This is a genomic window from Ruegeria sp. CH8 (assembly GCF_056536985.1).
In genome coordinates, this window is record NZ_JBQFQR010000001.1 from 282583 (window position 1) to 396952 (window position 114370).

105 protein-coding genes and 1 pseudogene (2 of these 106 running past the window's edge) are annotated in these 114370 nt (G+C 58.3%); 64 read left to right on the top strand and 42 right to left on the bottom strand.

Annotated features, from left to right (window positions below):
- The 4 genes from ACR0ER_RS01435 to ACR0ER_RS01450 form a co-directional block, all read left to right on the top strand.
- Positions 1 to 728 carry the final stretch of an ABC transporter substrate-binding protein gene (locus ACR0ER_RS01435; protein ID WP_170331330.1) on the top strand. 943 nt of this gene lie to the left of the window's left edge, so 728 of the gene's 1671 nt are visible here — the last part of the coding sequence; the start codon falls outside the window, past its left edge; it ends in the stop codon at positions 726 to 728.
- A 119-nt stretch (positions 729 to 847) separates the two neighbouring features.
- Positions 848 to 1894 (top strand): ABC transporter permease, encoded by a 1047-nt coding sequence (locus ACR0ER_RS01440; RefSeq protein ID WP_480767405.1) that lies wholly within the window; start codon positions 848 to 850, stop codon positions 1892 to 1894.
- Between the two features lie 13 nt (positions 1895 to 1907).
- Positions 1908 to 3371 (top strand): ABC transporter permease, encoded by a 1464-nt coding sequence (locus tag ACR0ER_RS01445; RefSeq protein WP_480767406.1) that lies wholly within the window; start codon positions 1908 to 1910, stop codon positions 3369 to 3371.
- A gap of 92 nt (positions 3372 to 3463) precedes the next feature.
- The gene (locus tag ACR0ER_RS01450) at positions 3464 to 5551 is read left to right on the top strand and encodes a dipeptide ABC transporter ATP-binding protein (protein WP_480767407.1); all 2088 of its coding nucleotides are present in this window, start codon (positions 3464 to 3466) and stop codon (positions 5549 to 5551) included.
- Positions 5552 to 5979: 428 nt separating this feature from the next.
- Here ACR0ER_RS01450 and ACR0ER_RS01455 read toward each other — a convergent pair whose 3' ends face one another.
- Positions 5980 to 6558 carry a lytic transglycosylase domain-containing protein gene (locus tag ACR0ER_RS01455; protein WP_480767408.1) on the bottom strand — a complete coding sequence of 193 codons (579 nt, stop codon included), beginning with the start codon at positions 6556 to 6558 and terminating at the stop codon, positions 5980 to 5982.
- Positions 6559 to 6765: 207 nt separating this feature from the next.
- On the opposite strand from ACR0ER_RS01455, the gene ssb reads away from it, so the two are divergent.
- Both ssb and ACR0ER_RS01465 read left to right on the top strand, forming a co-directional pair.
- A complete protein-coding gene (gene ssb / locus ACR0ER_RS01460) occupies positions 6766 to 7272 on the top strand; it encodes a single-stranded DNA-binding protein (protein ID WP_170398182.1) in 507 nt (168 codons plus the stop codon).
- 18 nt (positions 7273 to 7290) lie between these two features.
- A complete protein-coding gene (locus tag ACR0ER_RS01465) occupies positions 7291 to 8361 on the top strand; it encodes a site-2 protease family protein (RefSeq protein WP_480767409.1) in 1071 nt (356 codons plus the stop codon).
- Here ACR0ER_RS01465 and aroB read toward each other — a convergent pair whose 3' ends face one another.
- The gene (gene aroB / locus ACR0ER_RS01470; RefSeq protein WP_480767410.1) at positions 8362 to 9474 is read right to left on the bottom strand and encodes a 3-dehydroquinate synthase; all 1113 of its coding nucleotides are present in this window, start codon (positions 9472 to 9474) and stop codon (positions 8362 to 8364) included.
- On the bottom strand, positions 9474 to 10061 hold the full coding sequence (locus tag ACR0ER_RS01475) for a shikimate kinase (RefSeq protein ID WP_480767411.1): 588 nt from the start codon (positions 10059 to 10061) through the stop codon (positions 9474 to 9476). The genes aroB and ACR0ER_RS01475 overlap by 1 nt, the downstream gene beginning before the upstream one ends.
- Positions 10062 to 10140: 79 nt before the next feature.
- On the opposite strand from ACR0ER_RS01475, the gene ACR0ER_RS01480 reads away from it, so the two are divergent.
- From ACR0ER_RS01480 to ACR0ER_RS01520, 9 genes are all read left to right on the top strand, one after another.
- Positions 10141 to 10290, top strand: coding sequence for a hypothetical protein (locus ACR0ER_RS01480; protein WP_170331309.1), 150 nt, complete (start codon positions 10141 to 10143; stop codon positions 10288 to 10290).
- Entirely contained in the window at positions 10280 to 11803 is a 1524-nt protein-coding gene (locus tag ACR0ER_RS01485) for a hypothetical protein (RefSeq protein ID WP_480767412.1), read from the top strand. The genes ACR0ER_RS01480 and ACR0ER_RS01485 overlap by 11 nt, the downstream gene beginning before the upstream one ends.
- A gap of 2 nt (positions 11804 to 11805) precedes the next feature.
- Complete coding sequence (locus tag ACR0ER_RS01490) at positions 11806 to 12759, top strand: site-specific tyrosine recombinase XerD (RefSeq protein WP_480767413.1); 954 nt, start codon at positions 11806 to 11808, stop codon at positions 12757 to 12759.
- 63 nt (positions 12760 to 12822) lie between these two features.
- Positions 12823 to 14130 (top strand): HlyC/CorC family transporter, encoded by a 1308-nt coding sequence (locus tag ACR0ER_RS01495; protein ID WP_480767414.1) that lies wholly within the window; start codon positions 12823 to 12825, stop codon positions 14128 to 14130.
- 85 nt (positions 14131 to 14215) lie between these two features.
- Complete coding sequence (locus ACR0ER_RS01500; RefSeq protein ID WP_480767415.1) at positions 14216 to 16633, top strand: GcvT family protein; 2418 nt, start codon at positions 14216 to 14218, stop codon at positions 16631 to 16633.
- Between the two features lie 31 nt (positions 16634 to 16664).
- Positions 16665 to 17264: a nucleotidyltransferase family protein gene (locus ACR0ER_RS01505; protein ID WP_480767416.1), complete on the top strand. Its 600-nt coding sequence runs from the start codon at positions 16665 to 16667 to the stop codon at positions 17262 to 17264.
- Positions 17265 to 18017: 753 nt separating this feature from the next.
- Complete coding sequence (locus tag ACR0ER_RS01510; RefSeq protein ID WP_480767417.1) at positions 18018 to 19454, top strand: Do family serine endopeptidase; 1437 nt, start codon at positions 18018 to 18020, stop codon at positions 19452 to 19454.
- Between the two features lie 182 nt (positions 19455 to 19636).
- Complete coding sequence (locus ACR0ER_RS01515) at positions 19637 to 20317, top strand: response regulator transcription factor (RefSeq protein WP_170331294.1); 681 nt, start codon at positions 19637 to 19639, stop codon at positions 20315 to 20317.
- Positions 20310 to 21680, top strand: a complete 1371-nt coding sequence (locus ACR0ER_RS01520; RefSeq protein WP_480767418.1) for a sensor histidine kinase — start codon at positions 20310 to 20312, stop codon at positions 21678 to 21680. Before ACR0ER_RS01515 ends, ACR0ER_RS01520 begins: the two co-directional genes overlap by 8 nt.
- Here ACR0ER_RS01520 and ACR0ER_RS01525 read toward each other — a convergent pair.
- The 4 genes from ACR0ER_RS01525 to ACR0ER_RS01540 are packed head-to-tail and all read right to left on the bottom strand — an operon-like array spanning position 21677 to position 24596.
- Positions 21677 to 22144, bottom strand: a complete 468-nt coding sequence (locus tag ACR0ER_RS01525) for a CYTH domain-containing protein (protein WP_480767419.1) — start codon at positions 22142 to 22144, stop codon at positions 21677 to 21679. The two genes, ACR0ER_RS01520 and ACR0ER_RS01525, sit on opposite strands and share 4 nt — an antisense overlap.
- Positions 22141 to 22896 carry a ParA family protein gene (locus tag ACR0ER_RS01530; protein WP_480767420.1) on the bottom strand — a complete coding sequence of 252 codons (756 nt, stop codon included), beginning with the start codon at positions 22894 to 22896 and terminating at the stop codon, positions 22141 to 22143. The genes ACR0ER_RS01525 and ACR0ER_RS01530 overlap by 4 nt, the downstream gene beginning before the upstream one ends.
- A gap of 3 nt (positions 22897 to 22899) precedes the next feature.
- Positions 22900 to 24414, bottom strand: a complete 1515-nt coding sequence (locus ACR0ER_RS01535) for a CHAD domain-containing protein (protein WP_480767421.1) — start codon at positions 24412 to 24414, stop codon at positions 22900 to 22902.
- Positions 24411 to 24596, bottom strand: a complete 186-nt coding sequence (locus ACR0ER_RS01540; protein ID WP_170331284.1) for a hypothetical protein — start codon at positions 24594 to 24596, stop codon at positions 24411 to 24413. The genes ACR0ER_RS01535 and ACR0ER_RS01540 overlap by 4 nt, the downstream gene beginning before the upstream one ends.
- A 119-nt stretch (positions 24597 to 24715) precedes the next feature.
- Between ACR0ER_RS01540 and ACR0ER_RS01545 the strand changes: the two genes are divergently transcribed.
- A complete protein-coding gene (locus tag ACR0ER_RS01545; protein ID WP_480767422.1) occupies positions 24716 to 25063 on the top strand; it encodes a TfoX/Sxy family protein in 348 nt (115 codons plus the stop codon).
- A gap of 53 nt (positions 25064 to 25116) precedes the next feature.
- Here the strand turns inward: ACR0ER_RS01545 and ndk are convergent, their stop codons facing one another.
- Positions 25117 to 25539 carry a nucleoside-diphosphate kinase gene (gene ndk / locus ACR0ER_RS01550; protein ID WP_170383958.1) on the bottom strand — a complete coding sequence of 141 codons (423 nt, stop codon included), beginning with the start codon at positions 25537 to 25539 and terminating at the stop codon, positions 25117 to 25119.
- Positions 25540 to 25641: 102 nt separating this feature from the next.
- Positions 25642 to 26844 (bottom strand): multidrug effflux MFS transporter, encoded by a 1203-nt coding sequence (locus tag ACR0ER_RS01555; RefSeq protein ID WP_480767423.1) that lies wholly within the window; start codon positions 26842 to 26844, stop codon positions 25642 to 25644.
- A gap of 105 nt (positions 26845 to 26949) precedes the next feature.
- Between ACR0ER_RS01555 and ACR0ER_RS01560 the strand changes: the two genes are divergently transcribed.
- The 7 genes from ACR0ER_RS01560 to ACR0ER_RS01590 all read left to right on the top strand — a co-directional run bounded on the left by ACR0ER_RS01560 (position 26950) and on the right by ACR0ER_RS01590 (position 33886).
- On the top strand, positions 26950 to 28803 hold the full coding sequence (locus ACR0ER_RS01560; protein WP_480767424.1) for an ABC-F family ATP-binding cassette domain-containing protein: 1854 nt from the start codon (positions 26950 to 26952) through the stop codon (positions 28801 to 28803).
- Positions 28800 to 29420 carry a MarC family protein gene (locus ACR0ER_RS01565; RefSeq protein ID WP_170331276.1) on the top strand — a complete coding sequence of 207 codons (621 nt, stop codon included), beginning with the start codon at positions 28800 to 28802 and terminating at the stop codon, positions 29418 to 29420. The genes ACR0ER_RS01560 and ACR0ER_RS01565 overlap by 4 nt, the downstream gene beginning before the upstream one ends.
- A gap of 41 nt (positions 29421 to 29461) precedes the next feature.
- Positions 29462 to 30043 (top strand): retropepsin-like aspartic protease family protein, encoded by a 582-nt coding sequence (locus ACR0ER_RS01570; protein ID WP_480767425.1) that lies wholly within the window; start codon positions 29462 to 29464, stop codon positions 30041 to 30043.
- 59 nt (positions 30044 to 30102) lie between these two features.
- The gene (locus tag ACR0ER_RS01575; protein WP_480767426.1) at positions 30103 to 30723 is read left to right on the top strand and encodes an ImuA family protein; all 621 of its coding nucleotides are present in this window, start codon (positions 30103 to 30105) and stop codon (positions 30721 to 30723) included.
- A 64-nt stretch (positions 30724 to 30787) separates the two neighbouring features.
- A complete protein-coding gene (locus tag ACR0ER_RS01580) occupies positions 30788 to 32002 on the top strand; it encodes an MFS transporter (protein ID WP_480767427.1) in 1215 nt (404 codons plus the stop codon).
- On the top strand, positions 31999 to 32595 hold the full coding sequence (locus ACR0ER_RS01585; RefSeq protein ID WP_480767428.1) for a YceI family protein: 597 nt from the start codon (positions 31999 to 32001) through the stop codon (positions 32593 to 32595). Before ACR0ER_RS01580 ends, ACR0ER_RS01585 begins: the two co-directional genes overlap by 4 nt.
- A 70-nt stretch (positions 32596 to 32665) precedes the next feature.
- Positions 32666 to 33886, top strand: a complete 1221-nt coding sequence (locus tag ACR0ER_RS01590) for an MFS transporter (RefSeq protein WP_480767429.1) — start codon at positions 32666 to 32668, stop codon at positions 33884 to 33886.
- Between the two features lie 11 nt (positions 33887 to 33897).
- Here the strand turns inward: ACR0ER_RS01590 and ACR0ER_RS01595 are convergent, their stop codons facing one another.
- Positions 33898 to 34833, bottom strand: coding sequence for a hypothetical protein (locus tag ACR0ER_RS01595; RefSeq protein WP_480767430.1), 936 nt, complete (start codon positions 34831 to 34833; stop codon positions 33898 to 33900).
- Positions 34834 to 35008: 175 nt separating this feature from the next.
- On the opposite strand from ACR0ER_RS01595, the gene metG reads away from it, so the two are divergent.
- The 3 genes from metG (at position 35009) to ACR0ER_RS01610 (ending at position 41298) form a co-directional block, all read left to right on the top strand.
- On the top strand, positions 35009 to 36727 hold the full coding sequence (metG, locus tag ACR0ER_RS01600; RefSeq protein WP_480767431.1) for a methionine--tRNA ligase: 1719 nt from the start codon (positions 35009 to 35011) through the stop codon (positions 36725 to 36727).
- Positions 36728 to 36996: 269 nt separating this feature from the next.
- The gene (locus tag ACR0ER_RS01605; RefSeq protein WP_480767432.1) at positions 36997 to 38157 is read left to right on the top strand and encodes an efflux RND transporter periplasmic adaptor subunit; all 1161 of its coding nucleotides are present in this window, start codon (positions 36997 to 36999) and stop codon (positions 38155 to 38157) included.
- Positions 38158 to 38160: 3 nt separating this feature from the next.
- On the top strand, positions 38161 to 41298 hold the full coding sequence (locus ACR0ER_RS01610) for an efflux RND transporter permease subunit (RefSeq protein WP_480767433.1): 3138 nt from the start codon (positions 38161 to 38163) through the stop codon (positions 41296 to 41298).
- 138 nt (positions 41299 to 41436) lie between these two features.
- Here ACR0ER_RS01610 and ACR0ER_RS01615 read toward each other — a convergent pair.
- Positions 41437 to 41761: pseudogene (locus tag ACR0ER_RS01615) on the bottom strand (hypothetical protein); the annotation flags it as partial.
- A gap of 1284 nt (positions 41762 to 43045) precedes the next feature.
- Positions 43046 to 44635: a glycerol-3-phosphate dehydrogenase gene (gene glpD, locus ACR0ER_RS01620; protein ID WP_480767434.1), complete on the bottom strand. Its 1590-nt coding sequence runs from the start codon at positions 44633 to 44635 to the stop codon at positions 43046 to 43048.
- Between the two features lie 188 nt (positions 44636 to 44823).
- Here glpD and ACR0ER_RS01625 point away from each other — a divergent pair, with 188 nt between their 5' ends.
- The 6 genes from ACR0ER_RS01625 (at position 44824) to ACR0ER_RS01650 (ending at position 49568) form a co-directional block, all read left to right on the top strand.
- Positions 44824 to 45585 (top strand): DeoR/GlpR family DNA-binding transcription regulator, encoded by a 762-nt coding sequence (locus tag ACR0ER_RS01625; protein WP_480767435.1) that lies wholly within the window; start codon positions 44824 to 44826, stop codon positions 45583 to 45585.
- A 114-nt stretch (positions 45586 to 45699) separates the two neighbouring features.
- On the top strand, positions 45700 to 45855 hold the full coding sequence (locus tag ACR0ER_RS01630; protein WP_170331252.1) for a DUF5993 family protein: 156 nt from the start codon (positions 45700 to 45702) through the stop codon (positions 45853 to 45855).
- 10 nt (positions 45856 to 45865) lie between these two features.
- On the top strand, positions 45866 to 46429 hold the full coding sequence (locus tag ACR0ER_RS01635; RefSeq protein ID WP_480767436.1) for a disulfide bond formation protein B: 564 nt from the start codon (positions 45866 to 45868) through the stop codon (positions 46427 to 46429).
- Positions 46430 to 46464: 35 nt separating this feature from the next.
- A complete protein-coding gene (locus ACR0ER_RS01640) occupies positions 46465 to 46827 on the top strand; it encodes a DUF3302 domain-containing protein (RefSeq protein ID WP_480767437.1) in 363 nt (120 codons plus the stop codon).
- A 21-nt stretch (positions 46828 to 46848) separates the two neighbouring features.
- Positions 46849 to 47994 (top strand): HlyD family secretion protein, encoded by a 1146-nt coding sequence (locus ACR0ER_RS01645; protein ID WP_170331245.1) that lies wholly within the window; start codon positions 46849 to 46851, stop codon positions 47992 to 47994.
- An 11-nt stretch (positions 47995 to 48005) separates the two neighbouring features.
- Positions 48006 to 49568, top strand: coding sequence for an efflux transporter outer membrane subunit (locus ACR0ER_RS01650; protein WP_480767438.1), 1563 nt, complete (start codon positions 48006 to 48008; stop codon positions 49566 to 49568).
- Positions 49569 to 49571: 3 nt separating this feature from the next.
- Here ACR0ER_RS01650 and mprF read toward each other — a convergent pair whose 3' ends face one another.
- Both mprF and ACR0ER_RS01660 read right to left on the bottom strand, forming a co-directional pair.
- Positions 49572 to 52181, bottom strand: coding sequence for a bifunctional lysylphosphatidylglycerol flippase/synthetase MprF (mprF, locus tag ACR0ER_RS01655; protein ID WP_480767439.1), 2610 nt, complete (start codon positions 52179 to 52181; stop codon positions 49572 to 49574).
- Between the two features lie 103 nt (positions 52182 to 52284).
- Positions 52285 to 52713: an Lrp/AsnC family transcriptional regulator gene (locus tag ACR0ER_RS01660; RefSeq protein ID WP_170324645.1), complete on the bottom strand. Its 429-nt coding sequence runs from the start codon at positions 52711 to 52713 to the stop codon at positions 52285 to 52287.
- A gap of 86 nt (positions 52714 to 52799) precedes the next feature.
- Here ACR0ER_RS01660 and rocF point away from each other — a divergent pair, with 86 nt between their 5' ends.
- Genes rocF through ACR0ER_RS01675 form a run of 3 tightly spaced genes read left to right on the top strand, consistent with a single transcriptional unit; the run spans position 52800 to position 55684 of the window.
- Complete coding sequence (rocF, locus tag ACR0ER_RS01665; RefSeq protein WP_480767440.1) at positions 52800 to 53720, top strand: arginase; 921 nt, start codon at positions 52800 to 52802, stop codon at positions 53718 to 53720.
- Positions 53720 to 54634: a citrulline utilization hydrolase CtlX gene (gene ctlX, locus ACR0ER_RS01670; RefSeq protein WP_480767441.1), complete on the top strand. Its 915-nt coding sequence runs from the start codon at positions 53720 to 53722 to the stop codon at positions 54632 to 54634. Before rocF ends, ctlX begins: the two co-directional genes overlap by 1 nt.
- Positions 54635 to 54643: 9 nt before the next feature.
- Entirely contained in the window at positions 54644 to 55684 is a 1041-nt protein-coding gene (locus ACR0ER_RS01675; RefSeq protein WP_480767442.1) for an ornithine cyclodeaminase, read from the top strand.
- A 52-nt stretch (positions 55685 to 55736) separates the two neighbouring features.
- Here the strand turns inward: ACR0ER_RS01675 and ACR0ER_RS01680 are convergent, their stop codons facing one another.
- The 3 genes from ACR0ER_RS01680 to dctP form a co-directional block, all read right to left on the bottom strand.
- On the bottom strand, positions 55737 to 57140 hold the full coding sequence (locus ACR0ER_RS01680; protein ID WP_480767443.1) for a TRAP transporter large permease: 1404 nt from the start codon (positions 57138 to 57140) through the stop codon (positions 55737 to 55739).
- A gap of 3 nt (positions 57141 to 57143) precedes the next feature.
- Positions 57144 to 57773 (bottom strand): TRAP transporter small permease subunit, encoded by a 630-nt coding sequence (locus tag ACR0ER_RS01685; protein WP_480767444.1) that lies wholly within the window; start codon positions 57771 to 57773, stop codon positions 57144 to 57146.
- Positions 57774 to 57836: 63 nt separating this feature from the next.
- Positions 57837 to 58853, bottom strand: coding sequence for a TRAP transporter substrate-binding protein DctP (dctP, locus tag ACR0ER_RS01690; protein WP_480767445.1), 1017 nt, complete (start codon positions 58851 to 58853; stop codon positions 57837 to 57839).
- 415 nt (positions 58854 to 59268) lie between these two features.
- Between dctP and acs the strand changes: the two genes are divergently transcribed.
- From acs to ACR0ER_RS01730, 8 genes are all read left to right on the top strand, one after another.
- Positions 59269 to 61233 carry an acetate--CoA ligase gene (gene acs, locus ACR0ER_RS01695; RefSeq protein ID WP_480767446.1) on the top strand — a complete coding sequence of 655 codons (1965 nt, stop codon included), beginning with the start codon at positions 59269 to 59271 and terminating at the stop codon, positions 61231 to 61233.
- Between the two features lie 11 nt (positions 61234 to 61244).
- A complete protein-coding gene (locus ACR0ER_RS01700) occupies positions 61245 to 61928 on the top strand; it encodes an adenylate kinase (RefSeq protein WP_480767447.1) in 684 nt (227 codons plus the stop codon).
- Between the two features lie 183 nt (positions 61929 to 62111).
- Positions 62112 to 62396, top strand: coding sequence for a DUF4212 domain-containing protein (locus ACR0ER_RS01705; protein ID WP_170331222.1), 285 nt, complete (start codon positions 62112 to 62114; stop codon positions 62394 to 62396).
- A gap of 15 nt (positions 62397 to 62411) precedes the next feature.
- Positions 62412 to 64196 (top strand): sodium:solute symporter family protein, encoded by a 1785-nt coding sequence (locus tag ACR0ER_RS01710; protein WP_480767448.1) that lies wholly within the window; start codon positions 62412 to 62414, stop codon positions 64194 to 64196.
- Between the two features lie 109 nt (positions 64197 to 64305).
- On the top strand, positions 64306 to 66129 hold the full coding sequence (locus ACR0ER_RS01715; protein ID WP_480767449.1) for a DUF294 nucleotidyltransferase-like domain-containing protein: 1824 nt from the start codon (positions 64306 to 64308) through the stop codon (positions 66127 to 66129).
- Positions 66130 to 66176: 47 nt separating this feature from the next.
- A complete protein-coding gene (locus tag ACR0ER_RS01720) occupies positions 66177 to 66695 on the top strand; it encodes a hypothetical protein (RefSeq protein WP_480767450.1) in 519 nt (172 codons plus the stop codon).
- 1 nt (position 66696) lies between these two features.
- Complete coding sequence (locus tag ACR0ER_RS01725; protein ID WP_480767451.1) at positions 66697 to 68109, top strand: 3'-5' exonuclease; 1413 nt, start codon at positions 66697 to 66699, stop codon at positions 68107 to 68109.
- 88 nt (positions 68110 to 68197) lie between these two features.
- Positions 68198 to 68698, top strand: a complete 501-nt coding sequence (locus ACR0ER_RS01730) for a flavin reductase family protein (protein ID WP_480767452.1) — start codon at positions 68198 to 68200, stop codon at positions 68696 to 68698.
- On the opposite strand, the gene ACR0ER_RS01735 is transcribed toward ACR0ER_RS01730, so the two are convergent.
- The 3 genes from ACR0ER_RS01735 to ACR0ER_RS01745 are packed head-to-tail and all read right to left on the bottom strand — an operon-like array spanning position 68695 to position 70924.
- Positions 68695 to 69174, bottom strand: coding sequence for a DUF6505 family protein (locus ACR0ER_RS01735; protein ID WP_480767453.1), 480 nt, complete (start codon positions 69172 to 69174; stop codon positions 68695 to 68697). The two genes, ACR0ER_RS01730 and ACR0ER_RS01735, sit on opposite strands and share 4 nt — an antisense overlap.
- Positions 69174 to 69866, bottom strand: a complete 693-nt coding sequence (locus tag ACR0ER_RS01740; protein WP_480767454.1) for a biotin/lipoate--protein ligase family protein — start codon at positions 69864 to 69866, stop codon at positions 69174 to 69176. Before ACR0ER_RS01740 ends, ACR0ER_RS01735 begins: the two co-directional genes overlap by 1 nt.
- A complete protein-coding gene (locus ACR0ER_RS01745) occupies positions 69863 to 70924 on the bottom strand; it encodes an Mrp/NBP35 family ATP-binding protein (RefSeq protein WP_480767455.1) in 1062 nt (353 codons plus the stop codon). Before ACR0ER_RS01745 ends, ACR0ER_RS01740 begins: the two co-directional genes overlap by 4 nt.
- Positions 70925 to 71032: 108 nt before the next feature.
- Between ACR0ER_RS01745 and ACR0ER_RS01750 the strand changes: the two genes are divergently transcribed.
- Complete coding sequence (locus tag ACR0ER_RS01750) at positions 71033 to 71761, top strand: c-type cytochrome (RefSeq protein WP_480767456.1); 729 nt, start codon at positions 71033 to 71035, stop codon at positions 71759 to 71761.
- Here ACR0ER_RS01750 and ACR0ER_RS01755 read toward each other — a convergent pair.
- The gene (locus tag ACR0ER_RS01755; RefSeq protein ID WP_480767457.1) at positions 71755 to 73707 is read right to left on the bottom strand and encodes a 4Fe-4S binding protein; all 1953 of its coding nucleotides are present in this window, start codon (positions 73705 to 73707) and stop codon (positions 71755 to 71757) included. The genes ACR0ER_RS01750 and ACR0ER_RS01755 overlap by 7 nt on opposite strands.
- Before the next feature lie 232 nt (positions 73708 to 73939).
- On the opposite strand from ACR0ER_RS01755, the gene ACR0ER_RS01760 reads away from it, so the two are divergent.
- The 10 genes from ACR0ER_RS01760 (at position 73940) to ACR0ER_RS01805 (ending at position 83068) form a co-directional block, all read left to right on the top strand.
- Positions 73940 to 74494 carry a DUF3305 domain-containing protein gene (locus ACR0ER_RS01760; protein ID WP_480767458.1) on the top strand — a complete coding sequence of 185 codons (555 nt, stop codon included), beginning with the start codon at positions 73940 to 73942 and terminating at the stop codon, positions 74492 to 74494.
- Positions 74491 to 75051 (top strand): DUF3306 domain-containing protein, encoded by a 561-nt coding sequence (locus tag ACR0ER_RS01765; protein WP_480767459.1) that lies wholly within the window; start codon positions 74491 to 74493, stop codon positions 75049 to 75051. Before ACR0ER_RS01760 ends, ACR0ER_RS01765 begins: the two co-directional genes overlap by 4 nt.
- Positions 75052 to 75055: 4 nt before the next feature.
- The gene (locus tag ACR0ER_RS01770) at positions 75056 to 75667 is read left to right on the top strand and encodes a TorD/DmsD family molecular chaperone (protein WP_480767460.1); all 612 of its coding nucleotides are present in this window, start codon (positions 75056 to 75058) and stop codon (positions 75665 to 75667) included.
- Positions 75668 to 75728: 61 nt separating this feature from the next.
- A complete protein-coding gene (locus ACR0ER_RS01775) occupies positions 75729 to 75917 on the top strand; it encodes a ubiquinol-cytochrome c reductase iron-sulfur subunit N-terminal domain-containing protein (protein ID WP_480767461.1) in 189 nt (62 codons plus the stop codon).
- Between the two features lie 105 nt (positions 75918 to 76022).
- The gene (locus ACR0ER_RS01780; protein ID WP_480767462.1) at positions 76023 to 78917 is read left to right on the top strand and encodes a formate dehydrogenase subunit alpha; all 2895 of its coding nucleotides are present in this window, start codon (positions 76023 to 76025) and stop codon (positions 78915 to 78917) included.
- 11 nt (positions 78918 to 78928) lie between these two features.
- On the top strand, positions 78929 to 79522 hold the full coding sequence (gene fdh3B, locus ACR0ER_RS01785; protein ID WP_170324620.1) for a formate dehydrogenase FDH3 subunit beta: 594 nt from the start codon (positions 78929 to 78931) through the stop codon (positions 79520 to 79522).
- 70 nt (positions 79523 to 79592) lie between these two features.
- The gene (locus tag ACR0ER_RS01790) at positions 79593 to 80795 is read left to right on the top strand and encodes a formate dehydrogenase subunit gamma (RefSeq protein ID WP_480767463.1); all 1203 of its coding nucleotides are present in this window, start codon (positions 79593 to 79595) and stop codon (positions 80793 to 80795) included.
- Positions 80796 to 82073 (top strand): c-type cytochrome, encoded by a 1278-nt coding sequence (locus ACR0ER_RS01795; protein WP_480767464.1) that lies wholly within the window; start codon positions 80796 to 80798, stop codon positions 82071 to 82073. It begins immediately after the preceding gene.
- Positions 82070 to 82195 (top strand): hypothetical protein, encoded by a 126-nt coding sequence (locus ACR0ER_RS01800; protein ID WP_302479258.1) that lies wholly within the window; start codon positions 82070 to 82072, stop codon positions 82193 to 82195. The genes ACR0ER_RS01795 and ACR0ER_RS01800 overlap by 4 nt, the downstream gene beginning before the upstream one ends.
- The gene (locus tag ACR0ER_RS01805) at positions 82196 to 83068 is read left to right on the top strand and encodes a substrate-binding domain-containing protein (protein ID WP_480767465.1); all 873 of its coding nucleotides are present in this window, start codon (positions 82196 to 82198) and stop codon (positions 83066 to 83068) included.
- Positions 83069 to 83074: 6 nt separating this feature from the next.
- Here the strand turns inward: ACR0ER_RS01805 and ACR0ER_RS01810 are convergent, their stop codons facing one another.
- From ACR0ER_RS01810 to ACR0ER_RS01850, 9 genes are all read right to left on the bottom strand, one after another.
- Positions 83075 to 83890 (bottom strand): ABC transporter substrate-binding protein, encoded by an 816-nt coding sequence (locus ACR0ER_RS01810; RefSeq protein WP_480767466.1) that lies wholly within the window; start codon positions 83888 to 83890, stop codon positions 83075 to 83077.
- An 18-nt stretch (positions 83891 to 83908) separates the two neighbouring features.
- Entirely contained in the window at positions 83909 to 84643 is a 735-nt protein-coding gene (locus ACR0ER_RS01815) for an ATP-binding cassette domain-containing protein (RefSeq protein WP_480767467.1), read from the bottom strand.
- Positions 84636 to 85349: an ABC transporter permease gene (locus ACR0ER_RS01820; RefSeq protein ID WP_480767468.1), complete on the bottom strand. Its 714-nt coding sequence runs from the start codon at positions 85347 to 85349 to the stop codon at positions 84636 to 84638. The genes ACR0ER_RS01815 and ACR0ER_RS01820 overlap by 8 nt, the downstream gene beginning before the upstream one ends.
- Before the next feature lie 154 nt (positions 85350 to 85503).
- A complete protein-coding gene (locus ACR0ER_RS01825) occupies positions 85504 to 86493 on the bottom strand; it encodes an ABC transporter substrate-binding protein (protein ID WP_480767469.1) in 990 nt (329 codons plus the stop codon).
- Positions 86494 to 86546: 53 nt separating this feature from the next.
- Complete coding sequence (locus ACR0ER_RS01830) at positions 86547 to 87392, bottom strand: ABC transporter permease (protein ID WP_480767470.1); 846 nt, start codon at positions 87390 to 87392, stop codon at positions 86547 to 86549.
- Positions 87389 to 88321, bottom strand: coding sequence for an ABC transporter permease (locus ACR0ER_RS01835; RefSeq protein ID WP_480767471.1), 933 nt, complete (start codon positions 88319 to 88321; stop codon positions 87389 to 87391). Before ACR0ER_RS01835 ends, ACR0ER_RS01830 begins: the two co-directional genes overlap by 4 nt.
- Positions 88314 to 89108 carry an ABC transporter ATP-binding protein gene (locus ACR0ER_RS01840; protein ID WP_480767472.1) on the bottom strand — a complete coding sequence of 265 codons (795 nt, stop codon included), beginning with the start codon at positions 89106 to 89108 and terminating at the stop codon, positions 88314 to 88316. The genes ACR0ER_RS01835 and ACR0ER_RS01840 overlap by 8 nt, the downstream gene beginning before the upstream one ends.
- A gap of 55 nt (positions 89109 to 89163) precedes the next feature.
- The gene (gene hydA, locus ACR0ER_RS01845; RefSeq protein ID WP_480767473.1) at positions 89164 to 90618 is read right to left on the bottom strand and encodes a dihydropyrimidinase; all 1455 of its coding nucleotides are present in this window, start codon (positions 90616 to 90618) and stop codon (positions 89164 to 89166) included.
- Between the two features lie 89 nt (positions 90619 to 90707).
- Positions 90708 to 91958 carry a Zn-dependent hydrolase gene (locus ACR0ER_RS01850; protein WP_480767474.1) on the bottom strand — a complete coding sequence of 417 codons (1251 nt, stop codon included), beginning with the start codon at positions 91956 to 91958 and terminating at the stop codon, positions 90708 to 90710.
- 171 nt (positions 91959 to 92129) lie between these two features.
- On the opposite strand from ACR0ER_RS01850, the gene ACR0ER_RS01855 reads away from it, so the two are divergent.
- A complete protein-coding gene (locus ACR0ER_RS01855; protein ID WP_480767475.1) occupies positions 92130 to 92738 on the top strand; it encodes a TetR family transcriptional regulator C-terminal domain-containing protein in 609 nt (202 codons plus the stop codon).
- Positions 92739 to 92783: 45 nt separating this feature from the next.
- Here the strand turns inward: ACR0ER_RS01855 and preA are convergent, their stop codons facing one another.
- Genes preA through ACR0ER_RS01870 form a run of 3 tightly spaced genes read right to left on the bottom strand, consistent with a single transcriptional unit; the run spans position 92784 to position 96324 of the window.
- Positions 92784 to 94088 carry an NAD-dependent dihydropyrimidine dehydrogenase subunit PreA gene (gene preA, locus ACR0ER_RS01860; RefSeq protein WP_480767476.1) on the bottom strand — a complete coding sequence of 435 codons (1305 nt, stop codon included), beginning with the start codon at positions 94086 to 94088 and terminating at the stop codon, positions 92784 to 92786.
- 18 nt (positions 94089 to 94106) lie between these two features.
- Positions 94107 to 94943, bottom strand: a complete 837-nt coding sequence (locus ACR0ER_RS01865) for a methyltransferase domain-containing protein (protein ID WP_480767477.1) — start codon at positions 94941 to 94943, stop codon at positions 94107 to 94109.
- A 46-nt stretch (positions 94944 to 94989) separates the two neighbouring features.
- Positions 94990 to 96324 carry an NAD(P)-dependent oxidoreductase gene (locus tag ACR0ER_RS01870; RefSeq protein ID WP_480767478.1) on the bottom strand — a complete coding sequence of 445 codons (1335 nt, stop codon included), beginning with the start codon at positions 96322 to 96324 and terminating at the stop codon, positions 94990 to 94992.
- A gap of 300 nt (positions 96325 to 96624) precedes the next feature.
- Here ACR0ER_RS01870 and ACR0ER_RS01875 point away from each other — a divergent pair, with 300 nt between their 5' ends.
- From ACR0ER_RS01875 to ACR0ER_RS01885, 3 genes are all read left to right on the top strand, one after another.
- A complete protein-coding gene (locus ACR0ER_RS01875; RefSeq protein ID WP_480767479.1) occupies positions 96625 to 97620 on the top strand; it encodes a hypothetical protein in 996 nt (331 codons plus the stop codon).
- Between the two features lie 71 nt (positions 97621 to 97691).
- The gene (locus tag ACR0ER_RS01880) at positions 97692 to 98984 is read left to right on the top strand and encodes an O-acetylhomoserine aminocarboxypropyltransferase/cysteine synthase family protein (protein ID WP_480767480.1); all 1293 of its coding nucleotides are present in this window, start codon (positions 97692 to 97694) and stop codon (positions 98982 to 98984) included.
- 2 nt (positions 98985 to 98986) lie between these two features.
- Positions 98987 to 99745 carry a GNAT family N-acetyltransferase gene (locus tag ACR0ER_RS01885; RefSeq protein ID WP_480767481.1) on the top strand — a complete coding sequence of 253 codons (759 nt, stop codon included), beginning with the start codon at positions 98987 to 98989 and terminating at the stop codon, positions 99743 to 99745.
- On the opposite strand, the gene ACR0ER_RS01890 is transcribed toward ACR0ER_RS01885, so the two are convergent.
- Positions 99701 to 100396 carry an SIMPL domain-containing protein gene (locus ACR0ER_RS01890; RefSeq protein WP_480767482.1) on the bottom strand — a complete coding sequence of 232 codons (696 nt, stop codon included), beginning with the start codon at positions 100394 to 100396 and terminating at the stop codon, positions 99701 to 99703. The genes ACR0ER_RS01885 and ACR0ER_RS01890 overlap by 45 nt on opposite strands.
- A 164-nt stretch (positions 100397 to 100560) precedes the next feature.
- On the opposite strand from ACR0ER_RS01890, the gene ACR0ER_RS01895 reads away from it, so the two are divergent.
- Entirely contained in the window at positions 100561 to 102423 is a 1863-nt protein-coding gene (locus ACR0ER_RS01895; protein ID WP_480767483.1) for a hypothetical protein, read from the top strand.
- A gap of 35 nt (positions 102424 to 102458) precedes the next feature.
- On the opposite strand, the gene hppD is transcribed toward ACR0ER_RS01895, so the two are convergent.
- On the bottom strand, positions 102459 to 103556 hold the full coding sequence (gene hppD, locus ACR0ER_RS01900; protein ID WP_480767484.1) for a 4-hydroxyphenylpyruvate dioxygenase: 1098 nt from the start codon (positions 103554 to 103556) through the stop codon (positions 102459 to 102461).
- A gap of 146 nt (positions 103557 to 103702) precedes the next feature.
- Here hppD and ACR0ER_RS01905 point away from each other — a divergent pair, with 146 nt between their 5' ends.
- Together ACR0ER_RS01905 and ACR0ER_RS01910 are read left to right on the top strand one after the other, a co-directional pair.
- Positions 103703 to 104158: an Lrp/AsnC family transcriptional regulator gene (locus tag ACR0ER_RS01905; RefSeq protein ID WP_170331146.1), complete on the top strand. Its 456-nt coding sequence runs from the start codon at positions 103703 to 103705 to the stop codon at positions 104156 to 104158.
- Between the two features lie 19 nt (positions 104159 to 104177).
- A complete protein-coding gene (locus ACR0ER_RS01910) occupies positions 104178 to 106058 on the top strand; it encodes a monovalent cation:proton antiporter-2 (CPA2) family protein (RefSeq protein WP_480767485.1) in 1881 nt (626 codons plus the stop codon).
- A 27-nt stretch (positions 106059 to 106085) separates the two neighbouring features.
- On the opposite strand, the gene cobT is transcribed toward ACR0ER_RS01910, so the two are convergent.
- Positions 106086 to 107099: a nicotinate-nucleotide--dimethylbenzimidazole phosphoribosyltransferase gene (gene cobT, locus ACR0ER_RS01915; RefSeq protein WP_480767486.1), complete on the bottom strand. Its 1014-nt coding sequence runs from the start codon at positions 107097 to 107099 to the stop codon at positions 106086 to 106088.
- A 79-nt stretch (positions 107100 to 107178) separates the two neighbouring features.
- Between cobT and cobS the strand changes: the two genes are divergently transcribed.
- The gene (gene cobS / locus ACR0ER_RS01920) at positions 107179 to 107943 is read left to right on the top strand and encodes an adenosylcobinamide-GDP ribazoletransferase (protein WP_480767487.1); all 765 of its coding nucleotides are present in this window, start codon (positions 107179 to 107181) and stop codon (positions 107941 to 107943) included.
- Here the strand turns inward: cobS and ACR0ER_RS01925 are convergent.
- The 6 genes from ACR0ER_RS01925 to ACR0ER_RS01950 form a co-directional block, all read right to left on the bottom strand.
- On the bottom strand, positions 107940 to 108710 hold the full coding sequence (locus ACR0ER_RS01925) for an ion channel (protein ID WP_170331136.1): 771 nt from the start codon (positions 108708 to 108710) through the stop codon (positions 107940 to 107942). The genes cobS and ACR0ER_RS01925 overlap by 4 nt on opposite strands.
- Before the next feature lie 113 nt (positions 108711 to 108823).
- On the bottom strand, positions 108824 to 109333 hold the full coding sequence (locus ACR0ER_RS01930) for a CarD family transcriptional regulator (protein WP_170331134.1): 510 nt from the start codon (positions 109331 to 109333) through the stop codon (positions 108824 to 108826).
- Between the two features lie 284 nt (positions 109334 to 109617).
- Positions 109618 to 109956: a ferredoxin FdxA gene (gene fdxA / locus ACR0ER_RS01935; RefSeq protein WP_170324594.1), complete on the bottom strand. Its 339-nt coding sequence runs from the start codon at positions 109954 to 109956 to the stop codon at positions 109618 to 109620.
- 66 nt (positions 109957 to 110022) lie between these two features.
- Positions 110023 to 110388 carry an RNA-binding S4 domain-containing protein gene (locus ACR0ER_RS01940; RefSeq protein ID WP_480767488.1) on the bottom strand — a complete coding sequence of 122 codons (366 nt, stop codon included), beginning with the start codon at positions 110386 to 110388 and terminating at the stop codon, positions 110023 to 110025.
- Between the two features lie 6 nt (positions 110389 to 110394).
- Positions 110395 to 113223 (bottom strand): helicase-related protein, encoded by a 2829-nt coding sequence (locus ACR0ER_RS01945; protein WP_480767489.1) that lies wholly within the window; start codon positions 113221 to 113223, stop codon positions 110395 to 110397.
- A gap of 22 nt (positions 113224 to 113245) precedes the next feature.
- The gene (locus tag ACR0ER_RS01950) at positions 113246 to 113815 is read right to left on the bottom strand and encodes a tetratricopeptide repeat protein (protein ID WP_480767490.1); all 570 of its coding nucleotides are present in this window, start codon (positions 113813 to 113815) and stop codon (positions 113246 to 113248) included.
- Positions 113816 to 113884: 69 nt separating this feature from the next.
- Between ACR0ER_RS01950 and ACR0ER_RS01955 the strand changes: the two genes are divergently transcribed.
- Complete coding sequence (locus tag ACR0ER_RS01955) at positions 113885 to 114175, top strand: SCP2 sterol-binding domain-containing protein (RefSeq protein ID WP_170331126.1); 291 nt, start codon at positions 113885 to 113887, stop codon at positions 114173 to 114175.
- A protein-coding gene (locus ACR0ER_RS01960) for an alpha/beta fold hydrolase (RefSeq protein ID WP_480767491.1) crosses the window boundary here: on the top strand, positions 114175 to 114370 show its start. 782 nt of this gene lie beyond the right edge of the window; the window shows 196 of its 978 coding nt (coding positions 1-196); it begins with the start codon at positions 114175 to 114177; its stop codon lies off the right edge, out of view. Before ACR0ER_RS01955 ends, ACR0ER_RS01960 begins: the two co-directional genes overlap by 1 nt.

A 114370-nucleotide genomic window follows, 5' to 3' on the forward strand; every position in this document is an offset into this window, starting at 1 on the left:
GTTTCACCATTGTAATCCGTCCCAACCAGTTGGCCGAAGATGCGGACGGTAACAAAATCTACGGCGACAAACGCGTGCGTCAGGCGCTTGCGATGGCTGTCGACAACGCGGTCTGTCTGGAACTTGGCATGTCCGGCTACGGCATTGTCGCCGAAAACAGCCATGTCGGCCCTATGCATCCGGAATACGACTCGGAAGTGACCCGCATTCCGTATGACCCGGCCGCAGCCAAAGCGTTGATGGACGAAGCCGGCATGGGCGATTTCGAGCACGAAGTTCAGTCCATTGATGACGATTGGCGTCGGAACACGACTGCGGCCGTCGTTGCGCAGCTTAACGACGCGGGCATCAAGGCCAAACACACGGTTCTGCCAGGGTCGACCTTCTGGAATGACTGGACCAAATACCCGTACTCTTCGACAAACTGGAACCACCGCCCGCTCGGTACGCAAATCCTTGCACTGGCCTACAAGTCAGGCGTTGCATGGAACGAATCCGGTTTCTCCAACGAAGAGTTCGACACCCTGCTGGCCGAAGCAAATTCCATTACCGATGTGGACCAACGTCGCGAAGTGATGGGCAAGCTGCAGGCGATCATGATCGACGAAGGCGTTGTTATCCAGCCCTATTGGCGGACCGCGATGCGCCACCACCGCGACAACATGGTCGGTGTTGAAAAGCACATCGCCGACCTGCCCCAGCTTTATAAATTCGGCATCGTTGGCTAAGCCGAAAACAAACAGGCCGCGCCAAATAGGTGCGGCCTTTTCGTCTTAATCAGGCGACCCAAAAACAGCGACGCGTCGAACCGAATAATCTTCGCGCTAGCCTACCAACAGGGGCCACTATGGGACTTTTCATTCTAAAGCGTGTTGGCATCATGCTCCTGACGGCATTATGTCTGACATTCTTAGTCTTTTTCCTCACTAACCTGTATCCGAACCTCGAAAAGCTTGCGAAAACGCAGGGCAACTTCAGGATGTCGGATGAGCAGGTTGAAAGTTATCTGGAAAAGAACGGGTATCTTCAGCCGATGCCGGTCAAATACGGCGAGTGGTTGGGAGTATTGCCGTCCTATCGGCATACGAATGAAGACGGCACGGTTCAAGGCAGATGTATTCTGCCAGGTGAATCTGCGGAAGATTCCCCCAAGTTCTGCGGCATCCTGCAGGGATACTGGGGTTATTCGACCGTCTTCAAAGAAGAAGTTTCAACGGTCGTGGGAACCCGTCTGGGCCTGACCGGCAGGCTGATGTTCTGGGTGATGTTGCTGATGGTTCCGTCGGCACTGATCCTCGGTATTATGGCTGGAATGAAAGAAGGATCGGCCACGGACCGGACCCTCTCGACCTTTGCGATCACCACTACTGCGACACCAGAATACGTCTCGGGCGTTATTTTCATCGCCATCTTCACCTCGTCCGCTGTGGGCTTGAAATGGTTCAAAGGCACAGCGACACAGGCGATGGAGAACCCGACGTTCGAGAACTTCTTCCTGCCAGTGTTGACCATTGCGCTTTATGGGATGGGCTACATCGCCCGAATGACCCGCGCCTCCATGACAGAGGTGATGACGGCGCAATATATCCGAACCGCGCGCCTGAAAGGCGTGTCGTTTTCCAACATTGTCATGAAACACGCACTGCGCAATGCCCTGATCGCGCCATTTACCGTTATCATGCTGCAGTTCCCCTGGCTGCTGAACGGCGTCGTGATCGTTGAGACCCTGTTCAACTACAAGGGCTTTGGCTGGGCGCTGGTTCAGGCGGCAGGCAACAACGACATTCAGCTTTTGCTGGCGATCTCGGTCGTGTCGGTCTTTGTGGTGCTGGTGACGCAGCTGATCTCGGATATCGGTTATGTCTACCTCAACCCCCGCATCCGTATTTCGTAAGGAGGGATAGATCATGGAACCACTTACCTGGACCGGCTCTATCGCCATCCTGAACCCTTTGCTGATGATCGCAATCGCAGCCCTGCTGATTTCGATCGTCGTTTGGATACTTGGCAGTATCGTATTGCCGGAAGCGCCAGTGAGCGTGAATATTGATGGTACGATAAGCACCGGATCGGGCCTGCGCGGACTGACGCAGAAGGCGCTGCGATACAGCTTTGCGGCCTGTGTTGCGCTCGCGTTGGCCTACATCTTGCTGGGCATTCTCATGGGTACCAGCGCAGGCATCATCGGCGCGATTTCACAGCAGTTTCTGCCCGTCTGGCTGTCGCTGGTCATTCTTTTCGCCATGTCGATTGCCTTTAAACGCAAACTGGGACTTTACGGCAAACTGTTTGACAGCCCCATCGGCATGATCGGCTTTGGCCTTGTGATGTTCTGGGTTTTCACCGGCGTCTTTGGCGCCATGGACCTGATCATCACCCACGATCCGCTGGATCAGGTGTCGGGTATGAAGAACAAGGTGCCCGGAACACCCCTCCCTTCTGCGGAGGACGGCGAATACGCCTGGTACCTGTTGGGCGGCGACAATCTGGCCCGAGATGTCTTTAGCCGTATGGTCAAAGGCGCGTGGATCGTGGTGCAGATCGCCCCGCTGGCGACCATGTTTGCCTTCATGGTCGGTATTACTCTGGGCCTGCCTGCCGGGTTCTATGGCGGTCGTCTAGACACGTTCCTGTCCTTCCTCGCCAACCTGATCCTAGCCTTCCCCGTGATCCTGCTTTTCTATCTTCTGGTCACGCCGGAAATCGTGGCGACCGGGGTACCGAACTATATGGCAGCGGTCCTGTTCGTGTTCCCGATCCTGTTCCTCGGCGTACTGTTGAACTCGCGTTATTACACCCGACCGAATTTCCGCACACCGCTATTGATCGGAGTATTGGGCATTGCGCTGTGGCTGTATCTGTCACTGATTTCAACCGGCGGCTACATCATCAACACTGACAGTTACCGCATCTGGGGTCTGCCGACTTATCTGGACCTCTTTGATATCCCCGGCGGTATTCTGGTAGTGTTTGTTTCGGTGGTTTTTGTGAATTCGCCCACTGTGTTCCGCATTGTGCGGGGACTGGCGATGGATATCAAAACGCGTGACTACGTGGCAGCTGCACAGACCCGTGGCGAAGGCCCCTGGTACATCATGCTGTGGGAGATTCTGCCCAACGCACGCGGTCCGCTGATCGTCGATTTCTGTCTGCGGATTGGCTATACCACCATCCTGCTGGGAACGTTGGGCTTCTTTGGCCTTGGGTTGCCGCCGGAAAGCCCGGACTGGGGGTCAACGATCAACGAGGGGCGCAAGCTGCTGTCGATCTATCTGCACCCGGCCCTACCGCCTGCGTTGGCGCTGTTGTCATTGGTTCTTGGTCTGAACCTGCTGGCCGACGGCCTGCGCGAGGAAAGTCTGAAAGACTGATGTGATCGAGGCCGGGGGGCCAGCCCCCCCGGTTCCCCGAGATTTTAGCCAGATGATGGGGATAGCCCTGACTCTCGCGAGGAGAAACACAGATGAACAAACTGGCGGATTATGACGGGCCAATTCTGGAGATCGACAAACTGTCGATTTCATTCTTTACCCGGCTGCGGGAAATCCCCGCCGTGATGGACTTCTCAGTCAGTGTACAACCGGGCGAAGCCGTAGGATTGGTTGGTGAATCCGGCTGCGGCAAGTCCACCGTGGCACTGGGGGTCATGCAGGACCTTGGCAAGAACGGGCGCATCGTGGGTGGCTCGATCAAGTTCAAGGGCCGCGACCTTTCGGAAATGTCAGCCGAAGAACTGCGCGATATTCGCGGCAACGAGATCGCGATGATCTATCAAGAGCCGATGGCCTCGCTGAACCCGGCGATGAAAATCGGCAAGCAGTTGATGGAAGTTCCGATGATCCACGAGGGCGTCAGTTCCGACGAGGCGTATGCCCGCGCTTTGGAAGTGGTTACGGACGTTCGCCTGCCTGACCCCGAGCGGATGTTGAACTCTTTCCCCCACCAGTTGTCAGGTGGACAGCAGCAGCGGATCGTCATCGCTATGGCGCTGATGTCCAAGCCGGCGCTCTTGATCTTGGATGAACCGACCACCGCTTTGGACGTGACGGTTGAGGCCGCCGTTGTCGAACTTGTAAAGGATCTGGGCAAGAAGTACGGCACTTCGATGCTGTTCATCTCGCACAACCTCGGCCTGGTTCTAGAGACCTGCGACCGACTATGCGTGATGTACTCCGGTGAAGCGGTTGAACGCGGCTCAATCCACGATGTCTTCGACGAAATGCAGCACCCCTATACGCAGGCGCTGTTCCGTTCGATCCCGTTGCCGGGGGCCGACAAGAACGCGCGACCGCTGGTGGCGATTCCGGGTAACTTTCCCCTGCCCCACGAACGCCCTCCGGGTTGCAACTTTGGCCCGCGCTGCGACTATTTCGAAGAAGGTCTCTGTGATGCGCAGAACATCCTAATGGAGCCGGTGCCGGGCAATGATCGCCACCACACGCGCTGCCTGAAGTTCAAGGAAATTGATTGGAACGCGCCGATCACCGTGGGAGAGCAAAAGGAAAAAGCCGAGATCGGTCGCACCGTTTTGAAGATGGACAACCTCAAGAAATATTATGAGGTGGCTGCGAATGCCCTGTTCGGCGGCGGTGAAACCAAGGTGGTGAAGGCCAACGAAACGCTCAGCTTCGAAGCACATGAGTCTGAGACGCTGGCCATCGTCGGTGAATCCGGCTGCGGCAAGTCCACGTTCGCCAAGGTGCTGATGGGGCTGGAAACGGCAACCGACGGCCAGATCCTGTTGGACAATCGCAATATCGAAGCCGTCCCGATCGAACAGCGTGACGCCAAGACCGTTGGCGAAGTGCAGATGGTGTTCCAGAACCCCTTTGACACGCTGAACCCCTCGATGACCGTGGGCCGTCAGATCATCCGCGCACTGGAAATTTTTGGCGTCGGCAACTCCGAGGCGGAGCGCAAAAAGCGGATGTTGGAACTTTTGGATCTGGTGAAACTGCCCCGCGCCTTTGCGGATCGGATGCCCCGGCAGTTGTCCGGTGGTCAGAAACAACGCGTCGGTATCGCCCGTGCCTTTGCCGGAGATGCAAGGATCGTGGTCGCGGATGAACCCGTTTCGGCGCTGGACGTGTCCGTGCAGGCAGCGGTAACCGATCTGTTGATGGAGATTCAGCGAGAACACAAAACCACTCTTTTGTTCATCAGCCACGACCTGTCCATCGTACGTTACCTTAGCGATCGCGTAATGGTGATGTACCTGGGCCATGTGGTGGAACTGGGCACGACGGATCAGGTCTTTGCCCCGCCCTATCACCCCTATACCGAAGCGTTGCTGAGCGCTGTTCCGATCGCCGATACGTCGATAGAAAAGCAGCATATCGTGCTGGAGGGGGATATCCCCTCGGCAATGAATCCGCCTCCTGGGTGTCCGTTCCAGACCCGGTGCCGGTGGAAGTCAGAAGTTCCAGGCGGGATGTGCGAACGCGACGTGCCACCGGTGAAAACTCTGGCCGACGGCCATCAGGTAAAGTGCCACCTGTCCGAAGACATTCTGGCCCGAATGGAGCCGGTCATCAAAATCGCGGCAGAGTAATCCCTTGGAAAAAGGTGCCGGGTTTAACCCGGCACCCGTTTTCATATTTCTGAACCATTGTACCGCTAGCTCTCGGCATCTAGCTGGATTGAATTTGGCAATCGCGATTGCAATCATCCTGACGACATCGGTTTGCCACGCCGCGCTGAACTCCTATTTGAACTGGTCTTATCCGTAATTGCGCTTCTGGCTATGCCCCGGTCTTGGTGCTTGCTGCGATGAGCGTCTCGACGCACTAGGAAGTGCCTGCTACGGGGTTTCTGCCGGTGCCAGCCAGACAATACTAGGGAGCTTCGTCAACGAGCGGGAGGCACGCGCAAATTCACTTTATGATTACAGCCTGTCTACCGGAGCTTTGATCAAAGTTCTTACTGCTATTACGTTCTAAAGCACGTCGAAGCTGGTGACCCAATATTCAAAGAAGTGACTTAACCGCCCCAGATTACTTTCACGTAATTCTGGGTTTCTTTGTACGGCGGTATGCCGCCGTGCTTTTCGACGGCCTGCGGCCCCGCGTTGTAGGCCGCTAAGGCTAAACGCCAGGATTTGAACTTGCGGTACTGCCAGGACAAGTACCGAGCACCACCTTCCAAGTTCTGCTTCGGATCATGTGGGTTCACACCCAATAGCTGGGCCGTTCCCGGCATCAGCTGAGCCAGCCCCAAGGCCCCCTTGTGTGACTTTGCATTTGGATTCCATCCGCTTTCCTGCTGCACCAGACGCAGGAATAGATCTTCCGGGACATTGTGCTTGCGCGCGGCCTGCCGGGCCAGGGTCATGTACTGACCGCGATACTTACCGGTATAGCGCTTGTTGAACTTGGGCTGTGCAGTCTTTGGCTTCAACCGTTCGGAATCACGATACTGGGTCGCAGCACGAGAATCCAAAACCTTGGATTGTTTGAGAAAGATGTCTTTCCGGTTTTTGGTAGACAAGGTCTGCGCAGTCGCCGAAACCGAGATCAAGGCAAAGCAAGAAACCAAAAAACAACTAACCAGAAATCGCATTTAAGCCAATCTCGCTCGTTCAGAAACTCTGTGAACTATAGATATTTCAGCCAACAATGAAAGCATGGTAAACAGGACATAAGTATTTTCTTGCCGGGTGTTGCCGACATCAACTGTGTTTCAACCGCGACGCAGGCCGTATAGGGTCGCGTTGAAACACTGCGCCAGATTCGGGCGCGCATACGTCAATACAGAACGGGGAAATACATGGCGGGTTCAGTCAACAAGGTCATTCTGGTCGGAAATCTTGGCCGCGATCCCGAGGTCCGGACATTCCAGAACGGTGGCAAGGTGTGCAACCTGCGCATCGCCACATCCGAGACCTGGAAAGACCGCAACACCGGTGAACGCCGCGAGCGCACCGAGTGGCACTCGGTCGCGATTTTCAACGAAGGGCTTGTCCGCGTGGCCGAGCAATACCTGCGCAAAGGCTCCAAAGTTTACCTTGAAGGTCAGTTGCAGACCCGCAAGTGGCAGGATCAATCCGGTCAGGATCGGTATTCAACCGAAGTGGTTCTGCAAGGGTTCGGTTCGACACTGGTGATGCTGGACGCCCGCGGTGAAGGCGGCGGCGGCGGCGGTGGTTATGGTGGCCAGTCGGGCGGCTATGGCGGCGGCCAGGCCGGTGGCGGCTACGGTGACCCCTATGGCGGTCCGTCCAGTGCCCCTGCCCCAGCATCTGGCGGTATCGACGACGACGAGATCCCGTTCTAACCAAAACGGAGACACAACATGACATGGTCCTTCTCACTCGGCCGAATACTTGGGTCGGAATTGAGGGTCCATGTCACCTTTTTCCTTTTGTTGGCCTGGGTCGGTTTTGCCGCCTATTCCAACGGAGGACTACCGGCCGCCATTGAGAACCTGATCTTCGTACTGGCCCTGTTTGCCTGCGTCGTTGCACATGAGTTCGGCCACGCACTGATGGCTCGTCGGTACGGGATCAAGACACCCGACATCACTCTGCTGCCAATCGGCGGGTTGGCACGGCTGGAACGGATGCCGGAAAAGCCGATGCAAGAGGTCTGGGTCGCCCTTGCCGGGCCTGCCGTGAACATTGTGATTTGGGTCGTATTGGTCGTTCTTGGGGCCGGAATGCCGCTTGAAACGATGGCGCAGATCGACTCGACCGGCCCCGGTCTGTTGAACCGGCTGGCCTATGTGAACCTGCTGCTGGCGGCATTTAACATGATCCCTGCTTTTCCGATGGATGGCGGGCGCGTGTTCCGCGCCCTGCTGTGCCTCAAGATGGATCGGGTCAAGGCAACAAGGGTCGCCGCCCTTGCCGGACAGGTCGTCGCCGTTGCTTTCGGATTCTGGGGATTGAGCACGGGCAACCCAATTCTGGTTCTGATCGCTGTCTTTGTCTTCATCGCAGCCAATTCCGAAAGTCAGGACGTGGCAATGCGTTCGGTCGCACGGCGTGTTCTAGCGCGGGATGCGATGATCACCGAGTTCCACGCCCTGTCCCCGACCGACACGTTGGCCACGGCGGCGCAGGCGGTCATTCACACCACGCAACATGAATTCCCGGTACTGGATTCAGCAGGCGCTTTACTGGGGTTTGTTACTCGCAACGGTCTGTTCTCGGCATTGGCCGGAGACACCCCGCGCTCGGAACCGGCCACGTCGATCATGGAAACGGATATCCCACAGGTGCAATTGACCAGCGGGCTCGAGACGGTTCTGGCAGGTTTGCACAAAGGTGCCCCGGCCATCGCGGTTTGCACGCAAGCCGGAAACATGGTCGGCTACATCACTCGTGAAAACATCGGTGAGTTGATGGTGATCCGCGGTCGCTGATCAGACCGTCTCCAAGGCGTCTTCCAGCACTGAAATCACTGCCTCACGCGGAACGTCCGAGGTGACAAAGGCCTCACCGATCCCGCGCGCCAGAATGAACCGCAATTGGCCGTCGATAACCTTCTTGTCCTGTGCCATCAGATCAACCAGCGCTTCGGCATCCGGCAAATCGCCGGGAATGTCGGCCAGATCGGTTTTCATCCCCATCGCCCGAAGATGAGCGCGGACGCGGCTTGGATCTTCTTGAGAGCATAGGCCCAGACGAGACGACAACTCGAACGCCAGCGCGCAGCCGATGGCCACGCCTTCACCGTGCAGCAGACGGTCGGAATAGCCAGTCGCAGCCTCAAGCGCGTGGCAGAAGGTGTGGCCAAGGTTGAGCAGCGCGCGGTCGCCCTGCTCAGTCTCATCACGCGCCACGATATCGGCTTTCATCTGAACCGAGCGTGTCACCGCCCGCACCCGCGCGGCCATGTCTCCGCCCGAAACATCTGTGCCGTTTTCCTCAAGCCATTCGAAGAAAGCGGCATCGCCAAGCAGACCGTATTTTACAACTTCGCCATAGCCCGACAGAAAATCACGCTGAGTCATCGTGCCCAGAACCGAGGTATCGGCCAGCACCAGCGAAGGCTGATGGAAGGCCCCGATCAGGTTTTTGCCATGCGGCGCGTTGATCCCGGTCTTGCCCCCGACCGAACTGTCCACCTGCGCCAGCAGCGAGGTCGGGATTTGCACAAACCGCACTCCGCGCCGCAGAACCGCGGCGGCAAACCCAACCAGATCGCCAATGACACCGCCACCCAAGGCGACGACCACATCCCGACGCTCGACCTTTTCCGCCAGCAGCCACTCAACCGTGCGTTCGAAATGCGGCCAGCTTTTAGTGGCCTCACCCGCAGGCAAGGTCAGAGAAGTCATCTCGATCCCGGCAGCAGCCAACCCGTCGCGCAGAGCGTCCAGATGCAGCGCGCCCACGTTGTCATCCGTGACAACGGCCACCTTGGGTCGGGGCAGCAAGGGCGCAATCCGCGCGCCAGCCTGCTCCAGCAAGTTTGGGCCGATTTCCACATCATACGAGCGTTCGCCCAGCTCTACATGTACGGTTTGGTGCATTATTTCCGTTCCAAAACATCGGGGCGTGTTGCCAACGCATCCAGCACCCGGTTCACCATATTCTCGATCGAAGTTTCGCCGTCCGAATCTGCGATCAGATCGGCCTGCGCATAGACCGGCACGCGCTGTTCATAAATGCCACGCAAAGTCGCATACGGGTCAGCCGTGCGCAGCAAAGGACGTGTATCCTTGTGCTTGACGCGATTCCACAAAACATCCAGATCGGCTCGCAACCAGACGGACACACCGCGCTCGGTGATCATTGTACGGTTCTGTTCGGCCAGAAAGGCGCCGCCACCGGTCGAAAGAATGCCTTTTTCCTCATCCAGCAGACGCCCGATGACCTGGCTTTCCTTGGCGCGGAAAAACGGCTCTCCGTCGCGAGCGAAAATCTCGGGGATGGTCATGTTGGCTGCCGATTCGATCTCTGCGTCGCTGTCGAGGAAAGGAACACCCAGTCGCGCGGCCAATGCACGGCCCACCGCCGTCTTTCCTGCCCCCATCATGCCCACAAGAACCACTGTTTTGAGCAGATCAAAGCCCGTGTCTGTGTCCGTGGTAGAAGTGTTATGCTTAATTTCGCTCATTTCACCGTGAATGACGTGATCTTAGGAAAAATGCTAGCTATAACTATGACAAAAGAGAAAATTGGGGCAGCGTTGAGCAATGGGCCGTCTGATCAAGTTCTTGTTATATCTGATTTGCCTGGGTTTTGTCGGGCTGGTGGCATATGCCTATCTGGGTCCGTTCTTCGGCGCCGACTTTTCGGCGCCGCAAGATGAGATACGAGAGCCGGTAATCCTGAATGTCGAATAAGGCCGCACTGTTTGCGCTGTTTTTGGCCGGCTCGGCCGAGGCGCAGCAGGAACCTCTTTCCGTTATCGAATGGCTAAGTGACCCGCCGGAAAACCTGCCGGGGACCGTGTTGCTGGAACCACCGGTGACAGAGACCGGTGTTCAACCGGATGTCGAGGTCACGCCGCTTGAGGCATTGTCACCGCCATTTGGGCTGGTGTCGTCCTCGGTGACCGGTCTTCCGGTTGACCTTTGGCAGAACAGCGACCCTGCCCGTCTGGCGCAATTGATCGCCCGCGTGCCCGTCAAGTACAACCCGGCGATGCAGCGCCTGCTGTTCACCCTGCTGCTGACCGAGGCCCGCGCGCCTGCCGGTCCGAATGCGCAGGAACCTCTGCTGTTGGCGCGGCTTGACCGGCTGCTGCAACTGGGCGCAGCCGATCCGGTACAATCGTTGGTGCAACTCGCCGGGCCCACCGATAACCGCGAACGGTTTCAGCGCTGGTTCGACGCGACACTGCTGACCGGGGATGAGGATCGCAGCTGCACAGCTTTGATCGCGCAGCCGCATCTATCCCGGGACTACGCCGCGCAAATTTTCTGCAAGGCCCGTCGGGGCGATTGGAGCTCGGCCGCGCTGACGCTTGAGGCCGCCCATGCTCTTCAGGTCCTGCCGCCCGAGGATTTGGACGTGCTGGACCGGTTCCTTAGCCCCGAGCTCTACGAAGATGCCGAATATCTGCCACAGCCCGAAAATCCCGATCCGCTGAGTTTTCGGCTGTTCGAAGCCATTGGCGAGCGTTTGCCTTCTGCGCCCCTGCCGCGCGCTTTTGCAAATGCCGACCTGCGCGATGTCGCCGGATGGAAAGCACAGATCGAGGCCGCCGAGCGCCTGACGCGGATCGGTGCGCTGACCCCGAACCAATTGCTGGGCCTGTATACCGAGCGCTCGCCCGCCGCTTCTGGCGCGGTCTGGGACCGGGTCGCGGCGGTGCAGAAATTTGAAAACGCTTTGGAGACCGGCAAACCGAGCGCTATCGCCACTGCGCTGCCCAAAGTCTGGGAACAAATGCGTAGTGTCGGGTTAGAAGTTCCCTTTGCAGAACTTTTCGCTGACCAACTATCGCAAACGACCCTGCCCGATCCGGCTGCCGAAAACCTGCGGTGGCGGATTCTGCTGTTGTCCGAACTTTATGAAACCGCCGCCCTGTCGCCACCGGACGAGTCGGTAGAAACGCAGTTTCTGGCCGCACTGGCACGGGGCGATCCGGGACGGGCGCGCAGCCCGTCGCCTTGGGCCGATGCGGTGGCCGAAGGATTTGCCTGGGCTGCGCCCGTCCCTTCGGATATCGATGCGATGCTGGCGAACGGGCAATTGGGCGAGGCCATTCTGGAAACGATGGAGCTGTTCGCACATGGCGCGCGCGGCAATCTTGTCGATCTGACCGCAGCCGTTGCAACCCTGCGCCGCGTGGGGCTGGAGGACACCGCCCGCCGCGCCGCGTTGAACCTTTTGATCCTGCAGGACACCTGAGTATGGCGGCCCCGGCAACCTCGGACCTGTGGATCTCCACCTTCCTGCAGGCTCAAGCTGCTGAACTTGGCGCCGCTAACAACACTTTGTTAGCCTATGGCCGTGACCTGAAGGATTTTGCTGCTTGGCTGGAACGCCGCAAAACGGGATTTACAGAGGCTGATCGGGATCAGATCGAAGCTTATATGATCGACTGTGACGCGCAGGGGCTGGCGCAATCCACCCGCGCGCGGCGATTGTCGGCGATCAAGCAAATTTATCGTTTCGCGTTCGAGGAAGGCTGGCGCGACACCAACCCCGCCATTCAGATCAAAGGCCCCGGACGGCAAAAACGCCTGCCCAAAACGCTGGGCGTGCCCGAAGTCGACCGTTTGCTGCAAGCCGCCCGCCAGACAGGGCGCACTAAAGCCGACCGGGTACGCAACACCTGCCTGATGGAGGTGCTCTATGCCACCGGTATGCGCGTGACTGAACTGGTGTCACTGCCTGTTTCCTCCGCGCGGGGTGATCCGCGGATGCTGCTGGTTTTGGGCAAAGGCGGCAAAGAACGGATGGTGCCGCTATCACCCCCTGCCCGTGAAGCGCTGGCAGCGTGGCTGATCCTGCGGGATGAGGCCGAGGATCACGCGGTTACCGACGGCGTGCAGCGATCCAAGTTCCTGTTTCCCTCGCGCGGGAAATCCGGGCACCTGACGCGCCACATGTTCTTTCTGCTGGTCAAGGAACTGGCCGTTCAGGGTGGCGTTTCGCCTGAAAAGGTCACGCCGCACACCCTGCGCCATGCCTTTGCCACGCATCTTCTGGCCAACGGGGCTGACCTGCGGTCGATCCAAACTCTGTTGGGCCATGCAGATGTAGCGACCACCGAAATCTATACCCATGTTCTGGACGAACGTCTGGCGGAATTGGTGTTCGAGCATCACCCGCTGGCCAAAGACACTGAAGACAAGGGCTAACCCCTTGATCCGCAGGGGTCGCACCCCCATAACGGATGCAGCAACACCAATAACCAAGGACCGATGGAACCCTCTTCTTCTCTGATCGACGGCGCATTCTGGTTTACCACAGGCGCCATTCTGCTTTTGCTTGTCCTGTCAGGCTTTTTCTCGGGTTCTGAAACGGCATTGACCGCCTCGTCGCGCGGCAAGTTGCGGGCGCAGGCCGACAAGGGCTCGCGCGGGGCACAAAAGGCGCTGGATATCACCGATGACAATGAACGGCTGATCGGCTCGGTCCTGCTGGGCAACAACCTCGTGAACATCCTCGCGGCCTCGCTGGCGACGGCATTGTTCACACGTCTCTTCGGTGAAAGCGGCGTGGCGCTGGCGACGCTGGTGATGACCCTGTTGGTTCTGATCTTTGCCGAGGTTCTGCCGAAAACCTATGCCATCACCAACGCGGAAAAGGCAGCCGCTGCCGTCGCGCCGATCATCAGTGTTGTGGTGACTGTTTTCTCGCCCATGGTTGCGGCGGTTCGTTTGCTGGTGCGCGGCGTTCTGCGCTTGTTTGGCGTGCAGATCGACCCTGACAGCAACATTCTCGCTGTGCGTGAGGAAATCGCCGGTGCGCTACATCTGGGCCACTCGGAGGGCGTGGTCGAAAAGGAAGACCGCGATCGTATTTTGGGCGCGCTTGATTTGGGCGACCGCACAGTGGAAGAGATCATGTTGCACCGCTCGAACATCGAGATGATCGATGCCGACGACGCGCCCGAGGCCATCCTGCAGCAATGTCTGAAAAGCCCGCACACCCGCCTGCCCGTGTTCCGGGATGAACAGGAAAACATCGTAGGCGTAGTGCACGCCAAGGACCTGTTTCGCGCCATGTACGCACACGCGGGCGCCAGCGAGGAAGACAGCGACCGGCTGAAATCCTTCGATATCTCGAAAGTGGCCAACGACCCCTACTTTGTGCCCGAAACGACCACGCTGGATGACCAGATGCGCGAGTTTCTTCGGATGCACAGCCACTTTGCTCTGGTCGTGGATGAATACGGCTCGTTGCGCGGCCTGATAACGCTGGAGGACATCCTCGAAGAGATCGTGGGCGAGATTGCCGACGAGTTCGATATCGAAGAAGACGTTCCTGTGACCCGAACCGAGGACGGGCAGTTTCTGGTCGAGGGCGCGATGACGATCCGCGATGCCAACAGGGCGATGGACTGGTCGCTGCCGGATGAAGAGGCCAACACAATCGCAGGTCTCGTCATTCACGAGGCGCAAATGATCCCGGTGACCGGACAGGTGTTCTCGTTCCACGGGTTCCGTTTCGAAGTCACTGCACGCGAAGGCAACCGGATTACCGAGCTGAAAATCCGCCCGCTCTGATCCGCGACAAGCGATGTCGTGAATGGAACAGCCCGCCCTGCCGCGCACCTGCAGTCTTTGACCCAAACGCATAGGAGGCAGCGACATGAAGACCACAACTCAGGTAGCGGTCATCGGGGGCGGTGTTGTCGGGTGTTCGGTGCTCTACCACCTGACAAAGCTGGGTTGGTCCGACGTCACGCTGCTGGAACGATCGGAACTGACCAGCGGGTCAACCTGGCACGCAGCCGGAGGGTTCCACACCCTCAATGGTGACACCAACATGGCCGCGCTGCAGGGCTATACCATCCGCCTGTATAAAGAACTGGAAGAGATCACCGGCATGTCCTGCGGCTTGCATCACGTGGGCGGAGTGACTCTTGCCGACAATCAGGACCGGTTCGACATGCTGCTGGCCGAACGCGCCAAGCATCGGTTTATGGGATTGGAGACCGAGATCGTCGGGCCGGAGGAGATCAAGAAGATCGCCCCGATCACCAATACCGACGGTATCATCGGCGCGCTTTACGATCCGTTGGACGGGCATCTTGATCCTTCGGGCACCACCCACGCTTATGCCAAGGCGGCCCGTATGGGCGGTGCGACGATCGAAACCCATTGCATGGTGCGCGAAACCAATCAGCGCCCTGATGGCACATGGGACGTGGTCACCGACAAGGGCACCATTCACGCCGAACATGTGGTCAACGCAGGCGGTCTTTGGGCGCGTGAGGTCGGCGCGATGGCCGGCATATACTTCCCGCTGCACCCGATGGAACATCAGTATCTGGTCACGGACTCGATCCCCCAGATCGAAGCGATCATCGACGCTGGTGGCGAGCACCCGCATGTGATGGACCCTGCCGGGGAAAGCTATCTGCGACAGGAGGGACGTGGCCTGTGCATCGGGTTTTACGAACAGCCATGCAAACCGTGGGCTGTCGACGGAACACCCTGGGATTTCGGACACGAGCTGCTGCCCGACGATTATGACAAGATCACTGACAGTATCGAGTTCGCCTATAGACGCTTTCCCGTTCTGGCCGAGGCTGGCGTTAAATCGGTAATCCACGGGCCGTTTACTTTTGCACCAGACGGCAACCCTCTGGTCGGGCCGGTGCCGGGGATGCGCAACTATTGGTCGGCCTGCGGTGTGATGGCCGGGTTCAGTCAGGGCGGCGGTGTTGGCCTGACACTGGCTCAATGGATGATCGAAGGAGAACCCGAACGCGATGTCTTCGCAATGGACGTAGCCCGGTTCGGCGACTGGATCAGCCCCGGCTACACCCGGCCGAAAGTAATCGAGAACTATCAGAAACGGTTCAGCGTCGCCTATCCGAACGAGGAACTGCCCGCTGCCCGCCCGAACCACACGACATCGATGTACGACATCTTCAGCGATCTGGGCGCGGTCTGGGGCCAGCAATACGGGCTGGAAGTGCCGAACTATTTCGCCCAAGACGGCGAACCCGAATACGAGACACCGTCGTTCCGCCGCTCGGACGCGTTCGACGCCACGGGCCGCGAAGTACTTGCGGTACGTAGCGACGTTGGTATCAACGAGGTCCATAACTTCGGTAAATACCGCATCACCGGCCCCGCAGCTCGTGTCTGGCTTGACCGGATCATGGCCGGGCGCATCCCTCAACCGGGGCGCCTTTCGCTGACCCCAATGCTGTCCCACAAAGGCAAGCTGATCGGAGACTTCGCCGTTTCATGCCTGAGTGAGACCGAATTCCAGCTGACCGCTTCCTACGGCGCTCAGGCCTTTCACATGCGCTGGTTCCTGCAAAATCAGCAAGACGGCGTGACCATTGAAAACGTCAGCGATCGTCTGAACGGGTTTCAGATCGCTGGCCCGAAAGCGGCGGACGTACTAGCCGCTTGCACCCGCGATGATATCTCGAACCTGAGGTTCCTCGACGTACGGCAGATGACGGTTGGCATGACCGACTGTGTCGTGCAACGCGTCAGCTATACCGGCGATCTGGGATATGAGATCTATTGCGATCCGATGGCGCAGAGACAGTTGTGGTGGACATTGTGGCAGGCCGGTCAGCCGCATGACATTGTGCCCTTCGGAATGCGCGCGATGATGAGCTTGCGACTGGACAAATTCTTTGGCTCATGGATGCGGGAATTCTCGCCCGATTATACCGCTGCCGAAACAGGGCTGGACCGTTTCATTGCTTTCTCGAAACCTGCTGATTTCATCGGTCGGTCCGCTGCCGAAAAGGAGCGCGTCCAAGGGCCAGCACGCAAACTTGTAGCTTTCGCGGTCGAAGCGGACGACGCCGATGTGAACGCATATGAACCGATCTGGATGGACGGTGAAGTTGTGGGTTTCTGCACTTCTGGCGGGTACTCACACTATGCGCAAAAGTCAGTTGCAATTGGGTTCTTGCCCTCAGATCGGGCCTCGGACGGTCTGGAAGTCGAAATTGAAATCCTTGGCCACTTACGCAAAGCGCGCGTGATCACAAAACCACTCTTTGATGCAGATGGAGCACGTATGCGGGGATGACAAGGCTGCTAAACGGCGGCATGGTTCCGGCATGACGGACATACCAATTCTTCTTCTGGCCGCCGGCCTATCCAGCCGCATGGGCCAGCAAGACAAGCTTATGCAGATTATCGATGGCGAACCATTGTTGCGCCGCGCTGCACGGACCGCCCAACGCGCGGCACCTGTGATCGTTGCGTTACCTTCTGCGCCGCATCCAAGGCATGACGCTTTGGAAGGTCTGGGCGTGCTCAAGGTTGAAATCCCGGATGCTGATGAGGGTATGAATGCCAGCCTGCGCGGTGCGCTCTCGCAGGTGTCAACAGATGCGCCAGCGGCAATGGTCCTACTGGCGGACTTGCCAGACATTTCTTCCGAGGATTTGATTGCCGTTCTTGATTCCGTAAAAGCTTATCCGGACAATCTGATCTGGCGCGGATCAACTGCCGACGGCAAACCCGGTCACCCGGTCGTGTTTGACCGAAGCCTGTTTCAACACCTCAGAAAATTAACAGGCGATGCGGGGGCACAGTCCGTAGTACGCGCCCACGTTGGCAACGTGCATCTGCATGCCCTTCCTGGACAAAACGCCCTATTTGATTTGGATACACCAGAGGATTGGGCAATGTGGCGCGCAAAACGCGGTACCTAAAAGTAACGCGGCCCGGTCGAAATCGACCGGGCCGGTACCCAAAACAGGACTACCACTTTTCATCAATCCCGGAAACACGGCCAATGATGCCTTAAGACATCCTGGCGATTCCGCCGCAGAACCTAAACAAGACCCCCTCGTTAACATGCCGCTCAGCGCTTCCAGTGACTGTGACAAGCCTTAAGCACCCCCTAGTGCCTTCGGCTCCCCCTCGCTTGGGCACCTTCATCGTCACCGATCCGAGGCGTTCAAACAATGTAAAATTGGAAAGAACGGTTAATTTTGCGCGTTTTAGAATGGTTTTTGCGCAACAATCCCAAAGCGACGATCAACCCAAGGGAGAACTATACTTTTGATTGACGCAGGGTCACTCATCATTAAGCGCAAACTTAATAAGCCATCAGGCCATATTGCTAACATTTGTTCCTGAAAATTTCACGAGTGTCGTGACACCATCACAACCCAAACGGGATCGCAAAAATACTAGAAAAAAGGGCCAATACTTTGTTAACAAATTTGATTCAATTCAACCCTTTTCGCGCTTTGACACCCGGACCGGCAACAATCCACCGATTCGCAGCCATTGATTCGCGTAATTTCTCCGATCTCCACGGTCTGTTTGGCGGAATAGAACAGTCTGTTTGTGGCGAAATTAAGATTTCTTAACGTTTCGGTCAGGAAACACACAGACTGAGCGCGCATTTCCTGTTCCAACGCGCGGCCGCAACCGCGTGATATAAACAGGAGACACAAATGAGCATCCGCAAAACCTCTCTTCTTTTGCCTGGGACAGCCAGTTGGGTTGGCGCTGGCGCGTTAAGTGCCGCAATGCTGGCAACCACCGCCCTGCCCTCAATGGCCGACGAAGCGTTAGCTGATCTTGTCGAGAGCGTATCGCCTTCGGTCGTCACGATCATCGCAGAGCAAGGCACGGCACCAATCCCGGCGCAGGGACAGGACTTTGATTTTGATCAGCACCCATTTGGAGAGTTCTTCAAACGCTTTGGTGCACCCGAAGGCTTCGATGCTCCTCAGCGTGGTCCGGCACAGGGTCTAGGGTCGGGATTCGTACTGGATGAAGCCGGATATATCGTCACCAACCATCATGTCGTCGATAGTGCCGAGTCCGTAACAGTGCGCATGTCAGACGATCGCACATTCGAGGCCGAAGTCATCGGCACCGACCCGCTGACCGATATCGCTGTTCTCAAGATCGACGCAGGTGAGTCCTTGCAGGCCGTCGAGTTGGGTGACAGCGATGTGATCCGCGTGGGTGAAGACGTTGTGGCCATTGGCAATCCGTTTGGGCTGCATTCAACCGTGACCACCGGGATCGTGTCGGCCAAGGGCCGCAACATCTCGGCCGGGCCCTACGCTGAATTCATTCAAACCGATGCGGCGATCAACAAGGGTAACTCCGGTGGCCCTCTGTTCAACATGGAAGGCGAAGTGGTTGGCGTGAATTCGGCCATTTATTCGCCGACCGGCGGGTCCGTGGGGCTGGGTTTCGCGGTCACGTCGAACATTGTGGAACACATCGCTGCCGATCTGCGCGATGACGGTCAGGTCAGTCGCGGCTGGCTGGGTGTGTCGATACAGAATGTCAGCCCCGAGATCGCCGCAGCCATGGGTATCGATGCCTCGAACGGCGCGCTTGTCGCAGATGTCGTCGATGGCAGCCCGGCAGACGGCGTGCTGAAACAGGGTGATGTCATCCTGACTTTCAACGACGAGGCCGTTGATTCCAGCAGCGATCTGCCGATCCTTGTTGGCACGACCAAGGTCGGCAGCAACAGCGTTCTGACAGTTCTGCGCGATGGCACAGAACAGCAGATTGAACTGACCATTGGCCAGCATCAAAGCGCTTCAGCTGAGATCGACAAATCTCTGGACGAAACTGTCTCGGGTACCGCATTGGGCGTGACCGTGGCCCCGCTGAACGACACCAACCGCGCCGAGATGGGCGTGGGTGAAAATGTCGACGGCGTGATCGTTACCGAACTGAAGCCCGATAGCCCGGCAGCCAAGGCCGGCCTGCAGCGTGGTGATGTGATCGTGAAGCTGGGTGGTCAAGAAACCGCGACTCCGGACGCGTTGAAAGCCGCGCTGGATAGCGAAAAGACTGACCCCGCGCTTGTGCTGATCAATCGCGGCGGAAACCAGATCTTCGTGGCGGTGGAAATCGCCTGATAGGTCACCTGCGCGCGCCACGTGATGGGGAAATCTGGCGGGCGCCTCCTCGGTGGGTTTGAATTGTCCGCAAACCGCCGGGACTGCCGGGTGCGCAGCAACGCACCCGGCAGATTATTTAGCAAAACCATGTGCTTTGCCCGAAAACTGTGCTTTACTTCCAGTAGAAAGGAATTCGGATCATGAGCCGTCGCCTGTTGGTCGTCGAAGATGACGAAGACACCCGGGATTTCATCGCCAAGGGATTTGGTGAAGAAGGATATGTTGTCGAGGCAGCCGAAGATGGCCGTGAAGGTCTTTATCATGCCACCGACGGTGGGTTCGATGCCGTCGTTCTTGACCGAATGTTGCCCGGATTGGACGGCCTGTCTTTAATCAAGTCAATGCGCGCGGCGGGCGTGAAAACACCGGTTCTAATGCTGACTGCTATGAGCGCTGTGGACGAGCGCGTCAAAGGGCTGCGCGCCGGTGCCGATGACTATCTGGTCAAACCGTTTTCGTTCCAGGAGTTGCATGCCCGGATTGAGGCCCTGCTGCGCCGTCCACAAGAGGCCGAGGAAAGCCCCACTCTGACCTGCCGCGACCTTGAGATGGACCTGCTGACACGCAAGGTCTCGCGCAATGGGCGTGAGATCACTCTGACCCCGCGCGAGTTCCAGATTCTCGAATTCTTCCTGCGTCGGAAGAACCGCGTGGTGTCGCGCACCATGTTGCTGGAAGGCGTTTGGGACTATCATTTCGACCCGAATACCAATGTGGTCGACGTCCATATCTCCAAGCTGCGGCGTCAGTTGGACGAAGGTGGCGAGCCACCATTGATCGAAACCGTCCGGGGTGCCGGGTACATGATATCTGATGGATAACCTACGGCTTTCCTTCAATAATTCACGCACACGTCTTGTATTAGCCAGCATGGTTCTCAGCACTTTGCTGACAGCCACAGTATTGGCGCTTGTTTATGTTACTGCGAACCGAAGCATTGAAGGCGAAACCCGTTCGGTCGTGTCGGCAGAACTGACCGGGCTGGCAGATGAATACGAACGCCGCGGCCTGATCGGGCTGATGACCGCGATTGAACGGCGCATCCCTACCGCGTCTGAGCGGGACGCATTGTATCTGTTGACGGATCGCTTCGGTGCCAAACTGGCGGGGAACCTTAAGCAATGGCCCGAGGGGATCACGGCGGGTAGCGGCTGGGTCGATCTTGAACTGCGGCGCGCCGACAATGACCAACTGGTGCCCATCTCGGCGGCCTCGATCCGCCTGCCGGGCGGTGAGCGCCTGCTGGTCGGGCGCGATGCTTTGGCCCGGCAACAGTTTGATCGGGTGCTGCTGCGATCAGTCGGCATCGCGCTGGCGATTGCACTGGCGCTGAGTGTACTGACCGGCTGGCTGTTCACCCGCCTGGTCTTTTCCCGTCTGTCTGATATTGCCAGCACCGCCGAAAACATTGTCTCGGGTGATCTGTCCCGCCGAATGCCCTTGCGCGGCACCGGTGATGAGTTCGATCAAGTGGCCGGTACGCTTAACACCATGCTGGACAAGATCGAAGAACTGGTCAGCAATCTGCGCACCACTTCGAATTCCATCGCGCATGACCTGCGTTCCCCCCTGTCGCGGTTGAAACAGCGGGTCGAGGCGCTGTCTGACCCGGGTAAGACGGATCAAGAGCGCGAAATCGACGTTGCACGGGCGAGTTCTGAGATCGACCACGTGTTGCGCGTGTTGGGGCAGCTGACCGAAATCTCACGCGCCGAGGCCGGTGTTGGCCGCGAACAGTTCGAACCCGTAGACCTGCAACAACTGGTGGCGGATGTGGCCGAGTTGTACGACCCTGTCGCCGACGATCAGGGCATCCGGCTTGAAGTCACTGGCAGCGCTGGCTCTATCCCCGGGCACCGGCCGCTATTGTCTCAGGCACTGTCGAACCTGCTGGAAAACGCAATGCGTTATGCCCCGCCAGACACAGCAGTCACGATCAACCTCTCTGAAGACGGCCCCTATACCAGCCTCAGCGTCCGTGACCGGGGACCGGGCGTACCGCAAAAGAACCTGCCGCGCCTGCAGATGCCGTTTGTGACCCTCGACCCGGCCCGGACCGAGCGCAATGCCGGCCTGGGACTGGCCCTCGTTGCCGCAATATCCCGAATGCACGGCGGCACGTTTGAGGCGCACAACTGCGATCCGGGGCTTGAGGTGGTGATCAAACTGGCGCGCAAACCTTAGGCAGGAATACCTTTGGTCGCCATCGTCTTGTTTTTATAGCGTTTGTCCGCCGTCACGTCGGCACCGAACCACTCGGGCGGAATATAGGCTTCGGCTTCGGCCTCGGTTTGAAACTCGACCTCGACCAGACGCAGCGGCGCCAGATCGCCTTGAAACACGTCCAGTTCAAACACCCTCCCGTCCGGCAACTGTCCGGTGAAGCGCTCTTTTTCGACCCGGCGACCGTCCGTCTCGGGCCAAAAAGTGTCGAATTGTTCGGCCGAGATTTCGGTCTCACGCTCGACCCGCACCAATGCGCCGCCGCCCTTCAGGGTCAGGAAATACTTATCGTTTTTCTGACGCAGACGCAGTTCGGTGGAGTCGTCGGGCGCGGTCAGATACCCCTGACGCACAAGGGCTTTTTCCGTGCCGCTCAGGTCCGGCAAGTCCGCGACCAGAAACTTGCGTTCAATTTCGGTGCTCATTTGGGTGAAATCACTCCGTTTTCCAATTCATCGAACAGCGCCTGATAGGCAGAGCTTGCGGCACTGCGCTTGGCATAGATGCTAACAGGGGCGCGGTTTTGTCCCATGCGTTCGATATCCGCAGCAAAGGGAATCTCGGATTGCAGGAAGCGCTTTTTGTACGCCTTGCGCATCTTCTCCATCGATTCCAGATGCAGGGTTTTACGCCGCTGCACCATCGAAAAGAACGCCTTGAGCTTTTTCTTGGGCAGCCTGTGGTCGTCAAAGAAGCTTACCAATTGCTCAAGCGTCCGTTCCGATAAGGTCGTCGGGATAACGGGCACCAAAATCTGGTCAGCAGCTTTGAAGATATTCTCGGACAGGGTCGAAAAGTTCGGCGGGCAATCCAGAATGATCACGTCATAATCGCTGCCTGCAGTGGCCAAAGCCTTTTTCAACCGCGACCGCTTGTTCCGCATCCGCGAGAGGAACACGTCAAAATCCCGAAAGGTCAGGTTTGCAGGCAGCACGTCCAGCCCATCAAAATCACTAGCACGGATGGATTTTGTAAACCGTTCAACGTCTTCGAAGAAACGCGCATCGGTCAGCTTTTTCGACGGTTTCACCCGGAAATAAAACCCCGATGCCCCCTGCGGATCGAGATCGCACAGCAGCACAGTGTACCCCGCTTGCGCATAGGCATATGCCAGGTTCACCGAGGTCGCGGTTTTCCCCACTCCGCCCTTGTTGCTGTAGCAGGCAATGATCTTCACTCCTCAATCCTCCTTGTGGTGAAACAGGGTTCGGAACAGGTTCTGGATGTCCGGGCTGTCGAAATGTTGGAAATTAGCGATAACGCGATCACGTTCGGCCTTTTGGCGCTGGTCGAGCACGGCGATCAACCCTCCGACGGACATGGCGAGCTGCGCGTTTGCCCGACCTTGCGCGTTGCTTAGGGTTGCCACGAAATCCAAAAGCGCCTCTTGCTGGACCGAGTAGTCGTTGAACAACCCAAGGTTATCCTGAAGCTTTTTCAATGGCTTGATGAGTGTTTTGAAATCACCTTTGTCGAACAAGGGGCCGAAGAACTCCATCAGATAGCGCAGCTTCTTGCAGTCGATCCGCAGATCATGCACGATCTCATCCGGCGTTTCCGGGGTGATGCCGCGGGCCAGTTTGCACACCTTGCGATATCGTTTCCAGATCAGCGCACAGGCATAGCTATAAGCCCCACGATCCGCATTTGGACCGTGTTTCAACCTTTTCGCATCGGCAAACAACGCCGCCAATTCGTCCATCTTCTTACAGTAAACCACGCTGCGAAAACGTCGGGTCAACGCGGCCAGCGCGCGGGTGCGTTCCTTGGCGAATTGGGCGAACATTGCCTCGGCACCTTGATGAAGGTTCGGCGGTATAAGATTGAAGTAAATGTCTTTTTCCAGAAGGTAGACATCCAGATCCCGCACCCGTCCGGTGGGGGCCATCAGATCAGAGAATTCGCGTTTCAGAACTTCGGTCTGTTCCGGAGAAAACACGCCCTTAAACAGGCTCAGCACCGACCGGACCCTGCGCAGCGAGACGCGGTAGTCATGCAGGAACTCTGTGTCGATATCGGCGATCACGCCAGCCTCGTTCTGGCGCGCGACGGCCAGATAGGTGCGAATGATATCCGCCGCCACTTCGATGGAAGGCTCTTGCGTGCCCAGAGCGACATCGGGCTTTGCGTTATAGGGGGTGGCACCGGGGAACAAACTATCAAACACTGTCTCAAGTCCAGATGCCGCCATATTGCCAAGCGCAGCGCAGACCGCGTGGTAAGCGCGGTCATAGCCGCGCATCGGCTTCACAGTCAGAAGGGTCGCCTGCCCCTCATCCGTGGACAACGTTACGACGCTGCCTCGAACCTGTGTCTTTTGCAAATCATCCAACACCGCAAATGTGCCGGTTTCGATCAGACCCGAGCCTATGCTCATCAACGCGCGCAGTTTGGGGAATCCCTTCACCGCCGTTATTACAGGGCCGTCCGGCAGGTCCTGAACGAATTTACCCTTGCCGGTGCAGGCCTGAACCAGAACTTCACCGTCGGCCTGCAACAACCGCATTGCGCCGTCAACCTCGACCAGCAGCCGCCCTTCTGAACGCAGCGACTGATCGTGACAGTCCAAAAGGTCGAACGGTCGCGCGGTTGCTGATGTTTCGAATGCGGGCGTCAGTCCTTTGAGAGAGTCTGTAAACCCCGTCAGATCGAACGTGCCGGGGATAATGAAGAAACTGCTTTTCTGCGCCATCATGAACGACCCTTTTTCGGCGTATCCAGATAGTCATTCACCAGCGTCTCGATGATCTTCTGGACGCTGGTCCCCTCTTCGATTGCCCGGATCTTGAGGGCCTTCAACGTCTTGCCATCCAACCTCAGAGACGTATTCTTTTTGTTCTTGCCGGGCTTTTCGCCGGTGTCCTTGTTCTTTGACATAGGCAACCTCATGACAGCATGACGTCATGAAAACGCACAACAGCTCTGCTGGCAAGTCTGATGTTGAACTAACCCTTCGTCAGGTCGACATCACTGTGCCGCAGGGCTAAGAGTTAGGCATGTCCGATCCCGTTTCTTCGATCCGCAACCTTGGCCCCGCTTTCGAAAAAGCTTGCGCCCGCGCTGGCATTCACTCGGCGCAGCAATTGCGTGATTTGGGCCCAGATGAGGCCTATGCCCGCGTGATACGTGCCGGAACACGGCCGCATTTCATTGGCTACTATGTGATGGTGATGGGGTTGCAGGGACGTCCGTGGAACGATTGCAAGGGCGAGGAGAAAAAGGCCCTGCGCCAGCGGTTTGACGCGATCAAGGCTAGTGTCAGCACCGCGCCCGAGACAAAGATGATCTCGGATCTGGACGCGGTCGGCGTGCGGGTATCTGCGGACGACCTTAAACCGGTATGAAAAAGGCCGCACCCGTTGCCGGGAGCGGCCCTAAAATCCGATCTGATGGCGGATTAGCCGACCAGTTCGATGCCCGAGAAGAAGTAGGCGATCTCAACAGCTGCGGTTTCCGGAGCATCCGAACCGTGGACCGAGTTTTCACCAACCGATTCAGCGAACTCGGCACGGATGGTGCCGGCTGCTGCGTCTGCGGGGTTGGTTGCGCCCATGACTTCGCGGTTCTTTGCAATGGCGCCTTCGCCTTCCAGAACCTGAACAACAACCGGAGCCGACGACATGAATTCGCACAGCTCGTCATAGAACGGACGCTCGGCGTGCACTTCGTAGAACTTGCCGGCTTGGTCCTTGGTCATGTGGATGCGCTTTTGCGCAACGATGCGCAGGCCGGCTTCTTCGAACTTGGCGTTGATTTTGCCCGTCAGGTTGCGGCGGGTTGCATCGGGTTTGATGATCGAGAATGTGCGTTCCAGTGCCATGTCGGCCTCTCCTTAACATAAGGCGCGGGGTCGCGCCGAAATCCATCGCGCGCCGCGTAGCATGGTCTGTGCCGTATGAAAAGCACTATGATGCGCGGCGGCTCAGATCGTTTCCAGCAGTGGGTCTTGTTGGTCGACCCAACGAACATACAGTACCGCCAGCAGCCCGGCGAAACTGCACGCCCACATCATGCCCAGAACAAGGTACGGACCGTTTTCAGGGCTGACCCAAAGCCCGGTGAGCGAGGTCAGAACAGCCCCCAGCGCCACGATCATCGCGCCGGACAGGCCAGCTGCACTGCCCGCCAGTTTGGGACGGACGGACATCAGCCCTGCGGATGCGTTGGCATTGGTCAGGCCGTTGCCGAAACCGACAAAGATGGCTGACCCGAAGAACACCCAGACCGAGCCCAGATCAGCAAGAAACAAAAGCAAGCCACCCAACGGCCCCGTTGAGGCAATAATGCGTCCGATCAGAATCATGGTGGTCAGCTTTGTGCGCGCTGCGATCCGCCCCGTGATGAAATTGCCAACCATGAAACCGCCTGTGATTATGCCGATCCCCAGGCCCAGCATAGCGGGGCTCAGGTCGAACCACGCTGCCGCCACCAATGGGGCGCCGGTGATAAAGCTGAAAAACCCTCCGATCGAAAAGGCGGCACACAGGGCGTAACCCCAGAACCGGCGCGCGCGGAACAGGTGCGGGTATTCCCTCAGTTGTGCAGCGAAGGTCGAAGAGCGGTTGGTGTTGGTCTCACCCATATCGGCCCAAAGCAACAGCAGCAGCCCTGCCCCAAGAACCGAATACAAAACAAACCCGGCGCGCCAGCCGAACAGGCTGTCAAGCGCACCGCCCAGCATCGGCCCCAACATCGGGGCCAGCGCCATCGCCATCGTCACGTAACCCAATTTGCTGGCGGCCTCGTTTGCAGGGTACATGTCACGGATGGCGGCGCTGGACAAAACCGGCCCGGCCACCACGGCGGCCTGCAGAAGGCGAAATCCCAGAAAGATCCAGATCGACTCGGCCCGAACGCAACCAACCGATGCCACGACGAAGACGGCCATACAGATCAGCAGGATGGGTCTGCGTCCGAACCGATCAGACAGAGGCCCCATGATCAGTTGCAGCACGGCAGACACCGCCAGGTACCCGGCCACCGACAGGTTCACCAACGCGTAATCGACCTGAAAACCCTCCGACATCCGGGCCAGCGACGGCAGGAACATGTTCAGCGTCAGCACCGACAAAGCCGTCGCAAACACCAAAGTGATCAAGGATGGAGGCGAAGAAGCCGCGCGCATGAAGAAAACCGTCGAAAACCAATCGAACTAGCGCTAGCACACTGGCCGCATATTGAACATGCCAAGCCGCTGGCGGCGTCTGGGATGCTCTGTTATGAGCGGCTCATGCTACGGATCGAAGACATCACCTATGCGGTCGAAGGCCGCCCCCTGTTTGACGGCGCCAGCGCCACCATTCCTGACGGCCATAAGGTTGGTCTTGTGGGTCGGAATGGCACCGGTAAGACTACTCTGTTCCGTTTGATCCGGGGCGAATTGGCGTTGGAATCAGGCAATATCGTCCTGCCGAAACGGGCGCGGATTGGCGGGGTGGCGCAAGAGGTGCCCTCGTCCGACGTTTCTCTAATCAACACGGTTCTGGCTGCCGATACCGAGCGCAGCGCTCTGATGGCCGAAGCCGACAGCGCCGAAGACCCGGCGCGCATCGCAGATATCCAGACCCGTCTGGCCGATATCGACGCCTGGTCGGCCGAGGCGCGGGCGGCCTCGATCCTCAAAGGTTTGGGTTTCGACGACGAAGATCAACTGCGCCCCTGTTCGGATTTCTCGGGCGGCTGGCGGATGCGCGTCGCACTGGCGGCGGTGCTGTTTTCGCAGCCTGACCTGCTGCTGCTGGACGAACCGACCAACTATCTGGACCTTGAAGGCGCACTTTGGCTGGAAAGCTATCTGGCCAAATACCCGCATACAGTCATCATCATCAGCCACGACCGCGGGCTGCTAAACCGCGCGGTGAGCTCGATCCTGCATCTGGAAGACCGCAAGCTCACATACTACGCTGTTCCTTATGACAAATTCGCTGAACGCCGCGCCGAACGTCTGGCGCAGGCAGAATCGGAGAACGCCAAGGCCAAGGCCCGCATCGCACATCTGCAGAGTTTTGTAGACCGCTTCCGCTACAAGGCCTCAAAGGCCGTGCAAGCCCAGTCGCGCCTGAAGATGATCGAACGCATCCAGCTGGTCTCAACTCCGCAAGAGGCCGCCTTGCGCGCGTTCTCTTTCCCTGAACCGGAGGAACTGTCGCCACCGATCATCCAGATCGAAGGCGGCGTAACCGGTTATGGTGAGATCGAGGTTCTACGCCGTCTGAACCTGCGCATTGATCAGGACGATCGGATCGCTCTGCTGGGCAAGAACGGTCAGGGTAAATCAACCCTTTCCAAACTTCTGTCCGACCGCCTACCTCTAATGGCGGGCAAGATGACCCGCAGCAACAAGCTGCGCATCGGATACTTTGCACAACATCAGGTCGATGAGCTGCATGTGGACGAGACACCCTTGGACCACCTGCGTCGCTTGCGCCCGGATGAAGCGCCGGGCAAGTGGCGTTCCCGTCTGGCCGGATTTGGGTTGAATGCGGATCAGGCGGAAACGCTGGTCGGGCGGCTGTCTGGTGGCCAGAAGGCGCGTTTGTCGCTGCTGATCGCCACCATCGACGCACCGCATATGCTGATCCTTGATGAGCCGACCAACCACCTGGACATCGAAAGCCGCGAAGCGCTGGTCGAGGCGTTGACCGCCTATTCCGGTGCCGTTGTTCTGGTCAGCCACGATATGCATTTGTTGTCGCTGGTCGCGGACCGGTTGTGGCTGGTGTCGGATGGCACGGTCAAACCCTTCGACGGCGACCTTGAGGCCTATCGCGCCATGCTTTTGGCCCGCGAAAAACCCATCAAAGAGAAACCGCAAATCGCCAAACCCAAGCGCCCCTCGCGTGAGGCGATGCTGGCCCTGCGTGCCGATTTGCGCAAATGCGAGGACCGGATCGAAAAACTGACGGATATGCACGACAAACTCTCGGCCAAGCTGGCTGACCCGGCGCTGTACGAGGACGACAAGATCAACGATCTGGAATCCTGGAACCGCAAATTCGCCGAGGTCGTCGAAGCCATGCAAAAAGCCGAGGCCCTGTGGGTCGCCGCCGCCGAACGTCTTGAAAACGCCGAGAACGTCGCATGATGGATCTGGCCTTTTTCATCACCGCCTTCACCACCCTGTTCGTAGTGATCGACCCCTTCGGCACCACGCCGATTTTCGTGGCCCTGACGCAGGACATGGATGCCAAAACCCGCCGCAAAACGGCAATCCGAAGTTGCTTGACGGCCGTTTTCATTCTTATCGCTTTCGCCGCCTTCGGCGAGGCCGTTCTGGGCTTTGTCGGCATCTCGATGCCCGCCTTCCGCGTCGCCGGTGGTGCGTTGTTGTTCCTTACCGCTCTGGACATGCTGTTCGAACGCCGCACCAAACGGCGCGAGGACAGGGCCGAGGAAGAAGAACATCCCGACCCTTCGGTGTTCCCCTTGGCTATCCCGCTGATCGCCGGGCCGGGTTCGATTGCAACGATCATCCTGCTGGCTGGTCAGCACCCCGGTGTGCTGGGAATTGTCGAAGCCTGCATCGTCATGTTGGCGGTCATGGCAGTCGTTTTGACCTTCTTCCTGTCCGGTGGCTTGATTGCACGCATTCTGGGCAAGACCGGCCTGAACGTGCTGACCCGCCTGCTGGGTATGTTACTGGCGGCACTGTCGGTTCAGTTTATATTGGACGGCCTCAAGGCCTTTGGTTTTGCCTCATAAATCCCCATATACTTAAGAGTAAATTCGGTAAGGGTAATGGTATGGACGGCGACAGCATTGGACGTTTGGTTTATCTGGTCGTGCTTGGCTCGGCTATTGTTGCGTGGTTTATCTCGCAAAACCGCCAGTCGCTGAACAAAACCATGCAGCAGGCCATGGCCTGGGTGTTCATCTTCGTCGGCGCCATCGCCGTTGTTGGCCTATGGGAGGACATCCGCACCACCGTGGGTCCTGCCCCGCAGATGACCGTCACCGGCGAGACGATTGCAGTGCCTCGCGCCTATGACGGCCACTATTACCTACCCGTCTTGGTGAACGGAGAGCCGATCACCTTCCTCGTCGATACCGGTGCCAGCCAGATTGTGTTCAGCGAGCAGGACGCCAGACGTATCGGCGTTGACCCCGACCAACTAAATTACCTTGGCCGCGCTTCGACCGCGAACGGAGAGGTGCGCACCGCACCCATCCGGTTGGACAGTCTTGAGTTGGGTCCGATCACTGACCACGGCGTCGCGGCTTGGGTCAACGAAGGCGATTTACGTCAGTCGCTGCTTGGCATGGACTACCTGCATCGTTTCTCGAATATCCAGTTCACGGATGGCCGTATGATCCTGTCCCGGTAAAGGGTTCACGATTGCAATCCCCTATTGAGAACAAAAGTGGAACACACTAGACTGCAGGCATGTCTACAAACCTTCTTGGCCGCAAACCCGCGCGTGAGGCGCCGGGACTGGTCCTGCATCCGCAGATCACCCTGCAACTGGGCCGCGTGCACGAGGCCTGCGGCCCCGCCCGGCGCAGCTTTGCCACGTGGCTGGCGGGTCAGGCGCAGGGACCGGTACTGTGGATTTCCCCTGCGTGGGAACACGGCCAACTGAACCCCGACGGGATGATGCCTTTTGCCGATCCCGCCCGGTTCATCTTTGTCCACCCCACCCGCGCCGAAGATCTGCTGTGGTGCATGGAAGAAGCGCTGCGCAGCGGGGCAATCCCGCTAATCATCGGCGACCTGCCCGGTGCGCCGGGTCTGACGCCAGTGCGGCGCATGCATCTGGCCGCCGAACAGGGTGGCGCGATGGGGCGGGCTCCGCTGGGTCTGTTGCTGACCCCCGGTGACGGCGGCGCGCAAGGGGTTGAGACCCGCTGGCATATGGCCGCGAACCATCAGGGAGAGGCCCGCCGCTGGACCCTGACCCGCCGCCGCGCCCGCGCCCTGCCCCCGGTCAGTTGGCAAGCCACCCAGACCAAACCGCGCGCTGGGCTGAACCTGACCCGGATCGGAGCGCAAGATGTTTTGGTGTGACACCTCACGAGGATCACAAAACTTGTGACTGGCCAAAAACAGACCCCGGCCCTAGCGTTCAGACATGAGCCATCCGATCCATGACAGCCGGTACTCCTGGCTTCGCCTTCTGATCACGCTCGCCATTGCCACAGTGGCGAATGTTGGAATCTGGGCCGTCATTCTGATCATGCCGGATGTCGAGACGGAGTTCGGGGCCGGACGGGCCAGTGCCTCGCTGCCTTTCACACTGACCATGATCGGGTATGCCGTCGGCAACATGTGGCTAGGGCAACTGGTGGATAAACTGGGTGTCACCAAGGCCCTGACCGGTGCGGCGATGCTGAGTGCTCTCAGCTACCTATTGGCCTCAATGGCACCGTCAATCGCCCTGCTGTCCGCAGCGCATTTTTTGTTAGGTGTGGGCACATCGATCGGATTTGGTCCTCTGATCGCCGATATCTCGCATTGGTTCGTGCGCAGGCGCGGGATTGCCGTCGCGTTGGTGGCCAGTGGCAACTACCTGTCCGGAGCAATCTGGCCCATCCTGCTGTCTGGCATTCTGGCCCGTGAAGGCTGGCAACAGGTCTATCTGACGCTGGCGGTCATAACCTTGGCGGTCGTCATACCCCTGTCCCTTCTGCTGCGCCGTCAGGTCCCGGTCGAAGCGCACAGCACCGCCGCTGCCACGGCCCGGATCAACGCCCGCAGCGTCGGGATATCGCCGCGTGCGCTGCAGTACATTCTGGGACTGGCCGGGATCGGCTGCTGCGTGGCAATGTCGATGCCGCAGGTTCATATCGTGTCTTATTGCGTCGGTCTGGGCTACGGCCCGGCGGTTGGGGCCGAGATGTTGTCTCTGATGCTGATGGGCGGAGTGATCAGCCGGGTTATCTCGGGCCTTGTGGCCGACAAGCTGGGCGGAGTGAAGACGCTTCTGATCGGCTCAGTCTTGCAATGCATCGCCCTGTTCCTGTTCCTACCCTATGACGGGATGGTCTCGCTTTATGTCATCAGCCTGCTGTTCGGGCTGGCGCAAGGCGGCATCGTGCCCAGCTATGCCCTCGTGGTCCGCGAATACATGCCCCCGCAAGAGGCCGGTGCCCGCGTGGGTTTCGTTCTGATGATGACGATCATGGGTATGGCCTTGGGTGGTTGGATGTCCGGCTGGATTTACGACGTGACCGGCAACTATCAACTGGCCTTCATCAACGGCATCCTATGGAACGCCCTGAACATCGCCATCCTGCTGGTTCTGCTGAACCGCTCGCGCCCCCGGAGACAGGAGGCCGTTGCATGACTCACCTGACACGGCGCACCATGCTAGCTGGCCTGACCGCGCTACCCCTGGCCCACCCGGCTTATGCGGGTCTCAGCCCCTATATGCTGGTACCCAGGGGCACATCCGTTGACTTTACCTTCGACCTGTCCGGCCTTGCACAATCCGGAACCATGCCGATCCACTCGGCCGACATCCGGATCGACCTGAGCGACCTGACCAACAGCCGCGTCAATGTCACCCTGAACGCCGCCGAAGCCCGAACCAGACTGCCTTTTGCCCGGAGCGCAATGTTGGGCGAAGGCGTTCTGGATGTCGCAAACTATCCGATCATTCACTTTGAGACGACCAAAGTAGAACTCGGTGATGCTGGGCGAATTTCACGCGGAGCGAAAATCACCGGTGATCTGACCCTGCGCGGTGTGACGCGACCGATCGCTTTGCAAGCGGACCTATATCGCCCGCCAGGCAGCGCCTCGGACAATCTGGACATGCTCTCTATTCGTCTAACCGGCGCGCTGAACCGTCACGACTTCGGCGCGTCAGGTTTTTCTGATTTGGTGCAAGACACTGTCGGGCTGGATATCCGGGCCGAGATCAAAAAGGCCGTATAGCCAAAAAACGACGTGACAGAGTCGATAAGACGCGCGCATTACCGGCATATCGAGTAAAGCTGAGCCCATCATGCGCACGATCATTTCCTTTGCCGCCCTTTTTCTTTCGGTCATTCTGCTGCAGCTTTCTACTGGCGGCGTCGGACCGCTGGACGCCATCTCGGGCCTGACGCTGAACTTCACGACGGAACAGATCGGTCTGCTAGGTTCGGCGCATTTCATCGGGTTCTTTGTTGGTTGCTGGTGGGCTCCGCGATTGATGGGCAGCGTCGGCCATTCCCGCGCCTTTGCCGTCTGCACCGCCTTGGGCGCGATGGGGTTGATCGGGCACACGCTGACCGACAATCCCTATATCTGGGCAGCGCTCAGAATTGCCTCGGGCACCTGTGTCGCCGGGTGCTACACCGTGATCGAGGCCTGGCTGAACGCCAAGGTCACCAACGAAACACGCGGACGCGCCATGGGGACCTATCGGTTCGTCGACATGGGCGCGTCGCTTTGCGCGCAGCTGATCATCGCGATCCTGCCGCCTGCATCCTACGTGTCTTACAATCTGCTGGCGATCCTGTGCTGCGCCGCGTTGCTGCCTCTGACGCTGACCCGGGCTAGTCAGCCGATCACACCGGAGGCCCCGCGACTGCGGCCCAAGCTGGCTTGGCGCAGCTCTCCTCTGGCGGTGGCGGGCGTGATCGTCGCAGCGCTTAGCTCGGCCTCGTTCCGCATGGTCGGTCCGGTCTATGGGCAAGAGGTCGGTCTGGGTGTCGATCAGATCGCGTTCTTTCTGGCCTCATTCGTTCTCGGCGGGGCTTTGGCTCAATACCCGCTGGGCTGGCTGGCCGACAAATACGACCGGCGTTGGGTGCTGATCTGGTTGTCCGGCGCAGCCGTGCTCAGTTGCGGGGTGACTATGGCGGCCAGTGGAACGGGCACTTTGGGCGTGATGCTGGCAGCTGGCATCTTCGGCCTTACAACCTTTCCGATCTTTTCGGTGTCATCAGCCCACGCCAACGACTTTGCCACGACAGAGCAGCGGGTCGAACTATCGGCAGCTCTGATGTTCTGGTACGCGTTGGGGGCAATCGCCTCGCCCTACGTCTCATCCACTTTGATCCAACAATTCGGACCGGGTGCCCTGTTTGCGTTTGTGGCTGTGGGGCATCTGGCTCTGATCGTGTTCGGCGTGGCTCGGATGCGTTCGCGCCCGACACCGGACGAACGGACCAACTATGTTTATGCGCCGCGCACCTCTTTCACCATCGGGCGATTGCTGAAACGGTCGCGAGAGGAATAGAACCCCGAGCGTTACTCCGAAGGCGGCGAAGACGGGATCATTTCATCCAATAGCGAGCCTGCTTCATATCCCAGCAGGTCAACTTCCATGCGCCCCGGATCCCCGAAAGCCCAAGCGCCGACCAGACGTTGCATCTTCTCATAGCCAACGAAATCGGCCATCGCCTCGTTGCTATGCGCATGTTCGGCGAACATAACCTGACCCGCCGCAACTTTCTGTGGCATCACGCGCTCCAGATAAAGTTCGACTACGTTGACCCCTGCAACATTGGACCCACCATGGTGGACGACATACATTTCGTCCCATTCTTCTTTGCTGACTGCTGCACGCGCGTCAGACACAGCCTTGTGTAACGAGGCAAGTTCGGCCCTTGCGGCTTCGCGCATGTTGGCTGCCCAGACCGGGCGCATATCATTAATCACGGTTGACACATCCTGCCGCGTTAGGGTCCCGCGCTGGACCGCCGTACTTGTAAAGGTTTGCGCGACCTCAAGCATCTGTCGTTGCCGCGCAATCTCCTCTTTTGGCAGGTCGAGCTGTTCTATCCACGGCATCAGTGTGTCGATTTCCTGCGTGATGGCCGCGAAGTCCTTTTTCCAACTTGCACCATCGGCATCCTCTTCGGGCCACGGAGTAACTGCGCCAATGATCCCCAAAAGCACATGGGATGTAGACTTAAAAATCAGATAGTTCGGCGCGTCCCTCGGAAACGACACCTGACCGTTCTCGGACAGGACCGTAACATCCCGGGCGATCACCATGACCGGCCGCGACTGCGATGTCAGAGCTTTCTGACCACGGTGGAAGATTGACAACATCGCTTTGTCAAAGCTGTCAATCGCATCCATGGCGTTGCCTTGGTCTGCCTGAACGCTCGGCGCTAAGAATAAGGATGAAAAGAGAAATGCGGTCGCCTGCATCAGGCGATGAACCATGAATACCTTCATTTTATCCCCCGTGAACAAATTGCACACCCATCATACACAGAGTGGCACCCTCACGCGAAGGCCACGTCGGGCAGGCACTTATACGTCTTTTCGGACGCTTATCGATGAAACCGGGCTTTTGCTGGCCGGTCACATAAGATAGACGGGCGCGCAGATAGATACGTGGAAACGCAAAATGGCTCGGATTCTCATCACCTCGGCGATCCCTTACATCAACGGGATCAAGCACCTCGGCAACCTGATCGGCTCGCAATTGCCTGCCGATTTGTACGCACGCTATCAGCGTGGCCGGGGGAATGAGGTCATGTTCCTCTGCGCCACCGACGAACACGGTACCCCGGCTGAGTTGGCGGCAGCCAAGGCTGGCAAGCCCGTGGCCGAATACTGCGCCGAGATGTATGAAATCCAGGCCGGTATCGCCAATCGCTTTGGCCTGAGCTTTGATCACTTTGGCCGTTCGTCCAGCGACCAGAACAAGAAGCTGACCCAGCATTTCGCGGGCAAGCTGGACGACGCCGGATTGATCCGGGAAGTCACTGAAAAGCAGGTCTATTCCAACGCCGATGGCCGGTTCCTACCGGACCGCTATATCGAGGGCACCTGCCCCAATTGCGGCTATGACCGCGCGCGCGGCGACCAGTGTGAAAACTGCACCAAGCAGTTGGACCCAACCGACCTGATCGAGCCACGCTCGGCCATCTCCGGCTCAACCGATCTGGAGGTGCGTGAGACCAAGCACCTGTATCTGCGCCAATCCGCAATGAAGGATCAGCTGGACGCGTGGATCGACAGCAAGACAGACTGGCCGATCCTGACCACTTCGATTGCGAAGAAGTGGCTGCATGATGGCGACGGCCTGCAGGATCGCGGCATCACCCGTGATCTGGACTGGGGCGTACCGGTCAAGAAAGGTGATCAGGACTGGCCGGGTATGGAAGGCAAGGTCTTCTACGTCTGGTTTGACGCGCCGATCGAATACATCGCCTGTGCCAAGGAATGGGCGGACGCGAACGGCAAGACCGACGCGGATTGGGAACGCTGGTGGCGCACCGATAAAGGTGCCGAAGACGTGCGTTACGTGCAGTTTATGGGCAAGGACAACGTGCCCTTCCATACTCTGTCCTTCCCGGCCACCATTCTGGGATCAGGCGAGCCATGGAAAATGGTCGATCACCTGAAATCGTTTAACTACCTGAATTATGACGGCGGCCAGTTCTCGACATCTCAGGGTCGTGGCGTGTTCATGGATCAGGCGCTCGAGATTCTGCCAGCCGATTACTGGCGCTGGTGGTTGCTGAGCCACGCGCCCGAAAGCAGCGACAGTGAGTTTAACTGGGAGAACTTCCAGCAATCCGTGAATAAGGACCTTGCGGACGTTCTGGGCAACTTCGTCAGCCGGATTACCAAGTTCTGCCGTTCGAAATTCTCCGAAGCCGTGCCCGAAGGCGGCAGCTATGGCGAACGTGAACAGGCGCTGATCGACGAACTCACCAACCGTGTCCGTGCCTATGAAGGGCATATGGAGGCGATGGAGGTCCGTAAATCCGCGCAGGAACTGCGGGCGATCTGGGTGGCGGGCAACGAATATTTGCAGGCCGCAGCCCCGTGGTCTACCTTCAAGGAAGACCCGGAACAGGCCGCAGCACAGGTGCGCCTGGGCCTGAACCTGATCCGGCTCTACGCCGTGCTTAGCGCCCCGTTCATCCCCGAGACCTCGGCCAAGATGCTAAGTGCGATGAACACGCTGGACACAAGTTGGCCCGATGACGTCGAAGCCGCGCTGAGCGCCCTGCCCGCCGGTCACGAATTCACCGTACCAGACGTCCTGTTTGCAAAAATAACGGACGAGCAGCGCGAAGACTGGCAAACCCGCTTTGCTGGAACCCGCGACTGATCCGTTGCACACTGCTGACTAAAGAATGGGGGCCATTTCGGCCCCCATTTTTGTTTCATTGGTCACGTTTTAGATACGTATTCGCGAAAAGGTCGACGTAAGCCGTACTGAGGTCGCGAAAAATTCTGCAAACACGCAGATTTAAATCGTATTCAAGAAGCTTGAGATATACGCGCAAAACGGCCATCCTGACCGGGAATTCAGTCGACTCGTCGGGCTGGCCTATCCTTCCTGGCGCAAAAAACCGAAGTTTTAACGAGGCACCCGCCATGTCCCTTGCATTAAAGAACTTGAAATTCCGTCTTCACGGACCGGCCCTTGCTGCTGTGGTCTGTGTGGGCATGGCACATGCTGCGCTTGCGCAGGATCAAAGCGACGCCCCACCGCCGAAAGTATCCATTGCTGCGGCCTATACACAGGAAATAACTGAAGAAGCCGTTTTCATCGGTCGCGCCGAAGCTATCGACAAAGTTGACATCGTCGCCAGGGTGAACGGGTTTCTTGAAAGCCAGGAAGTAGCAGACGGTTCGCTCGTGAACAAAGACGACTTGTTGTTCACTATCGAGCCCGATCTTTACGAAGCAACCCTACAAGCCCGCAAGGCAGACTTGGACCGCGCTGAAGCTAATCTGGAACTCGCCAAGGTGGAATTGGCCCGGAAGGAAGAGCTTTACAGACGCGACGCCACGCCCGAGTCCGAACGGGACATCGCCCGTGCCAATGAACTGGTCGCCGAGGCCGAAGTGAAATCTGCCCAAGCCGCAATCCAACAAGCTGAATTGGACCTGAGCTACACAAAAATTCACGCCCCCTTCTCGGGTCGTATCGGTCGCGTCGCCACAAGTGTTGGCGACGTGGTCGGGCCGACAAATCCACCGTTGGTAAATCTGGTCAGCGAAGCGCCGATCTATGTGAATTTTTCGCTGAACGAAAAACAATTCACCACAGTTCTTGAGCAATATGGCGAGAGCGCAGCCTCACTGGCAGAAAGCAGCAAAAGTCCAAATGTTCACTTGACGCTGCCCAACGGTACGAACCTGGACGAAACAGGTGAGATCGTTTTCGTCGACAACCGTATCGACCCTCTGACTGGTGCAATTACCGTTCGAGCGGAGTTCGAGAATACGAACCGTTTGATTGTCGACGGTCAGTTCCTGAGTGTTCAGATCGAGGCTTTGGAACCAACTCTTGAGGTCCTGATCCCTCAAGCCGCGCTACAACGTGACCAGCGAGGCGAATTTGTTTTGGTCGTGAATGACAAGCAAATGGTTGAACAACGCTATATCACCACAGGCGATACCGTTGAATCGGCAATCATCGTCAAAGATGGTTTGCGCGAAGGTGAAAGTGTAATCGTCGAGGGCCTGCAAAGGGTTCGTCCGGGTGTGGCCGTGGATGCGGTCGTGGCCTCTGAGCAGCCGGGAGAGTAACCGATGTTCTCTGCCCTGTTCATCAGCCGGCCAAAGCTGGCGCTTGTCATTTCGCTGGTCCTGACCATCATGGGCATGATTGGCTATCTGGTTTTGCCGGTCGCCCAATTCCCTGACATCACGCCGCCGGTGGTCAGTGTGACCACGACCTATACCGGTGCCAATGCCGAAACCGTGGAAAACACCGTTGCTGCGCCGATTGAGGCACAGGTGAACGGTGTGGACGACATGATCTACATGACGTCCACGTCTTCGGATAATGGTTCTTATTCTCTAAACATCACTTTTGAGGTGGGAACCGACCCCGACATCGCGTCGGTCAACGTACAAAACCGCGTGGCACAGGCGATGTCGTCGTTGCCAACCGAGGTGACCTCTTCGGGCGTGGTCACACAGAAAGCGTCGACCAACATGCTGTTGCTGGTCACTCTGACCTCGCCCAACGGTACCTATGACAGTGTGTTTCTGTCGAACTATGCCTCGATCAACCTCAAAGACGCGCTGGCGCGTGTTCAGGGCGTGGGCCGGGCCGACGTTCTGACCAATCTGGAATACGCCATGCGGATCTGGATGGATCCGGACAAGATGGCCGCATTGTCCATCACTCCGGGCGACGTAATCAGCGCAATCCGCGAGCAGAACGTCGAAGTCTCAGCCGGGTCCATTGGCTCTCCTCCGGTACCAGAGGGGCAGACATTTCAGTACACGATTAAGACCAAAGGGCGACTGACCTCAGCCGCAGAGTTCGGTGAAATTGTCATCCGAACTGGTGACGCCGGTTCGATCGTTCGGGTTAAAGATATCGCGCGGGTCGAATTGGGAGCGCAGTTCTATTCAGCCTCGGGTTATTTTCAGGCAGTTCCAGCGACTGTTATTGGCATCTATCAGGCCCCTGGGGCCAACGCTCTGGCCGTGTCAGAAAGGGTACAGGCCGAGCTTGATCGACTGTCCCGATCCTTCCCAACGGATGTGGAATATCAGGTGCCGTTCAACACCACTGATTTTGTGGAGCAATCTCTGAGCGACGTGGTTTCAACCCTGATCCTGACGTTCATTCTTGTGATCTCGGTCGTGTTCGTGTTTCTGGGTAGTTGGCGGGCCACGATCATTCCCGCCGTCGCGATCCCCGTGTCACTAATCGGCACCTTCGCCTTTTTGCTGGCATTCGGTATGTCACTGAACACGATCTCTCTGTTCGCGCTGGTTCTTGCCATCGGGATCGTGGTGGATGACGCCATCGTCGTGGTCGAAAACGTTGAACGGATCATCGCTGAAGAAGGGCTGCCGCCTGCTGAGGCGACCCGAAAGGCAATGGGGCAAATCACCGGACCGGTGATTGCAACCACGCTGGTTTTGCTGGCCGTTTTCGTACCCGTGACCTTTATGCCGGGTATTTCAGGGCGACTTTATTCACAGTTCGCCGTGACAATCTCGACCGCCGTTGTGATCTCTTCGATCAACGCGCTGACCTTGTCGCCTGCGCTTTGCGGATTGGTGCTGAAAGCGCGGTCCGGTCCGCCCAAGGGGCTGTTGGCCTTGTTTGAAGGCTTCATCGGAACCGTGCGCGGCGGCTATGTCGCGATCGTTCGCAAGCTGCTGATCATGCCGGTGATTGCCCTTGGTGTCATCGTTGCGCTTGCGATGGGAACCGGTACGATCATGTCCAACACGTCCAGCGGCTTTATCCCGCTGGAAGACAACGGCTATCTCTTCGTTGACATTCAGTTGCCGGACGCCGCGACATTGGAGCGAACGGAAACCGTCTCGGCTCGCCTGGATGATCAAATACGTGAAATCCCCGGTGTCGCCAGCACCGTTTTGGTCAACGGTTTCTCATTGCTGAACGGAACCACCACCAACGGTGCAGCCATCTTTGTGAACCTCACCAACTGGGATGAACGACAGGACGAAGACCTGAGCGCCGACGCCATTCTGGCCAAAGTTCTGGCGATCGCAAACGGTGAGTCCGCCGCTTCAATCGTGGCTTTCAACCCACCGCCCATTCAGGGTCTTGGCATGTCGGCCGGCGTTGAAATGGAGGTCCAGCAAACCGGGGGCGGCACGCCGCAGGATCTGGCCTCGGCAGTTGGGTCGTTTGTCTATGCGGCCAACCAGCGACCCGAGATTGGTCAGGCCTACACGACCTTCCGCGCAAACGTGCCGCAGCTGTTTGTTGATCTGGATCGGGAAAAAGCCAAGACGCTGCAAGTGTCCGTGGCCGAAGTGTTCCAGACTATGCAGGCGCAATTGGGGTCCTACTACGTGAACGACTTCAACCTGTTCGGCCGCGTTTATCGCGTTATGATTCAGGCTGACGGCACCTATCGGGACAATGTCGAGGATATCTCGAACCTCTATGTCCGTTCGCAAAAGGGTGAGATGGTTCCTCTGGGTACGCTCATTGATGTTGAGAACGTGCTGGGTCCGGTCCTGCTGAAACGTCACAACCTGTTCCGCTCTGCGACCGTGACCGCGGTTCCAGCTCCGGGACTTTCCACCGGCGATGCGATCAACGTAATGACCGAGGAATCGGCCACTGCCCTACCCCCCGGGTATGCGTTTGAATGGACCGGGACAGCGCAGCAACAACTTGCCTCTGGCAGCTTGGTGATCGTCATTCTGGGTCTGGCCATCCTGTTCGGATATCTATTCCTAGTCGGGCAATACGAAAGCTGGACGATGCCGGTTTCGATCCTGCTATCGGTGATTGTCGCCCTTTTCGGGGCGGTGGCCGCCGTGGCCATCGTGGGCAGTGACATCAACCTCTACACGCAGATCGGGATGATCATGCTTGTGGGCCTAGCGTCGAAGAACGGCATTCTCATCGTTGAATTCGCAATGGAACAGCGGGCCAATGGCCTGTCGATCAAAGATGCCGCCGCCGAGGCCGCATTCCAGCGTTTCCGCGCCGTGATGATGACCGCTCTGTCCTTCCTATTGGGTGTTGTACCTTTGTTGGCTGCGAGTGGCGCAGGTGCCGCCAGCCAAAAAGCCATTGGTGTTGCCGTGTTTGGCGGCATGCTGGCGGCCACATTGGTCGGGGTTATTCTGGTACCGGTTCTTTACGCGCTGATGCAAAGCCTCAGGGAATGGATCAAAGGTACTAAGAACGATCCCGAGCCCTCTGAGGAAACGGCATAAAACAAGGGGAACCCTAAAAGAACAGCTCTAACTTTGCGGTCTTTCGGGCTGTTTCCGTTAAAAAGCTCTGTCATTTCAACGCGATTGCCTGAGTTGTCGCCCTGATCTTCTTTGGATGTCGAGGTCTTGCCTGCCGCTTCAGCCTGTTGCAGGCATGGTCAGCTTGAGCTTTGCTAATTTGCGGAGGTTTTTGGGCGGTAGCGGCGAGAGTGAACTCGTCTTGAACACCGCATGGTCCGCGTGGTCGGAGCCGGGTCAGATATTTGTGCGATATCCAACTTGGGGCGTTACGCTTTGGATCAGAGTACGTGCGCCAAGTGTGCCGCATCTCCTTCCCCTCGGGACAGATATACCGGGCGTTCTCATCATCCCATGCGAGGTCGGATCGTGAGAAGGTTCCATCAGACTGTTCTCCCTTGTCGAAGACAGGGATGAAAGGGAGGAGCTTGCGCTTCAGAGCCAGCAAGAACTCAAATAACAAAGCCGCTTGTACTTCGTACCCTGGCTCCAGCATCGTAAGTCATTCAACCTGTTAGAGGAATTGAATCAGCGACCTACTCCTCAATCAGGCAAGAGTTGTTCAACAGAATCAGCCCGAAAGTGACACCAGCTTTGGTACTCTTCGGCAGGTGGCTATTTCTCAGGACAAAACCGTCGGTCAATTGATAGGAGACCTTGGGTTTCACTCCGGAACAGGTATTCAACGCACCTTGCGAACAGAACGTCAAGCGCGCATCTAGTAAAATACCAATGCGTCCCTGAACCAGTAGGTGTCGTCACCTCCAGCCCAGACATATGCTCAGCATCAACAAGCCCTTGAGCGAGACCCGCGCCCAACACACCTGCAGACCTTTTCGGTTGCGGCGAATAGGTTGTTTGATCGCCGCTGGCTGCCGCAAGCGGAATGCCGCTTTATTTCTTTGAGTTATCCAATCAGAACAAGCCGATCATGGTGTAGGTTGCCGTGGTAAAAAAGGGAATAGAGTTTCAAACACTCAGTCAGTAAGCCACTCACGCGAAAAAAACCGGGCTTATCACCAATGTACTTGCCAACAGCGACCCGCACCCAACGCCCGAAACAGTAAAAACCGCACCCTGATTGGGCCATGTCGCAAACCAGTTTGTCTGTATTGGTTGAGGTTCAACATCAGGGGCCCAGCCCGCAACGTGAACCTTGGATCAATGCCTGAGCAAATACACGCCGCCGGTGCAGCAGGTTTCCGCTACGTAAACATAGCCCCCCTTTGCGATCAACAAAATTTGCTCTACGCCCTAAGTACCGTTTTGATAGGGGTCAAAATGAAGTTCAGCGTGTTGGAAATTTGTTGCATCTTGCTTGCAAGCGCAGTGGCTGTGGCCGGATTCGTCGAGGCCGCAAACGCATTGATTTCGGCCATCTGAAATAGGGTCCGGCTGAACAGTGTCAGGTTCCAATCACTTTGTTACGCTGGCTGCTAACTCCTCCTGTACAGTCGCCAATTCTGCACAACACTTGTCTTTCATTTATGCAGTATGGGCGGTTTGAGACAGCAAACGCGAAATTCTGTCACAACAGGCAAGACACCTGGTCACAGCGACCGAAACACTTGTTCAATACCGATATGCACAGCAAATGAACTAGCGAGTGCTTGCGCGGAAATTCGCAGCACTGTTTTACTGCTACCAGAGTTGTTCATCTTGAGGAAAACCGCCTGCATCTAAACATAGCACTGAGGCTCACAGGCTTCACAGATCGTTAGAACTATTTCTACGCGGCGGCAGATTGGGAGCTACGCTGCGACATCCACTCCTGGATTCGGTCAACCTGTTGTTCGCTCAACCGGAGGCCCAACTTATTCCGGCGCCAGACAACATCTTCGGCCTTGCGCGCGTATTCCTTGTCCATCAACCACTCCAGTTCCCGAGCGGTCAGAGTTGCCCCAAAATCTTCGCCTAAGTCCTCGAAGGTTTCAGCATTTCCGAGAAGAGCACGGGCTTCGGTACCATAAGCCCGGACAAGGCGTTCAGCCCAGGCACGATTCAAAAACCCAAAATCGGCTTCAAGCCCAGCCACAAGATCCTGTACGCCATCAACAGGGAAATCTCCGCCGGGCAAGGCAACGCCCGCAGTCCAGGGGCCTGGCAGGTCCGGGAAATACTCCGCTACTTTTTCCAGGGCACTCTCTGCCAATCGCCGGTACGTCGTGATCTTTCCGCCAAAGACGTTCAACACAGGCGCCCCGCCCTGCGCGTCCACTTTCAGTGTATAATCCCGCGTGGCCGCAGTCGCACTACTGGCGCCGTCATCGTACAGAGGACGAACGCCGGAATAAGTCCAAATGATATCGTCGCGAGTGATTGGATCTTTGAAGTACTTCGTGGCAAAGGCGCACAGATACTCCTGTTCCGCTTCAGTACAGACCGGAGGTTCGGATGGGTTCGAATGATCCTGATCCGTGGTGCCGATCAGGGTGAAGTCTCGCTCATACGGAATGGCAAAGATGATGCGGCCATCCTCGCCCTGAAAGAAATAGCACTTGTCGTGGTCAAACAACCGGCGAGTCACGATGTGGCTGCCGCGCACCAGCCGGACACCTTCGCGAGAGTTCACGCGGATTTTTGTCCGAATGATATCGCCGACCCACGGTCCGCCGGCATTGATAAGCATCTTGGCCCGGACGACACGCGTCTCGTCGCTTTCACAATCCCGGATCGTCACTTCCCACAGATCATTCACACGTTCCGCAGAAAGGACCTCGGTACGGACCATGATCTGTGCCCCGCGCGCCTCGGCATCGCGGGCGTTGAGGACGACCAGACGCGAATCTTCGATCCAGCAGTCCGAATACTCATAGGCCGTTTCGAACTTGTCCTGCAGTGGCCGCCCCTCGGGTGCGGCTTTAAGATCCAGTGAGTCCGTGCCCGGAAGGATTTTACGCCCACCCAAGTGGTCGTACATGAACAGTCCCAGCCGGATCAGCCACGCCGGACGACGCCCCTTCATCCAGGGCATGACTGTGCTCAGCAGGCGCGAGGTCGGGGTTTCTGAGTCAAACCGCATATCCTCGTGATACGGCAGCACAAACCGCATCGGCCAACTGATATGTGGCATTGCGCGCAACAGGGTTTCGCGTTCGATCAGCGCCTCGCGCACAAGGCGAAACTCAAAATACTCCAGATACCTCAATCCGCCGTGAAAAAGCTTGGTCGAGGCCGAAGACGTCGCCGAAGCCAGATCGTTCATCTCAGCCAATGTCACCGACAGCCCACGCCCCGCCGCGTCGCGTGCGATGCCGCACCCGTTGATGCCGCCGCCGATGATGAAAAGATCAGAGACCTGATCCTGTGCCTGTTTCATATCCGGATGATTCCCCATTGGTGGAAACGCGCGCTCATTAACCTTAGAGGCCCTCGTTTCGTCAATGTTTGTTTTCGTTTTTGTTCGTTTTGTCACAATGCGTGCCAATATTTGGTTCCTTAGAGGTTCTTCTGTTGAGAAATTCGGAAAACAGAACAAAAACGAACTAACCCAATTCGGAGCCAAACGTGTCCTTATCTTTTCGCCAGTCAGACATCTTGAACATCGCCAGACAGGACGGCCGCGTGATGGTCGAGGATCTGGCCGCGAGGTTCGAGGTCACAGTTCAGACCATTCGCCGTGACCTGTCGGAATTAGCCGATATGGGGAAACTGGACCGTGTGCATGGCGGGGCGGTCCTGCGTTCAGGCGTTTCGAACATCGGGTACGAAGACCGTCGCTCCCTGAACGCCGACACCAAGGCGCGTATAGCCCAACACTGCGCGCAGGATATCCCGGACGGGGCGTCCGTGTTCCTGAACATCGGCACCTCGACCGAGGCCGTTGCCCGGCAATTGCTGGACCACAAGGATCTGATGGTGGTGACCAACAACATGAACGTCGCAAACATCCTGGTCGACAATCCAAATTGTCAGATCGTTGTAGCCGGTGGTGTGTTGCGCCGCTCGGACGGAGGGCTGATCGGTAACCTGACAATCGCAACCATCGAACAGTTCAAATTCGACTATGCGATTATTGGGTGTTCGGCTCTAGATGCTCAGGGGGACCTTCTGGATTTCGACTTTCAGGAAGTGCGGGTCAGCCAGACCATCATCGCGCAGGCGCGCAAGACCTGCCTTGTGGCCGATCAGTCCAAATTCCAGCGCAGCGCGCCGGCGCGAATTGCCTCACTGTCAGAGGTCGACGTGTTCTATACCGACCAGGCCTTGCAAAACGATCTGGCCCGCAAATGCAAGGAATGGCAGACGCAGGTAAAGCTATGCGGTTGACGTTAAGTAATTCTCACTAAAGGTGAATCCCGGACACTGGTTCTTGCCAGATGGGTCATCGCCTGACACACTCACTAGTATTGCAATCGTCGCACGGGAGGGGAGATCCGGGCCATGATAGCGCTTTTATTTGCGTTACTTACAGCCACCATGGGGCTGAACTATTTCAATCGCACGACAGCCGCCAATGTGCTGTTCTTTTTCACGCTGGCGTTGAGTGTGTATTGGCTGAAATTCCACGCCACCAGCCAACTGACAATCCAGTTGTAGGAGAGCCGTAATGACACCCGAACTCTCTCGCACTCTGAATGCGATCGGCATGCTGGCCGTCAGCCTCGTGCTGTTGCTGGCCTATGTCTATCAGTTGAAACTCTATGAATTGCCCTGCCCTCTTTGTCTGTTACAGCGTGTCGGTTTTGTAGCAGTCGGCGTAGGGCTTGGCCTGAATCTGCTGTACGGCGCGCGCCCTCAACACTATGCCATCATGTTACTAGCGGCGCTGTTTGGCGGGAGTGTCGCGGTGCGCCAGATCCTGCTGCATATCGTGCCGGGCACCGGGCATTACGGCTCGCCCGTTCTGGGGTTGCACTACTACACCTGGGCCGCGATCTGCTTCTTCCTGATCCTGCTGGGCACTGCGGTCATGCTGATGTTTGACCGCCAATATGACAGCGAGCTCAAGCCTCGCTTTGGCGGTAGCACACTGGCAAAAACCGCGTTTTTAATCATGCTTGGCTTAGCGGCGCTGAATGCAGTCTCAACTTTGATCGAATGCGGGCCGGGAATCTGCGCGGACCCACCCACAAGCTACAAATTGATTGACGAAGTGGGTGGCAACGGCTGAGGATGGGGCAACCTTCCCAATAAGGAGGCACGAGCATGGGATTACTGGGACAGCCGCTTGGCTATTACGACTATCTGACATTCGTGGCACTGATCTTACTGCTTGCGGCGGTGATGGCGTTATTTCTGTTCCTTATGGGGCTACCGGGACGGATTGCGATCAAGCGCAACCATCCCCATGCCGAAGCCGTAAAGATCATGGGCTGGATGGGATTTCTGGCCGTTGTCCCTTGGGTTCATGCCTTCATGTGGGCGTTCCATGATGGCGTCACGGTCGATATTCGCCGTACTCCGGACGATGAAAAAGATGCTATTCGAAAAGAAATCAAGCGATTGGGCGGAAAAGTGAACGAGGAATACCGAGACCCGCTGGACCCGGACGAAACCCAGAAGAGCTAAGGCCAAAGGAATTTTCAGACTATGTTCGTCGCCCTCGGCATTACGCTGTTCTACATCATTTTCGTCTGGTTCATTTTCTTCAAGGTCCGATGGCTGAAATTCAACATCACTTGGGGGATCGTCACCTTTTGGATCGGCGCACACCTGTTACTGGTGTTTTTGGTTGCGCTGCGGTTCTTTCAGCCCTTCTCGGTTGACAGTCACGTTGTCCGCTCGACCATTCAGATCGTACCACGCCTAACTGAACCGACCATTCTGACCGAGGTGCTGGTCGAACCGAATATCGAGGTCAAGAAAGGTGATCCTCTTTATCGCTTTGACGACACCGTGTTCTCGCTGGAGGTTGAAGAGGCCACCGCGCAGTTGGTCGCAGCCGAACAGAACGCCAAGATTCTGGAACAGGATGTGATCGTTGCGGCCGAGAATGTTGAACGCGCAAACGCTCAACTGGCCTACGCGCTAACGCAACAGGCCCGTTATGAAAATCTTGTACCCGCAGGTGGCGCGCGTCAGGACGAACTGGATCGATGGAACGAACAAGTCACTGAGGATCAGGCGCAAATCAAGGAAGCCGAGGCCAATCTGGAAAAGGCGCAATTGGCGTTGGATTCTCAGATTGACGGGGTGAACACGGGCATCCTGCAGGCTCAGGCGCAGTTGGAGAAAGCCCAGTACTTTCTCGATAACACAACGATTTACGCGCCTGAAGATGGCATGATCGTGTCACAGCAGGCGCGTCCGGGTTTGGTCGTGGGTGACATTCGCCTCGGGGCAATCGCCAGTTTCGTCACCAAAGACAACCCCTACATTCTGGCCACCTATCGCCAGCAGAACCTGAAATTCGTCGAAGTTGGTCAACCCGTTGAGGTCGCACTTGATCTCTATCCCGGTGAAATCCTGACCGGCAAGGTCGAGGCGATCTGGTGGGCAACCCGTCAAGGTCAGTACCTGCCCTCGGGCCGTCTACCCGGCTTTGAACTGCCTAAGCTGCCGGGGCGCATTGCGGTGCAGATCTCGGTCGATATTCCGGATGGTCACACTTTCCCTGCCGGTGGGCACGGGGCGGTGGCGATTTACACCGGACAGGGCAAAAGTTTTGAGTTCCTGCGGCGTATCAATATCCGCCTTTACTCCTTCGCCAACTTTATCCGGCCACTGGATATCTAAGGACGCATGACATGACCCGGTCCAGACTATACCGCAGACTGATGGGCACCGCCCTGAGCGCAGCACTGCTGGTGAGTTGCGCGCCGGTCGGCCCCGATTTCGTGCGCCCGAACTCTCCGGTCGTGAAGGAATGGATCGAGGTTAACAGCCCCAGCACCGGCCCCAGCGGCCTGACCTCGCGCAGCGCGCCGGTGGTAAAATGGTGGGAGACGTTCAACGACCCCACCCTGAACAAACTGATCGCTGAGGCCTATGCCCAGAACCTTGACCTGCAGGTGGCCGGAGCCCGTGTTCTGCAAGCCCGCGCGCAGCTTGGGATCGCATTCGGAGAATTGTATCCGCAATCGCAGGCCATCGGAGCGTCGATTGAGCGGCGGCAGATCAGTGAAAACCTGGGGCCGATTTCAGATATCAACCGGATCATTCCTCTGGATACCGAATTTTCGACCTCGCAAGTTGGGTTCGATGCGCAGTGGGAGTTGGACGTATGGGGCCAGCAACGCCGCGGCGTTCAGGCGGCACGGTCCAATCTGGCCCTTCAAGTGGCGAATTACGACGACGCGTTGGTGACCCTGACCGGGGATGTGGCCGCGCTTTATGTGAACATCCGTGCCTTGCAGGAGTCTCTGGCCGTTGCGCGAGAGAACATCCGTCTGCAACAAGACTCCGCCGACCTGACCGAACTACGTTTCAACAACGGCGTGACGACCGAGTTGGACGTGCAGGAATCCGCCGCTCTGCTGAACAACACCAAGGCTTTGGTGCCCGAGATTGAAAGCGACATTCAGCAAGCCAAAAATGCGCTGGCCGTTTTGCTGGGGCAACCGCCCTCCCGTTTGACCAGCCTGTTGGGCAATTCGGGGCGCATCCCTTCGGCTCGCTCCAACGCGGCCGTTGGTGTTCCGGCCGAATTGTTGCGCCGTCGCCCGGATGTTCGCGCGGCCGAGTTGGCAGCGGCCACGCAATCAGCTCAGGTCGGAATTGCGATGGCCGATCTCTATCCGCAATTCATTCTTTCGGGGTCCATCGGCCTTCAAGCCTCAGGCGGGCGGGACTTGTTTTCCTCGGCCAGTTCCACCGGGCTGGCCAATGCCGGAGTGGTCTGGAACGTGCTGAACTATGGGCGGATCAAGAACAACGTTCGTGCGCAGGACGCGGCTTATCAGGCGCTGATCGCGAATTATCAGAACACCGTCCTGACTGCCTATTCCGAGGTCGAAAGCGCGATGGTCGCCTATGCCCAGTCGCGCAAACAGGTCGGGTTTTATGAAAATAGCGTAGCAGCATCTCGCAAAGCAGCCGAGATCGCGGTGGATCAGTATCGCGACGGCATCGCCGACTATTCCCGGATCCTGAACACACAGACCGCGCTACTGCGGTCGCAGGCCAATCTGATTGAGGCGCGGCAGCAGGTGTCCAGTAATCTGGTGGCGGTTTACAAAGGTCTGGGCGGTGGCTGGCAAATCCGCCAAAATCAGGAATTCCTCCCCGAAACCGTTCTGGCCGAGATGGCCTATCGAACCGACTGGGGCGATCTGCTGCAGGAAACTCCGACCCGCGCCAGCCTGAACTGAGGGCTATTTCGTCAGCCCGCGCAACCCGCCGGAGATCAGGATATTCACTTCGTAGAGGATACGTGGCGCGGCCAAGCCACCAGGGCTGGCCAGATAATTCGGGCTCCACTCCGGATCGAATTTCTGCTTGAACGACCGCAGCCCTTCGAAGTGATAAAATTGCTCTCCATGCTCATAGACAAACCCGCCAACACGGTTCCAAAATGAGGCCAGTTGCCGGTTTTCGATCCCTGAAAATGGCGCGGCGCCCAACGAAAACCAGTGGAACCCCTGCTCTGCGCCCCACGACATCATCTCGGCAAACAAAGCGTCCATAATGAAGTTCGATCCGTCCGGCTCATACCGCATCAGGTCCAGTGACAGTTCGGATTTGTGACCGCCCTGGAACAGATTGGCAAAGGCGACGATCTGGCCTGTGTCGCCTTTCCTCAGCACGGCATGGTCGAAGTAAGACAGGTACTTCTCGTCAAACCCGCCGAGGGCAAACCCCTTCTCCTCACCCGCTTTTTGTTGAAGCCAGTCATCTGAAATCTTGCGCAGTTCGGGCAAGACCGGGGCCAGTTCCTCTTTCGGAATGACCTCAAACACATAGCCTTCGCGTTCCGCCCTGTTCTTTGCCTGCCGGAACCGCTTGCGAGACTTGCCGTCCAACGAGAAGTCTTTCAGCGGCACACGTGCAACTTCACCGATTTTCAAGATCGACAGGCCAAGGTCGAGAAAAGTCGGCAGGTACTTTGTAGACACGCTGTAAAATGCGCACAGCTTACCTTCGCGGTCCGCCATTTCGCGCAGTTGCCAAATCAGTTGCTGTCCGGCCTTTTCCTCCCCAACTGGCTCTCCCTTGGTGATCAGCGCGTTGCCGGTATCTGCATAGGCTAGAAACGCGCTTTCATCCGGTGCAATCAGGAATTGCTTGTCACCCGTCAGCGAAATCTGAGCCTCGGTATCTTCGCTTTCCAACGCAAGACGCTCGACCGCAGGCGGAATCTCAGTTCGCTCCAATTGCGGAATTTCCCGCCCGAACAGCGAATTCACGGCCACGACACCCAGGATCACCGCCACCACAAGGCTCGACCGCAAAAAGCGCGAGGCATCGCCGTTCCACGCGAACTCCCACCACAGAGCGTTTTGATATTCGACGTGGGAATAGGCGAACAGACCGATCCAGAAGATGACCGCCAGCAAGGCGAAGACACTGACCAGCCACGGGATGTTCAGGCGAAAGATCGACGCGCCGCTAACGCGATAGAAGGCCCCACGGAATGTGGCAAGTACAGCGATTGAAGCCAACATGCCGATGGCTTCATGCGTATCCAACCCCTTGGTCAGTGAGGCGACGAAACCGGCCACCATCAGCAGCATCGCGACGATCCACGCGCGATAGAGCTTGCGGAACAACCCCCGCGACACAAGGATCAACAGCACGCCAACCGCGCTGCCTGCCAGATGCGAGGCCTCGACAAACGACAGCGGCAGGAAATCCCGCAGCATTCCAAGCTTCTGCGTACCCGTCGGCAAGGCGCCCGAGACCAGCAGGATGATCCCCGCGACAGCGGTCACACCCGCGGCCACCATTGGAACAATCGGTCGGATCGCACGATAGACCCAAGTGGCCGCGCCGCTGATGTGATGCCGATGCGTCAGTGCCGAAGCCACCGAAATCGACAGGCTGGCGATAACGAACGGCAGGAAAGTGTAGACCAACCGATACAACAACAAAGCCGCGATCACGTCCGACCGGCCCGAAGCACCCAGTCCAGCGATCAACGTCGCCTCAAACGCACCGATCCCGCCCGGGGCATGGCTGACGATGCCAACTGCAATCGCTCCGATGTAGATCGTGAAGAAATAGGGATAACCGACCCCAAGGTCATCGGGCATCAGTGTATAGAGCACCATCGAGGCGCCAAACAGATCCCCGATCGCGGCAAGAGTCAGCAAGCCAGCCAGCTTGCCGCCGGGCAGGTTGAACCCTAACCCGCCATAGGCCAGCCTTCTCCCTCCTTTAGCGAGCCACAGAAACAGGGCCACAAGCGCTGCCAACAGGCAAAGACCGATTACAGTTTCTGTTGTATCACTGATGGGCAGAACGTTGGATATCCCGTCTGGATGTAGGGTCAGCAGTATGCCCAGCAACAGAACCAGCCCTGACCAGAACGCGATCCACGAGGTCGCAATAACACCCGCTACCCGGCTCAGGTCCAGCCCAAGCGAGGCATAGATGCGGTACCGGATGGCCGTACCGGTGATGTAGGAAAACCCGAGGCAGTTGGACACGGCATATCCGCTGGCTCCTGCCATCCCTGCGACCGGCAATGGCACCTCTCCATCCGCCACGCTCTGCACGGCGAACACGTCGTACATGGACAGGGACAGAAAGCTGAAACAGGTCCAGCAGAACGCAACGAACATCAGCGTCCACGACGTATTCGCCACATCCGTCTGCACATCCCCCCATTTCACGTGGTGAGACAGCTCATGCAGTACCACCAGCGCGATCAGGGTGACCAAAATTGGCACAGCAATCCTGACCAGAGGTTTTTCGAGAAACCCGGTGACCCGCTCGGCCAAGCGTACAGCCCAAAGCTCTTTGTCTGTCTCTTGCGTGGTCATGGTATTTCCCTGCTCTGAGGTTCTGCAATGATCCCGCGCGCGGATGGATCGCGCGAGGAAACTCTTGCACATTTTCCTTGAACCTCAAAGCACTATGGGTGGGTCAGACGCGGCCCTTACGCGTAGACAGCAACAGGTTGGTCTCGGACTTGGTGATCCCCTCCATCCGCCGGATCTGGAACAGGACCTCGTCCAGTTCAGCCAGCGTCTCGGTTCCGATTTCGGCGATCAGGTCCCAGCTGCCGTTGGTCGTATGTACAGCACGGACCTGACGCAGGGCGGCGATGCGGGCCATCGTGCGTTCGGTTCCGCGGCCTTCGATTTCCAGCATCATCAACCCGCGCACCGGGCTTTCCGCTACGTCTTGCCGGGTCAGGACGGTAAAGCCTACGATCTCACCTGATTGCTTCAGGCGTTGCAGCCGACTGCGTACTGTCGTGCGGGTAACCCCCAAGGTTTCGGCCAACTCGGACAGCGATGCCCGAGCGTCCCGGTGCAGGGCATTCAACAGCCTGCTATCCAAATCGTCCATGACGGTTTCTCATTTTGCATATCTAAGTTTCATTTTGAACAATTTGCCCTCTTCTCGCAACCCGGCCCGCAGCCCTAAATAGTCACATGGACAACAAACACGTAATATTGGTCGGCGCGCCGATGGACGCGGGCAAGCGGCGTCAGGGCTGCCGAATGGGGCCGGACGCCTATCGCGTGGCGGGTCTAGATCAGGCATTGTCCGATCTTGGGTACCAAGTGACCGACCTTGGTGACATCAGCCCTGACGAAACGGGCACCCCCGAACACACCCATCTTTTCGCCCTGCCCGAAGTGATCGGCTGGACCAGCGCCTTGAGCCGAACAGCGGTGGATACCGCCCCGAAAGGCCTGCCAATCTTCATGGGCGGCGATCATGCGCTATCGATGGGCACCGTCGCAGGAATGGCCGCCCATGCCGAACATATTGGACGCCCCCTTTTCGTGCTTTGGCTGGATGCCCATAGCGATTTCCATACCCCCGACAGTACCGACAGCGGCAACCTGCATGGCACACCGGTGGCATACTTTACCGGCCAGCCCGGTTTTGACGCTTTCCCCACTGTGCCGGCCCCGGTTCCCACCGACCGCGTCGGTATGATCGGCCTACGGTCGGTTGACCCTGCCGAACGCGCCCGACTGGAACAGGACCATGCGATGCTGGCCGATATGCGCAGCATTGACGAACACGGGATCAAAGCACCCCTGATGGCGTTTCTGGATCGGGTTCGAGCGGCCAACGGCATCCTGCATGTCTCACTGGACGTCGATTTCCTTGATCCCTCCATCGCCCCCGCCGTCGGCACCACTGTCCCCGGTGGTGCGACCGAACGCGAGGCGCATCTGGTGATGGAACTGCTGCACGAAAGCAGCCTCGTTTGTTCGCTGGATCTGGTCGAACTGAACCCGTTCCTCGACGAGCGTGGACGCACCGCAAAACTGATGGTCGATCTGGCCGCTTCACTAATGGGCCGCCGCATCTTTGACCGCCCAACCCGGAGTTTCTGATGCAGTCTCTGCAAGCCCCTTCAGCCGTCGTGATGATCCGGCCTCATGCGTTTACTTCAAACCCCGAAACACATGGCGACAATGCGTTTCAAACTCTCGCCATGCACGCGGCACCCTCTGTCGCGGCACGCGCGGAACATGACACGGCGGTCGCTCAGCTGCGTGACGCCGGAGTAAGGGTTCACGTCTTCGACGATCACGGCGACCTGGACACGCCGGACAGCGTTTTCCCGAACAACTGGTTCTCGACCCATCCCGGTGGGCACGTGGCGATCTATCCGATGTATGTTCCGTCGCGCAGACGCGAACGCCGCGCGGATGTAATTGAAGTGTTGAAACAAGAATACCGCGTTCAGGACGTGATCGATTATTCCGGGCTGGAACAGGATAAGCTGGCGCTGGAAGGCACTGGCGCGATGGTCTTGGATCACATCGGTCGCGTGGCCTACACCGTGAAATCCAACCGTGCCGACCCTGTGTTGCTGGAGCGGTTCTGCACCCATTTCAACTATGAACCCATAGTGTTCGAGGCGAAGGATGCAGAGGGGCGCGACGTCTATCACACCAACGTTCTGATGGGCATCGGCACCAACTACGCGCTGATCTGTCTGGACATGATCACCGACCCGGAACGGCGCGCGACGGTCAAGGCGCGGCTTGAGGAAAGCGTTCGCACGGTCATTGATCTGAGCCACGAACAGATCGCCGAGTTCGCCGGAAACGCCATCGAACTCAGCGGTCGTGACGGTCTGGTGCTGGCGCTGTCCAGCCGGGCGCTTGCCGCGCTTACATCTGAACAAATCGCCACGATCGAGGCCAGCGCCACGCCGCTGCCGCTCTCGGTTCCTACAATTGAAACTGCCGGTGGATCCGTGCGCTGCATGATTGCAGGCATCCACCTGTCCCGCCGATAGGAGACCCCGATGCAACCTTCTGACAAGGCGCTTGTGCCTTTCGTATCCGTCGACAACATGATGCGCCTGGTGCATCACGTCGGGGTCGAGCGGATGATCACTCAGATCGCGGCCCAGATCGAATCCGATTTCAAACGCTGGGCGAGCTTCGACAAGACCCCGCGCATCCCGGCCCATTCGCCGCATGGTGTGATTGAGCTGATGCCAACCTCCGATGGTGAGGCCTATGGGTTCAAATACGTCAATGGCCACCCCAAGAACACGTCTGAGGGGTTGCAGACCGTCACCGCCTTTGGCCTGCTGGCCGATGTTTACACCGGATACCCCACCCTGCTGACCGAGATGACGATGCTGACCGCGCTGCGAACAGCGGCTACCTCGGCACTGGTTGGTAGCTATCTGGCACCGAAATCATCCTCGGTCATGGCCATGATCGGCAATGGTGCACAGTCAGAGTTCCAATGCCTGGCTTTCAAGGCGATGTGCGGGATCACCACCGTGCGCCTCTATGACACCGACAGCAACGCGACAAGGAAATGTGCCGCCAACCTGCAAGGGACTGGCCTGACGGTCGTGCCTTGCAGCACCCCTGAAGAGGCAATCGAAGGTGCACATATCATCACCACCTGCACGGCCGATAAGAAATACGCGACGATCTTAACCGACAACATGGTTGGCCCTGGTGTGCACATCAACGCCATCGGCGGCGATTGCCCGGGCAAGACAGAACTGCACCGCGATATCCTTCTGCGCTCGGACATCTTTGTTGAGTACCCCGAACAAACGCGGATCGAAGGCGAGATTCAGGCGCTGGATGACGATCACCCAGTTACTGAGATGTGGCAGGTCATGACCGGCCAAGCCGAGGGTCGCCGCGACGATCGTCAGATCACTCTGTTCGACAGCGTCGGCTTCGCGATCGAGGATTTTTCGGCCCTGCGCTACATCAAGTTTGCAATCGAAGGCACTGACTTCTTTGAACCTTTGGACATGTTGGCTGACCCTGACGACCCTCGAGATCTGTATGGGATGCTGATGCGGGCAAGCTGAAGAACCCGCAAATGGCTGTACCTCGCCCCCGGCTAACCTCTGGGGGCTTTTTTTATCCGGCCAGAGACGGCAGGTAGAGAACGATGCCCGGGAACGCCACAAGCAGAGCAATGGTGACGCCGTCCGCGATGAAAAACGGGGTCACGCCTTTGAATACGTCCTGCACGCTCAGGTCCGGGCGAACGCCTGCGACCACGAAACAGTTCAGGCCGATGGGAGGCGTGATCAGACAGAACTCGGCCATTTTGACGACCAGTATCCCGAACCAGATCGCGCACATCGGGCCGGACATGCCGAACGTGCTGTCTGCCGCGCTGACCGCCTCGCCCCCGTTCAGGGCTATCACCGCCGGGTAGACCACAGGTAAGGTCAGCAGCAACATTCCGATGGCGTCCATGAACATGCCCAATACGGCATAGGCTAGAAGGATGCAGATCAGGATCAGCATCGGCGACATTTCCAATGAGGTGATCCAGTCCGAAAATGCCCCCGGCAGGTCGGCAAACCCCAGAAACCGCACATAGATCAGCACGCCCCAGATGATCGAGAAGATCATTGCTGTCAGCTTGGCGGTTTCCAACAACGCCGATTTCAATTCGGTCCATCGCATCCCGTGGAATAGGGCAAAGCAGAAGACGATGAAGGCTCCAATAGCACCGCCTTCGGTCGGCGTACCCCAAGCCCTTTCGCCGAACGGGTTATAGACAAAGCAAATGATGATGAGGATCACGGCTACGATCGGAAAGGCTCCGGGCAAGGAGGCGAACCGCTGCTTCCATGTAAAGCCTGTGACCGGAGGGCCAACGTTTTTGAAGAACAACGCGATACCGACAATCAGCAACCCATAGATCACCGCCGAAAATGCACCCGGAATGAAACCGGCCAGCAGCAGCTTGCCCACATCCTGCTCAACGATGATGGCGTAGATCACAAGAATGGCCGAGGGTGGGATCAGCGAGGCCAGTGTCCCCCCGGCAGCAACGACCCCGGCGGCAAATTGCTTGTTGTAACCAACCTTCAGCATCTCGGGAATGGCGATACGGGCGAAAACGGCAGATGTTGCGACTGACGCGCCTGATACGGCCGCAAACCCGGCGGTCGCAAATACGGTCGAAACTGCAAGCCCGCCCGGCACCCACGCCACCCAGCGCTTGGCGGCCTCGAACAATGCGCGTGTGAGGCCCGCATAATAGGCCAGGTAACCGATCAGGATGAAGGTCGGGATCAGGCTGAGTGTATGGGCGGCCACTTTCGAATGCGGCACCTGCCCTGCCGTTTTGACAGCAACTGTCAGCGCTTTACCAAAACGGTCAGGGTCGTACCCAAACTTGGCCCAGAAAATCCAGACAAGTCCCACCAACCCGGCAAGACCCGCAGCAAAAGCCACGCGCATGCCCGTGACCACCAGAACCAGCAAGCCAGCAGTGACCCACAGACCAATGTCTATCGTGTCCATGTGTTAGTCCTGCCCTTCAAATTGCTCGGCTTCAGCGGCAGCTTGCGCCGCAGCATCCTGGATCAAAGGCACAGCCACAGGATGCTCCAACCCCAGCACGAATGCGCGGCCATAGCCCCAGATCTGCAGCACCAGCCGTACGCACAGCACTGAAAACGCCACTGGCGCCAGCAGCTTGGCTGGCCAGAGTGGGATTCCGATGTCAATGGAACTGTCCCGGCTCCATAGCGGAGCGCCAAAGTCGAAGGAGCGGTCGAAATGGGACCAGCTGCCCCAGACCAGCGCCAGCATCAGCACAAGGATCAGGACGACCGAGATCAGCTCGAACAGCCACAGCGCCCGACCATGCAGGCGTGAAATGACAATGTCCATCCGGATGTGGCCGCCCTCGCGTTGCACATAGGAAATGCCCAGAAAGGCGATCAAAGGCATGGCTTGTTCGATCCAGTCCACGTAGCCCGGCAGCGGCGCGTTGATCGCGTTGCGCCCACTGACCGAAACCACGGCCAATACCATCAGCCCGAATACGGCCAAACCGCTGATCAAGGCCAGAAACTGCTCTAACTTCAATAGATGACGGTCCAGCCGACTGATGCGGCTGCCGTCCTCAAGCACCGTGGCCTGTCCTGCCATTCCGGTGTTCCCCTGTTTTGGTATTGGTGTCCGGGTGCCCGGTCAGGCACCCGGATAGGGCAATCAGTTGCCGCCGCGTTGCTGTTTCAGCGTTGTTTGAACCAGATCGTAGAGGTCCTGAGCCGGAAGACCCTGAGCGGACATATCCGCAATCCACCGTTCGCGGATCGGATCGGCGGCCTTGGTGCGGAACTCTTCGATCACGGCATCGTCGATCTCGACCTTCTGGACGCCCTTTTCGTCCAGAACGCTGTCCCATTTCTCAAGCAACCCGCCATAATTGGCGAGGTAGTGATCAATCGCTTCGCTGATCGAACTGTTCAACGCTTCGCGATGTTCGGCGGGCAGCGCCTCATAGGCTTCGATATTGACCACAACCGGGCAGTTTACAGTCCCGGGGTTCAGGTTGGCGGTCCACCAGTCGGCCTCGTTGATAGTGCCAAAGGACAGGTGGGCGTGCTGGGCGAAGGCAACCGTATCGACAACTCCGGACTCCATCGCGTTGAACGCTTCGGTAGCGGGAACCGAGGTCGGCACCCCGCCGACCGCTTCGAACGCCTGGCCCAGACCACCAGTCGCGCGGACGCGCATCCCGTCGAACTCGGCCAGTTCATCGCGCGGTTCACCAGTGCCCACGATATTGTACTGGGGCATGGGCGAGGTCATGATGATGCGCGCGTTCCACTGCGCCATCTCATCCTTGACCGCCGGGTGATCATAGACGGCATGGCTGACTGCCACCTCCTCTTCCAGAGTATTCACACCCAGAAACGGCAGCTCCAGCACGGTGATCGCGCGGTTCTTGTCGCGGTGATAGCCGGCACAGAACTGTGCCATCTCAAAAGCGCCGATCTCAATCCCGTCCAGGTTTTCCTTGGGCTTGGACAGGCCGCCATAGCTGACATTGATGGTAAACTCGCCACCAGTCTTTTCACTGACCAGTTCGGCCAGCCTTTCAACATGTTCGGTAAAGGCGCGCCGTTTTCCCCAGACAGACGCATTCCATTCGGTTGCTGCGGCCTCTGACACAAATGCAACACCCAAGGCGGCGACGGCAGCGCCGCTCAATATCTTTTTCATGATGAGTTCTCCCTTTGCTGCGCTTCTTGCTCAAGCGCTTGAGATTCAAGCTAGCGCCAACATTGGAATGTGCCAACCCCGGACGGACCGTCGCGCCGGCGCACGCAAGCGCTAACAACCAATAGGTGAATTCCCTGTGCGGAAACTTGTAAAAGCAGATGGCTAAGGGGCGGTTAGTTTATGTGACTTATAACAGACTGTTATTTTTATACTTTTTCCAAATTTTTCACATATGTTTACAAATATGAGCAGTTCATTGAAATTTATTTACAAACAAATGCTGAGATTTCGGTAATTTATTTCATTGTTTTCAGTTCTCCGTATTATCCGTGTCAGGGAGGAAACGGATCGACAGCGCTCGTAACACGGGCAAATATCGGTCCAGAAAATTCAGTCCAGAGGGAGGAGCCTCAAGATGACCACCGCTACCCAGGCAGATGCCAAAGTATATCCGCCGTCCGCTGCGACCGTTGCGCGTGCACATGTCGATGCCGTTAAGTACAACGAAATGTACAAGGCCTCGATTGAAGATCCCGACGCGTTCTGGGGTGAACAAGGTAAGCGTATCGACTGGATCAAGCCTTTTACCAAGGTCAAGGATGTCAGCTATGACTTCGGTTCAGTTAACATCAATTGGTATGCCGATGGGACACTGAACGTTTCCGCCAACTGCCTGGATCGTCACCTGAAAACACGCGGCGATCAGACCGCCATCATCTGGGAGCCAGATGATCCAAAAGACGAAGCCCAGTACATCACTTACTCGGAACTGCACCGTCGTACCTGCCGGATGGCCAACATCCTGGAATCGTTGGGTGTACGCAAAGGTGACCGTGTCGTTATCTACCTGCCGATGATCCCCGAAGCGGCTTATGCGATGCTGGCCTGTGCCCGTATTGGTGCAATCCACTCAATCGTGTTTGCTGGTTTCTCTCCTGACGCTCTGGCCGCACGTGTAAACGGCAGCGACGCCAAAGTTATCATCACCGCCGACGAAGCTCCTCGTGGCGGCCGTAAGACACCGCTGAAGTCAAACGCGGATGCGGCACTGTTGCATTGTAAAGACACGGTGAAGTGTCTGGTCGTCAAACGGACGGGCGGTCAAACCACCTGGGTTTCCGGCCGGGACTTCGACTATAACGAAATGGCGCTGGAAGCGGATGACTATTGCGCACCCGCCGAGATGAACGCCGAAGACCCGCTGTTCATCCTCTATACCTCGGGTTCGACTGGTCAACCAAAAGGAGTTGTCCACTCAACCGGCGGCTATCTGGTTTATGCTGCGCTGACCCATGAAGTCACTTTCGATTACCATGAAGGTGACGTGTACTGGTGCACTGCGGATGTGGGCTGGGTCACCGGTCACAGCTATATCGTCTACGGCCCACTAGCCAATGGCGCGACCTCGGTGATGTTCGAGGGTGTTCCGACATATCCGGACGCAGGTCGCTTCTGGGAAGTCTGTGCCAAGCACAAGGTCAACCAATTCTACACCGCTCCGACCGCGATTCGCGCCCTGATGGGTCTGGGCAACGAGATTGTCGAAAAGCACGACCTCAGCGACCTGCGCACACTGGGCACCGTGGGCGAGCCGATCAACCCCGAAGCCTGGAACTGGTACAACGAGGTCATCGGTAAAGGCAAATGCCCAATCGTTGACACCTGGTGGCAAACCGAAACCGGCGGTCATCTGATGACCCCCCTGCCCGGCGCACACGCTATGAAACCCGGTGCGGCCATGAAGCCTTTCTTTGGCATCGAGCCGGTAGTTCTTGATCCTCAGTCAGGTGTCGAAATCAACGGCAACGGTGTCGAGGGTGTTCTGTGCATCAAAGACAGCTGGCCGGGTCAGATGCGCACCGTCTGGGGTGATCATGAACGGTTCGAGAAAACCTATTTCTCGGATTACAAAGGCTACTACTTCACCGGTGACGGCTGCCGTCGCGACGATGATGGTGATTACTGGATCACCGGTCGCGTCGATGACGTGATCAACGTTTCGGGTCACCGCATGGGCACTGCCGAGGTCGAAAGCGCCTTGGTGGCGCACGCAGCTGTGGCCGAGGCCGCTGTGGTGGGGTATCCCCATGAAATCAAAGGGCAAGGCATCTATTGCTACGTCACTCTGATGAATGACCGCGAACCCAGCGATGAGCTGCTGAAAGAGCTACGCACCTGGGTCCGGACCGAGATCGGTCCGATCGCTTCGCCGGATGTGATCCAATGGGCCCCGGGCCTGCCTAAGACCCGTTCGGGCAAAATCATGCGCCGTATCCTGCGCAAGATTGCCGAGAACGACTTTGGCTCGCTGGGTGACACCTCGACCCTGGCCGATCCGTCGGTGGTCGATGACCTGATCGCAAACCGCGCGAACAAGTGAGTGAGGATGTGATGGACGCTGCCGCTACCACTACTCCCGCCGTTCTGATCCTTCTCGGGCCTCCGGGCGCCGGGAAGGGAACGCAAGCGCGTATGCTGGAAGACAAGTTCGGGCTGGTTCAACTCAGCACCGGTGATCTGCTGCGCGAAGCCGTCGCTGCAGGCACCGAGGCTGGTCTGGCCGCCAAGGCCGTCATGGAGGCCGGTGATCTGGTTAGCGACGAGATCGTAATCGCCATCCTGCGCGACCGTATGGCCCAGCCGGATTGCGCCAAGGGCGTCATTCTGGATGGTTTCCCGCGCACCACGGTTCAGGCCGAAGCACTGGATGGCTTGCTGGCATCAGCCGATCAAAAGATCAGCGCCGCGATCAGCCTTGAAGTTCAGGACGCCGAAATGGTGATCCGCATCTCGGGCCGTTACACCTGCGCCGGCTGCGGTGAAGGCTATCACGATCAGTTCAAGCAGCCTGCCGAAGACGGTAAGTGCGACAAGTGTGGCCACACCGAATTCAAGCGCCGTGCGGATGACAACGCAGAAACCGTGGCCTCGCGCCTCGCTGCGTATCACGCGCAGACGGCACCGCTGATTGACTACTATCAGGCTCAGGGCGTGCTGAAAGGCATCGATGCCATGGGCCAGATCGATGACATTGCCAACGACCTGCAAGGGCTCGTCAGTGAGGTCATGAGCTAAGGGGAGGAGATAAGCCCCCCGGGCTTTGATCCTACAACGGAATACTTCAAAGGACCCGCCTTGGCGGACCGGTGGAGTTTTGCCTGGCGCCAATTCGGTGTTCGGCACAATCGAGAAGCGGCCCGGCGCACTGGAGGAGTTGGGTGACGGGCCGCCCAACGAGGAAGCAAGGAGGAACCCGCAATGGCGGATAATTCTACAAACTCCGCGCAGACTGCCGAGGCCGACAAGGGCTATTGGCAGGCTAACCTGCGCCTCATCTACATCAGCCTCGCGATCTGGGCGCTGGTGTCTTTTGGATTCGGCATTCTGCTGCGTCCGTTGCTGTCGGGCATCGCCGTTGGCGGTACCGATCTGGGCTTTTGGTTCGCTCAGCAGGGATCGATTCTGGTCTTTCTGGTGCTGATCTTCAACTACGCCTGGCGAATGAACAAGCTGGACGCCGAACACGGCGTGGACGAAGAGTAAGGGAGAGCGGGGAAAATGGATCAGTTTACCATCAACCTGCTGTTTGTTGGCGCATCCTTCGCGCTATACATCGGCATCGCGATCTGGGCCCGCGCGGGTTCCACATCGGAATTCTACGCCGCCGGTCGCGGCGTTCACCCGGTCACCAACGGCATGGCGACAGCGGCGGACTGGATGTCCGCGGCCTCGTTCATTTCGATGGCGGGCCTCATTGCCTTTACCGGCTATGACAACTCGACTTTCCTGATGGGTTGGACCGGTGGCTACGTGCTGCTGGCTCTGCTGCTTGCGCCTTACCTGCGTAAGTTCGGCAAATACACCGTCTCGGAATTCATCGGCGACCGCTTCTACAGCCAGACCGCACGTATCGTTGCGGTGATCTGTCTGATCGTTGCTTCGGTGACCTACGTTATCGGTCAGATGACTGGCGTGGGCGTGGCCTTTGGCCGCTTCCTTGAGGTCTCGAACACGTCCGGTCTGCTGATCGGTGCCTGTGTCGTGTTTGCCTACGCGGTGTTCGGCGGGATGAAGGGTGTAACCTACACCCAGGTTGCTCAGTACTGCGTGCTGATCACAGCCTACACCATCCCGGCGATCTTCATCTCGCTGCAGCTGACCGGCACGCCGATCCCGGCCCTGGGTCTGTTTGGTGACACCGCCAGCGGTGAGCCCCTGCTGACCAAGCTGGACGCGATCGTAACAGAGCTGGGTTTTGCTGACTATACGGCGCACCACTCGAACACGCTGAACATGGTTCTGTTCACGCTGTCGCTTATGATCGGTACTGCCGGTCTGCCGCACGTGATCATGCGCTTCTTCACCGTGCCGAAAGTGTCTGACGCTCGTTGGTCCGCTGGCTGGACGCTGGTCTTCATCGCTCTGCTGTACCTGACCGCCCCTGCGGTTGGCGCAATGGCGCGTCTGAACATCACCGACATGATGTGGCCCAACGGTGGCATCGAGGGTGGCGCTGTCTCGGTCGAAGAAATCGACACTGATCCGCGCTATGACTGGATGAAAACCTGGCAGAAAACCGGTCTTCTGGATTGGGAAGACAAGAACGGCGACGGCAAGATCCAGTACTACAACGACCAGTCCGAAAAGATGCAGGAAATTGCTGCGGAAAAAGGCTGGGTTGGCAACGAGCTGACCAAGTTCAACCGTGACATCCTGGTTCTGGCCAACCCCGAGATTGCCAACCTGCCGGGTTGGGTGATCGGTTTGGTTGCGGCCGGTGGTCTTGCGGCTGCTCTGTCTACCGCTGCGGGTCTGTTGCTGGCGATTTCGTCGGCTGTGTCCCACGACCTTGTCAAAGGCGCGATCAACCCGTCGATCTCTGAAAAAGGAGAGCTTTTGGCGGCGCGGATTGCTATGGCTGTGGCCATCGTTGTTGCAACCTATCTGGGTCTGAACCCACCGGGCTTTGCGGCTCAAACGGTTGCTCTGGCCTTCGGTCTGGCGGCTGCCTCGATCTTCCCGGCGCTGATGATGGGGATCTTCTCGACCCGCATCAACAACACCGGTGCAGTCTGCGGTATGCTGGCTGGTCTGATCGTAACCCTGGTCTACATCTTCCTGCATAAGGGCTGGCTGTTCATTCCTGGCACCAACTCGTTCACCGATGCTGACCCGCTTCTGGGTCCGATCAAGTCGACCTCGTTCGGCGCCATCGGTGCGATGATCAACTTTGCAGTCGCATTTGTTGTAGCCGGTATGACCAAAGAGACTCCGAAGGAGATCGTTGAATTGGTCGAAAGCGTACGCATTCCCCGTGGCGCGGGCGCAGCTCAGAACAAATGAGCATGATGCGGCATATGGTTAACTTCCATATGCCGCGTTTTTCGATCTACTACTCCCGCCCGGCACACCACCGGGCGGGATTTTTCAACCAAAGACCCAGGATTTCTTGATGCCCCTCTCACATGACCAGATCACCCGGTTTCTGAAATCCGTACATCCCTACGACGCCCTGCCCGCCGAAACGCTGGACGATCTGGCCAAACAGATCGAGGTGTGGGAAGTGAATGAGGGCTCTGCTGTTTATGAGCTTGGCCACACACTGCCCGGCGTATTCCTGATCTACGAAGGTCAGATCGAGATAACCGATGAGAATGGCGCCGTGGTCTCTCATCTCGGCCTGCGTAATTCCTTTGGCGAACGTGGCCTGCTGAAAGACGGAAAAGCCGCAACACATGCGCACGCCGGCACGCCGACCGTTCTTTTTGTTCTGCCTCCCGCTGTGGTCCGCAAACTGATCGACAATCATGACTTCGTTGCCAAGTTCTTTGACCGCACGCGCGGCGAGCGTTCCAGCCCGCTAAGCCTGGCCACCAGTTCGATTGATGTCCTGATGGCCCGCAACCCGGCCACTTGCCCCGCCTCCATGCCGGTTCAGGAGGCAGCGCGACTGATGCGTGACCGCCATATTTCGTGCCTGTGCGTGACCGAGGACGAGGCTTTGCTGGGCATCGCCACGCTGCGTGATATTTCGGGCAAATACGTGGCAGACGCCATGCCCAACACCACACCGATTTCCGCGATCATGACCGCTGATCCGATCACCCTTTCACCGTCTGACATTGGCTCGGACGTGCTGCATGTGATGATGGAACGCGGGATTGGTCACATCCCGGTCGCCGAAGCCGGCAAGCTGGTTGGCATCGTAACGCAAACCGACCTGACCCACTATCAAGCCGTCAGCTCAGCCGAGTTGGTCCGTCAAATCGCCCTAGCCAATTCGGCGGTTGAAATGGCACAGGTCACAGCCGAAATCCCGCAATTGCTGGTGCAACTGGTTGCGGCCGGCAACCGGCACGAAATCGTCACCCGCCTGATCACCGACATTGCCGACACCGCCACCCGGCGGCTGCTGGCCTTGGCTGAAAAGAAACTGGGGCCGCCGCCGGTGCCCTATCTGTGGCTGGCTTGCGGCTCGCAAGGGCGTCAGGAACAGACCGGAGTGTCGGATCAGGACAACTGCCTGGTTCTGGATGACAGCGTGACCGACGCCGACATGTCCTATTTCGCAGAGCTGGCCAAATTCGTCTCGGATGGTCTGGATACCTGCGGATATTTCTATTGCCCCGGTGACATGATGGCGACCAATCCGCGCTGGTGTCAGCCGGTGCGCGTCTGGCGCGACTATTTCAAAGGCTGGATCGCGAAGCCTAACCCCGAGGCACAGATGCTGGCATCGGTCATGTTCGACCTGCGCCCAATCGGCGGCGCGTTCGAGTTGTTCTCTGATCTTCAGACCGACACGCTGGCCGCCGCCAATGCAAACTCGATCTTCGTGGCGCATATGATCTCGAACTCGCTGAAACACACGCCGCCTCTGGGCCTGCTACGCGGCTTTGCCACGATCCGCTCGGGCGAGCATCGCAACACGCTGGACCTGAAACACAACGGCGTGGTGCCTGTGGTCGATCTGGCCCGCGTCTACAGCCTGCAGGGCCAATTGACCGAGGCCAACACCCGCGCCCGCCTGAAAGCGGCCGAAGCCGCCGGAGTACTCAGCCCAGCAGGCGCGCGGGACATTCTGGACGCCTATGACCTGATTGCCGAAACCCGGTTGGAACATCAGGTAAGGCTGATCAAATCCGGTGAAAAACCCGACAACTATCTTCCGCCATCCGCGCTGTCGGATTTCGAACGAAGTCATCTGCGCGACGCCTTTGTCGTCGTAAAAACGATGCAATCGGCGGTGGGCCATGGCAAAGGTATGCTGGGCTAGGCCATAAAACACAAACAGACGCAAGCGTCTGAAATTCGGAGAGACATATGTTTCTGGAACTAATCGGTACCATCTTTGCAGGCCTCGCCTTTGCGGGTTTGGTAATGGTAGTGAACAAACTGACCGGCGGTCGCCTGCCTCGCTGGGCGGCTCCGGTGGCCGCAGGTCTGGGTATGATCGGTATGACCATCGCCAGCGAATATTCCTGGTATGACCGCACAGTTGAGACCCTGCCCGAAGGCATGGAAATCGTGCAGGAGGTCGAAAGCCGCGCCTTCTATCGCCCCTGGACCTATGCAGTACCTTTCGTCAACCGGTTCGCGGCCATCGACACGGTCTCGGTCCGCACCAACGAACAGGTTCCACAACAACGGCTTGTGGACCTTTATTTCTTTGGCCGCTGGGCCCCAATTTCCAAACTGCCGGTGGCCGTCGATTGCGATGCCAACAGCCGCGCAAGTTTGGCTGATGGTGTTGAATTCGGAGATGATGGTCATTTACTGAACGTCGATTGGCTGAGTGTCAGTGACGATGACCCAATTATTGAGGCAACCTGCGGAGTGTAACATGCTGACCCGGCTAAGCCTGCGCATTCGTATTTTTCTGTTCTTCTGCCTGATGGCTGCTGGCGCGCTTGCTGTCAGTTCTTTGGCACTATGGATCAGTTACAGGCGCACTGCGGACCCGGCTCTGGCAAATGCATTTATTTTTGCCGAAATCATCATGGGATTCGGCTTTGTTGGTCTGATCGTGGCTGTCTGGCTACTGTTTGACGACAATGTCGCCAAACCGATCGAGCGTCTGTCGGCCCAATTGCGCGCTCGCGCCCATGCCGGTGTTAGCACGGATATGGACATGCAGGCCGCGCGTTATTTGGGCGATCTCGCCCCTGCTGCCGCCGGACTGGCAGAACAACTGTCAGGCAAGACGATGAATGTAGCCGAGGCCGTGGCTGCAGAAACCGCTCATCTGGCTGCTGAAAAGAAAAGACTGACGGCGCTTTTGACCGAGATTCCGGTGGCGATGGTGCTGGCCAGCCCGACCCATAAGATCGTTCTCTATGACGGTCAGGCCGCCGGCGTTCTGGCCCAGATAGCACATCCCCGACTGAACGCCTCGCTATTCGAATACCTGCAGCCTACAGCACTGCGGGACGCTTATGAAAAACTGTCCAAAACCGGGCTTGAGGTCGACTGCACCTTGACCAGCATCGACGGCGCGCAGACTTATTCGGCAAGAATGAAGCCGCTGGGCGACGCGCCCGGCTACCTGCTGATTTTTGACGAAAGTGCCGCCAATATCGAACCCGAAGCGTCTCGGCCTCTGGTCTACGATTTCGACCTGTTGAACAGCGCGGTAGGAGGGCAGTTTGAAACCCTCGCTTTGCAGGATCTTTGCTTCGTCGTCTTTGACACAGAAACCACCGGGCTGCTGCCCCACAAGGACGAGATCGTCCAGATCGGCGCGGTTCGGGTGGTAAATGGCCGGATTGTCGAAGGCGAAAAACTGGACATGCTGGTCAATCCAGGCATGCCGATTCCACCTGCCTCAACCAAAGTGCATAAAGTCAGCGACCGCATGGTCGAAAGCGCGCCGGATATTGCCGCGGCTGGTCGTACCTTTCACCAATTCGCCCGGGATGCAGTGATTGTGGCGCATAACGCGCCTTTCGACATGGCCTTTCTGCGCCGCCACGCCAAACGAATGGATGTTGAATGGAATCACCCCATTCTGGACACGGTTCTGTTGTCCGCCGTTCTGTTTGGAGCCAGCGACAAGCACACTCTGGACGCCCTGTGCGACAGGTTGGAAATCACCATCCCGCACGAGTTGCGCCACACCGCACTTGGGGATGCGGTCGCCACGGCGCAGGCGCTGGTCAAGATGTTACCGATGTTGCAGGCGCGTGGCATGACAACGTTCGGGGCCGTTATCGAGGCCACCCGTCAGCATGGCCGTCTGCTGGAAGATCTGAACTAACCGCAAAATATTCGAGCCAAATTCACCTTTTCATGGACAATCTCGGTTGGCCGTGGCACCTGATGCGCGGCCACTGCACGAGCGCACGATGACGGAAAAGACCTTCACCCCTACCCCGGATCAAAGCCCCGCGTTTCGCGAAGCACTGGGGTGTTTCGGAACCGGAGTCACCGTCGTCACGACGGGTTCGGTCAACGGGCCACGTGCGATCACCGTCAATTCGTTTTCCTCAGTGTCGCTAGACCCGCCGCTGGTGTTGTGGTGTCTGGCCAAGGATTCGCACCGGTTCGACTCGTTCAACGCCTGCCAGCATTACTCCATTCATGTTATGGCAGAAGAACAGCAGGAACAGGCCTTACGGTTTGCACGCGACGGGCTGGATTTTTCACACGCCGTCTGGGAAACCGATCACAAGGGCCGACCGCAGTTGGCAAACTGCCTGGCCCGGTTTGACTGCCAGCTTCATGCCAAACATGAAGCCGGTGATCACTTGATCCTGGTTGGTGTGGTTGAACAGGTGATGTACCGCACGGGCAAGGGCCTGATCTTCAAACGCGGTCAGTTCGGCGGGTTCGCGGACCTGCTTTAATCGTCCAGCGAGCCGTGAACGGCCAGTGCTTCAAGCTGGGTTTCCTGTGGGGTGATCACACGAAACGACTCATGCACTCCGCTGTCGGACAATTCGCGCGCGACGGTCAGCAGAGTATTGGGGGCGTGTTCCTCGCACAGCTCGGACATGTGCGCAACTTCGGTCTGCGCAACACCCAAAGCGGCCTCGACCGAAGGCGCACCGTAGAGCTGCACAAAATGTTCTGCCAGATTCCGGGCGATTTGATCCAACTCGGCCTGTTCGATCTGCGTGACGGCAACAAAGGTCACGCGTCCGAAGGTTTCAACCCCCAGCCAGCCGTTTGAAAAGGCCTGCCGCGCCTTGCCTTCCAGATCGGCCTGCCCCCAGTTCGAGAATTCGAATCCGCCTGAAATGCACCATTCTCCGGTCCGGGCCGGGGAGTGGAACACGTTCATGTCGCTTTCATCAAAATGGATCGCGCGGGCCAATTTCATCATCCGTTCTCCAACAGTTCAGTCAGGGGGCGCAGGTGGGTTTCGGCACCATCGCGAATCAGCATCCCGAACCGTTCATCCGTACCCAGAAATACCCCGGTCTCGCAGGGCTCTCCGACACCGCTCAGCAGCCCCATCCATTCGCCATGCAGGGGCGCATTGCCGTCCTCCTGCCAGCGGTTGAGCCAAGTCAGCATGTGCCGAGACCAGCTTTCGACCAGTTGCACCGGTGATACCTCGGCGCAGCCTTCGTCATAGAGGGCCGTGACATCCGGTGTTTCTCCCGGTGCCACACTGGTTTGCATCAGCGCCAATTCCCACCCGACCACCAGCCAGTCCGGTTCAGTTTCAGGGTCGCTGGACGACGCCGCAACACGGAACGCGCCGCATTTCGCGCCGTTCACGCAGATCAACCCGTCCCAACCGAGATGCACAGCGACCTCTGGCGGAGCCAGCGCGCCGAGCGCGTTTTGAAACCCTACGGCGCACAGGGGCAACATCGCCATAGCATCCTGTAAAGGAACCTCGGGTGCGAAAACAATCGCCACCCGCAGCCGGTCGGCCTGAATGTTGTAAACGACCGACCCGGCTTCACAGCCCAGCGCCGCCATGGCCTGAGCACGCTCGAACGGGTCTTCCCCAACTTGTACCGGGTGACCCGACAACAATGGGGGAAAGACCGGCTGGCTCATGCGTTGCCCTTGGCGATCATATCACGGGCGATCTTGCGGAACGCCTCGGCCTGCGGGCTGTCAGGTTTGCTGACCACGATGGGCGCGCCTCCGTCTGCAGCGACCCGGATATCCAGGTGCAGCGGGATTTCACCCAGCAGCGGAACGCCCAGCGCCTCGGCCTCGGACTTCACGCCACCATGACCAAACACATGTTCCTCGTGCCCGCAGTTTGAACAGATGTGGGTGGACATGTTCTCGATCATCCCGACGATCGGCGTCTTGAGCTGGTTGAACATGTCGATCCCTTTGCGAGCATCGATTAGGGCCACGTCCTGCGGGGTCGAAACAACTATGGCTCCGTCCACCTTAAATTTCTGGCTTAACGTCAGTTGAACGTCACCAGTACCAGGCGGCAGGTCAACGATCAGCACGTCCAACGCGCCCCATTGCACCTGACTCATCATCTGTTGCAGTGCGCCCATTAGCATCGGGCCACGCCAAACAACCGCCTGCCCTTCATTGGTCATCAGACCCATCGACATCATGGTCACACCATGATTGCGCAACGGCAAAATGGTTTTACCATCGGGGCTGGCCGGACGACCCGAGACACCCAGCATTCGGGGCTGCGACGGCCCGTAGACGTCAGCGTCCAACAGACCCACTCGACGGCCCTCAGCCGCCAATGCACAGGCGAGGTTAGCCGATACAGTGGATTTACCTACACCGCCTTTGCCCGAAGCCACGGCAATGATCCGGTCCACACCCGGAACCGCCTGCGGCCCGGTTTGCGAGGGTTTGGGTTTGGGCTTCAAATCCGGCGGAGCTTTGTCGGAATGCGCGGTCATCATGGCCGAGACCTTGGCCACCCCGTCTACCATCTGCGCTGCCTTCTCGGCGGTCTCGCGGACCGGCTCCATCTTTTCGGCGTGTTTTGGGTCTATCTCCAGCACGAAACGCACCGTGTCGCCTTCGACGTTCAGCGCACGCACCACTCCGGCGCTGACAATGTCCTGACCCGAGACAGGATCAGTGATCTTCTTCAGATTCGCCAGAACCGCGTCACGGACACTCATGCCATTACCCCTTTGAATTGCCCCACCACGAGGTTGCGTTTCATTGCATGTGTCTCCGTCTCTTTCAGTTCATTTGACGCATTCGGGGCCGCGCCGTTAGATTGGGCCATGCGCTTTGTCCTCTTGTGCCTGAGCCTGACGCTCTCTGCCACCCCCTCTTGGTCGCAAGAGGCATTGGGGCTTGCCGCCCCGGCCGAGGTGAAAGACTCTGGCCTTTTGCAACATATCCTTCCGCGCTTCTCTCTCAAGACCGGGATACGTGTTATTGCGGATGATGCGGGTGTTTTGGTGCTGGAAACCGCGCCTCCGGGTAATCCGGTCTTTGCCCGCGACGGTATAGTCTATCACCTGCGGATCGAAGACGACGCCAAACACGAACGATTCCGCGATTGGTTGCTCTCCGATATCGGCAAGAACACGGTCGAGAGCTTTACCCCCGAAAAAGGCGCCCCCTTCTCTGCCCGTTTCGAGGCCACCGCGGCGCAAACCGACTCGGTGATCGACGGCGACACCGCTCGCGGTGAGGAACTGTCGATGACCCATTGCGGGCGTTGCCATGTGATCGGGCCAAAGAACCGCATGAACGGTTTGGGCTCGACGCCCTCCTTTGCCGTGTTGCGTGCGATGCCCGACTGGTCAGAACGGTTCGAGGCGTTCTTTGCCCTGAACCCCCATCCCGCCTTTACCCAGATCGACGGGCTGACCCCGCCTTTCGATCCCGCACGCCCTTCGCCCATTCATCCCGTTGAGATGACTCTGGAAGAGTTGGACGCGATCCTTGCCTTTGTCTCAGTTATCAAGGCCGCTGATCTGGGGGCTCCGCTACAGCTTCAATGATCCTTTCGTTTTGAGAAATAGTCTTCGGTCGTTACCACCTTGGGCTTTGGGTTGGACTGGAACGGATTGTCCTGCATCTGGAACTGCGCGTTCACACGGCAATTGTCACACATCTGGATCATCCGCGCCTTGTCCGAGGTGGCAAACATCGGATGCGTGCCCGAGAGCTTCTCCATGATCCGCTCAACCGTCGATTTCACACCGAACAAGGCACCGCATTCGACACAGGCGAACGGCTCCTCTTCATTCAGCACTTGCTGCGATAAGGCTGCATCGCTCAGGTCAAGCTGCGGGACCAAAGCAATCGCATCTTCAGGGCAGATGCCCTTACACAGCCCGCATTGAAGGCAGGCATCCTGCTGAAAATTCAACTGCGGCTTGTCCGGGTTATCAACCAAAGCGCCCGACGGGCAGAGCGACACGCAGCTGAGGCACAACGTGCAGGCATCCGTATTCACTGCCACGGCCCCATAGGGTGCGTTCTCGGGCAAAGGCAACGGAGCTTCTGCCTGCGGATTCAGCGCCTGTGCAGACAGCCGGGCGATTTGTCTACGATTGCCCAAAGGTAGCACCGGATCGGCCAGTGGAAGCGGGACATCCTGCGCGTAAAGAAAATCCGCCATGGCGTCTGGGTCAGCCTCATCCATCAGTCCCACCTTGCCTGGCCCGGCAATCGCCTGCGCCAATGCCAGTTCCTGATCCAGCGCGTCGCGTTCGGTGGTCGGTGCAAGCAGCACATCGACCCGCGCGAAGCCATGAGCCAGCGCCGCCAACATCTCGGCATGGCCAAAGCCCGAAATCACGTTCAATTCCAGTGGAATGACATCTGCAGGCAGACCTCGGCCGAAACGAGCGGCCAGCCGGATCTTCTCGGCCCCGTGGGCGTCGTGCACCAACAACCGGGGCGCAGTGCCCCCCGCACGCCGATAGGTGCGCGCCAGAATGTGCATACGCGACAACAGGGCCGAAACCGGCGGGTCCTCGTAGGTGATCGCGGTTGACGGGCACACTGCCGCGCATTCCCCACACCCGGCGCAGATCATCGGGTCGATCGTCACATGCTCGCCAGCCGGAGTGATCGCGCCGGTCGGGCAAATATCCAGACAGTTGGTACAGGCCACCTGTTCGGCACGGGAATGGGCACAAAGCGTTTCTTCTATACGCACATAGAGCGGTTTTTCGAAGGTCCCGACCAGTTGCACCGCATCAAAGGCCAGACGTTCCACGGCGACAGCATCCTTGGGGTCCGCGCGCAAGTAGCCTTCTCGCTTGGCCGGAGCCTGCACAAACGGTGTTTCCCCGGTCAGGTCAATCAAGATGTCACAGGCCGACTTCGCCCCGTCCCGCGGTTCGGACCATGCAAAAGCCCCACGTCCGCCCGGTTCGATCTGCTGCAAACCGTCCAATCGCAGCGAGAACCCACCCAGCGCGCCTGTAAGCGAACGTAATCGCCCGCGCACCACATCAAAGGCCCGCGACATCGGCTGGGCGTCATCCGTAACCAGAACAGTGACAGCCAACGTCGCCGCCAGCCGTTCAGCCAGATCGAAACACATCTCACCCCGTCCGATGATGAAACAAGTGCCCTCGCTGAAAACATCGACGCTGGGCGTGATCGGCTGTGGCAGCAACGCCTCTGCGGCCAAGGCGGCCATCTTGGGCATGGCATCCGCCCCCTGCTCGGACCAACCGGCGCGGTCGCGCAGGTCTGCAAAGCCCGGAGTTTCTATATTCAACTCTTCAGCAAGCGCGCGGAACACCTCCTGCTCCTGCCCACAGGCGATCACGGTGTCCCCGTCCCGCATCAATGAGGCCGCGTCCTCCAACTCAGAGGTACACAAGGCCGAATGAACCCGAGAACACGCCGTGCCGCAGGCGGATGCGATTTCCTCAGCATCCATAGCCTGCGTCCCCGCGCAGTCGCATAACAGAAATTTTGTGCCCATGGCCTCCCCTCCCGGACGTCTCCCCATCTCGGGTTCAGCTTAGGGTGTCTGTGAAAAGTGGCAATCCCTGCAGGTCAAACTAGTTTCGGCATTGGGTCTGAGAAGTGGCTCAGATTCATAAACAATTGGTGATCGCGTCTGTCGCAAGAAAGTTCAGGCTTGGCACAAAGCCGTGTTGTGTACCATAGTGGACGCTGTGGAAGGCAGGGGAGAGCCTTCCGGGGAGGACTAAGTGGCGAAGGCCGCAAGCCAGATTGAAATGCCAATCGGCGTCGTCGTGCGCAAAACACCCGGTGTAACTCGCTGGGCGAAGTGGAACTGGCGCGCTGTTGCCGTATTGCCCGGCGCGGGCCCTGCCGACTGGCAGGAACTTCGCCGCGAGGGTGAGGCTGTGGAATACCACGCGGCGACCCTCCCGCTTACATTGTGGGCCGATGAAACTGAGGCCTACATGGTCAACCTTTCTGACGGCCAGCCCTCGATCTACCTTGTTCTGCGTGATGCGCTGGATGGTGAACGCCCTATGGATGCGGTGCTGGTCACGGCATCCCCGTTTGAAGGCCAGGACTACGCAGATACCGGAGAGGAGATCGTCGAAAAGATCCCGATGACCGAAGGGCTGATCGCATGGATTCGCGATTTCGCATTGGAACACCACCGGGACGAGGTTTTCGTTAAACGCCGCCGTGACAAGAAACGCACCGATCTGGTCGAGGATGGCAAGGGCGATGCGCGTATCCGTCAGGCGTCAGACGTCTACCGGGCGCCACGGAGGATCGTGCAGTGACGCAGGTTCGTGATTTTTGGTCTCGCCGTAAGGCCGCTGTTCAGGCCGAAGCTGAAGCCGAGGTCACAGCCGCCGAGGAACAGGCCGTTGCAGCCCAGCAAGCCGAACTGGAAGAAAAAAGCGACGCCGAGATTTTAGCCGAGTTCAATCTTCCCGACCCCGATCAATTGCAGGCCGGAGATGACGTCTCGGGTTTCATGGCAAAGGCAGTGCCCGACCGTCTGCGTCGCCGGGCGCTACGCCGTTTGTGGCGGTTGAACCCGGTGCTGGCGAATGTCGACGGTCTGGTCGATTATGGTGAGGACTATACCGACGCTGCTTGTGTGATCGAGAACATCCCCACCGCGTATCAGGTCGGTAAGGGTATGTTGGCCCATATCGAAGCGCTGGCGGCAGAAGCCGAAGAGATCGAGCCAGAACCTCTCATTGAGGAACCGGAACCAGAGGCGGTCGATGAGCCAACGCCAGAACCGGTTATCATGGCAGAGGCTCAAGACCTTGAAGAGGTGAACCTCCCCCCCACCCCGCGCCGCATGAAATTTGAGTTCGAAGGATAACCCCATGACCGCAAGCGAAGCGCAACATCTGGACGTCTCAGCCGAGGATCGCCTGCGCGCGGATTTCTACAATTTTCTCGGGCTGATACTGGCGGCTCCGCCGGATCAGATGTTGCTGGATCAGGTGGCAAGTCTGACCGGGGATGAAACCGACCTGGGCCAGGCGATTCAGGCCATGGCGCGGGTGGCGAAGGTCACCAAACCCGCCGCAGCCGAACGCGAATTCAACGCTTTGTTCATCGGGCTGGGGCGTGGTGAGTTGCTGCCCTATGCCAGTTTCTACCTAACCGGGTTCCTGAACGAGAAACCTCTGGCCCAGTTGCGCAACGATATGGCCGCACGTGGCATTACACGGGCGCAGAATGTGTTCGAACCCGAAGACAACATCGCCTCGCTGATGGAGATGATGGCGGGCATGATCGTTGGCCGCTTTGGCGCGCCTGCGTCGTTGGAGGATCAGAAAGCGTTCTGGAACAAACATATCGGCCCGTGGGCCACGCATTTCTATTCGGATTTGGAAGCCGCTGAGTCTTCGGTTCTCTATGCATCTGTCGGCACTGCCGGTCGGGTTTTCATGGAGATCGAACGAGAGGCCTTCCGGATGACGGCAGCGTGATCCGCTGTCATTCGCCAGCGCCCGCATGGGCGTTAAACTGCAAATGGGAAAGGAGGACCCCATGAGCAAGACCAAGGAAGAAAGCGCAACGCGCCGTGACTTCCTGAAACTGGCCGGAACCGCAGCACCTGCTGCCGTTGCCGCGGCCAGCCTGGCCGGGAAAGCCGAAGCAGCCGAGCTGCCAACGGACGAAACCCGGATGCAGGACACCGCGCATACCCGCGCTTACATCGAAAGCACCCGGTTCTAGGATCGGACGCCTTCACCCCCGACAGACGGTTGCGATTGGCCCTGACGTCGGCACCAAAAGTACCAAGCCAGCCATGGCTTACATGGCGAGCAAGGGAGGAAACCAATGCTAAGGAAAAAGACCAACGGGGTTGCGAGACGCCCCCAGCGGACAAGTATCCTGTCCCAGGTCGGCGAGAAAACCGTCGATCGCCGCGCATTCCTGCGTGGCTCGGGCCTGACGATCGGCGGCCTCGCCGCGATCAGCGCCACGGGTGGAACCGTGACGCCTGCCAGCGCCCAGACAGCGGCAAACCAGGCCGTTGAAAACATCAAATCCGTATGCACCCACTGCTCGGTCGGCTGTACAGTCGTTGCCGAAGTGCAGAACGGCGTCTGGATCGGGCAGGAACCCGGTTGGGACAGCCCGTTCAATCTGGGTGCACACTGTGCCAAAGGGGCCTCGGTCCGCGAGCACGCCCATGGCGAACGCCGCCTGAAGTATCCGATGAAAAAGGAAGGCGGCGAGTGGAAACGCATCAGCTGGGAAGAGGCGATCAACGAGATCGGCGACGGCATGATGAGCATCCGCGAGGAATCCGGGCCAGACAGCGTGTACTGGCTGGGCTCGGCCAAGCATAACAATGAACAGGCCTATCTGTTCCGCAAGTTCGCCGCCTATTGGGGCACGAACAACGTGGACCATCAGGCCCGTATCTGCCACTCAACCACCGTTGCGGGTGTTGCGAATACATGGGGCTACGGTGCCATGACCAATTCGTACAATGACATCCACAACTCTCGGGCCATCTTCATCATTGGCGGCAACCCGGCCGAGGCGCATCCCGTCTCGCTGCTGCACGTTCTGCGCGCGAAAGAGCAGAACAACGCCCCACTGATCGTCTGCGACCCGCGCTTTACGCGCACCGCAGCCCATGCGGATGAATATGTCCGGTTCCGCCCCGGTACGGACGTGGCGCTTGTCTGGGGTATTCTGTGGCACATCTTCGACAACGGTTGGGAGGATAAAGAGTTCATCCGCACCCGTGTCTGGGGCATGGACCAAATCCGTGAAGAGGTTGCCAAGTGGAACCCGGATGAGGTCGAACGCGTCACCGGTACTCCGGGATCGCAATTGAAACGTGTTGCACGCACCATGGCCAACAACCGTCCCGGTACGGTGATCTGGTGTATGGGTGGTACGCAGCACACCAACGGCAACAACAACACCCGCGCCTACTGCGTGCTGCAGCTTGCGCTTGGCAACATGGGCACCTCGGGTGGTGGCACCAACATCTTCCGCGGCCATGACAACGTGCAGGGCGCGACGGACCTTGGTGTTCTGTCTCATACCCTGCCCGGCTATTACGGACTGTCCAAAGGGGCATGGGGCCACTGGGGCCGTGTCTGGGGTGAAGACTCCGAATGGCTGGCGGGTCAGTTCGCCACGATCAAGGACAAGGAAGGCAAGGACAAGTCGCTACAGAACGAGCGCGGCATCCCTGTCTCTCGTTGGATCGATGGCGTTCTGGAAGACCCGGCCAACATGGATCAGGACAACAACGTCCGTGCCATGGTTCTGTGGGGTCACGCTCCGAACTCGCAAACGCGGGGACCGGAGATGAAGACGGCGATGGAGAAGCTGGACATGCTGGTCGTGATCGACCCGTATCCCACCGTCTCGGCCGTTCTGCACGACCGCACCGACGGCGTCTACCTGTTGCCCGCCTGTACGCAGTTCGAAACCCGTGGCTCAGTCACGGCATCGAACCGGTCGCTGCAGTGGCGTGACAAGGTGGTTGAGCCGCTGTTCGAAAGCCTGCCGGACGAGGTCATCATGGCCAAGTTCGCCAACAAGTTCGGCTGGGCGGATCGGTTCTTCCGCAATATCGAGATGGACGACCCGGAAACCCCCAATGTTGAAAGCATCACGCGTGAGTTCAACAAGGGCCTCTGGACCATCGGCTATACCGGTCAGTCGCCTGAACGGATCAAAAGCCATATGGCCAACCAGCACACGTTCGACAGAACCACGCTGCAAGCCATTGGTGGACCCAACGACGGCGAGTATTACGGACTGCCCTGGCCATGTTGGGGTACAGCGGAGATGGGTCATCCCGGTACGCCGAACCTCTATGACATGTCCAAACCGGTGGCCGAAGGCGGCCTGACCTTCCGCGCCCGCTTTGGCGTGGAACGTGATGGCGACAACCTGTTGGCCGAAGGGGTCTATAGCGTCGGATCGGAAATTCAGGATGGTTACCCCGAATTCACGATGCAGATGCTGATGGACCTTGGCTGGGACGGTGACCTGACGGCCGACGAACGTGCGGCCATCGACGCCGTTGCGGGACCAGAGACCAACTGGAAAACCGACCTGTCGGGCGGCATCCAGCGGGTCGCGATCGAGCATGGCTGTGCGCCCTTCGGGAACGCCAAAGCCCGCGCGGTCGTCTGGACCTTCCCGGATCCGATCCCGCTGCATCGCGAGCCGCTCTATACCAACCGGCGCGATCTGGTCGAGGACTATCCGACCTACGAGGACCGTCAGGCCTATCGCCTGCCCACCCTTTATGCCTCGATCCAGAAGAACGACTTTTCAAAGGATTACCCGATAATCCTGACGTCTGGTCGTCTGGTCGAATATGAAGGCGGTGGCGAGGAAACCCGGTCGAACCCGTGGCTGGCCGAACTGCAGCAGGACATGTTCGTCGAGATCAACCCGCGCGATGCCAACAACCTTGGTATCCGTGACGGGCAACAGGTCTGGGTCGAAGGTCCCGAAGGTGGCAAGGTCAAGGTGATGGCAATGCTGACCAACAGGGTCGGAGCCGGCGTGGCCTTCATGCCATTCCACTTCGGCGGCCATTTCCAGGGTCAGGATTTGCGGGACAAGTACCCCGCAGGCGCTGATCCCTATGTGCTGGGTGAAAGTTCCAACACCGCACAGACCTATGGCTACGATTCAGTAACCCAGATGCAGGAGACCAAAGCGACTCTCTGCAAGATCTCAGCAGCGTAAGGAGGACGATAATGGCTAGAGCAAAGTTTCTCTGCGACGCTGAACGCTGTATCGAGTGCAACGCCTGCGTCACCGCGTGCAAGAATGAGCACGAGGTTCCATGGGGCATCAACCGCCGCAGGGTGGTGACGATCAACGACGGCAACCCGGGCGAACGCTCGATCTCGGTCGCCTGTATGCATTGTTCGGATGCGCCGTGCATGGCGGTGTGCCCGGTCGACTGCTTCTATCAGAACGAAGAAGGGGTCGTCCTGCACTCTAAGGACCTGTGCATCGGTTGCGGTTATTGCTTCTATGCGTGCCCCTTCGGTGCGCCGCAATACCCACAGGCGGGCAACTTCGGATCGCGCGGCAAGATGGACAAATGTACCTTCTGCGCTGGTGGTCCCGAAGAAACGCACTCGACCGCAGAGTTCGCCAAATATGGTCGCAACCGGATCGCCGAGGGCAAACTGCCCCTCTGCGCCGAGATGTGTTCCACCAAGGCCCTGCTTGCCGGTGACGGCGACGTGGTCTCGGCCATCTACCGCGAGCGTGTCGTCGCCCGCGGGTTTGGCTCGGGCGCGTGGGGTTGGGGCACGGCCTACGACCAGAAAGACGGCTAATCCGTCTTCATGAGAAACAGGTGACCCACTTCGGTGGGTCACCTGCTTTGGAATTTTGACCGAGGTTCAGATGTTCCGCTTACTTTTCGCAATCCTGTTCGCCTTAGGTGTAACCGGTGCCGCCTTGGCACAGTCCACAGAGGCAGAAACAACGACCGAAGAACGCGCCCAAACCGGTGGCGCGACCACACTTGAAGATATCCTCGCCCGGCAACGTGGCGAAAAGGTGGACAACAGTTATCGCTCGGACAACACCGGACAAGGGAATGCCGAGGGCCTGTTGGGTCAATTGGGTACGCGGGGTGTAGCATCGGACAGCGACGTATACCGTGCCATTCGATACGGTTCAGCAGACACTACTGTTTCGACCAGCGGACCGGCGGCAGGCGTATTGATTCAGGATGGTGGCATGTGGTGGTGGGAATTCCGAACCGGGCCACTGCGCGAATACGGCTCGTATATTATTGCCGGAATGCTGGCGATCATCGTTCTGTTCTTCTTGATCCGCGGGAAAATCCGCATCGACGGAGAAAAGACCGGCCGCACTGTCACCCGCTTCAATGGCTTTGAGAGGTTCGGCCACTGGCTGTTCGCCGGATCTTTTCTGGTGCTCGGGGTAACCGGTTTGCTGACGCTTTACGGTCGAGACTTCCTTATCCCGATCTTCGGCAAAGAAGGGTTCGCAACCATCGCGCAGGGCTGCAAATGGCTGCACAACAACTTAGCATGGTCCTTCATGCTGGGGTTGACTATCGTGACGGTGAACTGGATCGCGCACAACATTCCCAACCGGACTGACCTGAAGTGGTTGGCGGCTGGAGGGGGGCTATTCACCAAAGGCAGCCACCCACCCGCCAAGAAATTCAACGCGGGCCAAAAGGTGATCTTCTGGGCCTGCATCCTACTGGGCGTCTCGATCAGCCTGTCGGGCCTGTCCCTGCTGTTCCCGTTTGAACTGCCAATGTTTGCCAAAACGTTCGAGGTCGCGAATTCCACCGGCATTCCCCAGATTTTCGGGTTGAACTTGCCAACGCAGATGTCACCGCAGGAAGAGATGCAGTACGCCCAAGTCTGGCACGTGATGGTCGCCTATGTGTTCATCGCCATCATCATCGCGCATATTTACCTCGGCTCGGTTGGCATGGAAGGCGCATTTGATGCCATGGGCACCGGCGAGGTTGAAGAGCAATGGGCGCGCGAGCATCACTCGCTGTGGCTGGAAGAGGTGCAGGAAAAAGAGGCCGGAAAGGCAGCGGCCTCACCCGCTGAATAGATGCACTGGCTGGTTCTGGCTCTGGCGTTAATCCCCCTGCCTGCAATGGCCGAGTTTTTCACGCTCAAAGGTCACGGCGGACCGATCATGGGGATCGCCACCGCGCCCGACGGGCGGATCGCCACGGCCAGTTTCGACAATTCCGTGGGTCTATGGTCCAACCGCAACCCCGAATGGCTGGAAGGTCACGAGGCTGCTGTCAACTCTGTCGCCTTTAACGGGCGTTCAATCTATTCAGCCGGGGATGATTTCACCCTGCGCCGATGGCCGGGTGGAGAGGTTGTTGGCCAACACAAAGGCAAGGTCGTTGGACTTGCGGCCTCAAAAACCCATGTGGCCACCGCCAGTTGGGACGGCACGATAGGTCTGTGGCCCGAAGATGGCTCGACCCCGCAAGTGCTTCAGGTAGGTAGCGGCGTGAACGCCGTCACCTTCTCGCCAGATGGCACAACTCTGTATTCGGCGGGCATGGACGGAACGCTACGGGTTTGGGACGTAGCCAGCGGGCAGGAAACGCGTCGGCTGATCGAACATGGGTTTGGAATCAACGAACTTGTTCTGAACCCCGCCGACAACTGGATCGCCTATGGCGCGGTGGACGGCGTCACCCGCGTTCTTGACCTAACCACCGGGGATGTGCGCGACTTTACCCTCGAGCGCCGCCCGATCCTAGCGCTGGCTCTTACGCCCGACCGCAGCCTGCTGGCTGTGGGGGATGGCGAAGGCTACATCATGGTGATCAACACCGCCGAATGGCGTATCGCACAGGATTTCCGCGCCACCTTGCGCGGACCGGTCTGGGCGCTGGCTTTTTCAGCGGACGGCCAGAACCTCCACGCAGGCGGTCTTGATGAGGCGATGTACAGCTGGCCCGTCTCCGCGCTTGGCGATCAGGCACAGAGGGCTGCCGCCGAACCAAGTTTTCTGAAAAACCCAGACGAGATGAGCAACGGGGAACGCCAGTTCGCCCGCAAATGCTCGATCTGTCACAGCCTGACGACCGATGGGCAACGACGCGCCGGTCCGACCCTGCACGGCATCTTTGGTCGAAAAGCCGGCACCTTACCGGGATATTTCTACTCGGACACGCTGCAAGACTCTGATATCATTTGGAATGACGAAACGATAAACGCCCTTTTCGATCAGGGGCCAGACCACTACATACCGGGGTCAAAGATGCCAATGCAGCGGATCACACAGGCCAGCGACCGCGACGACCTGATTACCTTTCTGCGCCGTGCGACAACACCGGAAAACGAAACCGGAGGAGACCAATGAAAGCCTTTCTTGCCGCTGTGGCCGCAATGGTCGTGATCACTGTCGCCGCGCCAATCACACTGCAACAGATCGGGTTCAGCGCTGCGGACGCTGGCTCCGGTACGGCGGTGCGGCTCGACTGAATGCCCGAATATTTGACGACCAAAGAACTGGCCGACCTGCTGCGCATTGGCGAGCGTAAGGCCTATGATCTGGCTTCCTCTGGCGAGGTGCCCTGCGTGCGCGCCATGGGCAAGCTGCTGTTTCCTCGGGCCGAAGTCATCGTGTGGCTGAACGCCTCCCGTTCTGGCCCGCAGGTAGCCGAACCACCCCTGCCCCCGATTGTCGCCGGCAGCCACGATCCGCTGCTGGATTGGGCCTTGCGCGAAAGCGGCTCGGGTCTGGCCACCTATTACGACGGCTCATTCGATGGCCTGACTCGCTTGAAGGACCGCGCGGCTCAAGCCGCAGCTTTGCATATCCACGAAGACGATGGGTTCAACACGCAGACCCTGCGCGACAATCTGGGAGAGGCCCCGGTTATCTTGTATGAAATCGCGCAAAGGCAGCGCGGATTACTGCTGGCGCCCGGTGTCACCGGCATCTCAGGCTTTGGCGATTTGAAAGGGCGCCGCGTGATCCTGCGTCAGGACAGCGCCGCCAGCCAAAGGCTGTTCGACACACAGCTCGAGACTCACGGCCTGTCGCGTGAGGATCTGGACGCTCTGCCCACCTGCGCCCGTACCGAAGAGGAACTGGCCATAGCCCTGCATGACAGCAAGGCCGAGGCCGGGTTCGGGCTGGGCGCTTTGGCGGGCCTCTATGATCTGGGCTTTACCCCGACCCATTCCGAACGTCTGGACCTTGCGATCTGGCGCCGGGCCTATTTCGATAACCCGATGCTCAAACTTCTGGGATTCGTGCAATCGGACCGTTTTGCCACCCGTGCCGCCGAATTCGGTGGATATGATCTGTCAGGTCTGGGCACGATCCACCACAACGGCGCGAGTGGTTAACCTTGGTCACTTCGCGTTGGGAAAGAACAACTGCTGGCCTTCCAGCTTATAGGACTCAATCGCCGCCTGCCCGTCGGGCCCGATTAGCCAATCGACGAACCTCTGCCCCGCAGCGGCCCGCACACGCGGGTGTTTTTCAGGGTTCACAAGGATGACACCATATTGGTTGAACAACCGCGGATCGCCCTCGACCAGAACTTTGAGTTTGCCTTTGTTCCCAAAGGACTGCCACGTGGCGCGATCCGTCAACGCGTAGGCGTCCATCCCGCTGGCCACGTTGAGTGTCGCCCCCATGCCCGAGCCCGTCTCACGATACCACTCGCCTGACGCCTGGGTCGGGTCGGCACCGGCGGCGCTCCACAGACGCATCTCGGCCTTGTGGGTTCCACTGTCATCCCCACGCGAGGCAAAGGGCACTTCAGCCGCAGCCACAGCGCTCAAAGCCACCACGATATCGGCACCATCTTTCACCTTCGCCGGGTCCGATTCCGGTCCGACCAGGACGAAATCGTTATACATCACGTCGAACCGCTCAACGCCCCAACCATCCGCGACGAATTGCTCCTCAGCCTGTTTGGCATGTACCAGCAACACGTCGCCATCCCCGTTAATGGCGTTTCGGATCGCCTGCCCGGTGCCAACCGCCACGACACGTACATCAATGCCCGTCTCAGCCTCAAACCCCGGCAGGATGTAATCCAACAGGCCCGAGTTCTGGGTCGATGTTGTCGATTGCACGACGATGAAAGCCTCTTCGGCGCTGACTGACGTCACTGTCAGGCCAAGAGTTACCAATGCTGCCCGAACAATACTCCGGATCATTTCGATCTCCATTTATTATTAAGTCACCAGACCACCGGCCAAATACCGACGCGAGGCGTCACTTTCTGGGGCATCCAATATCTGTTTGGCAGCACCGTGCTCAACTACATGGCCGCCCTGCATCATCACGATATCGGCGGCCAACCGCCGAGCCTGCCCGATGTCATGCGTGACCATGACGATGCGAACCCCTCGGGTTGAGGCGCGCAGAATCATCCGCTCGATCATCTGCGTGGCGCTGGGGTCCAGCGCGCTGGTGGGTTCGTCCAGAAACAGCGTTTCGGGGTCCAACGCGAGAGCGCGCAGGATCGCCAGCCGTTGTGCCTCGCCTCCGGACAGGGACCGCGCGGATTGCCGGGCCTTGCCGTCCAGCCCGCCTTCGGTCAGCAACTCTTCGATACGGGCTTTGCGGTTGCTGCGGGCCAGTCCCTGCCGTTTCAGTACAAAGTCCAGATTGGCCGCAACCGACCGGCGTAGCAGTACGGGTTGCTGAAACACCATCGCTTGCCGCGCCTTGTGTTCGGCGTTCAGGATCATTCCGTCCTGCCGGACCTGCCCGCAATCAGGCATGATCAGCCCGTGCAAGCAGCGCAGCAACAGGCTTTTGCCCGAACCGTTCGGTCCAAGGATCAGGGTCGGTCCCGGCCCATCCAGCGACAGGTGTGGCACATCCAGCAATGCCTTGCCCTTGCGGGTGATCCGCACCCCGTCGACCGATAAACAGCTTGCCATTTCATGGACCAGATCACGCATGGCGCAACCCCTCCTGCTCGGCCCGCAGGCTGAGCGTGCTGACCAAGGCGTTTACCGCCACGGCGATGCCGATCAGAATAACCCCTAGCGCCAAGGCCAGCGCCAGATTGCCCTTGGATGTCTCAAGCGCAATGGTCGTCGTCATTACCCGGGTCACGTGGTTGATATTGCCGCCGACGATGATCACCGCCCCGACCTCGGCAATTGCCCGGCCAAATCCGGCCAGCAATGCTGTCACCAGCGCCAGCCGCGCGTCCCACAACAGCACCGGCACCGAGGCCAGACGCGACACGCCCAGCGAACGCAGCTGTTCCGAATACTCCTCGGCCAGCATCTCGACCACTTGCCGGGTCAGCGCTGCGACAATGGGTGTGACCAGCACGACCTGAGCAATGATCATCGCGGTCGGTGTATAGAGCAACTCAAGAACACCCAACGGCCCCGAGCGCGACAGCATCAGGTAGACCAGCAACCCCACAACAACCGGCGGGAACCCCATCAGAGCGTTCATCAACACGATCAAAGCCCGCCGCCCTGGAAACCGTGCAACCGCCAACGCGGCCCCGACAGGCATACCGATCAGAGCCGAAATAAGCACTGCGAAGATGGAAACTTTCAGGGACAACAGCACAATCGCCCACAGCTCTGGATCCCCTTGGAGGATCAAAGACAAGGCTGTGTTGAATTCTGATGCAAATCCCTGCATTTTATTCCCGATTATCAACATTTCGTATGAAATGCGCCCAATTACAGGATAATACTAGCTTTTTTTCAGCACCAAGTACAGACACGTTTCCGACATATCAAAATGAAAACGCGGCCCCGATTGGGACCGCGCATGTTCAAGGATTGGGAAGGGATCAGTTCAGAGCCGCATCCGTGATCTGGTGCGTCCACGCCCCGTCGGGCTGCATGGTGATCACTGGGTCGGACCCACCGGCCAGCAGAGTGCCCACCGTGCGTTCGAAATCCGCCGGGTCCAGCGCGCCATTCGAACCGGCGGTCAGCTTGGCGATCTCACCCATCATGCGTTTCTGATGCTCTTCGGTCTGGGCGCCAGTGGCATCGTTTTCCAGCACGATATCGGCGGCCTCGTCCGGGTTTTCCTCAGCGTATTTCCAGCCCTTCATCGAGGCGCGAACAAAGCGTTCCATCTTGTCAGTGAAGGCCTCATCGCTCAGGTTTTCTTCCAGCACGTACAAACCGTCTTCAAGCGTTGCGACGCCCTGATCTTCGTATTTGAATGTCACCAGCTCATCCGGGCTAACGCCTGCATCAATGACCTGCCAGTATTCGTTGTAGGTCATGGTGCTGATACAATCAGCCTGACGCTGCAGCAGAGGATCGACGTTGAAGCCCTGCTTCAGAACCTCAACACCGCTTTCGCTTTTGCCACCTGTGTCGATGCCTAGCTGGCTCATCCAGCTCATGAAGGGGAATTCGTTGCCAAAGAACCAAACGCCCAGCGTGCGGTTTTTCAGATCCTCAGGCGAGGCAATCCCGGCATCCTTCCAGCAGGTCAGCATCATGCCCGAGCTTTTGAACGGCTGCGCGATGTTGACCAGCGGCAGACCCTTTTCGCGCGCAGCCAGCGCGGCAGGCATCCATTCGACGGTCACATCCGCGCCGCCACCCGCGATCACCTGCGTCGGTGCGATATCCGGGCCACCGGGTAGAATGGTGACGTCCAGACCCTCTTCCTCATAGAAACCCTTGTCCTTGGCCACGTAGTAACCCGCAAATTGCGCCTGCGTGACCCATTTGAGCTGCAGTGTCACCTCATCCGCCGCCAAGGCAGCACTGGCTGCCAGGCTGAAGGCGGCGACCGCTCCGCTGAGTAGCTTGTTCATCTTCATATCTCCTAGTTGTTGGTGCCCCGTTTTCGGGGTCTGTTGAAGTCTTGTTATCCGCGTTGCGACGGGTGCCAGAACGTCACCGCCTTTTCGATCATTGCGACCAGCCCATAGAACGCCGTCCCGGCCAAAGCGGCCACGACGATCTCGGCCCAGACCATATCCAGCGAGAGTTGCCCGACGCTGGTCGAGATCCGGAACCCCATGCCTAGGGTTGGCGAACCAAAGAACTCGGCCACGATAGCGCCGATCAGGGCCAGAGTGGTAGAAATCTTTAGGCCATTGAAAATAAACGGCATCGCCGCTGGAAGGCGGAGTTTCAGAAAGCTCTGCCAATAGGTCGCCGCGTAGGTCTCCATCAGGTCGCGCTGCATGGCCGTGGCCTCGCGCAGACCGGCCACGGTGTTCACCAGCATCGGGAAGAAGACCATCACCACAACCACGGCGGCCTTCGAATGCCAATCGAACCCGAACCACATCACCAGGATGGGGGCCGTGCCCACAATTGGCAGCGCCGCCACGAAGTTCCCGACCGGCAGCAGCCCGAGGCGCAGGAAATCCCAGCGGTCCACCGCAATCGCCATCAGGAACGCTGATCCGCAACCAATGATATAGCCGCTGAGCGCGCCTTTGATGATGGTCTGAACGAAATCAGCCCACAGGGTCGGCAGGCTGTCGCCAAAACGCACTGCAATTAGCGACGGTGCCGGCAGAATAACCAAGGGGACTTCGAGGCCGCGCACCACCAGTTCCCAGATGCCAATCACGGTCAGGCCGAACACCAGCGGCGCCACAAACCGCACCATCCGGGTATCGGCATAGGGACCGCTGGCCAATCGGCTGTTCAGCCACCAACCAAAAAGCCACAGCAGGATTGCGCAGAAAACAAGGATCATTGCGCCATCCCCATCCGCTTGAGAACTGTCCGCTCGACCAATCCCAGCAATCCGACCAGACAGGCCGCCAGAATGGCCGCAGCAAACAAAGCCGACCAGATTTGCACCGTCTGACCGTAATAGCTGCCCGCCAGCAGACGCGCGCCCAGACCTGCGACCGCTCCTGTCGGCAATTCACCGACGATAGCCCCAACGAGGGACGCCGCGATGCCGATCTTCAGTGATGTAAACAGGTACGGCATCGACGCAGGCAAACGGAGCTTCCAGAATCCTTGGGACCGGCTGGCGTTATAGGTCCGCAGCAGGTCCAGTTGCATCGCATCGGGGCTGCGCAGGCCTTTGACCATTCCGACCACGACCGGGAAAAAGCTCAGATAAGCCGAGATAATTGCCTTGGGAATGATCCCCTGAATGCCAACCGAGTACAAAACCACGATGATCATCGGCGCCAGCGCGATGATTGGAATGGTCTGGCTGACGATGGCCCAAGGCATCACAGACAAGTCCATCACGCGGCTATGGACAATCCCAACGGCCAGCAAAATGCCCAGCCCGGTGCCAATCGCAAACCCCAGCATAGTGGCACTCAGCGTCACCCAGGAATGATAGATCAAAGACCTTTTCGAGGTGATCTTCTTCTCAACCGTTGTGTCCCACAACTCTTCTGCCACCTGATGCGGGGCAGGCAGACGCGGACGCTCCTGCTCCCAGGTTTCGTCAATTGCGTAGGGGTTGTCGATGACCAGTTCGAACTCGCTCATGTCGCGCCGATCGACCGACTTTGGCGGATCGACCTCTTCTCCGGCCCGCTCGAATTCATTCAAAACGCCTTTGATGTTCATCGGCACGCTGGCGGCGTACCAGAACAGGACAATGACGCCAACAACAGTCAGGACGGCCCAAATAGCTCTGATGCCAGCACTATTCATCGGAATGCCCCGCTCGCAGACCTTCACGCACGCGATGGGCCACTTCGATGAACTCCGGCGTATCGCGGATATCCAAAGGTCGCTCTTTCGGTAGAGGGCTGTCGATCACATCCGTAATCCGCCCGGGCCGAGGGCTCATCACCACGATCTTGGTGCTGAGATACACCGCCTCAGGGATGGAGTGCGTCACGAAACCGATGGTCTTGCCTGTCCGAGCCCAAAGCGCCAGAAGCTGTTCGTTCAGGTGATCGCGCACGATCTCGTCCAACGCACCAAAAGGTTCGTCCATCAGCAGGATATCGGCGTCAAAGGCCAGCGCCCGAGCGATACTGGCGCGCTGCTGCATCCCTCCGGATAACTGCCATGGCAACTTGCCGCAAAATCCTTCTAGATCAACAAGTTCCAGAACCTTTCTCACGCGCTCTTCTTGCTCGGCAGCCGAATAACCCATGATCTCAAGCGGCAATTTGATGTTCTTGGCAATGGTCCGCCACGGATACAGACCCGCCGCTTGAAACACATAGCCATAGGCCCGGTTCCGCCTTGCTTCATCAGGGGTCATGCCATTAACGGTCAGCGTCCCTCCGGTCGGTGACTCCAGCGCTGCGATACAGCGCAGAAAGGTGGTCTTCCCGCAGCCCGAGGGGCCGATGAAACTGACAAAATCGCCTTTGTCGATGGTCAGGTTCACATCCTTCAACGCGTGAACCGGTCCGTCATTGGTTTGGAAGGTGAGATCCAGTTGCCTTGCCTCGATCACGGGCTGGGTAGTGCTTTCAGTATTCATTCCATTGCCTTGAAAAGGTTTGGCTTTGGGCCGCCGCGACGACGGCCCGCACGCATCACACACCCGTTGCTGGGATACCTGTCCGTTCAACCGGCCGCGGGGCGGTCAGCTCTTTCCAGGTGCTCAGCGCCTTGTTCACGTGACCGTTGGGTTCGCGTGCCACAAAATCACCATGCCCTTCCTGAGTACGAATTTCACCGTCATGCACCGCCACCTGACCGCGTGTCAGGGTAAAGCGCGGCAGACCTATGACCTCTTTACCCTCGAACACGTTGTAGTCAATCGAGGATTGCTGCGTATCCGCGCTGATCGTCTTGGTCTTTTCGGGATCCCAAACCACGATATCCGCATCCGCGCCCACGAGGATCGCACCTTTTTTCGGATAGCAATTCATGATCTTGGCGATGTTTGTTGATGTCACCGCGACGAACTCGTTCATCGTCAACCGCCCGGTATTCACACCATGTGTCCACAACATCGGCATCCGATCTTCCAGACCACCGGTGCCGTTCGGAATCTTGGTGAAATCACCCACACCATAGCGTTTTTGCTCGGTTGTGAAGGCGCAATGATCAGTCGCCACAACGCTAAGAGTACCCGAGTGCAGACCGTTCCACAGGCTGTCCTGATGCTGCTTGTTGCGGAACGGGGGACTCATGACCCGACGCGCTGCGTGATCCCAATCGTGATGGAAATACTCGCTTTCATCCAATGTAAGGTGCTGGATCAGAGGTTCGCCCCACACGCGCTTGCCATTCATCTTGGCCCGACGAATGGCCTCATGCGCCTCTTCACAGGACGTGTGCACCACATAAAGCGGCACACCCGCCATATCGGCAATCATGATGGCGCGGTTGGTGGCCTCGCCTTCCACCTGCGGCGGGCGCGAATAGGCGTGCGCCTCGGGACCGGTATTGCCTTCGGCCATAAGCTTGGCCTGCAACTCGGCTACGACGTCGCCGTTTTCGGCGTGTACCATGGCGATTCCGCCCAGTTCCGCCAAGCGCTTGAACGAAGCGAAGAGTTCATCGTCATTCACCATCAACGCGCCCTTGTAAGCCATGAAGTGCTTGAACGTGTTGATGCCGCGCGTCTCGACCACCGTCTTGATGTCATCAAACACCTGCTCGCCCCACCATGTCACGGCCATGTGGAACGAGTAGTCGCAGTTCGCCCGCGTCGATTTGTTATCCCAGCGTTTCAACGCATCCAACAACCCTTCACCAGGGTTTGGCAGCGCGAAATCCACCACCATCGTGGTGCCCCCAGCCAATGCCGCGCGGGTGCCGCTTTCGAAATCATCGCTGGAGTACGTCCCCATGAACGGCATCTCCAGATGAGTGTGCGGGTCGATCCCACCCGGCATGACATAGCACCCGGTCGCGTCCAATTCCTTGTCACCTTTCAGATCCACTCCGATCTCGGTGATCACCCCATCTTCCACCAAAACATCCGCTTTGTAAGACAGGTCGGCGGTCACGACAGTCCCGTTCTTGATAACAGTGCTCATTTTAATCTCCCTGTTGCGGTCTGCGCCGCTTTCTTCAACTGGCCAAAAATATCCGGGGGCGTCGCCCTGTGGGCGACAGGGACAGAGCCCTATTCCACGATCTCGGCCGTTTCGACGACTGCATGAAACAGAACTTCCGCCCCAGCCGCAGCCCATTCTTTGCTGATTTCTTCGGCTTCGTTATGGCTCAACCCATCCACGCAGGGGCACATCACCATCGCGGTTGGCGCCACGCGGTTGATCCAACACGCGTCGTGCCCCGCCCCCGAGATGATATCCCGGTGCGAATAGCCCAGCCGATCCGCTGCATCACGCACAGCGGCTACGCAGCCTGCGTCGAATTCCACCGGGTCAAAGCCGCCAACCTTCTCGAATTCGATCTGTAACCCCATCTCTTCGACGATACTTTCTGCGGCGACGCGCAGACGGTTCTCCATATCGGTGATGACTTCTAAATCGGGTGAGCGGAAATCGACCGTAAACACCACTTTGCCCGGGATCACATTGCGCGAATTCGGATAGACATCGATATGCCCCGCCGCGCCGACAGCATGTGGCGCATGTGACCACGCGATCTCATCCACTTTCTCAAGTATCCGCGCCATCGCCAGCCCGGCATTCTTGCGCATCGGCATCGGGGTCGAGCCGGTATGGGCGTCCTTGCCGGTTACTGTGATCTGGGTCCAGCTCAGGCCCTGCCCGTGGGTGACGACGCCAATGTCTTTGCCTTCAGCCTCAAGAATCGGCCCCTGTTCGATGTGCAATTCAAAGAAAGCGTGCATCTTGCGGGCACCGACCTCTTCATCACCACGCCAGCCGATGCGAGTCAATTCGTCACCGAATTTCTTACCTTCAGCATCCTCACGGTCATAAGCCCAATCCTGAGTGTGCACTCCGGCAAACACGCCCGAGGACAACATCGCTGGCGCATAGCGCGTGCCCTCTTCGTTGGTCCAGTTGGTCGCCACGATGGGGTGCTTTGTCTTGATCCCCAGGTCGTTCAAAGTGCGGAGAACTTCCAACCCGCCCAGAACACCCAACACTCCGTCATACTTTCCGCCGGTCGGCTGCGTATCAAGATGCGAGCCGACATAGACCGGCAGAGCCTCTGGGTCAGTGCCCTCTCGACGCGCAAACATATTACCCATCTGGTCCAGCCCCATGGTGCAACCGGCGTCTTCACACCATTTCTGGAACAAGGCGCGGCCTTCGGCATCCTCATCCGTCAGAGTCTGACGATTGTTGCCGCCAGCCACACCGGGGCCGATCTTGGCCATCTCCATCAGACTGTCCCACAACCTGTCGCCATTGATCCTGAGGTTCTGCGTCGGAGCTGCCATTTTCTTCTTCCCTGTTGCTTGCGATTTGGCTCGCTTTTGGTGTCTTGATTTGACCATCTGGTCAAACTCACGCTATCACGGGTTGGTCATCAGTCAAGAAATTGCGAGACGCCGTCGATAATTTTGGCATAAACGGCGCCTGCTTGCCGGAAAAAGAGACAACCTGAAAAAATGCCCAAAGACCGCGCCCCAACCAGAATTCAGAAAAAGAACCGAGCAGCGATTCTGGACGCTGCCCTGAACGTATTCTCGGCACACGGGTTTCGCGGCTCGACCGTTGACCAGATCGCGACCGAGGCCGGGCTGAGCAAACCAAACCTGCTGTACTATTTCCCATCAAAAGAAGCGATTCACACTGCCCTTCTATCCGGTCTGCTAGACGTCTGGCTTGCCCCGCTGCACGATCTGGATGAGGACGGTGATCCGATGCAGGAAATCCTGTCGTATATTCACCGCAAACTACAGATGAGCCGCGAATTGCCCCGCGAAAGCCGCCTGTTCGCAAATGAGCTGGTCCAAGGCGCTCCACGCATTCACGACGCGCTGTCGCAAGATCTGAAACAGTTAGTGGATGAGAAAACCGCGATTCTGAAGCAATGGATGGACGATGGCAAAATCGCGCAGGTTCACCCCTATCATCTGATTTTCTCGATCTGGGCGCTGACCCAACACTACGCGGATTTCGATGTGCAAGTCCGCGCAATTCTGGGCGATGAGGACCCGTTCGAAGGGGCTGAACCGTTTATCGATACGCTGTACCGCAAGCTGCTGACGCCATAGAAAAAGGGGCCGTTCTTCGGCCCCTTCTTCTTTCTACCGACCGATTTACTCGGCGGCTTTTGCCATCGGATTGTTGGGATGGGTCGTCCAGTTGGCATAGTCGGGCTGCACCTCCAAGCCGGTGCGCGGATCAACTTCTCCGGCGGCCATCGGCACCATCGAAATGCACCCATCGACCGGGCAAACATCCACGCAAAGGTTACAGGCGACGCATTCGTCATCCATGACCTCGAACACCCGGTCCTCGGACATTGAGATCGCCTGATGACTGGTGTCTTCGCAGGCGGCGTAGCAGCGACCGCATTTGATGCACTGGTCCTGATCGATCTTGGCCTTAGCCACATAATTCAGGTTTAGATATTGCCAGTCGGTCACGTTCGGAACGGCCAGACCGACGATTTCCGAGACATCCTTGTAGCCCTTTTCATCCATCCATTTGGACAGGCCAGCCGTCAGTTCGTCGATGATCTTGAACCCATAGGTCATGGCCGCGGTGCAGACCTGAACGGTGCCGCAACCCAGTGCCATAAACTCTGCCGCATCGCGCCATGTGGTCACGCCGCCGATGCCGGAAATCGGCAGACCATGCGTTGCCTGCGCCCGCGAAATCTCGGACACCATCGACAGAGCAATCGGCTTAACAGCCGGACCGCAATAGCCACCATGACTGCCCTTGCCGTCAATCGAGGGTTCGGGGCTGAAAGTGTCCAGATTGACGCTGGTGATCGAGTTGATGGTGTTGATCAGAGAGACCGCGTCCGCACCACCATTCCTGGCAGCCTCGGCAGGTTTGCGGATATCGGTGATGTTGGGCGTCAGCTTCACGATGACCGGGCGGTCATAGTACTGTTTGCACCAGCGGGTGACCATCTCGATATATTCAGGCACCTGCCCCACGGCTGAACCCATGCCGCGTTCGCTCATCCCGTGCGGGCAGCCGAAGTTCAGCTCGATGCCGTCTGCGCCGGTTTCAGCGACACGCGGCAGGATGGCTTTCCACGCCTCTTCCTCGCACGGAACCATGATCGAGGCGATCAGAGCACGATCCGGATAATCGGCTTTAACCCGCGCCATTTCTTCAAGGTTCACCTCAAGGGGGCGGTCGGTGATGAGTTCGATGTTGTTCAGGCCCAGCAACCGACGATCTGCGCCGTAGATTGCGCCATAGCGCGGCCCGTTTACGTTCACGACCGGAGGGCCCTCGGACCCTAGGGTTTTCCAGACGACGCCGCCCCATCCGGCCTCGAATGCGCGACGGACGTTGTATTCCTTATCGGTCGGAGGCGCAGAGGCCAGCCAATAGGGGTTGGGGCTGGATATGCCCAGAAAGTTTGTCGTTAGATCGGCCATGGCTTCTCCCTTCCCGGCTCAGCCGGTTTTCTTGAATATCATTTCAGTCGGGCGAATGCGCCCGGCCTTGAGGTTTTTGACGTAGTTCTGAAACTTTTCGGGCGCCGTCTCGCCCATCATGAGGTGAATACCCAAAGGGGGCGGACCGCTTTCGGCAAGGCGCGCAAAGACGTCTTCGAAGAACTCCACCGCAAACTCGGTTCGGTCGGTCTCGGTCACCAGTTCAAGCCCTGCGGCGGCGGCGGCGTCCCTATAGACTTCGGGTGCATCGACAAAAGACGTATCGGCAACGGTCGACCATGGCAGGGGAAAGTCCAGTTGCCCGGCAACCCCACCACGCATTACATCGAACAGACCAAAGGTTCCGCCCGTGGCCAGAGTACGCGCAACTTCCCCGAACAACCCGGCCTTGTCTTCGATATTCATGCCGACATGCAGCATGACCGCTAGATCAAACCCTGCATCCGGCACCGGCATGTTCAGGGCACTACCGACATGAAAGCTGGACTTGTCGGAATGCCCAACAAGATCGCTCAGTGCAGTTGCGGTTTCAACGAATTCAGGTGTCAGGTCGATCCCGGTCACCGTCGAGTCATAGCGGTCCACGACGTAGCGCGATGTCCCGCCAATGCCGCACCCAACATCCAACACCCGTGTCGCATGGGTCGGCGCGAGTTGCGCAAACAGGTTGTCTGTAGCCAGAACACCACCGGTGTGAAACTCATCCCCCGCCTTCAAGTCAGCGACGGTTGCTGCATCCGGGTCAATACCGCTGGCCTCAAGCGCCGCACGGACGCGTTTGGTCAGTGCACCGGTTGTGTAGTGTTGAGCAACAGCTTGTTCGATCTGGGACATGGGAATACCTCAGCAGCGAAAGGAATGGGGTGAATACCCCACCCTATCACGAAACCAGTGTTTCGTGGATGTCCATCGCCGCATCCCGCCCTTCGGCCACAGCTGTCACGGTCAGGTCTTCCCCGCCCGCAGCGCAGTCCCCTCCGGCCCAGACACCGGCCATCGATGTGCGGCCTGCTCCGGTCACGGCGATTTTGTTGCCGTCCAGCTTCAACCCTTCTGGCGCGCCGTCCAGTTTCTGACCAATCGCCTTGAGGACCTGATCTGCAGGCAGGCGGATCATTTCACCTGTTCCCGTCAACTGACCGTTGTCGCTGGAGGTGTATTCCAATTCGATCTCAGCCGCTGTTCCGTTTCCATGCACGGCTACGGGCTGCACATTGGTCATGATCTTGACGCCATGCGAGGACGCCAAGTCCTGTTCATACCGGCTGGCCCCCATGGCGTCGCGGCCGCGCCGATAGGCGATGGTCACGTGCTCGGCACCCAGAAGTTTCGATTTCACCGCCGCGTCCACGGCAGTCATACCGCCGCCGATAACGACGACATTACGCCCCACTGCCAGGTTCGCCAGATCAGAGGCCTGACGCACGTCCGAGATGAAATCGACGGCAAAGCGAACACCATCCCTGTCAGCCCCATCAGCACGCAGGGCGTTCACCCCGGCCAGACCAATAGAAAGGAATACAGCGTCGTAGTTTTCGACCAGACCATCCAGCGAGACGCTCTCGCCCAACACCGAGCCGGTCTCAATGGTGATGCCGCCGATGTTCAGCAGCCAGTCCACCTCAGCCTGCGCAAAGTCATTTGTCGATTTATAGGCTGCGATGCCGTATTCGTTCAGCCCACCGGGTTTGGGTTTGCTTTCGTGGATCACCACGTCATGCCCTAGCATCGCCAGACGGTGTGCACAGGCGAGACCCGCAGGCCCTGCCCCAATCACGGCAACTGTTTTGCCGGTCGGCGCGGCGCGCTCGAACGGATGGTCTCCCACAGCCATAACACTGTCCGTCGCATAGCGCTGCAGGCGACCGATCTCGACCGGAGCCCCTTCGGCAGTTTCGCGAACACAGGCTTCTTCGCACAGTGTCTCGGTCGGACAAACGCGGGCGCACATGCCGCCCAGAATGTTCTGCGCCAGAATGGTCTCGCCTGCGGCTTCGGGTTGCCCGGCCTGAATCTGACGCATGAACAATGGAATATCGATATCCGTCGGACAGGCCGTCACACATGGCGCGTCATAGCAGAAATAACACCGATCCGCCGCCACAGCGGCCTCATGCGCGGCCAATGGCGGATGCAAATCGGTAAAATTCGAGGTCAGCTCATCGCTGGAAAGCCGCCCGGAGACAATGCCGGGGACCATCTGGCCCTGTGCCATCGCTCTACTCCCTGTGTATATGTTTGTTATGGCCTCAGCTTGCCACAATCTATTTTTTTATCAATTGGTAAAATTTATAAAATCGTCAAAAACGCAAAAATCCACGCTTTTTCCCTCGATACCGGGGCTAAATTGCCTGATTTTCCGGCATCCCGAGAATTAGTTGCGTTCGGCAAAGATCACGCGACCTTCAATCACGAAGATTCCCTACATCTGGTTTTGACGGACCCTGCAGCGTATTGTAGATCATGCATAAACCGAGCAGCGCCGGTCATCGGCCACTTACCTGAAAGTCTTCCGATGCAGGCCAGCCCTTCGCAGTTCAACATTGTTGTCATCGGGCAAAACAACCGGCTGCAATATGAGGCTCTGTTGTTCGCGGCGTCTCTGCGCCACAGCTCTCCGAATTTCTCTGGGCGGTTATTTGTCGCGGTCCCCCAACCTGGACCTCTTTGGAGTCATGACCCGAGCATTCAAAACGAGGATGTGCTGAAGGCACTGCGGCAACTGGATGCTGAAATCGTGCCATTCGACAACCATGTTTTCGGCCAAAGCTATCCCCAAGGCAACAAGATCGAGGCTGTGCTGTCCCTGCCCGAGGGCGAGCCGTTCGTGTTTTTCGACAGCGACACACTGATCACCGGAGACCTGGCCTCAGTGCCGTTTGATTTCGACCACCCCGGAGCCTCGCAAAAAGTCGAGGGCACGTGGCCCAAGCCAACGCTTTATGGCCCCGGCTTTGATGGCATCTGGCACGCCCTGTACCGTCGCTTTGATCTGGATTTCGAAAGCTCGCAGGATACCAGCCAACCGTTGGATTACTGGCGGCGCTATCTGTATTTCAACGCGGGCTATTTCTTTTATTCCTGCCCGCGTAAGTTCGGAGAGCGATTTCTGGACTACGCCCGAACGATCCGGGATGAGGAAATCCCCGAACTGGCTGGGCAAAACCTCGATCCCTGGCTGGATCAGGTTGCCCTACCTCTGGCTATTCATTCCTTCGGCGGCGGCCGCGACGCCCTGCCGTCGGGCCTGCTAGACGGTTCGGTCAGTTGCCACTATCGGCTGTTTCCCTTGCTCTATGCGCGCGAAAGCGACCATGTCGTTGAGGTATTGGAAACAGTCGTGGCTCCAAACCGGTTCAAGAAAGTGCTCAAGGGGTATGAGCCAATCAAAAAGCTGGTTCTGCAGCGCAAGGGCCACAAGATCCGCGACCTGTTCGACCGTGACAATCTGCCAAAGCGAGAGCAGGCCATCCGAAATACGATCCGCAACAAAGGCCTGTGGATGCGCTGACACAATGTTGTGTGTATGCGCCGGATCGCCTAGAGATTCAGCAACACAAATTCCAACAGGAGATTTCGACGATGTCTGACGGCCCGACTTACGGTTTCGACACATTGCAAATTCACGCGGGTGCGCGGCCCGACCCAGCAACAGGTGCGCGCCAGACGCCGATCTACCAGACCACCGCATATGTGTTCCGTGACGCGGACCACGCGGCTGCCCTATTCAACCTGCAAGAGGTTGGCTTCATCTATTCCCGTCTGACCAACCCGACCGTGGCCGTTCTGCAGGAACGTATCGCCACGCTTGAGGGCGGTGTTGGCGCAGTTTGCTGTTCCTCGGGTCACGCGGCGCAGATCATGGCGCTGTTCCCGCTGATGGGTCCGGGCTGCAACGTTGTGGCCTCGACGCGCCTCTATGGCGGTACGGTCACGCAGTTCAGCCAGACCATCAAACGCTTTGGTTGGTCGGCCAAGTTCGTGGACACCGATGATCTGGACGCCGTGAAAGACGCCATCGACGAAAACACCCGCGCAGTGTTCTGCGAATCCATCGCCAACCCAGGTGGCTATGTCACCGATATCCGCGCGCTGGCGGATGTGGCCGACGCGGCAGGCGTTCCGCTGATCGTCGACAACACCTCGGCCACGCCGTACCTGTGCCGCCCCATCGAACAGGGTGCGACTCTGGTCGTGCACTCGACCACAAAGTACCTGACCGGCAACGGCACTGTTACCGGTGGCTGCATCGTGGATTCGGGCAAGTTCGACTGGTCGGCGAATGACAAGTTCCCCTCGCTCAGCGAACCCGAAGCTGCCTATCACGGCCTGAAATTCCACGAGACGTTCGGCCCGCTGGCATTCACCTTCCACGGTATCGCCATCGGTCTGCGCGATCTGGGCATGACCATGAACCCGCAAGCCGCGCATTACACGCTGCTGGGGATTGAGACCCTGTCGCTGCGGATGGAGCGTCACGTCGAAAACGCCCGGAAAATCGCCGCCTGGCTCGAGGCTGACGACCGAGTGGACTATGTCACCTACGCGGGTTTGCCCTCATCGCCCTATCACGACCGGGTTCAGGCGCAGTACAAGAAAGGCGCGGGTGCACTGTTCACCTTTGCGGTCAAGGGCGGCTATGACGCTTGCGTCAAACTGGTGAACTCGCTTGAGATTTTCAGCCACGTTGCCAACCTTGGTGATGCACGGTCGCTGATCATCCACTCGGCCTCGACCACCCACCGCCAACTGACGCCCGAGCAGCAAGAGGCCGCGGGTGCCGGGCCGAACGTGGTTCGTGTGTCCATCGGTATCGAAGACGCCGATGACCTGATCGCCGACCTGAATCAGGCGCTGGCCAAAGCGTCGGCCTGAGGATGAGCGAGCACGACACAAACGATCTGGGTCAACCTGTTGGCAAGCCGGTTTCTGACGACTTCCCTCGCCTTACACCGCCCTATACGCCAATGGATGGCCAATATTGTTCCGTCGTGCCGTTGGACGTGAACCGGCACACGCCCGGGCTTTACCGAGCGTTTGCCAACGATACGGACGGTCGCAACTGGACCTATCTGCCCTACGGGCCGTTCGACTCGGAACACGATTTTGTGGAATGGGCCCGCGCGACTTGCATGGACAGCGACCCGATGTTCCACACGGTGCTCGATGAAAACGAGACGCCTATCGGCATGGCCTCGTTTCTGCGCATTGAACCTGCGGCAGGTGCGATCGAAGTTGGGCACATCCACTTCTCGCCCCTATTGCAGCGCAGTCCGAAATCGACCGAGACCATGTACCTGATGATGCGCCGTGTTTTCGACGAGTTGGGCTATCGCCGGTATGAATGGAAATGCGATGCTCTGAATGCTGCCTCCTGCCGCGCGGCAGAGCGGTTGGGCTTTACCTTCGAGGGCATCTTCCGGCAAGCGACTCACTACAAGGGTCGCAACCGGGATACGGCGTGGTACTCGATCCTCGACACCGAATGGCCGCGCATCAAAACCGCGTTCGAGGCCTGGCTGTCGCCCGACAATTTCGACCAGACGGGCCAACAGCGACAACCGCTGCAGGCCCGCGTCAAATCCTCTGGATCAGTCGGAAATCCCGAATTCCATCGTCACGTTGACCGAGACTGAAATCTCGCCCCCCGCAACAGGAACACCTCCTCCCTCTGCCATGCTCATCGCGCGCATCTGAGGCGCGGGGCGGACACCGCCAGCCTGTTCGCTGATCGTCTGGACCTGTCCCAAAGTCACGTTGGCCGCCTGCGCCAATTGTTCGGCCTTTGCGGTGGCCTCGGCCACGGCCTTGGCGCGCGCCTCTGCCTGCAGCGGGGCAGGATCCTGCACACCAAAGCTCAGCCCGCCGAAGTCATTGGCTCCGTCCTGAATGACCGCATCCATGATAGTTCCCAGCTTGGTCAGATCACGCACGCGCACCTGAACATTATTCGAGGCGACAAACCCTGTAATCTCAGGCCGTTCACCGCTGGAGTTATTGCGACCGGACCAGACCGGCGACAGTGACAGATCGCGAGTCTGCACGTCGCGGGTTTCAACACCCATGTCCTCCAGCCGTTTCAGAATCTGTGCCACGGCATCAGAGGTCGACTGCATGGCGTTCGATGCCTCGGCATCTTCGTTTGTGACACCCAGAGTGATGGTTGCCATATCGGGTGCGGCCTGAACGGTTCCGGCCGCATCCACAGTGATGCGACGTTCTTCCGCATGGGCCATACCTGCTGCAGTCACGGCCATCATCGCGGCCAGAAAAGCGATTTTCTTCAAGGTCTTCCCTCCAAATTCTTCACCAACAACATGGTGGCGACAGGGCGGATCAAACAAGGGGAACTTCCGGCTTTTTCTTTCCCTCGGCGGGAACCTGCTTTAATGTCTCTCTGCGGACGAAATGTCGTTTGCATTGATGCTGACAATTATGGTTCCTCGGGATTATGAAACCCGCCTTTGCGCTGTCTTTTTCTGCGACCGGAATATCTGTGCATCACCAGTCCGATGGCGACTGGTATTGCATAGGTGAGGTCGCGCTGGATGCGCCGGACCTGAACACTCAGCTACACGCATTGCGGGACACAGCGTTTGCTCTAGAAAATAACTTGAGCTGCAAGGTTGTGATTCCTGCGGATCAAGTCCGGTTCCTGTCGACGGATACAGACGGAGAATCGCCCGAGGAACGTGAAAGCCAGGCCCGGTCGGCGCTGGCTGATGCAACCCCCTATTCGGTCGACGATCTGGTCTTTGACACCGCAAGGGCCGGCGCAACCACACATGTCGCGGCCATCACGAAACAGACGCTAAGCGAAGCGCGCGATTTCGCGACCGAGCACGGGTTCATTCCGGTTCAGTTTACGGCAGACACCAATCCGGACCTCTTCCCGACGGAACCGTTGTTTTCAGAACATACAACGGAATACAAAGACCCAGCGGCACCACAAAACAGCGATACCACTGCGTCTAACGTCCACACCATTGCAGACACCACGCCTCCGGAAGTATTCCGTACACCATCTGTGGGCGCGGCTCTCAAGGCGACCTCTGAAACGCCGGTCAAGCGATATGCAATCCCGGCCGCAGCCTCCCTCGCAATCGTGTTAGCGTTGGGTGCGTGGGCCCTGATCGCGTCGAATAGTGGCGAAGAAGCGGAAACCGCGCAGAACGAAACCTCCCTGCCCGCGCCTGAAACTCAGGTCGTTGACGTCGCACCAGAAGTGCAAGCCGAGCCCGAAACACTGCCCCCCGACACAACTGAGCGCGAACAGGATGCCGCCTCGGCCGACGACACTGACCTTTCAGCCACAGATGCCGCGATCCTCGAAGCGCTGAACGTGGCGCCTACGCCAGTAGAAGAAATCGCTCAGGACCCAGACCCTCAGGACATCCCAGAGCAAGAGGGTATCGAGATCACTGCGCCCGAACCTCTGCTGCCCCCGGTTCTGCCGGCACTGGACGAACTGTATCTGGCCTCCATCGACAACTCTAACCTGTCCAACGACGCAATAGCCCTGCCTTCAATCGAGAGTTTTGATACGGATTTGCCTTTCGACCAAGTTGCGCTGCCCAGCGTTGCCGGGTCACGGTTCGAACTGAATGAACGAGGTCTGGTCAATCCCAGCGTTGAAGGAGTGACGACCCCAGAGGGGATCGTTGTATATCTTGGACGTCCATCGAAGGTACCACCCACCCCTCCTGTCCGATTTGAGCAGGAACCTACACTGGAAGAACCTTCTGACAGGTTGGCTGGACTGCGCCCCAAATCACGCCCAAGCGACCTGAATGAACGGTTTGAACGTCAGCAACTGGGCGGGCGCTCACGCGACGAGCTGGCGGCGCTGCGCCCCAAACTGCGCCCAGCTTCCCTGCAACGGCAAGAAGTTGAGGAAGAACCGGCGCCAGCAGTGCTGGGAGGATTGAGCGTGCCGCGTCCCAAGACGCGTCCAGCGGGTCTAGCCCCTTCGTCAAGCACCCAAACCGCTAGTTTGGGTTCGGCAGCTGGCATCAGTCAGCTCGAGGCCGGGTCGTTCCAGCCAAAAGCCGTGGCTCCCAAGATTCCGTCATCGGCCTCGGTTGCACGACAGGCTACGATCGACAATGCGTTGAACCTGCGCAAGCTGAACCTGATCGGTGTCTACGGCACGCCCGCCAACCGCCGCGCGCTGGTGCGCCTACCCAGCGGTCGCTACAAAAAGTTGAAAGTGGGCGATAGGCTGGACGGTGGCAAAGTCATCGCCATTGGCGATAGCGAGTTGCGATATCAGAAAAGCGGTCGGAACCTGACGTTGAAAATGCCACGTGGTTAAAGCGGCGGAAACGCCCGCCGCTTTAAATTATTCAATCAAGCAGCTGAAATTTCACCGCTTTCGATCTGTTCGCGTTCAATGGATTCGAACAGAGCCTGGAAGTTGCCCTCACCGAACCCGTCATCGCCTTTACGCTGAATAAACTCGAAAAAGATCGGGCCGATCACGGTTTTCGAGAAGATTTGCAGCAGGATCCGGGTCTCGCCACCATCTACCACGCCCTCGCCGTCGATCAGGATGCCGTGCTTCATCATGCGATCAAGCGGCTCTTCGTGGTCGGTAACGCGGTCTTTGGACATATCGTAGTAAGCGGTGTTCGGGCCTGGCATGAACTTCAGCCCTTTCTCGGCAATCGCATCGGTCGAGGCATAGATATCCTCGCTACCCACCGCGATATGCTGAATGCCCTCGCCTTTGTACTTATTCAGGTAGGATACGATCTGCCCGGTCTCGCCACGATCCTCGTTGATCGGAATGCGGATACGGCCACAGGGCGACGTCAGAGCGCGACTAAAGAGGCCGGTATACTTACCCTGAATGTCAAAGAACCGAATTTCACGGAAGTTGAACAGGCTTTCGTAGAACTTAAACCACTTGTCCATATTCCCGCGATACACGTTGTGCGTCAGGTGATCGAGGTAATAGAATCCGTCGCCGCGCGGCTTGGACTGTTTGGTCCAGGTGAATTCTTGATTGTAGGGTGAAGTGTCATGGTACTGATCGATGAAGTAGATCAGCGACCCTCCAATGCCCCTGATTGCGGGAACATCCATGGTCTTGTCCGCCGCGTCATAGGGTTCGGCGCCTTTGGCAACCGCTTGTTCATAGGCTTGTTGCGCGTTCACGACCCGCCAACCCATCGCTGATGCGCAGGGGCCGTGCTCGGCAACAAACCGTGCGGCGAAGCTTTCGGGGTCGGCATTCAGGATGTAGGTGACGTCGCCTTGCTGCCACAGCTCAACAGCCGGTCTGTCTGTGTGGTAGCCAACTTGTTCGAAACCCATCTTGGTGAACAGGTCGCGCAATTCCTGCGGTTCAGGATGCGCAAACTCCACAAACTCAAACCCGTCGGTTCCGACCGGATTTTCCTTGCTGATGACAGATTTCGGGGCGTTATGAGGGAAAGGACCCATGGTGCACCTCTTTCAAAACAGGAATTTCTTTGCTGATTCCAAAATACTCCTTATCTCGCGCTGTTTCTGCGCATAGTTTTCGTGTAACCTAGGATCAAACGCGCAAAAGCCGCATCATTTTGAGATTGAGTGAAGAAAGTCCGCATATGCTGGATGCAACCGACACGCGCCTGCTGTCTGCCCTGCAGAAGGATGCCCATCTGACCGCGCATCAATTGGGTGAAATGCTGAACCTTTCGCCCAGTCAGGCTGGACGACGGCGGCAGCGACTTGAGGCCGAAGGGTATATCACCGGTTACGCCGCGCGGCTGGACCCGCTCAAACTGGGCTTGAACGTTCAGGGATTCGTTCAGGTCCATCTGGGCACGCATGGCCCCGATCAATCGGAAAGCTTCGCCCGTATGGTCGACACGCGCCCCGAGATCACCAGTGCCTGGACGATGACTGGAGAAGCAGATTATTTGCTCCATGTTTATTGCGATGATCTATCTGCGCTCAACCGCTTGCTTCATCAGGTGATACTGCCGCATCCTGCGGTCGCACGGGTGCAAAGTCAGATCGTGATGGATCAGCTCAAGCGCGACGCCCCTTTGCCCACCTGACCTGACCGAAAGGACCGACATGGACGACTTCCTCTATCAGGCCTCGATCTATCTGGCAGCTGCCGTGATCGCCGTGCCCCTATCGGCACGCTTGGGGCTGGGGTCCGTGTTGGGGTATCTGGCTGCGGGTATTGTCATCGGCCCTATGTTCGGCCTTGTCGGAGCCGAAACCGAAAGCCTGCAACACGTGGCCGAGTTCGGCGTGGTCATGATGCTGTTCCTGATCGGGCTGGAGCTTGAGCCCCGCGCGCTGTGGGATATGCGGGACAGACTGTTGGGTCTGGGTGGCCTGCAGGTCGGACTGTCCACCGCTGCCATCGCCGGCGTCGCCATGTACTCAGGCCACCCTTGGTCGGTCGCTTTGGCGGTCGGGTTGACCCTGTCCTTGTCCTCAACAGCGATCGTGTTGCAAACGCTGTCAGAAAAGGGGCTGATGCAGACCAATGGTGGCCGCGCCACATTTTCAGTGCTGCTGACGCAAGACATCGCGGTCATCCCCATTCTGGCTCTGCTGCCGCTGTTGGCGCTGCCTTCCATACCGCATCTGGAAAGCGACGGATCTATCGACCGTGGCGTGAAAGACCTGCACGATACAGGCCATCATAGCCTGTCTCTGGTCGAAGGCCTGCCGGGCTGGGCCGTCACGCTGGTCACCATCGGCGCTATTGCCTTCGTTATCCTTGCGGGTGTCTACCTGACACGCCCCCTATTCCGTTTTATTCACGCCACTCGCCTGCGCGAGATGTACACCGCACTGGCGCTGATGATCGTGGTGGGGATTTCCTTCCTGATGACACTTGTCGGTCTTTCACCTGCTCTAGGAGCGTTTCTGGCGGGTGTTGTTCTGGCCAGCTCGGAATTCCGGCATGAAATGGAAAGCGACCTTGAGCCGTTCAAGGGCCTGTTCCTGGGTCTATTCTTCATCACAGTCGGCGCCGGGATTGATATCGCCTATTTCTTCAATGATCCGCTTGAGCTAATAGGTCTGGCCCTTCTGGTTATCCTTTTCAAAGGGATCATTCTGTTTCTGGTCGGACGCGCTTTTAAGTTACGAGGTCGGGATCACTGGCTGTTTACGTTGGGCCTGGCGCAAGCGGGTGAGTTCGGCTTTGTCCTTCTGGCTTTTTCGACTCAGCAGAACGTCATCCCGTCCGACCTGTCGCAGAAGTTGTTGATGATCATCGCCCTGACCATGCTGATCACACCGCTTCTTTTCATCATCTATGATCTGATGTCCCGCCGGATCAGAGACAACGGTCCGCAACCGGAACCGGATAAAATTGACGAGCAAGGCCCGGTCATCATTGCAGGTATCGGTCGTTTTGGTCAGATCGTGAACCGTCTGGTTCGCGCCAGTGGTTTCAAAACTATCGTTCTGGACCATAATATCGAAACCATCCAACTGATGCGCCGTTTTGGCGTCAAAGGGTTTCTGGGCGATCCAACCCGGCCCGAGTTGCTGCGCGCTGCAGGGCTTGAGAAAGCGACCGTGCTTGTAGCCGCGATGGACGACCGCAAGCAAGTGACGCGGATCGTCAGCTTTGCCCGGCGTCAGCGCCCGGATCTGCACATCATCGCCCGCGCCCATGACCGCACCCACGTGTACGAGCTGTATCAAGCAGGCGCGAACGACATCGTGCGCGAAATGTTCGACAGTTCTCTGCGGGCCGGACGCTATGTTCTCGAGAATATCGGCCTCAGCGAATATGAGGCCGCACAGGCCGAGCAGACTTTTTACCACCACGACCGTACATCAATTCGCGAATTGGCAGATCTGTGGATCCCGGGAATGCCAACGGCTGAAAACAAGAAGTACATTGAACGCGCGCAGCAGTTCGAGAAGGATTTGGAAACCGAGCTTTTGGAACTGGCTGAAAAGCACGCCCAGAAATCGGCCTGACCCTGTTATGAGGTCAGACCATTCGGGTTACCCGTCTGAAACGCCAGCTTCGGCAAAGGTGGCCATGCCAGAATGGCAGGCGACCGCGCTTTTGAGGATGTTGATCGCCAGCGCCCCGCCCGAGCCCTCGCCCAGTCGCAAGCCAAGGCTCAGCATCGGTTCTTTGCCGAGTTTTTCCAGCACAGCACCATGCGCGCCTTCTGCACTCTGGTGACCGGCAACGGTGTGATCCAGCGCACCATCCGAGACGTCCGCCAGACAGGCCGCAGCCGCCGAGCAGATGAAACCATCCAGAATGACTGGAATACGCAGAACGCGCGCGGCGGCGATGGCACCGGCCATGGCGGCAATCTCACGACCGCCAAGGCAGCGCAGAACATCCAGCCCGTCGCCCGCCCCTGCGTGCAGCGCCACGCCTTCGGCCACCACGCGGGTTTTGTTGATCAGCCCGGCGTCATCCACACCGGTGCCACGCCCGGTCCAGTCTGCCGCATCCCCGCCAAACAGGGCACAGGCGATTGCTGCGGCGGGGGTGGTGTTACCGATCCCCATCTCTCCGACAACCAGCAGGTCGGCCTTGGGATCAACCGCATTCCAACCAGTGCGCAGCGCCTGCAGCAACTCGTCCTGGGACATGGCCGGGCCTGCGGTGAAATCAGCGGTAGGTGTGTCCAAATCCAGCGCGTGCACATCCATCGTCGCGCCAGCAGCCTTGGCCAACTGGTTGATCGCCGCACCGCCGTGTTCGAAATTCATCACCATCTGCACGGTCACTTCCGGCGGAAAGGCAGAAACGCCCTGCGCCGTGACACCATGGTTGCCCGCAAACACAATGACCTGCGGAGCGGCAATCTGCGGACGGGCATCCCCACGCCATCCCGCATACCAGATCGCCAGATCCTCGAGCCGACCCAGTGCGCCCGGCGGCTTGGTCAATTGCCCATTGCGGTCAGTCGCACCTTGCAACGCAACCTCGTCCGGGCCAGGTGCTTGAGTCAAAGTATCACGGAGTGTTTTCAGGTCATTAAGTTCAGGCAGCATCGAAAGCCTCGTTGCATCAGAGTGGTCCTGTGTGTTTAACCGAAGCGTTCGATCCAACAAGACCCGGAAAGGCGCGGGAGTGCATAAAAACGACAACACCCTGATTTCCGCGTGGGACATTCCGCTGGCGCTGGTGCTGTTGACGCGTCTGCCAGTGCCACGCTTGCCCGAGAAGGTCTTTGCGCGTCAGGCCGATTCCGCCTGGGCTTTCCCTGTGGTCGGGATGGTGGTGGGCCTGCTGGCTTGTGCCGTTGGTTGGGTCTCAATGGCGTTGGGCTTGCCCGCAATGGTTGCCGCCGTACTGGTCACCATCACTCAGGTCGTTTCCACCGGCGCAATGCACGAAGACGGGTCGGCTGACACCGCGGACGGGCTTTGGGGCGGATTCACACGGGAACGTCGCTTGGAAATCATGAAGGACAGCCATATCGGGGCTTATGGAGTTCTGACGCTGATCTTCAGCCAACTCATGCGTATCGCTCTGATCGCGGCTCTGCTGACGGCTGGCGCTTACGGAGCGATCCTCGCCGCGTGTATCGTGTCCCGTGCGTTCATGCCAGTTCTGATGAGTGCCCTGCCCAACGCCCGTAACAGCGGATTGAGCCACTCCTTCGGTGGGCCACGCCGCGCAACGGTTGCGGTCGGGCTTGCGCTGGCCGTTAGCTGCGCGGTGTTTCTGATGGGGTCAGGAGCCGCCCTGCCCGCCCTCGTTGCCGCTCTGGCCGTCGCGGTGCTGGCTTGGGTCGCAAAGGCTAAGATCGGTGGTCAGACCGGTGACATTCTGGGAGCCTCACAACAACTGGCCGAATTGACCTTTGTCACGGCTGTGGTCGCGGCACTTTAGGTCGTACCGCCCGTCTCGATCCTCAGGGTCGCACCGCAATGTTTGCAGTGCACCGCGTCCGGGTCATGACGGTAGAGGCCACAGCTTGGGCATTTGTGCCTCACTTTCTGCGGCATAAAGATCGCCTGCGCCAACCGCACGAACAACGCCACGCCAACCACCATGATGAACACCGAGAAAAGCTTTCCGCTTGGGGTCGACAAGGTGATATCGCCGAACCCGGTCGTGGTCAGCGTTGCCATGGTGAAGTAGAGCGCATCGATATAGGCGGTCTGACTGTTGTCAGGGATGAAAAACACAAGAACCGCCGTGGAGGTCGCGAACACGAACACCAACAGGTTGATCGCTGCAATAACGGCGTCCTCATGGGTCCGGAAAAACTGACTGTCGCGCCTCAGGTCGCGCAGCAGGTGGTACGAGTGGATCAGCCGCAATGCGCGTAGAATTCGCACGAAGGCCAGATTTCCAGGCAAGAACGGCTCTAGCAGCAACGAGGCGATCACGACGATATCGGCGAGCGTATAGATCTTGCGCAGCAGCTTCCATCTGTCTTTTGCAATCCATAGTCGGGCGAGAAAATCCAGCAGGATTACAAACCCGACGCAGAGGCTGGCGATGGTGATCCCCGGTCCGTGCGGAACATTCGCCGTGGCCACAAAGAACACGATTGACGCGGCATCAAACAGGATCAAACCATAGCGAAACCAGATCGAGACCGGCTCATGTGCGACGTATAGAAACTTAACGGTTTGCTTTATCCCGGTCATGTATCCGCCTCTGGTTACAGGAAAATTAGCGGCAAACGCGAAATTCACCAAGACCCGAGACGAAAAAGGCCGCCCCCTTGCAGGAGCGGCCCGAAATTCAGCTTAGGCAGCGATTAGGCGGCGCGCGAGGTCAGAACCTCATCCACCTGCTTGGCTGCCGAAATCTCACCAGCGCCAGAGACGGCGGCTACTTCGCGGGTCAAACGCTCAAGCGCGGCTTCGTAAAGCTGACGCTCAGAATAGCTCTGCTCGCGCTGATCGTCGGTGCGGTGCAGGTCGCGGACCACTTCGGCAATCGAGATCAGATCGCCCGAGTTGATCTTTTGCTCATACTCCTGTGCACGGCGGGACCACATGGCGCGCTTGACCTTGGCCTTGCCTTTCAGGGTTTTCATCGCCTGGCTGATGACATCAGGCGAGCTGAGCGACCGCAATCCGGACTCGGTTACCTTGTTGGTCGGCACCCGCAGGGTCATCTTGTCTTTTTCGAAGGAGATGACGAACAGCTCAAGCGAGAACCCGGCGACTTCCTGTTCTTCGATCGAGATGATCTGACCCACGCCATGCGCAGGGTAAACAACATAGTCGTTCGGGCGGAACTCAAGCTTTTTCGACTTAGACATAGAGGTTCATCCTTGGTTACAGAGCGAGATACAGGACGACAAAACACCCAAGCCGGAGCCTGTACCGGCTCCGCCAAGCGGCTGGTTTGTCATAAAATCAGAACTCCAAAGCAGTCATACTTACGGAGTACATCCCCATCTCATTCAACATTCAGCTTCTGATTATATCACAAAATTACGACACCTGAAAGGCCACGCCCTTTTCCGACCGTGAAACCTTATGTTTTTCAAGGCGAAGCAAGCTTCTTCTATACCTGAACGAACAAGTTCAGAGGGCGAATCGCTTAACCGCCTTCGCCGGGCGCTTCCGAGAAATACTTCTCCATCTTGCCCTCTTCACCGTCGCGTTCTTCGGCCTCAGGCAGCGGGTCTTTCTTGGTCACGATCACCGGCCATTGTTCGGAATACTTCCGGTTAAACTCGACCCACTGATCCATGCCAGGCTCGGTATCGGGACGGATGGCGTCAGCCGGGCATTCCGGTTCGCACACACCGCAGTCGATGCATTCATCGGGGTGAATGACCAGCGTGTTCTCGCCTTCGTAAAAGCAATCGACTGGGCAGACCTCGACACAGTCGGTGTATTTGCAGGCGATGCAGTTTTCTGTGACGACGTAGGTCATGGTCGGATTCCCGTTTGCGGTTTGGGCGACTAGCTAATCCAGTATTGCATTGTCTTCAAGGGAGGATCAGCCCTCTTTGGTGCGAGAAAGATCAAGCGCGCGCCGATCTTTCTTGGTCGGACGACCTTTTCCCTCGAAACCCGGATTTTTGGGCGGAGCGTCCTGCTTTTCCGTCATATCGAAGTACAACGTTTGCGCCTCGGGCGCAGGGCCGCGGCGTTCACCAAGCTTTTCGACCCGAACCACCCGCACAATGCGGCCTTGTGGGAAGGTCAGAACGTCTCCGGGTCCTACGGCTTGCGCCGGTTTCAGGACCCGGTTTCCGTTCAAACGAACGTGGCCGCCGCTGACCTGTTTGGCGGCCAGGCTGCGGGTCTTGAAGAACCGCGCCTGCCACAACCATTTGTCGATCCGCAGCTTGGCCTCGGCCATCGGCGTTTAGTTACCGTCCTTCAAACCCATCAGCGCGGCTGCGAACGGGTTATCGGGATCGATCGCCTTTTCCTTCTTGGGCGGACGCGAGGAGAAGGACTTGGCACCTTGCGGCTTGCCGCCCTTTTTGCCCTGCGGCTTGCCGCGCCCGTCCTGAGGTTTGCCACGCCCGTCCTGAGGTTTGCCACGCGGCTTGCCCTTGCCCTGCCCCTGCCGTTGATCACGGCGCGGGCCACGGTTGGCTTGACGCTGACGACCCCAGGTGAAGGTGTAGAAAACCTCAACCTCGGGCTCTTCTGATGCCGGAGCCTCGGCTGGCGCCTCGGTGCTTTCGGTGGCCTCGGCTAGCGCCTCGGCGGGGGTGGCGACCTCTTCGCTTGCCGCCTCAGGCGCCGGGGTTTCTTCGGCTGGAGGTTGCTCGGTCGCTTCGGCTACAGGTGCCTCGACTGGTGCCGCCTTGACCTTTTTACGCTCGCCGCGCTCGGCGTTGTAGCCTAGCCCCTTCATCAGGTCGGCGAACTGTTCCAGCGTCATACCAGTGATCGACAGCATATCGGGCTTGGCTTCGAACCCGCCACGGCTGTCTTCGGCACGCAGCATGTCGGCCAGACGTTCCAGCATATCGATCCGAATAGAGCGTTCGCCCGCATCGCGGTAACCGCACATGATGTCATAGCCCTCGGGCGCGTCCTTGGCGACCGGTACAGTGACCAGACCCGGAGGCGGCGCTTCGGGGAATTCCTGCAGACCGTTTGACAGCGCCCACAGCACCAGTCGCAGACGCGTCGGAGCGGGTTTCAGCAGCAGCGGCATGAAGATCGTGAACTGACCAAAGCGGATGCCGTGCTTGCGCAGCGCGCCACGGGCATCCTGATCAAGATCTTTGACCTCTTGCGCAACGCCAGCGCGGGGCAACGCACCCAACGCCTCGACCATACGGAAAGCGAACCCTTTGGCGAGGCCAGTCAGTTCTTCGTCACGCGACAGGGTCAGCAGCGGCTCGAACAGCGCTGCCACTTTGCGGTCGATGAAGTGCTGCAAGCGGCGCTGCACCTTCTGCTCAACCTCCGGCCCTGCGGCCTCGTCCACGAAAACCTCGACCATCGGCTTAAGAGGCTCTGCCCCGGCAACCAGCTTGCCGACGGCATATTCGCCCCACATCAGGCCACCCTGATCGGTGAAATCAATTTCGGTATCGGGCGCGTTGTAGAAGCGATCAGCACGCAGATGGAATTGCGGCGCGAGTGCTTGCAGGGACGCCGATTTCAGAGCTTTCGCCTCGGTTCCTTGCGCGCTTTTGTCCGGACTAAACCGGAACCCTTCCAGACGACCGACGAATTCGCCTTCAACGGTCACTTCACCCTTGTCATTTACTTCGGCCAAAAGGGCCTCCTTCTGTTTGAGCCGGCGCAGCAACACAGATGTGCGCCGGTCCACAAATCTTTGCGTCAGTCGGTCATGTAATGCATCCGACAGCCTGTCTTCTACAGTGCGCGTTTCGTCTCGCCAATGTGATTCGTCACGCACCCAACCGTTTCGCTGCGCAACATATGTCCAAGTGCGAATATATGCCAACCTTTTGGAGAGTGCGTCAATATCGCCATCCGTACGGTCGATCCGGCGTATCTGCCTAGCCATGAAGTCATCCGGGATCGAACCGCGTTCGTGCAAGTGGCCATATATCACTTCGAGCAGACCGGCGTGTTCGGCATGGCTAATACCACGAAAATCGGGAATTCGGCACACATCCCACAGCAAACGGATCGATTTGCCATCGCTGGCGCGAGCCGCGACCTCAGCCACTTGTGACAGCGATTTCAGCACGTTCAAATCGTCAGCGGGCCGCGCCTTGATCAGATGCTCGTCGTTCGGGCTAACCTCAAGCGAGTCGATCAGCGCGTCAACCGAGCCGAACCTGAGGGCGGCATTCCGCCAGTTAAGTTTTTTCATCGGCGTGAACCGGCTGTCCATTATGGCTTGCGCCACGCCTTCGTCCAATGGCGGGGCCTCTCCGGTCACGCCGAAGGTGCCGTCAGACATGCCGCGCCCGGCGCGGCCTGCAATCTGGGCCAATTCGTTCGGCGCAAGCGGACGCATCCGGCGCCCGTCGAATTTGGTCAGCGAGGAAAAGGCAACGTGATCGACATCCAGGTTCAGCCCCATGCCGATGGCATCGGTGGCGACAAGATAGTCGACCTCGCCATTCTGATACAGGTCCACCTGCGCGTTCCTCGTACGTGGGCTGAGTGCACCCATAACCACCGCGGCCCCGCCTTTTTGACGGCGCAGCAGCTCGGCGATGGCATAGACATTATCGACCGAGAACCCGACGATGGCGCTGCGCGGGGGCATCCTGCTGATCTTTTTGGAACCAGCGTAAACCAATTGAGACATCCGTTCACGGCGCACGAACTGGGCCTCGGGCACCAGTGCCGCGATGGGTCCGCGCATGGTGTCGGATCCCAGAAACAGCGTCTCATTAGTGCCGCGTGAACGCAGTAGGCGGTCGGTGAAGACGTGACCGCGTTCGGGATCGGCGCAGAGCTGAATCTCGTCAATGGCCACGAAATCCGCGCCCATACCCTCAGGCATCGCTTCGACGGTGCAGACCCAGTATTGAGTACGCGGGGGTACGATCCGTTCTTCCCCCGTGACCAGCGCCACAACGGACGGGCCGCGAATGGCGACGATCTTGTCATAAACCTCGCGCGCTAGCAGACGCAGCGGCAAGCCGATCACACCGGTCCGGTGTCCCAGCATCCGCTCGATTGCGTAGTGCGTTTTACCTGTGTTGGTCGGGCCAAGTACGGCCACGATTCGGGATGACCCGCTCACCTTTGCCCCCTGCCCCGGTTCTTTAGAGGGCCGAGCCCTCGACCTGAGGCTTCAGTCGATTCACAGCATTGGTTACTTCTTCATGATGCGGATGTATAGCCAGCGCGCGCTCATAGGCACCCAGCGCCTTGTCGGGCTGTTCGATGATCTCGAAGATCAGGCCAAGGCCATAGATAGCCTCGTAATTATTCGGGTTCAGCGTCAGAGCGTGTTCCAGATCGGCGGCGGCCATGCCAAAGCGATCCATCCCGAAAAACACCGAAGCCCGCAGGTGCCAGCCTTCGGCAAAGCCGGGCGCGTGATCGGTCAGTGCCGTCAGATGTTCGATGGCGGCCAATGTATCGCCATCCTCAAGAGCCTCGCGTCCGCGTTCTAACAGCAAGTCCGCCGAGGCGGAGCCAGACTGAGCCCACAGTGCCTTGAGCTGCCGGTCCAATCCAATCGCCTGTTCCGGTGTGGCCAGCGCCAGTTGCTGCAGCAGCGCGTCCTCATCCCTCAGGTCCGCCTGTTGCGCGGCGGAACTGGTGGAAAACATGACCGTGACAAAAAATGCCGCGACGATACCTTTGAGATTGTTTGTTGCAATGCCCATAACAATGTTCAGTGTAGCGTTGCGACCGGGGATGTCCATTCACGGCGCAGAAACAAAATGAGGAAAACCATGAGCGACACCCTTGAAAAAGCCGCAGCGGCGCTGAACGAAAAACTGACCGGCGGCGATTTCGACGCTTCGGCCAAGTTTGCAATCGCCGATCTGGGCGCTATCGTTCTTGATGCAAACGGCGCACGTGTCAGCGACGAGGAGGCCGACGTAACCCTGAGCGCCGATGCAGACACGTTTGAACAAATTCTCAGCGGCGACCTGAACCCCACCGGTGCGTTCATGTCAGGCAAGCTGAGCGTTGACGGTGACATGGGTGTTGCCATGAAACTTGCCTCGGTGCTGGCCTGATGCAGTTCTCGCCGGCCCCTTTCTATGAAGACGTGGCCGGCGGACCCGCCGGTGGTGCGGCCCATTGGGTGACAACTGCGGATGACACCCGTATCCGCGTGGGCCACTGGCGCCCCGAAGTCGAGGCAATCGGCACGGTAATGATGTTCCCGGGCCGTACAGAGTACATCGAGAAATACGGCGATTCCGCAGCCG

Excerpts from the sequence above, each read along its gene's own strand:
- ACR0ER_RS01440 (WP_480767405.1), top strand. The coding sequence starts at position 848 with ATGGGACTTTTCATTCTAAAGCGTGTTGGCATCATGCTCCTGACGGCA.
- ACR0ER_RS01445 (WP_480767406.1), top strand. The coding sequence starts at position 1,908 with ATGGAACCACTTACCTGGACCGGCTCTATCGCCATCCTGAACCCTTTG.
- ACR0ER_RS01450 (WP_480767407.1), top strand. The coding sequence starts at position 3,464 with ATGAACAAACTGGCGGATTATGACGGGCCAATTCTGGAGATCGACAAA.
- ACR0ER_RS01455 (WP_480767408.1), bottom strand. The coding sequence starts at position 6,558 with ATGCGATTTCTGGTTAGTTGTTTTTTGGTTTCTTGCTTTGCCTTGATC.
- ssb (WP_170398182.1), top strand. The coding sequence starts at position 6,766 with ATGGCGGGTTCAGTCAACAAGGTCATTCTGGTCGGAAATCTTGGCCGC.
- ACR0ER_RS01465 (WP_480767409.1), top strand. The coding sequence starts at position 7,291 with ATGACATGGTCCTTCTCACTCGGCCGAATACTTGGGTCGGAATTGAGG.
- aroB (WP_480767410.1), bottom strand. The coding sequence starts at position 9,474 with ATGCACCAAACCGTACATGTAGAGCTGGGCGAACGCTCGTATGATGTG.
- ACR0ER_RS01475 (WP_480767411.1), bottom strand. The coding sequence starts at position 10,061 with ATGAGCGAAATTAAGCATAACACTTCTACCACGGACACAGACACGGGC.
- ACR0ER_RS01480 (WP_170331309.1), top strand. The coding sequence starts at position 10,141 with ATGGGCCGTCTGATCAAGTTCTTGTTATATCTGATTTGCCTGGGTTTT.
- ACR0ER_RS01485 (WP_480767412.1), top strand. The coding sequence starts at position 10,280 with ATGTCGAATAAGGCCGCACTGTTTGCGCTGTTTTTGGCCGGCTCGGCC.
- ACR0ER_RS01490 (WP_480767413.1), top strand. The coding sequence starts at position 11,806 with ATGGCGGCCCCGGCAACCTCGGACCTGTGGATCTCCACCTTCCTGCAG.
- ACR0ER_RS01495 (WP_480767414.1), top strand. The coding sequence starts at position 12,823 with ATGGAACCCTCTTCTTCTCTGATCGACGGCGCATTCTGGTTTACCACA.
- ACR0ER_RS01500 (WP_480767415.1), top strand. The coding sequence starts at position 14,216 with ATGAAGACCACAACTCAGGTAGCGGTCATCGGGGGCGGTGTTGTCGGG.
- ACR0ER_RS01505 (WP_480767416.1), top strand. The coding sequence starts at position 16,665 with ATGACGGACATACCAATTCTTCTTCTGGCCGCCGGCCTATCCAGCCGC.
- ACR0ER_RS01510 (WP_480767417.1), top strand. The coding sequence starts at position 18,018 with ATGAGCATCCGCAAAACCTCTCTTCTTTTGCCTGGGACAGCCAGTTGG.
- ACR0ER_RS01515 (WP_170331294.1), top strand. The coding sequence starts at position 19,637 with ATGAGCCGTCGCCTGTTGGTCGTCGAAGATGACGAAGACACCCGGGAT.
- ACR0ER_RS01520 (WP_480767418.1), top strand. The coding sequence starts at position 20,310 with ATGGATAACCTACGGCTTTCCTTCAATAATTCACGCACACGTCTTGTA.
- ACR0ER_RS01525 (WP_480767419.1), bottom strand. The coding sequence starts at position 22,144 with ATGAGCACCGAAATTGAACGCAAGTTTCTGGTCGCGGACTTGCCGGAC.
- ACR0ER_RS01535 (WP_480767421.1), bottom strand. The coding sequence starts at position 24,414 with ATGATGGCGCAGAAAAGCAGTTTCTTCATTATCCCCGGCACGTTCGAT.
- ACR0ER_RS01540 (WP_170331284.1), bottom strand. The coding sequence starts at position 24,596 with ATGTCAAAGAACAAGGACACCGGCGAAAAGCCCGGCAAGAACAAAAAG.
- ACR0ER_RS01545 (WP_480767422.1), top strand. The coding sequence starts at position 24,716 with ATGTCCGATCCCGTTTCTTCGATCCGCAACCTTGGCCCCGCTTTCGAA.
- ndk (WP_170383958.1), bottom strand. The coding sequence starts at position 25,539 with ATGGCACTGGAACGCACATTCTCGATCATCAAACCCGATGCAACCCGC.
- ACR0ER_RS01555 (WP_480767423.1), bottom strand. The coding sequence starts at position 26,844 with ATGCGCGCGGCTTCTTCGCCTCCATCCTTGATCACTTTGGTGTTTGCG.
- ACR0ER_RS01560 (WP_480767424.1), top strand. The coding sequence starts at position 26,950 with ATGCTACGGATCGAAGACATCACCTATGCGGTCGAAGGCCGCCCCCTG.
- ACR0ER_RS01565 (WP_170331276.1), top strand. The coding sequence starts at position 28,800 with ATGATGGATCTGGCCTTTTTCATCACCGCCTTCACCACCCTGTTCGTA.
- ACR0ER_RS01570 (WP_480767425.1), top strand. The coding sequence starts at position 29,462 with ATGGACGGCGACAGCATTGGACGTTTGGTTTATCTGGTCGTGCTTGGC.
- ACR0ER_RS01575 (WP_480767426.1), top strand. The coding sequence starts at position 30,103 with ATGTCTACAAACCTTCTTGGCCGCAAACCCGCGCGTGAGGCGCCGGGA.
- ACR0ER_RS01580 (WP_480767427.1), top strand. The coding sequence starts at position 30,788 with ATGAGCCATCCGATCCATGACAGCCGGTACTCCTGGCTTCGCCTTCTG.
- ACR0ER_RS01585 (WP_480767428.1), top strand. The coding sequence starts at position 31,999 with ATGACTCACCTGACACGGCGCACCATGCTAGCTGGCCTGACCGCGCTA.
- ACR0ER_RS01590 (WP_480767429.1), top strand. The coding sequence starts at position 32,666 with ATGCGCACGATCATTTCCTTTGCCGCCCTTTTTCTTTCGGTCATTCTG.
- ACR0ER_RS01595 (WP_480767430.1), bottom strand. The coding sequence starts at position 34,833 with ATGAAGGTATTCATGGTTCATCGCCTGATGCAGGCGACCGCATTTCTC.
- metG (WP_480767431.1), top strand. The coding sequence starts at position 35,009 with ATGGCTCGGATTCTCATCACCTCGGCGATCCCTTACATCAACGGGATC.
- ACR0ER_RS01605 (WP_480767432.1), top strand. The coding sequence starts at position 36,997 with ATGTCCCTTGCATTAAAGAACTTGAAATTCCGTCTTCACGGACCGGCC.
- ACR0ER_RS01610 (WP_480767433.1), top strand. The coding sequence starts at position 38,161 with ATGTTCTCTGCCCTGTTCATCAGCCGGCCAAAGCTGGCGCTTGTCATT.
- glpD (WP_480767434.1), bottom strand. The coding sequence starts at position 44,635 with ATGAAACAGGCACAGGATCAGGTCTCTGATCTTTTCATCATCGGCGGC.
- ACR0ER_RS01630 (WP_170331252.1), top strand. The coding sequence starts at position 45,700 with ATGATAGCGCTTTTATTTGCGTTACTTACAGCCACCATGGGGCTGAAC.
- ACR0ER_RS01635 (WP_480767436.1), top strand. The coding sequence starts at position 45,866 with ATGACACCCGAACTCTCTCGCACTCTGAATGCGATCGGCATGCTGGCC.
- ACR0ER_RS01640 (WP_480767437.1), top strand. The coding sequence starts at position 46,465 with ATGGGATTACTGGGACAGCCGCTTGGCTATTACGACTATCTGACATTC.
- ACR0ER_RS01645 (WP_170331245.1), top strand. The coding sequence starts at position 46,849 with ATGTTCGTCGCCCTCGGCATTACGCTGTTCTACATCATTTTCGTCTGG.
- ACR0ER_RS01650 (WP_480767438.1), top strand. The coding sequence starts at position 48,006 with ATGACCCGGTCCAGACTATACCGCAGACTGATGGGCACCGCCCTGAGC.
- mprF (WP_480767439.1), bottom strand. The coding sequence starts at position 52,181 with ATGACCACGCAAGAGACAGACAAAGAGCTTTGGGCTGTACGCTTGGCC.
- ACR0ER_RS01660 (WP_170324645.1), bottom strand. The coding sequence starts at position 52,713 with ATGGACGATTTGGATAGCAGGCTGTTGAATGCCCTGCACCGGGACGCT.
- rocF (WP_480767440.1), top strand. The coding sequence starts at position 52,800 with ATGGACAACAAACACGTAATATTGGTCGGCGCGCCGATGGACGCGGGC.
- ctlX (WP_480767441.1), top strand. The coding sequence starts at position 53,720 with ATGCAGTCTCTGCAAGCCCCTTCAGCCGTCGTGATGATCCGGCCTCAT.
- ACR0ER_RS01675 (WP_480767442.1), top strand. The coding sequence starts at position 54,644 with ATGCAACCTTCTGACAAGGCGCTTGTGCCTTTCGTATCCGTCGACAAC.
- ACR0ER_RS01680 (WP_480767443.1), bottom strand. The coding sequence starts at position 57,140 with ATGGACACGATAGACATTGGTCTGTGGGTCACTGCTGGCTTGCTGGTT.
- ACR0ER_RS01685 (WP_480767444.1), bottom strand. The coding sequence starts at position 57,773 with ATGGCAGGACAGGCCACGGTGCTTGAGGACGGCAGCCGCATCAGTCGG.
- dctP (WP_480767445.1), bottom strand. The coding sequence starts at position 58,853 with ATGAAAAAGATATTGAGCGGCGCTGCCGTCGCCGCCTTGGGTGTTGCA.
- acs (WP_480767446.1), top strand. The coding sequence starts at position 59,269 with ATGACCACCGCTACCCAGGCAGATGCCAAAGTATATCCGCCGTCCGCT.
- ACR0ER_RS01700 (WP_480767447.1), top strand. The coding sequence starts at position 61,245 with ATGGACGCTGCCGCTACCACTACTCCCGCCGTTCTGATCCTTCTCGGG.
- ACR0ER_RS01705 (WP_170331222.1), top strand. The coding sequence starts at position 62,112 with ATGGCGGATAATTCTACAAACTCCGCGCAGACTGCCGAGGCCGACAAG.
- ACR0ER_RS01710 (WP_480767448.1), top strand. The coding sequence starts at position 62,412 with ATGGATCAGTTTACCATCAACCTGCTGTTTGTTGGCGCATCCTTCGCG.
- ACR0ER_RS01715 (WP_480767449.1), top strand. The coding sequence starts at position 64,306 with ATGCCCCTCTCACATGACCAGATCACCCGGTTTCTGAAATCCGTACAT.
- ACR0ER_RS01720 (WP_480767450.1), top strand. The coding sequence starts at position 66,177 with ATGTTTCTGGAACTAATCGGTACCATCTTTGCAGGCCTCGCCTTTGCG.
- ACR0ER_RS01725 (WP_480767451.1), top strand. The coding sequence starts at position 66,697 with ATGCTGACCCGGCTAAGCCTGCGCATTCGTATTTTTCTGTTCTTCTGC.
- ACR0ER_RS01730 (WP_480767452.1), top strand. The coding sequence starts at position 68,198 with ATGACGGAAAAGACCTTCACCCCTACCCCGGATCAAAGCCCCGCGTTT.
- ACR0ER_RS01735 (WP_480767453.1), bottom strand. The coding sequence starts at position 69,174 with ATGAAATTGGCCCGCGCGATCCATTTTGATGAAAGCGACATGAACGTG.
- ACR0ER_RS01740 (WP_480767454.1), bottom strand. The coding sequence starts at position 69,866 with ATGAGCCAGCCGGTCTTTCCCCCATTGTTGTCGGGTCACCCGGTACAA.
- ACR0ER_RS01745 (WP_480767455.1), bottom strand. The coding sequence starts at position 70,924 with ATGAGTGTCCGTGACGCGGTTCTGGCGAATCTGAAGAAGATCACTGAT.
- ACR0ER_RS01750 (WP_480767456.1), top strand. The coding sequence starts at position 71,033 with ATGCGCTTTGTCCTCTTGTGCCTGAGCCTGACGCTCTCTGCCACCCCC.
- ACR0ER_RS01755 (WP_480767457.1), bottom strand. The coding sequence starts at position 73,707 with ATGGGCACAAAATTTCTGTTATGCGACTGCGCGGGGACGCAGGCTATG.
- ACR0ER_RS01770 (WP_480767460.1), top strand. The coding sequence starts at position 75,056 with ATGACCGCAAGCGAAGCGCAACATCTGGACGTCTCAGCCGAGGATCGC.
- ACR0ER_RS01775 (WP_480767461.1), top strand. The coding sequence starts at position 75,729 with ATGAGCAAGACCAAGGAAGAAAGCGCAACGCGCCGTGACTTCCTGAAA.
- ACR0ER_RS01780 (WP_480767462.1), top strand. The coding sequence starts at position 76,023 with ATGCTAAGGAAAAAGACCAACGGGGTTGCGAGACGCCCCCAGCGGACA.
- fdh3B (WP_170324620.1), top strand. The coding sequence starts at position 78,929 with ATGGCTAGAGCAAAGTTTCTCTGCGACGCTGAACGCTGTATCGAGTGC.
- ACR0ER_RS01790 (WP_480767463.1), top strand. The coding sequence starts at position 79,593 with ATGTTCCGCTTACTTTTCGCAATCCTGTTCGCCTTAGGTGTAACCGGT.
- ACR0ER_RS01795 (WP_480767464.1), top strand. The coding sequence starts at position 80,796 with ATGCACTGGCTGGTTCTGGCTCTGGCGTTAATCCCCCTGCCTGCAATG.
- ACR0ER_RS01800 (WP_302479258.1), top strand. The coding sequence starts at position 82,070 with ATGAAAGCCTTTCTTGCCGCTGTGGCCGCAATGGTCGTGATCACTGTC.
- ACR0ER_RS01805 (WP_480767465.1), top strand. The coding sequence starts at position 82,196 with ATGCCCGAATATTTGACGACCAAAGAACTGGCCGACCTGCTGCGCATT.
- ACR0ER_RS01810 (WP_480767466.1), bottom strand. The coding sequence starts at position 83,890 with ATGATCCGGAGTATTGTTCGGGCAGCATTGGTAACTCTTGGCCTGACA.
- ACR0ER_RS01815 (WP_480767467.1), bottom strand. The coding sequence starts at position 84,643 with ATGCGTGATCTGGTCCATGAAATGGCAAGCTGTTTATCGGTCGACGGG.
- ACR0ER_RS01820 (WP_480767468.1), bottom strand. The coding sequence starts at position 85,349 with ATGCAGGGATTTGCATCAGAATTCAACACAGCCTTGTCTTTGATCCTC.
- ACR0ER_RS01825 (WP_480767469.1), bottom strand. The coding sequence starts at position 86,493 with ATGAACAAGCTACTCAGCGGAGCGGTCGCCGCCTTCAGCCTGGCAGCC.
- ACR0ER_RS01830 (WP_480767470.1), bottom strand. The coding sequence starts at position 87,392 with ATGATCCTTGTTTTCTGCGCAATCCTGCTGTGGCTTTTTGGTTGGTGG.
- ACR0ER_RS01835 (WP_480767471.1), bottom strand. The coding sequence starts at position 88,321 with ATGAATAGTGCTGGCATCAGAGCTATTTGGGCCGTCCTGACTGTTGTT.
- ACR0ER_RS01840 (WP_480767472.1), bottom strand. The coding sequence starts at position 89,108 with ATGAATACTGAAAGCACTACCCAGCCCGTGATCGAGGCAAGGCAACTG.
- hydA (WP_480767473.1), bottom strand. The coding sequence starts at position 90,618 with ATGAGCACTGTTATCAAGAACGGGACTGTCGTGACCGCCGACCTGTCT.
- ACR0ER_RS01850 (WP_480767474.1), bottom strand. The coding sequence starts at position 91,958 with ATGGCAGCTCCGACGCAGAACCTCAGGATCAATGGCGACAGGTTGTGG.
- ACR0ER_RS01855 (WP_480767475.1), top strand. The coding sequence starts at position 92,130 with ATGCCCAAAGACCGCGCCCCAACCAGAATTCAGAAAAAGAACCGAGCA.
- preA (WP_480767476.1), bottom strand. The coding sequence starts at position 94,088 with ATGGCCGATCTAACGACAAACTTTCTGGGCATATCCAGCCCCAACCCC.
- ACR0ER_RS01865 (WP_480767477.1), bottom strand. The coding sequence starts at position 94,943 with ATGTCCCAGATCGAACAAGCTGTTGCTCAACACTACACAACCGGTGCA.
- ACR0ER_RS01870 (WP_480767478.1), bottom strand. The coding sequence starts at position 96,324 with ATGGCACAGGGCCAGATGGTCCCCGGCATTGTCTCCGGGCGGCTTTCC.
- ACR0ER_RS01875 (WP_480767479.1), top strand. The coding sequence starts at position 96,625 with ATGCAGGCCAGCCCTTCGCAGTTCAACATTGTTGTCATCGGGCAAAAC.
- ACR0ER_RS01880 (WP_480767480.1), top strand. The coding sequence starts at position 97,692 with ATGTCTGACGGCCCGACTTACGGTTTCGACACATTGCAAATTCACGCG.
- ACR0ER_RS01885 (WP_480767481.1), top strand. The coding sequence starts at position 98,987 with ATGAGCGAGCACGACACAAACGATCTGGGTCAACCTGTTGGCAAGCCG.
- ACR0ER_RS01895 (WP_480767483.1), top strand. The coding sequence starts at position 100,561 with ATGAAACCCGCCTTTGCGCTGTCTTTTTCTGCGACCGGAATATCTGTG.
- hppD (WP_480767484.1), bottom strand. The coding sequence starts at position 103,556 with ATGGGTCCTTTCCCTCATAACGCCCCGAAATCTGTCATCAGCAAGGAA.
- ACR0ER_RS01905 (WP_170331146.1), top strand. The coding sequence starts at position 103,703 with ATGCTGGATGCAACCGACACGCGCCTGCTGTCTGCCCTGCAGAAGGAT.
- ACR0ER_RS01910 (WP_480767485.1), top strand. The coding sequence starts at position 104,178 with ATGGACGACTTCCTCTATCAGGCCTCGATCTATCTGGCAGCTGCCGTG.
- cobT (WP_480767486.1), bottom strand. The coding sequence starts at position 107,099 with ATGCTGCCTGAACTTAATGACCTGAAAACACTCCGTGATACTTTGACT.
- ACR0ER_RS01925 (WP_170331136.1), bottom strand. The coding sequence starts at position 108,710 with ATGACCGGGATAAAGCAAACCGTTAAGTTTCTATACGTCGCACATGAG.
- ACR0ER_RS01930 (WP_170331134.1), bottom strand. The coding sequence starts at position 109,333 with ATGTCTAAGTCGAAAAAGCTTGAGTTCCGCCCGAACGACTATGTTGTT.
- fdxA (WP_170324594.1), bottom strand. The coding sequence starts at position 109,956 with ATGACCTACGTCGTCACAGAAAACTGCATCGCCTGCAAATACACCGAC.
- ACR0ER_RS01940 (WP_480767488.1), bottom strand. The coding sequence starts at position 110,388 with ATGGCCGAGGCCAAGCTGCGGATCGACAAATGGTTGTGGCAGGCGCGG.
- ACR0ER_RS01950 (WP_480767490.1), bottom strand. The coding sequence starts at position 113,815 with ATGGGCATTGCAACAAACAATCTCAAAGGTATCGTCGCGGCATTTTTT.
- ACR0ER_RS01955 (WP_170331126.1), top strand. The coding sequence starts at position 113,885 with ATGAGCGACACCCTTGAAAAAGCCGCAGCGGCGCTGAACGAAAAACTG.